The sequence below is a fragment of the Enterobacter cloacae complex sp. P16RS2 genome (genome assembly GCF_014982155.1).
Classification (GTDB): domain Bacteria; phylum Pseudomonadota; class Gammaproteobacteria; order Enterobacterales; family Enterobacteriaceae; genus Enterobacter; species Enterobacter cloacae_M.
In genome coordinates this window covers 1-110,065 of record NZ_JADCKW010000017.1, presented here as the reverse complement: position 1 = coordinate 110,065, position 110,065 = coordinate 1, and the positions used below count along the sequence as shown (strand labels likewise).

The following is a 110,065-nucleotide window of genomic DNA, read 5'->3' as shown; positions in this document are numbered from 1 at the left end:
TAGTGGCGAGTCGGGGTGTCGTACTCAACGTGAGAGGTGTTGATGGTGATACCACGAGCTTTTTCTTCTGGTGCGTTATCGATCTGATCGAATGCACGAGCAGAACCACCGTAGGTTTTTGCCAGAACGGTAGTGATTGCAGCGGTCAGCGTTGTTTTACCATGGTCAACGTGGCCGATAGTACCGACGTTAACGTGCGGTTTTGTACGTTCAAACTTTTCTTTAGACATCGATTGTCCCTCTAAGACACGGATAAATCGGTGATATCACCACATCAACCAGGCGAAATGCCTGAATTGTTGAATACAGTAAAATTGAAACAGAGAGAAACGGGAAGGAGAAGTGAAGTGGTGCTGATACCCAGAGTCGAACTGGGGACCTCACCCTTACCAAGGGTGCGCTCTACCAACTGAGCCATATCAGCACGTATTGGAGCGGGCAGCGGGAATCGAACCCGCATCATCAGCTTGGAAGGCTGAGGTAATAGCCATTATACGATGCCCGCATCCTGAAACTCGGCTACCCAGTTCTTTCTGTAACAAAAAAAGAGATTTCTCTCTTTTTCAGTTTGAGCTGGCTAATTTTTCCAACCAGCTCCGGCGGCATTTACGCTGCCAGAAAGTGGTGGTGGGGGAAGGATTCGAACCTTCGAAGTCTGTGACGGCAGATTTACAGTCTGCTCCCTTTGGCCGCTCGGGAACCCCACCGGACTTGATGGTGCCGACTACCGGAATCGAACTGGTGACCTACTGATTACAAGTCAGTTGCTCTACCTACTGAGCTAAGTCGGCATCAAGTAGCGCGCATTCTATGGATACCTGCGCGGTCATGCAACTAAAAATTTGCATAAAACGTTCTTTCGCTCACATTTTATGCGAAGAGCGTGTCGGACGCTGTAAAAGTAGTCATTTGAGGTCAAATATTCAACATATCATCGTGATTTGCACCGTATTCACCGTAGCGTGACGGCTTCCGCGTAACGCAGCGCTTTCCATCTTTTTTCTTATTATTCCCGTCATCTGGTGTTAACCTCCTGCCCATTGTCCAAAATTAACTGTGTGATGAGCCATGATCCGGCAGTGTGATGCTGGCTCACTGAAGCATGCTTATGAGCAAAAAAGAGCAAACGTTAATGACGCCTTATCTTCACTTTAACCGCAGCCAGTGGGCTGCCCTGCGTGATTCCGTCCCTATGACGCTGACGGAAGGTGAAATCGCACGGTTAAAAGGGATAAACGAAGATCTGTCCCTGGAAGAGGTGGCAGAAATTTATCTCCCCCTCTCTCGCTTGCTTAACTTCTATATCAGCTCGAACCTGCGTCGTCAGGCCGTGCTGGAGCAGTTTCTCGGGACGAACGGTCAACGTATTCCTTATATCATTAGTATTGCAGGCAGCGTGGCCGTGGGTAAAAGTACCACCGCGCGCGTCCTGCAGGCTCTGTTGAGCCGCTGGCCGGAACACCGCAGCGTGGAGCTAATCACCACCGACGGCTTCCTGCACCCGAACGAGGTGTTAAAAGAACGTGGGCTTATGAAGAAGAAGGGCTTCCCGCTCTCTTACGATATGCACCGTCTGGTGAAATTTGTCTCTGACCTGAAATCCGGCGTGCCGCACGTGACTGCGCCAGTCTATTCGCACCTGATCTACGATCGCATCCCGGGTGGGGATAAAACCGTGGTCCAGCCGGACATCCTGATTCTGGAAGGTCTGAACGTGCTGCAGAGCGGGATGGACTATCCTCACGACCCGCATCACGTATTCGTCTCGGATTTCGTCGATTTCTCTATTTATGTCGATGCGCCGGAAGATCTGCTGCAGAACTGGTACATCAACCGCTTCCTGAAGTTCCGCGAAGGGGCGTTCACCGACCCGGACTCCTATTTCCACCATTACGCCCAGCTTTCTGAAGAAGAAGCGATCAATGTGGCGACGGGGCTGTGGAATGAGATCAACTACGTGAACCTCAAAGAGAACATCCTGCCGACGCGCGAGCGTGCGAGCCTGATCCTCACCAAGAGCGAGAAGCACGCCGTCGACCAGATTCGCCTGCGGAAATAATCAATCAGACATAAAAAAAACCGGCTTAACGCCGGTTTTTTTCGTTATGCCTGTGGCTTCTCGCCATTTTCATCCTGATCGACTGCGAAGCAGGCAACCAGCTGGCCGCCATACTCCTTCAGCTGCGGCTGGAGCTGGGTGCACGGACCGAAGCGGCGACTGCAGCGGGCGTTGAATGCACATCCCGGAGGCGGATTCAGCGGGCTTGGCAGTTCACCCGTCAGCTTAATACGCTCACGACGATCGTCCGGGTTCAGACGCGGCGTCGCAGACAGCAGCGCCTGGGTATACGGGTGACGAGGGTTATTAAAGATCTGGTCTTTAGTCCCCTTCTCCACGCAGCGCCCCAGGTACATCACCATCACTTCATCAGCAATATGTTCCACCACCGACAGGTCGTGGGAGATAAACACGTAAGAGAGCCCCAGCTCCTGCTGGAGATCCATCATCAGGTTCAGCACCTGCGCACGCACGGATACGTCGAGCGCGGAGACCGGCTCATCGGCAATCACCACGTCCGGATCGAGCATCAGCCCGCGGGCGATAGCGATACGCTGACGCTGCCCGCCGGAGAACATGTGCGGATAGCGATCGTAATGCTCGGTTTTGAGGCCGACCTTCGCCATCATCGCCAGCGCTTTTTCACGGCGCTGCTCTTTGCTCAGATTACTGTTGATCAGCAGCGGCTCTTCCAGAATCTGCCCCACTTTTTTACGCGGGTTCAAAGAACCATACGGGTTCTGGAACACAATCTGGATTTTCTGGCGGCGCAGCTTCTGCGCCTGCGGATCGTGCTTGAGCAGATCCTGCCCCTGATAATAGAGCTCCCCGCCGGTCGGCACTTCAATCATCGTCAGCAGACGGCCCAGCGTGGATTTGCCGCAGCCTGACTCCCCCACCACCGCCAGCGTTTTACCGCGTTCGAGGTTAAAGGAAACGCCGTCCAGCGCTTTCACCAGGCGTTCAGGGGCAAACAGCCCCTTCTTCACCGGGTAGTATTTTTTCAGGTCGATGGCCTGCAACAGCGGTTGTTGCGTGGTGGCCTGTTGCGTACTCATAGTGTTGGCCTCCCGGCATCATCGAGTGGGTAGTGGCATTTCGACTGACGGCCGTCAGCAAGCTGGTTCAGCTCTGGCTCTTCTGCCCGGCATTTGTCCGTCGCATACGGGCAGCGCGGATTGAGCAGACAGCCCTGCGGACGGTCATATTTACCCGGTACCACACCCGGCAGCGACGCCAGACGCTCTTTGTCCTGGGCAAACTCCGGCAGCGCGCGTAAAAGCGCCTGGGTATACGGGTGACGCGGCGCGCGGAAAATATCGTGTGAATTTCCGGTTTCGACCACCTGACCGGCATACATCACGATGATTTTGTGCGCGGCTTCGGCCACCAGCGCCAGATCGTGCGTAATCAGCACCAGCGCCATATTCTCTTTCTGCTGCAGCTCCAGCAGCAGTTCGATGATTTGCGCCTGAATGGTCACATCCAGCGCCGTCGTCGGTTCATCTGCAATCAGCAGTTTTGGTCGACAGGCAATCGCCATCGCGATCATCACGCGCTGGCTCATCCCACCGGAGAGCTGGTGCGGGTAAACGTCCAGGCGTGATGCCGGGTCAGGAATACCCACCTGGTTCAGCAGGTCGATCGCGCGCTGACGACGGGTTTTCTTATTCCCGCCCTGATGCACCTTAATCGCTTCCATAATCTGGAAACCAACGGTGTAGCAAGGGTTCAGGCTGGTCATGGGATCCTGGAAAATCATCGCCACTTCGGCGCCCACCAGCTGGCGGCGCTGTTTTTCAGAAATGCGCTTCAGATCCTGACCGTTGAACTGCAGGTTTTCCGCCATCACGCGGCCCGGGTAATCAATCAGCCCCATGATCGCCAGTGAGCTCACTGACTTACCGGAACCGGACTCCCCGACAATGCCAACCACTTCGCCCTGATTTACGCTGTAGCTGATGCGGTCCACGGCGCGAAACGGGGTGCCTTCGTCGCCGAAGTGCACCGATAATTTATCTACATTTAATAACGCCATCTCGTGCCTCTTACTGCTTCAGTTTGGGATCAAGCGCATCACGCAGACCATCACCCATCAGGTTAAATGCCAGCACCGTCAGCAGGATTGCCAGACCCGGGAAGGTGACAACCCACCAGGCGCTTTGTGCGAACTGCAACACGTCGGAGAGCATGGTGCCCCACTCCGGTGTTGGCGGCTGCGCACCCATGCCCAGGAAGCCAAGAGCGGCCATATCAAGAATGGCGTTAGAGAAACCGAGCGACGCCTGAACAATCAGCGGCGCAAGGCAGTTTGGGAAGATATTGACGAACATCTGGCGCATCGCACCGGCACCCGCCACGCGAGAGGCGGTGACGTAATCGCGGTTCACTTCTACCAGCACCGCCGCACGGGTTAAACGCACGTAGTGAGGGAGCGCTACGAAGGTCAACGCCAGCGCGGCATTGCCTATCGACGGGCCGAAGATTGCCACCAGCACCAGCGCCAGCAGAAGGCTTGGCAGCGCCAGCATGATGTCGACGATACGCATGATGATGTTATCAACGATACCGCCGAAGTAACCGGCAACCAGGCCGAGTACAACGCCCATGATCAGCGACAGCACAACAACGAGACAGCCGACCAGCAGCGACAGGCGCGCGCCGTACATCAGACGCGACAGCACGTCGCGGCCCACGTCATCGGTACCCAGCAGGTGCGCCAGGCTGCCGCCGTCCTGCCACGCAGGCGGCGCGAGCAGCGCATCGCGGAACTGGTCCGCCGGGTTATACGGTGCGAGGAAATTCGCAAACACCGCAATCAGGATCATGATTACGACATACACCAGCCCTACCACCGCGCCTTTATTGCGCTTGAAGTAGTGCCAGAATTCCTGCAGCGGCGTCATAGGAACCGGTGCAGCGACCACTTTATTTTGAGTGACTTGTGACATGATGGTCCCTTACTTCTTATGACGAATACGCGGGTTCACCACGCCGTACAGCAAATCGACCAGCAGGTTAACGAGGATAATCATCGTCGCGACCAGCAGTACACCGCCCTGCACAACCGGATAGTCACGGCGTTGCAGCGCGTCAATCAGCCAGCGTCCAAGGCCCGGCCAGGAGAAGATGGTTTCGGTCAGGATCGCCCCCGCCAGCAACGTCCCCACCTGGAGACCGATAACGGTCACCACCGGCAGCATGGCATTACGCAGCGCATGGACGATGATGACGCGCATACGCGTCAGGCCCTTTGCTCGCGCGGTGCGGATATAATCCTCACCCAGCACTTCCAGCATCGAAGAACGGGTCATTCGCACGATCACCGCCAGAGGAATGGTGCCCAGCACCATGGCAGGCAGGATCATGTGCGCCATGGCATCAATGAAGTTGCCCTCTTCGCCCCAGATAGCCGTATCAATCAGCATAAAGCCGGTGAGCGGGTTGGAGTCATCCAGGAAGACCATATCACTGACGCGCCCGGAGACCGGTGTCAGGTTAAGCTGCACCGATACCAGCATGATCAGCATCATGCCCCACCAGAAGATAGGCATGGAGTAGCCGGTCAGCGCCAGGCCCACGGCGGTATGGTCAAAAATAGAGCCACGCTTGACGGCAGCCAGTACCCCGACAGGAATACCCACCGCAGTGGCGAAAATCATGGCGCAGACGCCAAGCTCCAGCGTCGCTTTAAAACGCGGCACGAACTCGTCCCACACCGGAAGGCGGCTTTTCAGCGAAATCCCTAAATCACCGTGCAATACGCCCCAGATATAGTGGAGGTACTGCTGCCACATCGGCTTATCGAGACCGAGTTCCGCCAGCAGCTGTGCATGGCGCTCAGGGGAAATACCACGCTCGCCCGCCATAATCATTACCGGGTCGCCGGGGATCATATGGACGAAGGCAAAAGTGAGAAGGGTGATACCGATAAACGTGGGGATAACAAGTCCCAGACGTCGGAGGATGAACTGCAACATAACCCGGATTCTCTCTGATGACGCACGACCAGTGGCGTGACGTCTGTATTGCTCACAAATGTAAATTCCCTCTCCCAGCGGGAGAGGGTTAGGGTGAGGGGATGCATGCACGCCCCTCACCCCTGCCCTCTCCAAAGGGAGAGGGAGAACACCCTACTTATTATTCAACCGATACGTTTTCGAAGTGGTGTTTGCCCAGTGGATCTACCACGTAGCCCTTCACTTCTTTACGCACTGGCTCGTACACGGTGGAGTGAGCAACAATCAGCGCCGGAGCCTGATCGTGCATAACAACCTGAGCCTGCTTGTACAGTTCAATACGTTTGTTGTGATCGTCGGTGGCACGCGCCGGCTGGATCAGATCTTCAAACGGCTTGTAGCACCAGCGAGAGTAGTTAGAACCGTCTTTCGCCGCCGCGCAGCTGAACAGGGTGGCGAAGAAGTTGTCCGGATCCCCGTTGTCACCGGTCCAGCCCATCATTACCGCCTGGTGCTCACCCGCTTTGGCGCGCTTCAGGTACTCGCCCCACTCGTAGGTCACAATCTTGGCCTGAACGCCAACCTTAGCCCAGTCAGCCTGTACCATTTCCGCCATACGGCGTGCGTTCGGGTTGTAAGGACGCTGTACCGGCATCGCCCACAGCTCAACGGTAAAGCCTTTATCCTGGCCAGCTTCTTTCAGCAGCGCTTTCGCTTTCTCAGGATCGTAGGTGTAGTCTTTAACGTCGTCGTTATAACCCCACATGGTTGGTGGGATCAGGTTTTTGGCAGCAACGCCAGCGCCCTGGTAAACCGCCTTGATAATCGCTTCTTTGTTCACCGCGTAGGTCAACGCCTGACGAACCTTCACGTCATCAAACGGTTTCTTCTCGGTGTTGAAGGAGAGATAGCCCACGTTCAGGCCAGCCTGCTCCAGCAGGTTGATATTCTTGTCCTGCTTCATGCGGGCGATATCAGCCGGGTTCGGGTACGGCATCACCTGGCATTCGTTTTTCTGCAGTTTTGCGTAACGCACGGAAGCATCAGGCGTGATGGAGAAGACCAGACGGTCGATCTGCGGCTTGGTGCCCCAATAGCCTTCGAACGCTTTATACAGAATGCGGGAGTCTTTCTGGTACTGCAGCAGCTGGAATGGACCGGTACCGATTGGGTTCAGGTCAACTTTCTCCGGCGTGCCGGCTTTCAGCATGTTGTCCGCGTACTCTTTGGACAGAATTGAGGCGAAGTCCATGGCCAGGTCAGCCAGGAATGGCGCTTCCGGACGCGTCAGCACGAACTGAACCGTTTTATCGTCCACTTTTTTCACTTCAGCGATCAGGTCTGGCAGACCCATCCCTTCGAAGTATTCATAGCTGCCACCAGACACTTTATGGTACGGGTTCTGAGCGTTTTTCTGACGGTCAAAGGAGAACACAACGTCGTCGGCGTTAAAGTCGCGCGTTGGTTTGAAATCTTTGCTGTCCTGCCACTTCACGCCCTGGCGCAGGTGGAAGGTATAGGTTTTGCCGTCTTCGCTGACGTCCCACTTCTCGGCCAGACCCGGAATTACTTCCGTGGTACCGGTTTTGAATTCAACCAGACGGTTATAGATCGGTACAGAGCTTGCGTCGTAAGTCGTACCAGAGGTAAAGAGCTGTGGGTTAAAGCCTTCCGGCGAGCCTTCAGAACAGTAAACCAGGGTTTTTGCCTGTACGCTTGCTGCCACGGTCATAGCCACCAGGCTCAGACCAAGCTTCAGCATCCCTGACTTCTTCAAGGAAATACTCATTATTCTGCTCCAATGTGATGTTTTGCTTTGTTGTGTTACGCCGCCAGACCTTTATTTATTTTTTACCCGGTCCGGTCGGTGATGCCCGAAGGCTTTAAAGGGATGGAGAATCCTTTCAGAAGAGCGTTTGAGTTGCAGCGCAGATCGTCCCTGAAATGCCCCTCATGCCCTACAATCTGTCAACAGAATGTGAAAACGTCAATACAGGTGACGGGGATTTACGCTGAGTGTGAGAAACCGCAAACAAAGATTAAAAAAACTATGCATGCCAGTTTTCAGCAGGGAAATTTATGCTACTCGCTATCTTGCAGCACAAGTCTCTTCATATTTCGCAACAATCAGTGATTAACTTTTATTCAGAATGGGTAAATTTTCTTGCAGAATGGTGATTATCTGAGCACTAAATACCGCGAACGTTAAAACGCACAGCGAAAAATGCTGAGGTTATCCATAAGCAACGCGAAAAAAGATCAATCTATATATAAAAAAATACAATGGATTATGTCACAAAATCGTTAACAGGCAGGGAGAAGCAGGCCTAAGGGGCGTTTTGGATACTCTGGCGGGATAAGATCATAATGCAAAAAGGGCTAACCTTGCGGTTAGCCCTTTTCAGAATGTGGTCGGCGAGAGAGGATTCGAACCTCCGACCCACTGGTCCCAAACCAGTTGCGCTACCAAGCTGCGCTACTCGCCGAATGCGGAGCGCATCTTACTGCTGAGGTGCGCCCCCGTCAATCCCTTATTTTCAAAAAGCCATTCAACTGGCGATATTCTCGCCAGAGCAGCTACTGCGCGGCTTTTACGCTGTTATCAGGGAGTTTACACCAGTTGTTGTTTTCGTTAATCCCACCGTTCGGTGAGGTATAACCGAGACAACCCATAATGGTGTCGTACAGCTCAACGTGACGACGCGGCACCTTCATATCCGCCTCTTTTTTCAGCTGAGCAAACATCTTCGCCTTCTCCGGATTTTCAAGATACTTATCCGACATCCACATGATCATCGGCACGCGGAACTGTTCCGGCGGTGCCAGCTTGCGCGGCGTACCGTGCAGATGCTCTTTCTCATTGATGGATTCACCGTGATCTGCCGCGTAAATCACAATCGCTTTTTTATCGCGCAGCTGGTCGATCACCCGGCTCAGGAAGGTATCCACGTACAGCACCGAGTTGTCGTAGGCGTTGATCAGCTCCTGCTTGCTGCAGTCTTTATTAATGCCCACGCACTCAGGCTGCCACTTCGCGAAATCACGCGTGTAGCGCTGGTAGTAGCTGTAATGCGACCCTTTGGTATGCAGAATAACCAGATGCTTGCCCTGCGGATGGTTCTTGAGGGATTGCGACATCTCTTCCAGCAGCAGCATGTCGTCGACGTTTTTGCCGCGGTTGCGCGGCTCGGCGCCAATCTGCTCGCGGTACGCGATGTTATCTGCCAGCGTGTTGGTGTAGAACCACATCTCACTTTGCATGGCGAACAGGTCAGAGCTAAATCCAAGCTGCTTCAGCACGGCAAACACGTTCTGCTCTTTCAGCGTGCGTTGCGGGTTATCGCTTGCACCGCCTTCACGCACAAACATGCAGCGCAGCGAGAGCTTGGTTGCGGTATCGCAGGAGTAGCCACGGTAGGCCACCAGGTTTTTCTCCTGCGCCAGCTTTGGCGTGGTGTCCCGGTTATAGCCGAGAATGCCCATATGATCCCAGCGCGTCGTTTCGCCGATGACGAAGACGACGTACGTATCATCAATCCCGTCGGCTGGCGGCTGGTAGGTGAATTGTTTCGTTGGATTGATCAGCGACTTCACATCACTGGATTCGTCCGCCTGCGCCCAGGCATACAGACCTAACGCTGACAGCCAGTTGGACGGCAAATACGAGTTTGCCACCACGCCGCCATAGCTTGGCATATCCACGCCCGTCGCTTTTTCAACGCGTTTTTGCTGCGTTTCCATCAGGCGGATTGGCGCCCACACCAGCAGACCGGCCAGCAGGACGACGACGATATTGCGGATCCGCTGTCCACGGGTGCGCAGCTGGCGTAACAGCGTATAGCGGCACGTATTGCTCCAGATAAAGAACAGCGGGATCAGACAGGCTAAAACCGTCCAAACGATAAAGCCTTTCCCTACCACCTCTTTCGAGAGGTCGATATCCGTGGTCATCACCGAGGCAACGATACCGTAACCAATGACCACGTTCATAAAGGTCATGTAATAGCTTGCGGCGGCGGAAATAATCACCACCAGCGAGGCCAAAATTTGCCAGGTACGTCGACCAAAAAGGGACAGGAGGCGTAAGAGGAAGAAGGTCGCGAGAACGGAGCCGAATACTTCAATTGCGGCAAATATACCATTACTTAGGGTAAGGTTTTCAACATACCCTTCCACTCTTCTGAACAGTACCGCGCCATTCAGAAATAATCCGATATAGACAGCCAGCATCAGACACAATCTTTGCTGGGTAAGAGACCTAATGTATTTCATGCAAACAACCCTGGGGGAAGGGGTATAAAGACCCGTCGAATCTCAAAGAGAAAGCGGACAGAGTAAGTAAATGCGTAAGGAAGCGTTATGAGAAACGTCTACAAGCGCGGTAAGTAGACCACAGCGGGAGAGAAAAGTGGCAGCAGAGAGTGTGATCGGTGTAAATTTTTACAAAATATCGAGACGGGAAGCGTCTCGCATAAAGAAAAAAGAGGCCACGGAGGCCTCTTTCATACAGCTTACGCGTGCGCTTCTTTGAATACTTCGCGCTGCGGCTGGCGAATCGTGGTCGAGAGCGCCAGCGAGATAATCAGCAAGGCAAATATGACGCAGAAGGTCACGTAGAAGCCGCCGAACAGGGAGGCAATCAGCGAGCCGCAGATACTGCCGATCCCGAAGCCCAGATAGATAACGCCGTAGTTTTTCGCCAGATTGTTCAGGCCAAAGAACTCGCTCACCAGTGACGGGAAGACGGTAATGGTGCCGCCGAAGTTAAAGGCCACGCAGGCAATCGCCGCAAAGAAGGTGGCTTCATTCAGCGGAGCGAACAGCAGCGCTGCCATACCGACCAGCGAAACCACCTGCCCAATCGTAATCACACGGATGCGGGCAATTTTGTCAGACAGAATGCCGAGCACCAGACGACCGGAGAGGTTGGCTATGGAGATGACCGTCACCGCATTCGCCGCCGTAGCCGCATCCAGCTTCACCATCCCCTGCGCGATATCCTTCGCCACGCCGATAACATACAGACCGCTCATGCAGGCAGTCAGGAACATCACCGCCAGCATCCAGTACTGCGGCTTACGCATTGACTGCGCGAGAGTGAAGTCGTTCTCCACCACGCCGTTAACGGATTTGACCTCCTGCTGCGGCGCATCGGTCATCAGCGTGGCGCCGAACAGAATCATCACCAGCACGATTGCGCCCCAGATCATAAAGGTGTTTTCGAGGCCAACGGACGCCAGCAGATGGGAGTCGATAAATTTGAACCCGAGGCTGCCCAGGCCATAAGAGCCGATGGCGAACGCGGAGATGAGGCCTTTACGCTCCGGGAACCACTTCACGCAGTTCGACAGGGTCAGCAGGTAACCTGCGCCATCGGCCAGACCCACCAGCACGCCGGCGCTCAGCCACAGCATCATCAGGCTGCTGGAATGCGCCGTCAGGAAAAAGCCCAACCCCAGCAGAATGCCGGACGCCATGGTCACGCGCTTCACGCCAAAACGCTCCTGCAGCTTGCCCGCGACGGAAGACGAAATCGCCAGACCCAGGCTCAGCAGACCAAAGGAGAACGCAACCTGGCTGACCGGCGCGCCGAGTTTGTCGGAAAGCGCGCTGTTAAACAGGCTCCAGGTATAGACCGACCCCAGAGCAAACTGGGTGACGATGGTGCCAAAGAGCGTAAGCCAGCGCGTGCGGTTATAAGTTAATGTGTTCATGGCAGTTGTCCTGCAAGAGAAATTGAAGTTCGCTGAGGACAACGATAAACAAAACCTTAATACGCCTGGGGTAAAACGGCATGAAATGCAGGCGGAACGGAATGAAATGCCTGGAATCGGGAATGAATGGCCTGGCCCGGGAATAAAGCGACAACATGTTAGTACCCGCTATCGCTGTAAAGCCCGTGGTTGTTGTATTCGAGATGTTATCGTAACGTTTAAAAAAGTAACAATTCTAGAAATTTGCGCTAACGCCGAGGGTGTATAAAAACTCCTCACCGGTGGTGGTGTGCTCCCCCTGAGCCAGCGACGCATAGGCCGCCATGTGCGTATTAAAAGGAATATCCGTTCCCACGGTGACGTCCATCCAGCTACCGTTTTGGGCAGGGGCTGGCGTTTGCGGCATGCCAAACTGCGATTTCCACTGGTTTTCACCAAACTGCTGGTTATAGCTAATCTGCGCCCACGGACGAAGATCGCCGTACTGGGTATTCACGCGCCACCCCAGCGTGCTGACGCTGGCATGCCAGAGCGGGTCGGTGATTGCCTGCGTCGACGCGCTATCACCAAACTCGTTGATCATCATGGGAGCCGTGCCGTCGTACCGCCACGCCACTACCGGACCGGTGGTGATACGCGCTGAAACCGGAAAATTCCAGCCCACGCTCATCGCCCCCTCCGTCGTGCTGCCAGACGGTATATTCAGGGCAAGACCCGGCGCGTTTTGCGAAGACTGAATACGCTCAGCAAGAATATCCTCATAACGCGGTTGGTGATCCGCGTCCCATGTATAGCGTTCCGCCGTATTATTTTGGGCGTCTGAAACGATATATTCCTGTTGCCAGGCAGACGCGGTATTACAAAAAAACAGGCAGGCTGAAATTCCCACCAGGCCAGAAGCAGCATGGCGACCACTGATTTTTTTTATCATCATCAACGCGACCCCAGAGAGAGCCGAATTCGGCGATATTTGTCGTTATTCAGGAAGAGCTTATAGCCCTGTATTAACTATTGTCTTTATAGTAAACACGTCAAGCCAGTCAGAAAGAAAATTTTGCGAAATCAGTATCAATAAGGGAGATGACGGATGGAACGTTGCGGTTGGGTGAGCCAGGATCAGCTTTATATCGACTATCACGATCGGGAATGGGGCGTGCCGGAAACGGATGGCAAAAAACTCTTTGAGATGATCTGCCTGGAGGGCCAGCAGGCTGGGTTGTCATGGATTACGGTACTGAAGAAACGCGAAAACTACCGTAACGCCTTCCACCAGTTCGATCCTGTCGCCGTCGCCGCGATGACCGATGAAGATGTGGAACGCCTGGTGCAGGACGCCGGTATCATCCGTCATCGCGGTAAGATCCAGGCCATCATCGGCAACGCTCGTGCTTACCTGGCGATGGAACAAAACGGCGAATCGTTCTCAGATTTTGTCTGGACGTTTGTGAACAACGATCCGCAGGTCACCCAGGCCGCCACGCTCGCGGAAATCCCGGCCTCTACCCCGGCCTCGGATGCCCTCTCGAAGGCCCTGAAAAAACGCGGCTTTAAGTTTGTCGGCTCCACCATCTGCTACGCCTTTATGCAGGCCTGTGGCCTGGTCAACGACCACGTTACCGGCTGCTTCTGTCATCCGGGAGGCCATCATGATCCGCAAATGGCAAAGTGAGAATACCGCGCCGCTTCTGAGCCTGTGGCTTGAAAGCACCACGGAAGCGCATCCGTTTATCGAGCCGGGTTACTGGAAAGAGAACGAGGCCATGGTGCGGGACGTTTACCTTCCGTCGGCGGAAACCTGGGTCTGGGAACAGGATGGCGAGCCATACGGATTTATCAGCGTGATGCAGTCTCAGTTTGTCGGCGCGCTGTTTGTCACACCATCATGCATAGGGAAAGGCATCGGGCGCGCGCTGCTGAACCATGTTCAACAGCGCTTCCCGCATTTAACGCTGGAGGTATATCAGAAAAATGTGCGGGCGGTGAATTTCTACCATGCTCAGGGCTTTCGCATTGAAGACAGCGCCTGGCAGGATGACACTCAGCACCCGACGTGGATCATGAGCTGGCAGGCGGATCAAACGCCGTTAAGGTAAGCTCGGGTCCCTGATATTTCTCTACCCAGGCCAGCGCCGTGTTCCCTGCACAACCATTCCCCAGCTTCGAGCTGGGGAGATCTTTGGTCAGCACGTTAACCGCCCCGTTTTTACAGATCCCTCCCTCGGCGGGCTCAAGGTCGGGCCATGCGCCCTGATGAATGCAGATCACGCCCGGTTTAATCCCGTCGCTCACCACCGCCCCTGCCAGCACCTGCCCGCGCGAGTTCCAGACGCGCACCACGTCGCCGTCCGCGATCCCGCGGGCTTTCGCATCAAGGGTATTCAGCGTGATCGGCTCTCGCCCGGCGACCGCATACTGCTCGCGCAGGGAGGTATAGTTAAGCTGGCTGTGCAGGCGGTGCGCGGGATGCGCAGATAACACCTGCAGCTGATCCGGTCGGGCGTTGCCGTGCCATTCGTCCGGTTCGAGCCACATAGGATGCGGCGGGCAGTCAGCATAGCCAAAGCTGGCAATGCGCTCGCTGTAGATCACAATCTTTCCGCTCTCGGTTTTCAGCGGATGGTTCTCCGGATCGCGTCGAAAATCAGCGAAACGGACAAACTGCGCGTTCTGCTCGCTCTCCGGCATTTCAACAATCTGGTTCGCCTCCCAAAACTCAGCGAATGGCGGAAGCGTCACGCCCTGCGCCGCGCCGCGCTGCCCGGCAATCTGGTAGAAGGTCTCCAGCCATTGCAGATCGCTTTTCCCTTCGGTAAAACGCTCGCGACCGCCCGCTTCCCATAGTTCGCTCAGTTCAGCAAACACGTCAAAATCATCACGTGCTTCATCTCGCGGGGCCACTACGCGCTTCATCGGGACCATATGCTGGTTGCTGTAGTCACCGGTCATGGTGAGATCGTTACGCTCAAACGAGGTAGTCGCTGGCAGCACAATATCTGCATGCTTAGCCGAACCGGTCCAGAAGCACTCGGAAATCACCACCAGCTCCGGCTTTTGCCAGGCGCGGATCAGGCGGTTGGTATCCTGATGGTGCGTGAAGTTCGATCCGCCCGCCCACCAGACAAATTTAATGTCCGGGAAGTGGCGGTCCAGACCGTTGTGCTGATAAAAACCGCCGGGGTTTTCCAGGGCTTCAACAATACGCGCCACCGGGATTTTATCCACGGCGTCCACGCCGCCCTGCACCGAGCCTTGCAGAGACGCCAGCACCGCCGCTTTACGCGTCGGGTTACCGCCGTTAGCAAAGTGATAGGAGAGACCAAAACCGCCGCCCGGCGTGCCGATCTGCCCAAGCATCGCGGCAAGCGTTACCAGCATCCAGTGTTTTTGCTCGCCAAACTGCTGACGCTGCATTCCCCAGCCGGACATTAACATCGTGGTATTTTTATAGAACAACGCCGCCAGTTCGCGGAGTTTTTCCGCCGGAACGCCGCAAATCTCTGCTGCCCACTCTGCCGTTTTAGCAACCCCGTCGGTTTTGCCCGTCAGGTAGTCGGCGAATTTATCGAAGCCGGTGGTACAGCGCGTCAGGAATTCAACATCGTGCCAGCCGTTTTCGACCAGCGTATGGGCAATCCCCAGCATCATCGCCACGTCGGTGCCCATATGGGGGGCAATCCACTCTGCGCTGTCACCGAAGAAATCCATGGTTTCAGAGCGCATCGGGTCAATGCAGATGATGCGCTTGCCGCTTTTGCGCAGCGCGTCGAAATACCCGATGCCCTGCTCGTCGCTGGCGTTCCAGGCAATTTTCAGCGTGTTGAGGGGGTTAGCGCTCCAGAGCACCACCACGTCGGTATGTACCAGCACCAGCGGCCAGCTGGTCTGCTGCTGGTATACTTCGTTCCCCCCCACGACGTACGGCATGATCGCCTGCGCCGCGCCGGTGGAGTAATCCCCCAGATGGCCGGTATAGCCTCCCGCCAGGCTCATGTAACGCTGCAGCAGCGTCGAGGCCTTGTGCAGCACGCCGTTAGAACGCCAGCCGTACGACCCGGCGAAAATGGACGACGGGCCGTAGCTGTCGCGAATGCGTTTGTGCTGGGCGTGGATCAGCGCCAGCGCGTCATCCCAGCTCACGCGAACAAACTCATCCTGACCGCGAATCCCCTGTGGCTTATCCGGCGAGGCCAGAAAACCTTTACGCACCATTGGCCAGCGCACGCGCGTTTTGCTGTGTACCTGATCGCGAACGACGGTCTGTAACGAGTTGGGATGTTGGGTTGGCAGTGCCCCGCGGGACGACAGAACATTTTCGCCATCGGTTTCGACCAGCATCGGCCCCCAGTGGGCGGCGGTCAGAATGGTTTTCGTTGAGGTGCTCAAGCGTGCGCTCCTGGTTGCGTGCAGGTTTACGGCCTTCTTTCTGAGGCAGTTTATGGTTTGTCACAAATTTCAGAGTTATACCCGGAATTTTCTCCGTATCTGGACGTCATAATCAACTGCCACGCTCGCCGTGGCAAAGAATAAAAAGGATTAAGGAAAGAAGATGAAAAAACGCGTACTCGTTATTGCCGCTCTGGTGAGCGGTGCCCTGGCTGTTTCTGGCTGCACAACCAACCCTTACACCGGTGAGCGTGAAGCGGGTAAATCCGGCATTGGCGCGGGTATCGGCTCGCTGGTCGGCGCAGGCGTGGGGGCGCTCTCCTCCTCCAAGAAAGACCGCGGCAAAGGCGCGCTGATTGGCGCAGCGGCGGGCGCGGCGCTGGGCGGCGGCGTTGGCTATTACATGGACGTGCAGGAAGCGAAGCTGCGCGACAAAATGAAGGGAACCGGCGTGAGCGTGACGCGCAGCGGCGATAACATCATCCTGAATATGCCGAACAACGTGACCTTCGATAGCAGCAGCGCAACGCTGAAACCAGCAGGCGCAAACACCCTGACCGGCGTGGCGATGGTGCTGAAAGAGTACAATAAAACCGCCGTTAACGTGATTGGCTATACCGACAGTACCGGCAGCCAGGATCTGAACATGCGACTGTCTCAGCAGCGCGCCGATTCCGTGGCCAGCTCGCTGATTACCCAGGGTGTTGAAGCGAACCGTATCCGCACCAGCGGCATGGGCCCTGCCAACCCTATCGCCAGCAACAGCACGGCGGAAGGCAAAGCGCAGAACCGCCGCGTTGAGATTACGTTAAGCCCAATTCAGTAGGTAAAAGCAAAACGGCAACGCTCGTTGCCGTTTTTAGTGGTTGCACCCTCTCCCGTGGGAGAGGGCTGGGGTGAGGGCACCAGACCGCAACCTCCGGTAAGCGCAGCGCCACCGGGCAAATTACTTGATTCGTCTGATTTTCCCGCTAAGGTATTCTCACTAAATTCAAGGAAATCAGCGATGAGCAAACCAGCCCGGGCCACCATCAGCGACGTGGCGAAAGCCGCCAAAACCGGTAAAACCAGTATTTCACGCTACCTTAACGGCGAGAAACACCTGCTGTCCGACGCATTGCTGGCGCGTATTGAACAGGCCATTGCCGATCTCGACTACCGTCCCAGCCTCATGGCGCGCGGGCTCAAACGCGGCCGCACCCGCCTTATCGGGCTTATCATCGCCGATATCACCAACCCCTATTCCGTTAACGTCCTCAGCGGTATTGAAGCCGCCTGTCGCGAGAAGGGGTTCACGCCGCTGGTCTGTAATACCAACAACGAAGTTGACCAGGAGCTGCATTACCTCGATCTGCTGCGCAGCTATCAGGTCGAAGGGATTGTGGTGAACGCGGTGGGCATGCGGGAAGAGGGTTTAAACCGCCTGCAGCAGTCCTCTCTGCCTATGGTCCTCATCGACCGTAAAATCCCGGAATTTGCCTGCGATGTGGTCGGTCTGGATAACACCCAGGCAGCCACTACCGCCACCGAACATCTGATCGAACAGGGCTTCGAGGCCATTCTGTTTCTGAGTGAACCGTTAGGGATGGTCAATACCCGTCGCGAGCGCCTGAGCGCATTTCGCACCACGCTGGAGCGATATCCCGGCGTGATCGCCGAAAATGCCGAAACGCCGCTTCACGAAGCTGACCAGCTCGATAACACCCTGCGCCAGTTCCACACGCGCCATCGCGGTATGCGCAAAGCCGTTATCTCCGCCAACGGGGCGCTGACGCTTCAGGTCGCCCGCTCGCTCAAGCGCATTGGCCTGCACTGGGGCAGCGATATCGGTCTGCTGGGGTTTGATGAACTGGAGTGGGCGGAGCTGGCGGGCGTCGGCATTACTACCCTTAAACAACCCACCTGGCAGATTGGCTATGCTGCTGTTGAACAAGTAGTTCGTCGCATTGAAGGTACCAGCGATGCCGTTCGCGAGCAGGTCTTCTCCGGCGAGCTGATCGTTCGCGGCTCCACGGCGCGTTAATTTTCCCTTGTGATACCGATCATAAATTCGACATCCTGACCTTTTCTTTGGAACCGGTTCCATCTAGCGTAATAGTATTGATATGTTGCGATGGAGTCCGAAGATGGGCAGGAAAATTATGGTGGTCACCGCCGCGTACGGTGCGGAACAGGTGCGACAGGCGGGCGGTCAGCGGGCAATGCTTCCTGTGATTGCAGGCGCAGGGGCAGACGGCGTGGAGATCCGCCGGGAATTGTTCAACAGCGAAGAGCTGCTGGCGCTGCCTGCGCTGGGAGAATCCATTGAGCTGCTCGGCCTGCTGGCGTGCTACTCCGCCCCCGCCGCCCTGTTTATGCCTGACGGCACCCTCAACCCGGACCTGACCCGCTATCTCTCTGAGGCCAGCACCCTGAACGCCCTGTGGCTGAAGGTTTCCCTGGGCCATTTCCGCGACGCGCAGCCTCTCGACGCCCTGCGTACCCTGCTGAACGCAAGCGGCATGGCGCTGGTCGTGGAGAACGATCAGACCGACTGCGGACAGCTCGCGCCGATGCAGCGCTTCCAGACCGCCTGCCGGGAAATGGCCTTACCCGTCACGCTGACCTTCGATATGGGCAACTGGCTGTGGGTTGGCGATTCTCCTGAAGAGGCCGCGCGTCATCTGGCCCCTGCGGTGAGCTATATCCACGTGAAAGCCGTCGTGCCGCACAAAGATAACTTCCGCGCCGTGGCGCCGGACCACGCCGATGCGCGCTGGCTGGATCTGCTCGGCCAGCTGCCTGCCGATGCCCCGCGCGGTATCGAGTTCCCGCTGGAAGGGACGGATTTAACCGCCGTTACCCGCCATTACGTCAACCTGCTGCGCGAGGAGTAAACCATGCACAAGACGCTGGATGTCATCACGATTGGCGAAGCCATGGCAATGTTTGTCGCCACTGAAACGGGCGAACTGAGCGCGGTAGAGCACTTTATCAAACGCGTGGCGGGCGCAGAGCTGAACGTCGCAACCGGCCTGGCGCGTCTCGGCCTGAACGTGGGCTGGGTCAGCCGCGTGGGGGATGACAGCTTTGGCCATTTCGTTCTCGATTCGCTGAAAAAAGAGGGTATTGATGCCGCCGGCGTCACTCTCGACGGACGCTTCCCGACCGGCTTTCAGCTTAAATCTAAGGTCGAAAATGGAACCGATCCCATCGTGGAGTATTTCCGTAAGGGATCGGCCGCAAGCCACCTCTCAGTGGCGGATTACCACGCCGACTATTTCGCCTCCGCGCGCCATCTGCACCTGAGCGGCGTGGCGGCAGCGCTGTCCGCCAGCTCGTATGAGCTGCTGGATCACGCGGCAGCCACTCTGAAAGCCCAGGGAAAAACAATCTCTTTCGATCCGAACCTGCGTCCGGTGCTGTGGAAAAGCGAAGCGGAAATGGTCGAGAAGCTCAACCGTCTGGCGTTCCAGGCGGACTGGGTTCTGCCGGGCCTGAAAGAAGGGATGATCCTGACCGGAGAAAGCACGCCGGAAGGCATTGCCGATTTCTACCTGAATAAAGGGGTAAAAGCGGTGGTGCTGAAGACCGGTGCCGATGGCGCATGGTTCAAGACGGCCGACGGCCAACAGGGCGCGGTCGCGGCGGTGAAGGTTGAGAACGTTGTCGACACCGTCGGCGCGGGCGACGGTTTTGCCGTGGGCGTGATTAGCGCCCTGCTGGAAGGCAAAACGCTGCCGCAGGCCGTGGCGCGGGGCAACAAGATTGGCTCGCTGGCCATTCAGGTGCAGGGCGACAGCGAAGGATTACCCACGCGAGCAGAGCTCGGCATTTAAATTCCCTCTCCCTGTGGGAGAGGACCAGGGTGAGGGCAGCAAGCCGCACCAAATAATTAAGCCACCGTGTACCCTACAGACAACGGCGGTAACAACCTCAACAACAGAGGCAAGCCTATGAACAGTTCGACCAATGCAGTAAAACGCTGGTGGTACATCATGCCTATCGTGTTTATCACGTACAGCCTGGCGTACCTTGACCGTGCCAACTTCAGCTTCGCGTCCGCAGCGGGGATCACCGAAGACCTCGGGATCACCAAAGGTATCTCCTCCCTGCTGGGTGCCCTCTTCTTCCTGGGCTACTTCTTCTTCCAGATCCCGGGCGCGATTTATGCAGAACGCCGCAGCGTGCGTAAGCTGATCTTCGTCTGTCTGATCCTGTGGGGCGCCTGCGCGTCACTGACCGGCGTGGTGAACAATATTCCTGCCCTGGCCGCCATTCGCTTTATCCTCGGCGTCGTTGAGGCGGCGGTCATGCCGGCAATGCTGATCTACATCAGCAACTGGTTTACCAAATCTGAACGCTCGCGCGCGAATACCTTCCTGATCCTCGGTAACCCGGTCACGGTGCTGTGGATGTCGGTGGTGTCTGGCTACCTGATCCAGTCCTTCGGCTGGCGCGAAATGTTTATCATCGAAGGGGTCCCGGCAGTGATCTGGGCATTCTGCTGGTGGGTGCTGGTGAAGGATAAACCTGCCCAGGCGAAATGGCTTTCCGAAGACGAAAAAGCGGCGCTGCAGGCGCAGCTGGATAAAGAACAGCAAGGTCTGAAGGCGGTACGCAACTACGGTGAAGCCTTCCGCTCGCGCAACGTGATCCTGCTCTGCGCGCAGTACTTTACCTGGAGCATTGGCGTGTACGGTTTTGTGCTGTGGCTGCCGTCGATTATCCGCAGCGGCGGCGAAAACCTCGGCATGGTAGAAGTGGGCTGGCTCTCTTCCGTACCGTATCTGGCCGCGACCATCGCCATGATCGTCGTCTCCTGGGCGTCAGACAAGCTGCAGAACCGAAAATTGTTTGTCTGGCCGCTGCTGCTGATCGCTGCTTTTGCCTTTATCGGCTCGTGGGCCGTGGGTGCAAATCACTTCTGGGCCTCTTATACCCTGCTGGTGGTCGCCGGTGCCGCCATGTATGCCCCGTATGGTCCGTTCTTTGCCATCATCCCGGAAATGCTGCCGCGTAACGTCGCGGGTGGCGCGATGGCATTAATTAACAGTATGGGTGCGCTGGGGTCGTTCTGCGGCTCCTGGTTCGTCGGTTATCTGAACGGTGCCACCGGTAGTCCGTCCGCATCGTACATTTTTATGGGGGTGGCGCTTTTCGCCTCCGTGTGGCTTACTCTGATTGTTAAGCCTGCTAATAATCAACAACACCCTGTCGGCGCACGCCACGCCTGAATCCTTAAAAATCAACGGAGATTAGCATGAAGCCGTCCGTCATTTTGTACAAAGCGCTGCCGGAAGATCTGCAGAAACGCCTTGAAGAACACTTCACCGTCACGCAGGTGAAGAACCTGAGCCCGGAAACCGTGGCGCAGCACGCCGAAGCGTTCGCCAGCGCCGAAGGCCTGCTGGGTTCAAGCGAGAAAGTGGATGCCGCCCTGCTGGAGAAAATGCCGAAGCTTCGTGCTACCTCTACCGTTTCCGTGGGTTACGACAATTTCGATGTGGATGCCCTTAACGCCCGCAAGATCCTGCTGATGCATACGCCACATGCCCTGACGGAAACCGTGGCCGATACGCTGATGGCGCTGGTACTCACCACGGCACGTCGCGTGGTGGAAGTAGCCGAGCGCGTCAAAGCGGGCGAATGGACAAAAAGCATTGGACCGGACTGGTTCGGCGTGGACGTTAACGGCAAAACGCTGGGCATTGTTGGCATGGGGCGCATTGGGCTAGCACTGGCGCAGCGCGCGCATTTTGGTTTTAACATGCCGATTCTGTATAACGCGCGTCGCCATCACAGTGAAGCCGATGAACGCTTCAACGCCCGCTACTGCGAGCTGGATACCCTGCTGGAGGAAGCCGACTTTGTTTGTCTGGTTCTGCCGCTGACGGACGAAACGCGTCATCTGATTGGCAAATCCGCATTTGAAAAAATGAAGAAATCCGCCATTTTCATCAACGCGGGTCGCGGCCCGGTGGTGGATGAGAAGGCGCTGATTGAAGCTCTGCAGAACGGCGAGATCCATGCCGCGGGTCTGGACGTGTTTGAACAGGAGCCTCTGCCGGTGGATTCCCCGCTGCTGGCAATGCCAAACGTCGTCGCCCTGCCCCACATCGGCTCAGCCACCCATGAGACGCGCTACAACATGGCGGCCACTGCGGTCGATAACCTTATCGCCGCCCTAAGCGGAAAGGTGGAGATAAACTGCGTGAACCCGCAGGTGCAACGATAGAAACGAAAAAACCCGCCAGAAGGCGGGTTTTTGAATTTTGTGCTACTGGGTTGGAAGCTTACAGGCTTACAACGTTACCAGCTGCTGGGCCTTTAGCGCCGCTTTCGATGGTGAAGGAAACTTTCTGACCTTCGTCCAGAGATTTGTAGCCATCGTTCTGGATAGCAGAGAAGTGTACGAACACGTCTTTAGAGCCATCGTCAGGAGTGATGAAGCCGAAACCTTTATCAGCGTTGAACCATTTTACCAGACCAGTCATTTTAGCAGACATAGAAATTACCTTATTAACAAATATATTGAGCCTTCCGGCTTGATGGATTGCGTTACAGATTTTTAAGCGATGAAGGAAGGGTCACAACGAAGGGTATCTATGGATAACAATCTGGACTGCTTTACTAAACTGCTTTAGGTCTGTGTAACAAACCGACGGGGATAGTTATACCGATGTGGTAGAAGAATGACAAGCGTTATTTTCCATAAGCATAAAAAACCCCGCCGGAAGCGGGGTTTTTTTCGGTTTATTCTGTGGCCGTGACGGCGGCACTCCAGGCCTGGCTAAAGGCCTGATGCTGGGAGGCCAGCGGCCCAATCAGCGTATTGTACTGGCTTGCCTGCTGCGAGGTCGGGAACTGAATGCCGTTGGCAACGAAGCTCACCTGAGTATCCTGCTGGGCAATAAAGTCGCCCACCTGAACCAGCTGCTGCGTGAAGATTTGCGCGGCCGGAATCAGCGGTTGCAGCGCTTCAGACGGTTTCGTCACCACTTTCTCGTACACTTTGTCGAAGACAGGTTTGAGATCGTCACCCTGCTTCAGCGCAGAACGTGACGCATCAGCCTGCATTTTCGCATTCTGCAACTGCTGGCTCAGCACGCCAAGCGCACCGTTGGACTGGCGAAGCGGTTCACGCTGCGTCATATAATCCTGCGGAACGCGAATGGCGTTCACGCTATCCACTACCGGGCGGATACCGGAATCCATCGCCTGGCTCACCTGCTGTGAATAACCATAAAGAATGGCGTAATCGGACACGAAGGGGCCAAACTGTTTTTTCTGATCCGCAGTCAGCGTCGGCAACCGCTCGCCGCTGCGCATCACTGTATTCTGCAGAAAATCGATAAACGCTTTGCGCTGATCGCCTTCTTTATCAAAACACCCACTCAGGCTAACAACCATCAACAACGCCGCAATAGGCGCAAACCAGCGAGAGCAGGACATTCCTGTCGCCATTTTATTACTCCTTTCACCCAAAAAAGCGCACACCGGCACACGCGTGCCCGACGCTGACAAGGATAGTCCAGGTCAGCCTTGCAAGATACTCTTTTCATGCAAAACGGCTATTGCCGATTTATTTCTTACCATTTACAAAAAAATACCTGCCGAAGCCGACATATGACTAATCAGGTAATTAGTATAACTATCCATATCGCTGAATCGGGTAAAGCGATCGTTACCGCACGATTAATCACACCCGTGACGATCCTGAGTTCGTATTAGGGACTATTCTTAACTGGCTCTCTGATGTTCTTGATCACGATGTGAGATTTAAGAGGAGTCCTCAATGGAATATAAAGATCCTGAGTTTGAGCTGCTGAGCAGCCTGGAACAGATCATTTTTAAAGACGTACCGCAGACGATTACCCTGCAACAAAAATCCAATCCCTTTACAGAATATGAGCAATTGCGCAAAGGGACAGGACTGAAAACCGAAGAATTCGCCAGAGCGATGGGTGTCAGCGTGGCTATGGTGCAGGAGTGGGAGTCAAAACGTGAGAAACCCACCCCAACCGAGTTAAGGCTGATGCGCCTGATTCAGGCCAACCCTGCACTCAGCAAACAGATAGCGTAGTGAAGATTGAATGCCCCCGCCTCTGCGGGGGCTTGTGTTTTAAAGGCTCTCGCAACGCCAGCCCGCCTCTTCCCATACCCATTCATGCGTTAACGTTAAGCCTCTTAAAAAAGCCTCGTCGTGTGATACCACCAGCAGAGCTCCGGGGAAACCGGCCAGCGCCGCTTCAATGGCCTGGACCGAGGCCAAATCCAGATGGTTGGTAGGTTCATCCAGCAGCAGAAGCTGGGTAGCCTCCGCGCGCCAAAGCACGCAGGCCAGGGCGGCCTTAAGACGCTCTCCGCCGCTCAGCTCCGCCAGCGGAAGCGTAACTTTGTCGGCACCCAGTTGAAGCTGTGCCAGACGGGTTCGCAATACCCCCTCGTCCAGAGGCGTATGACTCAGGTTGAGATGCGTCATGACCGACTGCGAAAGATCGAGCCGGGAAAGATGCTGGTCGAGATAAGCACAGCTGACTGAAACCCTACAGGTACCCGAACGGGGAGTAATCTCGCCGAGGAGGATTTTTAACAGCGTCGATTTGCCGCAGCCGTTCGGTCCCTTTAACGCCACGCGCATCGGTCCGTCCATTCGCAAGTTGAGCGGAGGAACAGGCACATGCGGCAGCACCAGTTCCTCCAGCACCAGCACCTGCTTCCCCTCCGGGATCTGACTCCCCGGCAGGGTGAACATTACCGGGTTATCTTCCTCAACGCGTTCACGCGCCTTATTTACCGCGGCGTTCAGGGCTTCATTTTGCTCGCTGTGCTGTTTTTTCCAGGAGCCGATCCGCTCCTTTGCCGCGCCTTTATATTTGACCCGCTCGAACGACGCGATATTCAGGGTATCGACGGTGCGCAATGTCTTTGCCGAACGCCGCTGGCTATCGTCATGCTCTTTTTGCATGCGTACCCGGGTGCGTTTGCGCTCGGTTGCCGCATGTTCCAGCGCCGCGCGGGCCGCCTGCTGTTCGGCATCGCGCTGGGTTTGATAATCCGCATAATTCCCGCCGTAGCTGCGCAGATCCGAGGCGCTCAGCTCAAGGATACGCGGCACCTGCTCCAGAAGTTCGCGGTCATGGGAGGCTACCAGCACGCCGCCCTGAAAACGGTGGAGCTGGTCGTAGAACCACGCCCGGCCCTGTCGGTCCAGATGGTTAGTGGGCTCGTCCAGCAGCATGAAATCCGCCTCAGCCGTAAACGCCCCGCACAGCAGGGCGCGAATGCGCTCGCCGCCGCTGAGTTCGCCGGCGGGTTTATCCGGATCAAACGGTGGGAGCTGCGCATTGATAAACGCCTCGCTCAGGCGCTCGGCAACATCCCAGTGGCCGTCGAGCATGTCCAGATCGTCAGGCTGGTAATCGCCGCTGTCGATGCGCTTACGCGCCGCAAAAATCGCGTCATACCCGAGCAGTTCAGCAAGCGTCGTCTGCGGCGAAATGAGGTGCTGCTGCGCCACCCAGGCATGCGAGCCAAAGCGTTCAATATGACCGGAAGCCGGTTCATCCAGCCCCGCCAGCAGACGCAGCAGACGCGTTTTCCCGCTGCCGTTGCGGCCAACCAGCGCGCACAGGGAGGGTTCGAGCGTGAGATTCAGCGGACCAAAAAGGGTATCGCCCGTCGGAAACTGACAGGTGACCTGATGCAAAATAAAAGAAGGGGACTGCGCAAAATGAGCCATAAGCACTCCTGAATGAAATCAAAACATCCCCTGCCGACGCGGTGGCGTTTAGCAAGGATCGAAATTCATCAGTCGTGTTTGTTCATTTTTGGGGGGCGCTCCAGCGCGAGAAAGTTAACACGTTAAGGATAGCGGTAATGCGTTGACGGTTTCAAGGTTAAATTTTGGTCGAATTGTACTCCCTCTCCCTTTGGGCTGAGGGATCCCCACCAAATATTGTCTGCACTGACGGCCCCCTCTCCCTTGAGGGAGAGGGCTGGGGTGTGGGGAAGCATACGGCTCTGGTAGTCATTCCGTTCACTTTATGTTCCTTGCTACTCTGTAAAGACAATACCCGTGAACGTGCCAGGGTGGCTCAGTCGCCACCACCCTGGCTACCCGGGCTCCCGGCGGTAAATCGCCGCTACGCGGTACCTTCGGCTTATTCCTTCCGGCTTATCGGGGACGGGCGGAGGTAACATCCATGTAAAGCCCGCCCTCTCGGCGCATCCATGCGCCTCGCCCCGGCCTGCAGGAAACGCCTCAGCGATTTACAGCCGGACCATAGCGTCGCTGTAAGACCTCTGCCCGCAGTATGCTTTTCATTGCGGTAATTTTGCGAGTCTCTTTCCAGAAATGGTAATATCCTCAGTTGCATAGCTCAAATCTATTGCCGCCTGTTTTGATGAGCAGTAAGTTCTCTTTGCACCTGCAAAATCAGGTGCCGGGTTTAGCATCCTGGCTTATCTTATCGGCGGCACATTATGTGCAGCATGCTTTGCTACATCTCAATGGTGGGCTGAGCAGGGGCATCGAAAGATGCGCCGGTATCCGATAAGGCCGGTAATGCTAACTCTGTTCAGTCCACCACCAGCGAAGTTAGCATTTCCGGTGGTGGAAGCTTTATCACTTATCGGAGGCTGCCAATATGGCTACTACCCCAACCCAAGCTCATTCTTTATTCACCCTGCCCTTCAACCACGCCACCGACTTCACCGAACTGGCGGATAACTGCGAACGTTTTACCGACGCACTGGTAGATTGCGAAGAACCCGCCCCAAAAATGGCGCTTTACGGCAGACTTTATGCCTGTCTGAATCTTCTGCAACCCACGCTTCTGGAACCTGTTCCGGACGCTTTAAAAGCCAGCCTGACCGTGAAGGAACTCCCGTCACGCGTTCCGGCTTTCGAACCCGAATGCGATCAGCTGGGGCGCTACTGTCAGGAGCTTACGCAGATGCTGATGAACGGCTCACTGCCGCGACAATCTGAAATCGTTATGGAAGATTTGCTGTGCGAGCTGGTCAGCTACTTTGCCGATACGCTGAAGGCACCGCGCTGGCTGCAGACAGACGAAGGCACAATCGCGATCGGCTAAACCTGCCGGATGGCGCTGCGCTCATCCGGCCTACAAAAGACCCATAAAAAAACCCGCCGAAGCGGGTTTTTAGCATTTGTAACAGCGGGCCCATTACTGCAGCAGCGAAATATCCGCCACGCGCAGGAACAGCTCGCGCAGTTTATCGAGCATAGAGAGACGGTTAATACGCAGCTCTTTATCTTCTACGTTCACCATCACTTTCTCGAAGAAGGCGTCGATCACGTCACGCAGCTCGGCCAGCTCCACCAGCGCTTCCTGGTAGCGACCTTCCGTGAAGTACGGCTCGAGCTTGTCGCGCAGCACCACAACCTGCATCGCCAGAGCGATCTCTTCCGGCTCTTTCAGGGTTGCGGCGTTCACGCGCTCGTTCAGCGTCTCGTCGGATTTCGCCAGAATGTTGGATACACGCTTGTTGGCCGCGGCCAGGGCAGATGCCGCTTCCAGGGTACGGAAGTGGGAAACCGCCTTCATACGCGCATCGAAATCAGCCGGACGGGTCGGACGACGCGCCAGCACCGCCTGAATGGTGTCAACGGTGTAACCTTCGTCCTGATACCACGCGCGGAAACGACCGAGCATAAAGTCGATCACATCATCCACAACGTTCGCGTTGGTCAGCTTGTTGCCGTACAGACGCACCGCTTCTTCGGTCAGGGTCTGCAGATCGAGGTTCAGGTTCTTCTCAACGATGATACGCAGCACGCCCAGCGCGGCACGACGCAGCGCAAACGGGTCTTTATCGCCTTTCGGATGCTGGCCGATACCGAAGATACCCGCCAGGGTGTCCATCTTATCGGCAATTGCGACGGCACATGCAACCGGGTTGGACGGCAGCTCGTCACCCGCAAAGCGCGGCTGATACTGCTCATTCAGGGCAACGGCTACGTCTTCCGCTTCGCCATCGTGACGCGCGTAGTGCATACCCATCACGCCCTGGGTGTCGGTGAATTCGAACACCATGTTGGTCATCAGGTCGCACTTGGACAGCAGGCCTGCACGCGTCGCGTGGTTGACGTCTGCACCGATTTCACGGGCAATCCAGCCGGACAGCTCCGCAATGCGGTCGGTCTTGTCGCGCAGCGTGCCCAACTGCTGTTGGAACAGCACGGTCTGCAGGCGCGGCAGGTTATCTTCCAGACGCTTTTTACGGTCGGTGTTGAAGAAGAACTCTGCATCCGCCAGACGCGGACGAACGACTTTCTCGTTACCGGAGATAATCTGGATAGGATCTTTCGATTCAATGTTTGCCACGAAGATGAAGTTTGGCAGCAGCTTGCCGTCGTTGGCATAGACCGGGAAGTACTTCTGGTCACCCTTCATGGTGTACACCAGCGCTTCAGCCGGAACGGCCAGGAATTTCTCTTCGAACTTCGCGGTCAGCACAACCGGCCATTCAACCAGAGAGGTCACTTCTTCCAGCAGGCTTTCGCTCAGGTCGGCGTTACCGCCAATCTGGCGCGCCGCTTCTTCAGCGTCCGCTTTGATTTTGGCTTTACGCTGTTCGTAGTCGGCAATGACCTTACCGCGCTCCAGCAGGATCTGCGGATACTGGTCGGCATTGTCGATGGTGAACTCTGGCTCGCCCATAAAGCGGTGGCCGCGGATCACCCGATCGGACGCCACGCCCAGAATGGTCGCCGGGATAACGGTATCGCCCAGCAGCAGGGTCACGGTGTGAACCGGACGCACGAAGTGCACGTCGGACGCGCCCCAGCGCATCAGCTTAGGAATCGGCAGCTTTGCCAGAGACGTGGCAATCATATCCGGCAGCAGCGCTTCCGCGCTTTCGCCTTTCACGTGCGCACGGTACAGCAGCCACTCGCCTTTATCCGTGGTCAGACGTTCGGCCTGATCAACGGTGATGCCGCAGCCGCGCGCCCAGCCTTCAGCCGCTTTGCTCGGCTTGCCTTCCGCGTCAAACGCCTGGGCAATCGCCGGGCCACGTTTTTCGACTTCGCGATCCGGCTGAGACGCCGCCAGATTTGCCACTTTCAGCGCCAGACGGCGAGGTGCGGCAAACCACTCAATTTTACCGTGTGCCAGGCCAGCGTTATCCAGCTCAGCGGTCACGTTCGCAGCGAAAGATTCAGCCAGGCTGCGCAGGGCTTTTGGTGGCAGCTCTTCGGTGCCGATTTCCACCAGGAAAGTTTTCTCAGACATGGCCGCCTCTTATTTGTTTCGGTTGCACATCGGGAAGCCAAGGGCTTCACGGGACGCGTAGTAAGCTTCTGCAACGGCTTTGGTCAGGGTACGAATACGCAGAATGTAGCGCTGACGTTCAGTCACGGAGATGGCTTTGCGGGCGTCCAGCAGGTTGAAGCTGTGGGCGGCCTTCAGAATACGCTCGTAGGCAGGCAGAGGCAGCGGAGTCTCCAGCGCCAGCAGCTGCTGCGCTTCTTTCTCGTACTGCTCGAAGCAGGTGAACAGGAAGTCCACGTCCGCGTATTCGAAGTTATAGGTGGATTGCTCCACTTCGTTCTGATGGAACACGTCGCCGTAGGTGGTTTTACCCAGCGGGCCGTCGCTCCAGACCAGGTCGTAAACGCTGTCTACGCCCTGAATGTACATCGCCAGACGTTCCAGACCGTAGGTGATTTCACCGGTGATTGGCTTACATTCCAGACCGCCAACCTGCTGGAAGTAAGTGAACTGAGTCACTTCCATGCCGTTCAGCCACACTTCCCAACCCAGACCCCAGGCACCCAGCGTTGGGTTTTCCCAGTTATCTTCCACGAAACGGATGTCGTGAATGGTTGGATCCATACCCAGCTCTTTCAGCGACCCGAGGTACAGTTCCTGAATGTTGTCGGGTGATGGCTTAATCACCACCTGGAACTGATAGTAATGCTGCAGACGGTTCGGGTTTTCACCGTAACGACCATCGGTCGGACGACGGGAAGGCTGCACATACGCGGTCGCCATTGGCTCTGGCCCCAACGCGCGCAGGCTGGTCATCGGGTGTGAAGTGCCGGCGCCGACTTCCATGTCCAAAGGTTGAACAATGGTACAGCCCTGACGAGCCCAGTAATCCTGTAAGGTCAGGATCAGGCCCTGGAAGGTCTTGGTATCAAACTTTTGCATAGTATTTCGTGCTGGATACGTGTGGTTTTAAATGGAAGGGACCAGTATACCCGCTGGCTGCAAGATATACAGTACGAAACGGGGTTGTTTAGGGAAAATTGGGGAAATAAGCCTTCCGGCCAGAACGCTGACGGCGTCTGGCTGTTGATTATACGAGCAGGCTAGCGCATGGAGAGGTGTAAAAACTGACCATCCGCATCAAACGAGCAGACAAAGCCCTCTTTACGCGCCGTATATCCTCTTAGTTCATAGCTGCCCTGAAAGCGCTCGAATCCGATGACGTTAATTTTCTGAATGTCCGAGTTATAGCGGCGGGCGGCCTTGTCCTTGCAGAGAGACTCCATATTCAACGAACGTTCCGGGCTCATTTTACCCTGCTGCGCTTTTTGCACAGGTGCTTCTTGCGACGCGCTGCATCCCGCCAGGATCACCAGCAGAAAGAGTGACGCCACACGCTTCATCATCATTTTTATTACCGCCCTGGTCAGTGGCTGTTATTTTTAGTATCAAAGCTTTTATAGATTAAGGTCCGGCATTCTGCGAATCTCGCGGCCTCCCTACAAGCCTGCTGAATAAAACTCAGAATTTTCCAAGCGAAGACTTTTGGACAATGGCAGTCACACTCAATTTACAGGGAATACGAGGAACTGATGCAGTCAAAAATTAACTGGATTGATAACCTGCGAGGAATAGCGTGTCTGATGGTGGTCATGATCCACACGACGACCTGGTACGTCACGAATGCCCACAGCATCAGCCCCGTTAACTGGGATATCGCCAATATTCTCAACTCTGCGTCACGCGTCAGCGTGCCGCTGTTCTTTATGATTTCCGGCTTTCTCTTTTTTGGCGAGCGTAGCGCGCAGCCGCGGCACTTCATCCGCATCGCGGCCTGTCTGGGGTTCTACAGCGCCGTTGCCCTGCTCTATATCACGCTGTTCACCTCCATTAACGCCGGGCTATCGCTGAAATACGTGCTGCAAAAACCGGTGTTCTACCACCTGTGGTTCTTCTTCGCCATTATCGTTATCTATCTGGTGTCCCCGCTCATCCAGGTAAAACACGTCAGCGGAAAAATGCTTTTAGCCCTGATGGTGGTGATTGGCATTGTTGCCAACCCGAATACGCTCTCACAGAAAATCGACGGATTTGAGTGGCTGCCGGTCAATCTCTATATCAACGGCGATACTTTTTACTACGTGCTTTACGGCATGCTGGGGCGCGCCATCGGGATGATGGACACGCAAAAACGCGGTCTGAACTGGCTCTGCGGGGCGCTGTTTATCGCTGGCGTGGCGGTGATTTCGCGCGGGACGCTGTACGAGCTGCAGTGGCGCGGCAATTTTGCCGATACCTGGTATTTGTATTGCGGGCCGATGGTCTTTATCTGTGCCGTTTCGCTGCTCACGCTCGCCAAAAATACCCTGAACGCGCGCGCCCTGCCCGTACTCAGTCTTATCTCGCGCCACTCTCTCGGGATTTACGGTTTTCACGCGCTGGTGATCCACGCGCTGCGCACGAGAGGCGTTGAGCTAAAAAGCTGGCCGGTGCTGGATATCGTCTGGATTTTTGCCGCCACGCTGGCGATCAGCCTGCTGCTGTCGATGCTGCTGCAAAAAATAGACGTTCGCCGCTTCGTCAGCTAATGCTTCGCTGCCGGGCGCGATGGTACTGGCGCGGGGAGGAAAACCCCGCCGCCAGTGAAGCCTGCTCCACGCCGCGCCCCTGCAGTAGCCACTGCTCCGCCACCGCCAGACGCAGCTGTTCCAGATAATCGCGAACGCTAATCCCTAAATGTGACTGGAAAAGCCGGGTGAGATGACGCGGGCTGACGTGCGCCAGTGCAGCAATGTCAGGCAAGCTCCACGCTTTTTGCGGCTCGGCGGTGAGCGCATCCTGCGCCCGATGGATCGCCGGATGAAGATGATTGCGGTAGCGCAGCCACGGGGATAGCTGGGGATCGTCACCGGAACGGCGGAACCAGACCACCATTTCGCGCGCCACGGCCAGCGCCTTTTCAGGGCCGCACAGGCGGTTAATCATGTGCAGCGCCAGATCGATGCCAGACGTGATCCCCGCGCTGGTCCAGATGTTCTCATCCTGCACAAAGATGCGGTTTTCTTTAATCGTCGCCGTGGGGGCCGCGGTGCGTAAACGGCTAATAACGTCATGATGGGTCGTGCACTGCCGGTTGTTCAACAGGCCCGATTTCGCCGCCAGCAAGGCCCCTGAACAGACGCACATCACGGTGATTTCCTGGCGCTGGATCTGCGGCTGCAGGCACATCAGCCAGTGCTGGATCTGCTGCGCCTGTGGCGTTGAGAACTGACTGCGGGAGTCGCTCACACCCGGCAGCACCAGCAGGCTGCCTTCCGTGAGACGCTCCGGCAGCGGCTGAATGCCGCTCATCGTCAGGCCAATGGACGTCGGAACCTCAGATTGCGGGCCAATGTAATGCGGGCGAAACGCGTCGCCAGCCAGCACAAAGGTCTCTGCCGGGCCGGTCATGTCTAATGACAGCACCCCGGGCAACATCACGAACCAGACGTCGATGCTCATTACAGGGACTCCAGCGTCTCCGCTACCGTTTTAATCTCGGCAAAACGCCCGGACAGTACCGTCTCGGTACGATGGCGAATTTCCGCTGCGCTAAGGGTTATCCCCTTGTACGTCATGGGAAACGTCAGCGTTGCCTCACTAACAAAGGTCACAGCATAACCCAGATCGGAAGCCACCCGGGCGGTGGTTTCACAGCATTGCTCAGTACGAATTCCGCAGATAATCACACTGTTGATATCACGCTCGCGCAGCCAGCGGTCAAGCCCGGTATCCGTGAAGGCATTATGGACGTGTTTCTGGAAAACCACATCCGGCTGATGACGCAAAAAGGCCATCGGTTTGACATAGCCGCTTTCCAGAGTGAAAGGACCGTCTTCATCCACGTGAAAAATATCAACGACCGGAATATTGCGCGCCTGGCAGCCTTCAATCAGCCCCAGCATCGCCTGCTGAAAGGCAGGAATTTCGTCCTCCTGCCAGTAATTGCGGTGATGGAAGGACTGCTGAGTATCGATGTTTATTAATGCGATGCGTGACATGATAAATCTCCTCGCCAGTGGGTGTGGCACCATACTGGCAAGGAAATGAAGGCACGCACAGACCAAAAAAGGACATCCTCGTGCCTCTCCCGGACAAGCGTATTTACGACATCAGAGGCAGCAGCTGCTGGTAGATTTTACGGAATACCGCGCGCCTTTCCGCGTACCGCGCATGGTTTGCCGCGTCAGGGAAATGCGCCTGTTCAAGGGTAAGCTGAGGCAGCAGTTGTGAAAGTGGTTTTTCCGGGTTCATAGCAATCTGCGCCAGACGCGCGGCGCCGAGCGCGGGGCCGACATCGCCACCGGTGCGGAAATCCAGCTGCAACCCGCTGATATCCGACAGCATCTGTCGCCAGTAAGGGCTTCGCGCACCGCCGCCAATCAGGGTGACGCTCGTCGGTTCCAGGCCGCAGTCGTGCACCACGTCCATCCCGTCGGCCAGCGCATAGCCCACGCCTTCGAGAACCGCACGCGCCAGCTCTGCCGGGCCATGCTGATGGGTTAAGCCAAAGAACACCCCTTTCGCTTCCGGGTTGTTGTGCGGCGTACGCTCGCCGGAAAGATACGGTAAAAACCAGACGGTACCCGCAGCGTCATCCGCCTGCTGGGCTGCGGAAATGAGCGCCGGAACGTCGGCCATGCCGGTGAGTTTTGCCGCCCAGTCCAGGCAGGACGCTGCGCTGAGCATCACCGACATCAAATGCCATTTCCCTGGAAGGGCATGACAGAAACTGTGCACAGCGCTTTCAGGATTACTGCGATACCCGTCGCTGACGGCAAAATAGACGCCAGACGTTCCCAGTGACAGCATCGCCTGGCCCGCCTCAACCATGCCGACACCGACAGCGCCCGCCGCGTTATCGCCGCCCCCGGCCACCACCGGTACGGCAGGCATATTCCAGCGCTCAGCAACAGCTGGCAGCAGTGCGCCTGTCACCTCACAGCCTTCGTACAGCGCGGGCATATGTTCCCGGGTCAGATGGCAGGCATCCAGCATCGCCTCGCTCCAGTCGCGCTTCGCCACGTCGAGCCACATGGTGCCCGCGGCATCGGACATGTCGCTGGCGAAATCGCCCGTCATGCGAAAACGCAGATAGTCTTTCGGCAGCAGGACTTTCGCCACCTGCTGGAAAATCTCCGGTTCATGGCGCTGCACCCACAGCAATTTGGGCGCAGTAAAGCCGGGCATCATCAGGTTACCGGTAATCTCGCGGGAATTGGGTACGCGTTCCTCAAGAAGCGCACACTCTTCCGCACAGCGGCCATCGTTCCAGAGGATCGCAGGACGCAACACACGATGCTGGCTATCGAGCAGCGTAGCGCCGTGCATTTGTCCGGCAATCCCCAGCGCTTTCACGTCGCGCAGGCTGTGCTGCTCACCTAAGGCTTTGATTGCGCGATCCGTCGCCTGCCACCACTGTTCCGGATCCTGTTCCGACCACAGCGAATGCGGACGTGAAACCTGCAGCGTTTCCGTCTGCGTTGCTAACACGTCGCCCTGCTCGCTCAACAGGATAGCTTTCACACCCGATGTGCCAAGATCGATCCCGATATACATTACAGTGACTCCTTTAACAGAAATGCCCGGTGGCGTTAACGCTTACCGGGCCTACATGCATCTTCAGCTCAATCACTTATCAAACAGATAGTGGTTTACGAGATTTTCCAGCAGTTCCTGGTGCCCGCTCTGGTGCTGCGGTGCCAGCTGATGTTGTTCAGCGTACTTCGCAATTTCCGCCAGCGATAACTGACCTTTCAAGATTTGCTGGCCCAGCTCACTGTTCCAGCCGCTGTAACGCTTCGCCACGCGCTTATCCAGTTCGCCGTCTTCAATCATGCGCGCGGCCACTTTCAGCGCCAGCGCCATGGTGTCCATCGCGCCAATGTGGCCGTAGAACAGATCGTATTTGTCGGTGCTCTGACGACGTACCTTGGCGTCAAAATTCAGGCCGCCGGTGGTGAAACCGCCCGCTTTGACGATCTCGTACATCACCAGGGCATTCTCTTCCACGCTGTTCGGGAACTGATCGGTGTCCCAGCCCAGCTGTGCATCGCCGCGGTTCGCATCGACAGAGCCGAAAATGCCCAGCGCAATGGCAGACGCGATCTCGTGATGGAAAGAGTGGCCCGCCAGCGTGGCGTGGTTGGCTTCAATGTTCACTTTAATCTCTTTTTCCAGACCGAACTGCTTCAGGAAGCCATACACCGTCGCCACGTCGTAGTCATACTGGTGCTTGGTCGGTTCCTGCGGTTTCGGCTCGATCAGCAGCGTGCCGCGGAAGCCGATTTTGTGCTTATGGTCGACAACCATCTGCATAAAGCGGCCAATCTGCTCGCGCTCCTGACGCAGGTCGGTGTTCAGCAGCGTTTCATAACCTTCACGGCCACCCCACAGGACATAGTTCTCGCCACCCAGCTGATGCGTAGCGTTCATTGCCGTCACCACCTGCGTGGCTGCCCAGCTAAACACTTCCGGATCCGGATTGGTTGCCGCGCCCGCGCCGTAGCGTGGGTTGGTGAAGCAGTTTGCCGTGCCCCAGAGCAGCTTCACGCCGCTTTGCTGCTGTTTCGCCGCCAGTACATCCACCATCTGCGCAAAATTGTTCAGATACTCTTTCAGCGACGCCCCTTCCGGCGACACGTCCACGTCATGGAAGCAGTAGTACGGCACGTTTAGCTTGTGGAAGAACTCAAATGCGACATCGGCTTTGCGCTTTGCCAGCTCAATGGCCTCACCCGGCTGCTGCCACGGGCGGTCAAAGGAACCCACGCCGAACATATCGGCGCCGTTCCAGCAGAAGGTATGCCAGTAACAGGCGGCAAAGCGCAGATGATCTTCCATGCGCTTACCCAGCACCAGCTCATCCGGGTTGTAGTGACGAAATGCTAAAGGATTGGTCGTTTTTGGGCCTTCGTAACGAACACGATCGAGTTGGTCGAAATAAGCTTGCATATTGAGCTCCATAATCAGGGTATGCGGCGAGTCGTTGATACAGGAGTAATAGTGAATAGACATTTTGGGTTGCTCAATTACGTTATTTCACACTGCTATTGAGAGAATGCACAACTGTGCGCTGGCTCGCAAAATGATGCGTAGACAAACTATTTTTCGGCGCGTATTCCAGAATCAAATGTAATTAAGACGTTACGTATTTTAAAATCCGATCGCGGTCATAAATTCAGAAATAAACCAAATATCATAATGAGAAGATAAAAATCTGTAATTGCCAGCCCGCCTTTCCGCGTTAAAAATTTGCTGCGTCTCAGCAGTGAATGTTTCTTTTATCTCAGCAACACATACCCCTACAAAAAGGCCTAATAATTATGAAGATAAAGAACCTGACTCTAACGCTCTGCGCTACGCTCCTCCTTGCAAGCTTTGCAGGACATGCCAAAGAGGTCAAAATTGGTATGGCGATTGACGACCTCCGCCTGGAGCGCTGGCAAAAAGATCGCGATATTTTTGTGAAGAAAGCAGAATCCCTCGGCGCCAGCGTGTTTGTTCAGTCGGCTAATGGCAATGAAGAAACACAAATGTCGCAGATCGAGAATATGATCAACCGTGGCGTCGATGTTCTGGTCATTATCCCCTATAACGGCCAGGTATTAAGTAACGTGGTGAAAGAAGCCAAACAGGAAGGCATAAAAGTCCTGGCCTATGACCGCATGATTAATAATGCGGATATTGATTATTATATTTCGTTCGACAATGAAAAAGTCGGGGAATTACAGGCGCAAAGCCTGATCGACAAAGTGCCTCAGGGCAATTATTTTCTGATGGGCGGCTCTCCGGTAGATAACAACGCCAAACTGTTCCGCGAAGGGCAAATGAAAGTCCTTAAGCCGTACATCGATAACGGGAAAATTAAAGTGGTTGGCGATCAGTGGGCCGACGGCTGGCTGCCAGAAAACGCGCTGAAAATTATGGAAAACGCGCTGACGGCCAACAACAACAAAATTGATGCGGTTGTGGCCTCCAACGATGCCACTGCAGGCGGTGCTATCCAGGCCCTGAGCGCGCAGGGGCTGGCCGGAAAAGTCGCCATTTCAGGACAGGATGCCGATCTGGCTGGCGTAAAACGCATTATCGCAGGCACCCAAACCATGACGGTCTACAAACCGATTACCCAGTTGGCCAATACGGCGGCGGAAATCGCCGTGGAGCTGGGCAATGGCAAACAACCTAAAGCAGATGCAACGCTGAATAACGGCCTGAAAGACGTTCCAGCTCGCCTGCTCACGCCGATTGAAGTCAATAAAGAGAACATTGACGCCACCGTGGTTAAAGACGGTTTCCACAAGAAGAGCGAACTGTAATCCGGCGCGGCCCCTGCTCTGCGGGGGCGCATCACGTTGTACTGTTCTTCCCTCGGGTTATGTGGAGCGGTTATGCCCTATTTACTTGAAATGAAAAGCATCACCAAGCGCTTCGGCACGGTGAAAGCCGTCGATAACGTTAGCCTCCGGTTGAACCCCGGCGAAGTGGTTTCACTGTGCGGCGAGAACGGCTCGGGCAAGTCGACGCTGATGAAAGTGCTGTGCGGGATCTACCCACACGGCAGCTACGAAGGCGAAATCATCTTTGCCGGCGAAGTGATTCAGGCGACACACATCCGCGATACCGAACGCAAAGGCATCGCCATCATCCACCAGGAGCTGGCGCTGGTGAAGCATCTCACCGTGCTGGAGAACATTTTCCTCGGGGCCGAAATTTCCCACCGCGGCGTGCTGGATTACGACACCATGACGCTCCGCTGCGAAAAGCTGCTGGCGCAGGTGAGCCTCAACATTTCACCGGATACCCGCGTGGCGGATCTGGGCCTCGGGCAACAGCAGCTGGTCGAAATAGCGAAGGCGCTAAATAAACAGGTCAGGCTGCTGATCCTTGATGAGCCCACGGCCTCACTTACCGAACAGGAAACCGCGGTTCTGCTCAACATCATCCGCGATCTGCAAAACCACGGCATCGCCTGCATCTACATTTCACACAAGCTGAACGAGGTTAAAGCCATTTCGGATACCATCTGCGTGATCCGCGACGGGCAGCACATCGGCACGCGTGAAGCCGCCGGGATGAGCGAAGATGACATCATCACCATGATGGTAGGGCGCGAGCTTACGGCGCTCTACCCGAATGAGCCTCACACCAAAGGTGATGAAGTGCTGCGCGTGGAAAACCTGACCGCGTGGCACCCCGTTAACCGCCATATCAGGCGCGTCAATAACGTCTCGTTTTCTCTGCACAGCGGCGAAATTCTTGGTATTGCCGGGTTAGTCGGCGCCGGGCGCACGGAGGCCGTACAGTGTCTCTTTGGCGTGTGGCCGGGGCGCTGGGAGGGCACGATTTATATCGACAGTCAGCCGGTGAAAATCGATAACTGCCAGCAGGCGATTGCCCACGGCATTGCCATGGTGCCGGAAGATCGTAAGAAAGACGGCATCGTACCGGTGATGGCTGTGGGTAAAAACATTACGCTTGCGGCACTCGATCGGTTCTCCGGCGCGCTGAGCAGCCTGGACGACGCCGCCGAGCAGCAGTGCATCCTCCAGTCGCTTGCCCGGCTGAAGGTCAAAACCTCCTCGCCGGAACTGGCGATTGGCCGCCTGAGCGGGGGAAACCAGCAGAAGGCGATTCTGGCGCGCTGCCTGCTTCTCAATCCACGCATATTAATCCTTGATGAGCCGACGCGCGGGATTGATATCGGTGCCAAATATGAAATCTACAAACTGATTAATCAGCTTGTACAGCAAGGGATTGCCGTCATTGTCATTTCGTCTGAGTTACCCGAAGTGCTCGGCCTGAGCGACCGCGTGCTGGTCATGCACGAGGGAAAACTGAAAGCCAACCTGATTAACCAGAACCTGACGCAGGAGCAGGTGATGGAAGCCGCTTTAAGGAGCGAACGTCATGTCGAAAAGCAATCCGTCTGATATCAAAGTCGCTGTTCCGACGCCCGGTGCATTCGCGGGGCTAAAAGCGCTTAACCTGCAGGTTTTCGTGATGATCGCGGCCATTATCGTCATCATGCTGTTCTTTACCTGGATGACCGATGGCTCGTACTTAAGCGCGCGTAACGTCTCCAACCTGCTCCGCCAGACCGCCATCACCGGCATTCTGGCCGTGGGCATGGTGTTCGTGATTATCTCCGCGGAGATCGACCTGTCGGTCGGGTCGATGATGGGTCTACTCGGCGGCGTGGCGGCGATTTTTGACGTCTGGCTCGGGTGGCCGCTGCCGCTGACCGTGGCGGTCACGCTGGTGCTGGGTCTGGTTCTGGGTGCCTGGAACGGCTGGTGGGTTGCCTACCGTAAGGTGCCATCGTTCATTGTCACCCTGGCGGGGATGCTGGCCTTTCGCGGGATCTTAATTGGCATCACTAATGGCACCACCGTCTCCCCGACCAGTGCAGCCATGTCGCAGATTGGCCAGAGTTACCTCTCAGATAGCGTGGGCTTTACCCTCGGTGTGGTGGGGTTGTTGGGGTTTGTCGCGTGGCAGTGGCGTGGACGCATGCGTCGTCAGGCGCTGGGGCTGGCTTCTCCGGCGTCAACCTCGGTGGTGGGGCGTCAGGCGCTCACGGCGGTCATTGTGTTGGGCGCCATCTGGCTTTTAAACGACTATCGCGGTGTCCCGACACCCGTCCTGCTGCTGGCGCTTTTACTGCTGGCCGGTATGTTTATGGCGACGCGCACCGCGTTTGGCCGCCGTATTTATGCCATAGGCGGCAACCTTGAAGCTGCCCGCCTCTCGGGTATCAATGTCGAACGTACCAAGCTGGCGGTCTTCGCCATTAACGGCCTGATGGTCGCTATCGCCGGGCTGATCCTCAGCTCGCGTCTGGGCGCCGGTTCTCCCTCCGCCGGTAACATCGCCGAGCTGGATGCTATCGCCGCCTGCGTCATTGGCGGCACCAGCCTCGCAGGGGGTATCGGGAGCGTGGCGGGCGCGGTCATGGGCGCATTTATCATGGCGTCGTTGGATAACGGGATGAGTATGATGGACGTCCCGACGTTTTGGCAGTATATCGTCAAGGGGGCGATTCTTTTACTGGCAGTCTGGATGGACTCGGCCACCAAGCGACGGGCCTGATAACCTTATTGTGACTTAATTGGGAAGTGAGCCATGTTTGAAAAGCGTCACCGCATTACGTTGTTATTCAATGCCAATAAAGCCTATGACCGTCAGGTGGTGGAAGGCGTGGGTGAATATTTGCAGGCGTCGCAATCCGAATGGGATATTTTTATTGAAGAAGATTTTCGCACCCGTCTGGAGAACATCAAAGACTGGCTGGGCGATGGCGTCATCGCCGACTATGACGATCCCGTCATCGAACAGCTGTTGACCGACGTCGACGTCCCGATTGTGGGCGTCGGCGGCTCCTATCATGCGCCCGAACACTATCCGCCGGTCCACTATATTGCCACCGATAACCATGCCCTGGTCGAGGCCGCCTTTCTCCATTTAAAAGAGAAAGGCGTCCATCGCTTCGCGTTTTATGGTTTACCCGCCACCAGCGGCAAGCGCTGGGCCGTTGAGCGTGAACACGCGTTTTGCCAGCTGGTCGCGCAGGAGAAGTATCGCGGCGTGGTCTATCAGGGGCTGGAAACCGCCCCGGAAAACTGGCAGCACGCGCAAAACCGCCTCGCTGACTGGCTGCAAACGCTGCCGCCGCAAACCGGCATTATTGCCGTGACGGACGCGCGCGCGCGGCACGTGCTGCAGGTCTGCGAACACTTACACATTCCGGTGCCCGAAAAGCTGTGCGTGATTGGCATCGATAACGAAGAACTGACCCGCTATCTGTCTCGCGTGGCGCTCTCCTCCGTTGCTCAGGGCACGCGTCAGATGGGCTATCAGGCGGCGAAGCTGCTGCATCGTCTGCTGGATAAAGAGTCCCTGCCGCTTCAGCGCCTGCTGGTGCCTCCTGTTCGCGTCGTAGAACGCCGCTCAACCGATTATCGCTCCTTGAGCGATCCGGCCGTCATTCAGGCCATGCACTATATTCGCAACCACGCCTGTAAAGGGATTAAGGTCGATCAGGTGCTGGATTCGGTGGGCATTTCGCGTTCGAATCTGGAGAAGCGCTTTAAAGAAGAGGTGGGCGAAACCATTCATGCCGTCATCCATGCGGAAAAGCTGGAGAAAGCACGCAGCCTGCTCATCTCCACGTCGCTGTCGATCAACGAAATCTCGCAGATGTGCGGTTACCCGTCTCTGCAATATTTCTATTCGGTGTTTCGCAAAGAGTATGATACCACGCCGAAAGAGTACCGGGATCGCCACAGCGAGGTGCTGATTTAGAAAAGAAAACGCCTTCCAGCGGAAGGCGTTTTTATGAGATTACATATGGGCGGCGATTAAGCGCTGGTTATCCTGGTACATGGCGAACAGATAGTTGTTATAGCTCTGTCCCTTTGTCGAATAACCTTTCAGCTTGTGGATCATCGTACTGGCCGTCACTTCCTGGTCCGCTTTACGCAGCTGAGCGCGTGATTTACGGAACGATGAGTAGGCCGGGTGCGTGTTCAGATTCACTACGTAAGCGCTGACGGAATCCTTCACAGATTCAAACTGCGAATAGCCTTTCACCTTGCCAGGGGCATTATTACAACGACCTTTCACACATTTCATGCCGAAAAGGTTGTTGTTGCTACGCGCAAGCTTAGAAGTACCCCAGCCGCTTTCGGCAGCAGCCATGGTAGCAACCATGCTGCCCGGGATGATATCTACACGCTCAAGGAGAGCATTCCACGGCACACGACGGGTGTTACCGTTCCAGCTCAGCTTGTAGCGTTTCGTGATATCTTTCAGACGCGCGCGCTCTGACGGCGACCAGCGGCTATCGTACTGTTTGGAAATCAGCCAGTTACGATCCGCAGTAATCGCGGCATTTTGACTCGTGATGTAAGGCATTACCGTCCGGAGAAACGCTTTTTTCCTTGGTGTTCCGGAAGGGTATTTTCGCAAATCAGGAAGTGAACTACTCTTTGCACTATTGCGAGAATACTCTTGTTTACTGCTAACCTTACTACTTGTCGTCTTTATTACGTGGGCTTTCTTACTCGTTGTATCCGTGTGCGTCTTCGCAAGCACCTCACCCGAAAATGCCGTGGTGAGTAACATGAGTATCGCAGCCCCATATCGTCGAATGGGAGTCGATATCATTAGGTCTCCTGGTCGGATGTAATCATCCCAACACCTTATTTTTTTCACAAATTTGAGAGCGGAATCTCAAATCATATCAAAAATAGACTTCAAGAGCACGTATAGAAATAGTCCAATTCCGAAACTATGTCACCTGAAACTTGCTCATAAAAACATCATTCCACAAAAACTGTGTGCGCTATCGCAGATAACTGCCTAATTTTGCGCGAGATCACTCATCCTCACGCATCCTCCTGGCAGAAAGCGACAGGGGATGAGTTTCAGCACCCCGCCTGATGGCACACTGGTCAAAAATGCCGCGACAGGAAAAAGGAATGAAACGTACCGCATTAGCCTTTCTGATTTTACCCGCACTGGCGCATGCCAACTGGTCATCGCCGGGGTTTAACGCATTTAGCGTCGAAGGCACCGGTGTCTTCACCAGCCAGGCAAAGCTTGCGAAGGGTACGCGTCCTCTGACGCTGAGTTTTGACAAGACGTGCTGGCAGCCTGCGGATGCGATAAAACTCAATGAGATGCTGTCGCTCAAGCCCTGTGACGGCACGCCGCCGCAGTGGCGCCTTTTCCGCGACGGTGACTACCAGATGCGGATTGATACCCGCTCCGGCACGCCCACCCTGCTGCTGACGATTCAGAGTGCCTCAGAACAGCCGGTTGCAAACGTCATTCGCCAGTGTCCGAAGTGGGACGGCAAACCGCTGACGCTGGACGTCAGCAGTACCTTCCCGGAAGGCTCCGTGGTGCGCGACTACTACAGTAAACAGACGGCGACGGTGCAGAATGGAAAAATCACCCTGCAGCCAGCCGCTAACAGTAACGGCCTGCTGCTGCTTGAGCGCGCCGAAACCGACAGGCCTGCGCCGTTTAGCTGGCAAAACGCCACCGTCTATTTTGTGCTGACCGACCGTTATGTGAATGGTGACCCGGGCAACGACAACAGCTACGGTCGCCATAAAGACGGTATGCAGGAGATTGGCACCTTCCACGGCGGGGATCTCAAGGGACTCGCCGGCAAGCTCGATTATTTACAGCAGTTGGGAGTGAACGCACTCTGGATAAGCTCCCCGCTTGAGCAGATCCACGGTTGGGTAGGTGGTGGCACCAAAGGAGATTTCCCGCATTACGCCTATCACGGCTACTACACCCAGGACTGGACGAAGCTCGACGCCAACATGGGAACCGAAGATGATTTACGCCATCTTGTCGACGAAGCGCACAAGCGCGGGATCCGCGTTCTGTTTGATATCGTTATGAACCACGTTGGCTATGCCACGCTGGCAGACATGCAGGAATTTCAGTTTGGTGCCCTGTACCTTCAGGGTGATGAGCTGAAAAAGACGCTGGGAGAACGCTGGACGGACTGGAAGCCGGGCGCGGGCCAAAGCTGGCACAGCTTTAACGACTACATCAACTTTAGCGACAAAGCCGCATGGGAGAAATGGTGGGGCAAGAAATGGATCCGCACGGACATCGGCGATTACGACAACCCTGGCTTCGACGATTTGACCATGTCGCTGGCATTTCTGCCGGATCTGAAAACGGAATCCACGACGCCTTCCGGATTGCCTAACTTTTACCAACACAAGCCCGACACCCACGCGAAGGCCATCCCCGGATATACCCCGCGCGATTATCTGACCCACTGGCTGAGCCAGTGGGTACGTGACTACGGCATCGACGGTTTCCGGGTGGATACGGCGAAACACGTTGAGCTTGCGGCCTGGCAACAGCTGAAAGACCAGGCAAGCCAGGCGCTGGCCGCCTGGAAAGGGGCGAACCCGGATAAAAAGCTCGACAACGCACCGTTCTGGATGACCGGGGAATCCTGGGGCCACGGGGTGATGCAAAGCGATTATTACCGCCACGGTTTTGATGCGATGATTAACTTTGATTATCAGGAGCAGGCGGCAAAAGCGGTGGATTGCCTGGCCGATATGGATCTCACCTGGCAGCAGATGGCGGAAAAGCTGCAAAGCTTCAACGTGCTGAGCTATCTCTCATCACACGATACGCGTCTGTTCCGCGAAGGGGGCCAGCGAGCTGCGGAGCTGCTTCTGTTAGCACCGGGCAGCGTACAAATCTATTACGGGGATGAATCCGAGCGTCCGTTCGGGCCGACAGGTTCTGACCCATTACAGGGCACCCGATCAGATATGAACTGGCAGGACGTTACGGGCAAGCAGGCCCTAACCGTCGCCCACTGGCAAACGCTGGGTCAGTTCCGCGCCCGCCATCCGGCGATCGGTGAAGGCAAGCAAACCACATTATCGCTGAAAGAGGGATATGGCTTCGTGCGCGAGCACAAGGGCGATAAGGTGATGGTGGTATGGGCAGGTAATCAATAATTCTCCCCCACCCTAACCCTCTCCCCGCAGGGGAGAGGGAACCGCACGGCGCCGTCTTTTCCCCTTCTCCCTCCTGGAAGAGGGGCGGGGTGAGGGAAAATTCACCAGAACTATTCACTGTATAAATCCAACTCTGCCATATAAAACAACAAATCCGACCACGTCACCCGATTTGCACCAGCACGGTGCTAGCGTTATGGTTACCCACTTTCAAAATAAGCTCGACAGATCACCTGCTATGACGTTTTCACTTTTCGGCGACAAATTTACCCGCCATTCAGGCATTACTCGCCTGATGGAGGACCTCAACGACGGGCTGCGCACACCGGGCGCAATCATGCTCGGCGGCGGAAACCCGGCTCAAATTCCGGAGATGAATACCTATTTCCAGACGCTGCTCGCTCAGATGCTGGAAAGCGGCAAAGCAACCGATGCGCTTTGCAATTACGACGGCCCGCAGGGGAAAACCGAACTGCTGGCACTCCTCGCCGAAATGCTGCGTGACGAGCTGGGTTGGGATATCGAACCACAGAATATTGCACTGACAAACGGCAGCCAGAGCGCGTTTTTCTACTTGTTTAACCTGTTCGCAGGACGTCGCGCCGACGGCACCACCAAAAAAGTGCTGTTCCCGCTGGCGCCGGAGTATATCGGCTACGCCGATTCCGGTCTGGAAGAGGATCTGTTCGTCTCCGCGCGCCCGAATATTGAGCTGCTGCCGGAAGGACAGTTCAAATATCACGTCGATTTTGAACACCTGCATATTGGTGAAGAGACGTGCATGATCTGCGTATCGCGCCCGACTAACCCAACGGGCAACGTGATCACCGACGACGAACTGATGAAGCTGGATGCGCTGGCGAATCAGCACGGCATTCCGCTGGTGATCGATAACGCCTACGGCGTGCCGTTCCCGGGCATTATCTTCAGCGAAGCACGTCCGCTGTGGAACCCGAACATTGTCCTGTGCATGAGCCTCTCTAAGCTGGGTCTGCCGGGCAGCCGCTGCGGCATCATCATCGCCAACGAGAAAATCATCACCGCCATTACCAATATGAACGGCATTATCAGCCTTTCACCGGGGGGCATTGGCCCGGCGATGATGTGCGAAATGATTAAGCGCAACGACTTGCTGCGTCTGTCAAATGACGTGATCAAGCCATTCTATTACCAGCGCGTACAGGAGACGATTGCGATACTTCGCCGCTACTTGCCGGAAGAACGCTGCCTGATCCATAAACCTGAAGGGGCGATTTTCCTGTGGCTGTGGTTTAAGGATTTGCCTATCACCACCGAACTGCTCTACCAGCGCCTGAAAAAGCGCGGCGTGCTGATGGTACCGGGCGATTATTTCTTCCCGGGGCTGGATAAGCCGTGGCCGCATACTCACCAGTGCATGCGCATGAACTACGTGCCCGATCCGGAAAAAATCGAAGCGGGTGTTAAAATTCTCGCCGAAGAAATTGAAAAAGCCTGGCGCGAAGACGGTCAGTAAGTTCTTACGCCAGATTATGCAGCCGTTTGGCGCGTAGTCTGGCAGGATCAACGCATCGCAACGCGTGGGTTGGACAGGCCTCCACGCAGGCCGGTCCGCCTTCGCGATGCAGGCATAAATCACATTTCAGCGCCTGCGCCCTATTTCCCTCCAGGCGCACCTGCATCGCCCCGAACGGACACGCCACCATACAGCTTTTGCACCCAATGCAGTGCGTCTGCTCAACGAGCCAGACTCCCGCCGTACGGCTGATAGCATGGGTTGGACAGACGTTAGCACAAGGCGCATCCTCGCACTGATGGCAGCCCACTGCCGTTGTGTAGTCGTCCCCCTTAACCACCCGAAGGCGGGGCGTAAAGGCATGAGCGGAGACGGCGTCCTGATGCGACACCGCGCAGGCCACTTCGCAGGTGCGGCACCCAATGCATTTTTCCGCATCCGCCACGATAAATCGGTTCATCTGTTACGCCTCGCGCACGTTAAAATCCAGTTCTTTTGAGATAGCCGCTGGCGCTACCGTCGGAATCAGAATGAATGTAAGCCGTATAAAACATAACGACTCCTGATATCCGTGCTTAATTCCCACCCGTCGTCAAATACAGGCGAGAGTGCCCGGTTTAATTTTCTTTAAGAATGATACACATGATGCACACCTTTATTGATGGCGCAGATCGCATTAGCGTATCAGGAATATTAATGAGGAAGTCATGACGGGAAGGGAAAACGGAAGATCGGTACTCTCAAATATGCCCGGCGGCGCTTCGCTTGCTCGGGCCTACGTAAAACTGCGATGGCAGTCCATGTAGGCCGGGTAAGACGAAGCCGCCACCCGGCTTTAACGCATCAGAAACGCCAGGTCAGGCCGGTCATCAGCGCGAAGCTGTCGTCGCGGTCGATCATCGGGCTGTTCTTCACGTCGTCAGGCAATACGGTGTAGACCGCGCTGGCGTTGAGATACAGCTTCTGGGTTAACTGATATTTGGCCGCCAGGCCAACGTATGGCGTCCAGCTGTCACCGGCGGTGTATTCATCCAGACCTGAGCGGCGAGACTCGTTGCCGGATACGCCGTAGTAGTAGTCGTTATAGCTTTCGTCGCTATAGAAAATACCGACAGAGGGCGTCAGGGTCAGGCGTTCCATCCTGATTGGACGGAAGTAAGAAACCTCGCCGATCATACCGCCGCTTTCATCCATGGCATCACCAGAGACCGCCACTTTCAGAGAACCCCAGCTTTCGTGGCGGTAGTACGCGCCGCCGAGGAAGGCAGAGGCTTTACGCTCATCAAGCTGTTTCATCTGATGGTCGTCGTTGTCATCTGGATCGAAATGCAGCGGCATCCACGATGCGGTCAGGCTGAGTTCATTTTTTGCGTCTTTCCACAGGATCCATCCGCCCGTGGTCTGGCGAACATAAAAGTTGTCGCCTTCGTAGCTAATTAACGGTACGGCGGTCGTATTTTCGTTATAGCCTTTGTAAGGAGACTCATTAAATACAGCCCCCGCTCCTAGTGAAAAGTCACCGGCCATTGCTGAGGATGTTGCAAATAACGTGGCCGCGATGAGTAAATTGTATTTAATAGTCATTACATGTAATCCATTAAAATGCCAAACAAGCGAGGCGCATAATAATGGTTACAAATTTGCCAATGCAACGCTGTGGTTTATATAATATTATATATAAAATCATATAGATGGGTGTGCAGGATGAGTAATTTACAGCTGAAGCCACGCGAATTAAAAATCATATCCGTCATCGCCGCAACTCGCAGCATTGGTGATGCCGCCGCCCTGCTGGGCATGGCGCAGGCCAACGTCAGCAAATATCTGTCTGATTTTGAAACACGGGTTGGACTCAAGGTTTTTGAACGCACCACGCGTCAACTGGCGCTTACTCAGTTCGGTGAAGCGTTACTTCCCTATGTTAACGCCACGCTGGATAAAAATACTCAACTTGTTAATTTCATTGCGGATTACAAGCATGAAAAACGCGGAAAAGTCACGATTTACGCCCCTACGGGTATCGTGACCTATCTGTCGCGGCATGTGATCCACAAAATCAATGATATCGGTGACATCCGCATCTCCCTGAAAACCTACAACCTCGACCGGAATGAATTTTCAGAAGGCGTTTCCTTTCCGGATGACTGCGACATTTTAATTACCTATGCGCAACCGAAAGACGAAAGTCTGGTTGCCAGCGTGTTAACAAAATATTCCGTTACGGCATTTGCAACCGTTGAGTATTTAAATAAGCACCCCTTAAAGGGACCTGAAGATTTAATTAATCATTCCTGTATTCTCATTGACTCCATGCTGGTCGATGATGCAAATATCTGGCGTTTTCGCGTGCACGGCAGTGATAGCGTGCATGACTACCGGGTGACCGGTAATTATATTTGCGACAATACGCAGACGGCCCTGGAGCTGGCAAGAAATAATCTCGGGATTGTTTTTGCGCCAAAAGAGAGTCTGAAAAAAGAATTAACGCAAGGGATGCTGGTCCCCTGCTTCCCGCATCAGGAAGAGTGGTGGCTCGATCTGACGGCCATCTTCCGCAAACGCGAATACCAGCCCTGGCGCGTGCAATACGTTCTGGATGGCGTTCTGAACTGCCTGCGCCAGCAAATAGCTCAGGCCGCCCATGGACGGCCTGAGCTGGGCGATTAGAATAGCCCCAGCGGTTTATCGGAGTAGCTGACCAGCAAACATTTCGTTTGCTGATAATGCTCCAGCATCATCTTATGGGTTTCACGCCCGATACCCGATTGCTTGTAACCGCCAAATGCCGCGTGTGCCGGATAGGCGTGGTAGCAGTTGGTCCAGACGCGCCCGGCCTGAATACCTCTGCCCATTTTATAGGCCAGATTACCGTTGCGGCTCCAGACGCCCGCTCCCAGCCCATACGGCGTGTCGTTGGCAATCTCCAGCGCCTCCTCCATCGTTTTGAAGGTGGTCACGGCCAGTACCGGTCCGAAAATTTCCTCCTGGAAGACGCGCATGTTGTTCTGACCGAACAGGATCGTTGGCTCCAGGTAATACCCTTCCTGCAGATCCCCACCGAGCACCTTACGGCGACCGCCGGTCAGAATATCCGCCCCCTCTTTCTTGCCGATGTCGATGTAGTTGAGGATGGTTTCCAGCTGTCCATGCGAGACCTGCGCCCCCATCTGCGTCACGTTATCGAGCGGGTTACCGCTGCGGATAGACTCGACGCGGCGAATGGCCCGCTCCATAAAGCGCTCATAAATGGACTCCTGCACCAGCGCGCGGCTTGGGCAGGTGCAGACTTCGCCCTGGTTAAACGCAAACAGCGCAAACCCTTCCAGGGCTTTATCAAAGAAGGCATCCTCTTCCTCCATCACGTCCGCGAAGAAGATGTTCGGGGATTTCCCGCCCAGCTCCAGGGTCACCGGAATGATGTTCTGCGTGGCGTACTGCATAATCTGCTGGCCCACTTCCGTCGACCCAGTAAACGCCACTTTGGCGATACGTTTTGAGGTGGCCAGATATTCCCCTATCTCACCGCCCGCACCGTTGACCACGTTAATCACGCCCGGCGGCAGAAGGTCGCCAACGATTTCCATCAGCAGCAGGACCGAGAGCGGGGTCAGACGCGCCGGTTTGAGCACAATACAGTTTCCAGCCGCCAGCGCGGGCGCCATCTTCCAGCTCGCCATCAGCAGCGGGAAGTTCCACGGAATGATTTGCCCGACGACGCCCAGCGGTTCGTGGAAATGATACGCCACGGTGTCGCTGTCTACCTCGCTTATTCCGCCCTCCTGAGCGCGAATGCAGGAGGCAAAATAGCGGAAGTGGTCGATGGCCAGCGGCACGTCTGCCGCCATCGTTTCCCGGATCGGCTTGCCGTTATCCCAGGTTTCCGCCGTCGCCAGCAGCTCCAGATTCTGCTCCATCCGGTCAGCGATTTTGAACAAAATAGCTGCGCGGTCCTGAACTGAGGTATGGCCCCATTTATCTTTCGCTTTGTGCGCCGCATCCAGCGCCAGATCGATATCGCGCTTGCCGGAGCTGGCTATTTCGCACAGCGGCTGGCCGGTTACGGGGGTCAGGTTGGAATAGTATTCGCCGTCGACGGGAGCTACCCAGTCGCCGCCAATAAAGTTGTCATAACGGGGCTTCAGCTTGAGGGGAAAACCATACTCGCCGGGCTGGATACGCGATGAGGGAGGATTGATTGTCATGACCGTCTCCTTGCTGTTGGTGTACAACAAGGGTAGTTCCGGCTGGCGATTTTCTCGCCAGCCGGTAACGGTGTTTACGACGGAGGTCACGGAGTTTCAGGAAATAATAACGAATCGCGCAACAGATGATCGTTACCGCGACGGCGGGTAAAGCCGATGCGGTTGAAATACTCCAGGATCTGGATCGCCAGCTTGCGGCCCACGTTCAGCCGGTCGCGGAAATCCGCTGCGCAGGTCGAGCCGCGCGCCTGATCCAGCTCGCGGATCAGGTTGGCAAACGCCACAATGCGATCGTTACGGTAGTAACGATCTTTCACGATCGCGACGATTAGCCCCTGCTGCGCCGCATGGCGCAATACCTGGCGCATCACCTGCTCGTCGGTGTTGGTTTCGCGAGCCAGATCCCGAACCCACCACGGCTCATCGCCAAACAGCGGGGCTGCTTTTTGCCATATGGCCTCCTGATCTGCGGTGAACCCGGCCTTGTGATCCGGCAGGTGCAGCCAGCCGTGGTGGCTTTTAATCACCCCGCTTTCGCGCATGTTTTCAATCAGCAGCAGCACCAGCGCATCGTCTTCCATCGGCAGCGCCATGCGTCGCAGACGCTCACGGCCCGGGCCAGGCTCATCCTGATGCTGTTCATGGTACGTTGCGAGCGTGTTCAGTATCTTACGCTGCCATTGCGCGGCAACCGGGGCGTTTAGCAGACTGTTTCCAGCCTGAATAAAGCCCGGCTGCTGGGCCAGCAGGCGTAACCCTTCCTCGCTCAGCTGGCGTGCCCATGCAAAATCACGCAGGCTCACCGCACCGCGCTCAAGATGCACCCGCAGCGCGTCGTTATCATCGCTGGCCTGCGCCAACGCTGCCAGCCACTGCAGATATTCAGGTTTACGCTTGCCGCGTCGCGGTGGATTCAGCGCGACCACCCGTGCCCCGGCAAGCGTTTCCCGCGCGGAAATATCACGCAGAACCAGACGATCGTTGTCTGCCAGCCAGAGCGGCGAATCGAATACCAGCTCGGCAAGGTCGTTTTCCAGCAGCGACACGCGCCCGGTGATATGGCTGGCCGCGTGGTGAATATGCAGCGGCTGCCATTGGGTCAACGGTATGTGTGTCTGCAGGGAGACAATCACGCGTTCAGACGGTTCCGGCGGAGCATCGGCCAGCAGCCAGTCTCCGCGGTTCAGCTGCTCTTTTTCCGCATCCCCGGCAATGTTCAGCGCGATCCGCTGCCCGGCGTGGGCGCGGTCTGCGGGCTGGTTTTGTGCGTGCAGTCCGCGCACGCGCATCGGTTTATTCACGCCCGTCAGCCAGAGGGTATCTCCCACGCTGACTTCACCGCTCAGCGCGGTGCCGGTTACGACCAGCCCCGCACCTTTTACGGTAAAGGCCCGGTCGATCGCCAGACGAAAGCGGTGATGGCTTGCGTGAGCGCGTGATGAAAGGTGCTGTAAATGGTGGCGAAGTTCGTCGATACCACACCCTTCTGTCGCCACGGTGACAAAAAGCGATGCGTCGGCAAAGCCATACTCCCGCAGGGTCGCCTGGACCGTTTCGCGCACCTCGCTGACGCGCGCGTCATCCACGCGATCGGCTTTGGTCAGCGCCACGGTCAGCTGCGGGTTGCCGGTTAGCTGCAGGATCGCCAGGTGCTCGCGGGTTTGCGCCATCACGCCGTCATCGCAGGCCACCACCAGCAGGGCATGATCGATGCCGCCCACGCCCGCCAGCATGTTAGACAGAAACTTTTCATGCCCCGGTACATCTATAAAACCCAGTACGCGGCCATCAGGCTGGGGCCAGTAGGCATAGCCCAGATCGATGGTCATGCCGCGCTTTTTCTCTTCCGGCAGGCGGTCGGCGTTTATGCCGGTAATCGCCTGCAGCAACGTGGTTTTTCCGTGGTCGACGTGACCGGCGGTGGCAATAATCATTTCAACAACATCTCCAGAAATCGCTCTTCATCTTCAAGGCAGCGCAGATCCAGCCACATTCGGCCATCGTAAATCCGCCCGATAACCGGCGCGGGCAGGCCACGCCAGCGCGACGACAGGGCTTCAAGGTGGCTGCCGCGCCCGTCACGCGGCGTGAACGTGAGCGCTTCGCTCGGCAGCCTGTCCACCGGCAGCGAACCGCTGCCAATCTGCGACTGGCAGGGCTCAATGCGAACGTTAAAATCGGGGTAGTGCGGGGCGACGCGCGGCAGCAGTAATTCGGCCTGGGCGCGAATCGAGGCGGCATCCCGGCTTAACAGGCGCAGCGTGGGCAGGCGGTCGGCCAGTTTCTCCGGATGGAGATAAAGACGCAGCGTCGCCTCCAGCGCGGCAAGCGTCATTTTATCGGCTCGCAGGGCGCGCTTGAGCGGATGCTGCTGCAGCTGCGCAATCAGCTCGCTCTTGCCGACGATAATCCCGGCCTGCGGCCCGCCAAGCAGCTTGTCGCCGGAAAAGCTGACCAGGCTGACGCCCGCCGCAATCATCTCTTGCGGCATCGGCTCTTTCGGCAGCCCGTAAAGGCTCAGATCCACCAGCGAGCCGCTGCCGAGATCGGCAATCACCGGAATATTCAGTTCGCGGCCAATCGCCGCCAGCTCGCCCTCTTCAACCGTTTTGGTGAAGCCTTCAATATGATAATTGCTGGTGTGAACCTTCATCAGCAGGGCGGTATTTTCATTCACCGCCGCGCGATAATCTTTCGCATGGGTGCGGTTGGTAGTGCCCACCTCATGCAGCGTACAGCCCGCCTGGCGCATCACGTCCGGAATACGAAACGCCCCACCAATCTCCACCAGCTCGCCGCGGGAAACCACCACCTCTTTGCCGCTGGCGGTGGCCGCCAGCATCAGCAGCACCGCTGCGGCGTTGTTATTCACAATGCAGGCATCTTCCGCGCCGGTCAGATGGCACAGCAGGTCCGCCAGCGCCCGGTCACGATGCCCGCGTCCGGCGCCGTCCAGATCGTACTCCAGCGTCACGGGCGCCCGCATGGCCTGCACAACCGCAGCAACCGCCTCTTCCGACTGCTGCGCGCGTCCCAGGTTGGTATGCAGTACGGTACCGGTCAGGTTAATCACCGGGCGTAACGCGCTTTGCGCTTTCTCATCCAGCCGGTGCTCAACTTCCTGCTCCCACGCCGCGCACCAGTCGGGCAAGGCGTTTTCTGACTGAATCGCGGATCGGGCTTCGTCCTGAAGCAGGCGTAACATCGCCACCGTCGCGGTATGGCCGAAACGCTCAGCAACAGCATGAATGCGGGGCTCGCGAAGAAGACGGTCGGTAGCGGGGATCTGGCTGTACAGCGAATGATGAGTAGTCATGAAGGCGCCTGGCGAGTAAATATCTTCCCCCCTCCCGACGGGAGAGGGAGTTAACATGTGGAGGGATTGTACCGCCTCCGACGCCGAAGTGTTATAACCCGCGTCAAGCCTTTGGCGGTTCGGTACGGGCAAAGCTCTCGCGGCTAAAAAGCGTGTCTGCAAGTTTCACCAGCAGCGGACGGTCGACGCACCAGCCAGGGGAAACGCGGCGGAAGTTGAGATAACCAATCGCGCAGGCGATGGCGATGGTCCCCAGGTTCAGGCTGTCGGTGTCGATCTTTCCCTCCCGGATAAGCTGTTCACACCTGTCCAGGCTGCGGCTGATTTTTTCCCGCTGGCGTAACAGTTCCGTTTCCGACTGCTGGGCAGCGGGCCTTGCCTGTTCCCGTACGGAGGTTAACGCCGCATCCATAATACCGTCGGCCAGAGCTTCGACCTGCTTCACCGCCAGCGCCGCTTTTGGGTCAGCCGGCAGCATTGCCGGGGCAACGCCCAGCAGTTCGATATACTCCGCAATAATCGGGGAATCGAACCAGTATTCGCCCTCGTCCGTCACCAGCGCCGGGACTTTTCCCAGCGGGTTGTACTGCGCAACGCCGTTTTCCGCGTTGTAGGGCTGTTCATTGATGAATTCAAATTCAATCCCCTTCTCCAGCAGGAGAATCGAGATTTTTCGCACGAAGGGACTGGTGTAGCTGCCGATGAGTTTCATTGCCTGATCCTTAATGCCGGAAAAAAGTCAGTATGGATCAAGCGATGAAAAAAGGGCAGGTCTGCATGTCGCATTCCTGCCCTGGAAGGATTAGTGATCGAGGTAGAGGTAGTGCATCCAGCTGGTCATACGCAGCAATACTTTACGCATGACCGAGACGTGGGCGAAATGGTCCGAGTAGACCGCCACCTGGGCATAGATACCATCCGGCAGGGCATCGACTTCGGCGTTGGGTTCCAGCTCAATAAGTGCCTGAACGCCGTCCGTTCCCGGCACCACCGTCAGCGACTGCAGCGCGCCCTGCGCCTGATAGGTTCCCCCTGGCACCACCGGCAGAATACTGATGAGCTTCCCGGAGAACACCTGGCCCGGCAGCGCGTTAAACACCACTTCCGCTTCATCGCCCGGCTTCAGACGCAGCAGCGAGTTCTGGCGGAACTGGGCCACAATCTGACGCTTCTGTTCAGGAATGAAGACCATTACCGGACGCAGAGGCAGCGCGGCGGCATAGGTCCCCGGACGGATCAGCACCTGGGTGATGTAACCATCGCTCGGCGCACGCACCACGGTCTGGTCCAGGTTATATTTGGCTTCGGCAAGCTGGGCACGTAACGAAGCAATCTGCGACTGCTCGCCGTTCACCATGCTGTCTAACTGGCTTTGAATCTGCACCTGCTCAGCCACGGAGCCTTTCACCATGGCATCCTGTGCCAGATAGTTTTGCCGCGCGTTGTCGATATCGCTTTCAGAGAACGGATTCACCTTCGCCTGGCTTCCTTTCAGGTAGCGCTGATAATCTTTATACAGGCGGTCACGCTCTGCGGAAACGCGCGTCGTATTGGCGACGGCTTCCGCCAGCTGCGCTTTAAGATTGTCGATATTATGCGTCGCGGTCACCAGGTCGGCCTGGAGTCTGTCGACGCGCGCCTGATAGCGGCCCGGATCCAGTTTAAATAACACTTCGCCTTTTTTAATGAGCTGGTTATTTTTATCGGTCACTTCGCTGACCACACCGGTAACCTGCGGCGTAATCGGAATAGAAATAACCGCTTTTTGCGCCGTAAAGGTGTACGGATGGTTATAGTTCATTAACAGAATAAGTCCGGCAACAATAAATACGCCGCCTAATGTTGCGGTGGCAAGCGTCCACTGGTTGACCGGAATTCGGAATATTTTAAAAATGGCCCAGGCAAATGCCACGTAGGTCAAAATAATCAACAGATCCATGATTAGCGCTCCAGCGTGTTCTTATCAGCAGTGGGCTGTACTGCAGCCAGCTTTTGTTCGAGTTCCGCCACGCGTTTGGCCAGCGCATCCATGCCCGGAACTTCATCAGGCTTTGTGATGTGGTTTTGCATGCCCCAGCCGCGATCTTCGCGGTACAGCGTGGCCCAAATCCACAGGAATGGCCAGATGGCATGGAGTGTAAACAGGCTAATCCAGCCTGCCGTATGAATGGCATCGGCATGCGGATGGTTACGCTTTTTGGCCATATTATAAGGAATATCATGGATGGCGATGATTCCGTAAAAGAGAACCAGAAATACAAAAATCAATACGCCCAGCGCAAAATAGTTGAGAAACATATTCTCCTCACTTAAACAACGTCAACTCATTAAATTAATAAAACGGTACGCAACCTAATTAATTTTTTTATAAACACGGGGATGTGCTTACTATTTCCGAGCCGGGGAGTATGAGTTTTTATAATATCTCCATGCAAGTTTATAAGCGTGTCAAAATATATCCTGAATAATAATAGACTTAACCTTACAATATGAGCGTAATCCACCTTTTAACTTTTCGCCATACCACACATCAAAAGTGGTTTTTTAGCTTATCGTGTCGTGCCATATTATCCTGGCGCTGAAACGCGAAGCAGAGTTTGCCGCCGATCACAGCCGGAGAAATCTGCATAAAAATATTTTGTGAAATCAGTCACAATCCAGAAACAAACACGCCATAATAAAACGTGACGGTAATCACACAAATGGGTGGATTTTGCTTTTTTTCTCGCCATCGTATTTTTTTTGCCCACTTATTTTGTGATTGAGATCACTTCATTGACATCCCTACCCCCTGTCTTTACGTGACACGCATCACATAAATTTTCCCTGTCTGGACAGTTGAACGATTCAGTGCCAGATTTCACAGCATCAGAACAGGGCCCGGCTACCTCTGCCGCCTCATTAACAATAAACCTCGGGCCGCAAGCCTAAGCGTAAACAGAAGAAGGGGTGTTTTATGTCATCCGATTTCAAGATCAAAGTTCAAAGCTTTGGTCGTTTCCTCAGCAACATGGTGATGCCAAATATCGGCGCGTTTATCGCGTGGGGTATCATCACTGCATTGTTCATTCCGACAGGGTGGTTGCCTAACGAAACGCTGGCGAAACTTGTTGGCCCAATGATTACCTATCTCCTGCCGCTGCTCATCGGTTTCACTGGTGGTCGTCTGGTGGGCGGTGACCGTGGTGGCGTAGTGGGCGCTATCACGACCATGGGTGTTATCGTCGGTGCGGATATGCCGATGTTCCTCGGAGCAATGATTGCCGGTCCTCTGGGCGGCTGGGCGATTAAGAAATTCGACGTCTGGGTTGATGGTAAGATCAAATCCGGCTTCGAAATGCTGGTGAACAACTTCTCTGCGGGCATCATCGGGATGATCCTCGCGATTCTGGCGTTCCTCGGCATTGGCCCTGCGGTTGAAGTGCTGTCCAAAATTCTGGCGGCGGGCGTTAACTTCATGGTTGCGCACGACATGCTGCCGCTGGCGTCTATTTTCGTTGAACCGGCGAAAATCCTGTTCCTGAACAACGCCATCAACCACGGCATCTTCTCGCCGCTGGGTATTCAGCAGTCTCACGATCTCGGCAAATCAATCTTCTTCCTGATTGAAGCGAACCCAGGTCCGGGTATGGGCGTTCTGCTGGCGTACATGTTCTTTGGTCGCGGCAGCGCTAAGCAGTCTGCTGGCGGTGCGGCAATCATCCACTTCCTGGGCGGTATCCACGAAATTTACTTCCCGTACGTGCTGATGAACCCACGTCTGATCCTGGCCGTTATCCTTGGCGGTATGACCGGCGTGTTCACCCTGAGCGTGCTGGGCGGAGGTCTGGTGTCTCCAGCCTCTCCGGGTTCTATCCTGGCGGTGCTGGCGATGACGCCAAAAGGGGCGTACTTCGCGAACATCGCGGCCATCTGTGCGGCAATGGCGGTCTCATTCGTGGTCTCTTCTATCCTGCTGAAAACCAGCAAAGTGAAAGAAGACGACGATATTGAAGCGGCGACCCGTCGTATGCACGACATGAAAGCCGAATCCAAAGGCGCGACCCCGCTGGCGGCTGGCGATGTCTCTAACGACCTGAGCCACGTGCGTAAAATCATTGTTGCCTGTGACGCCGGTATGGGTTCCAGCGCAATGGGTGCAGGCGTGCTGCGTAAGAAAGTGCAGGATGCGGGCCTGACCAACATCTCCGTCACCAACAGCGCCATTAACAGCCTGCCGCCGGACGTTGACCTGGTCATCACGCACCGCGACCTGACCGAGCGCGCCATGCGCCAGGTACCGCAGGCACAGCACATTTCGCTGACTAACTTCCTCGACAGCGGTCTGTACACCAGCCTGACCGAACGTCTGGTTGCGGCGCAGCGTCACGAAGACAACGAAGTGAAAGTGCGCTCAAGCCTGCAGGACAGCTTTGACGAGAGCAACGCCCACCTGTTCAAACTGGGTGCGGAAAACATCTTCCTCGGTCGCACAGCGGCAACTAAAGAAGAAGCGATTCGCTTCGCTGGCGAGCAGCTGGTGAAAGGCGGCTACGTTCAGCCTGAATATGTTGACGCGATGCTGGAACGCGAAAAACTGACGCCAACCTACCTGGGCGAATCCATCGCGGTGCCGCACGGTACGGTTGAAGCGAAAGATCGCGTCCTGAAAACCGGCGTCGTATTCTGTCAGTATCCGCAGGGCGTGCGCTTCGGTGAAGAAGAAGACGACATCGCCCGTCTGGTGATTGGTATCGCCGCTCGCAACAACGAGCACATTCAGGTGATTACCAGCCTGACCAACGCGCTGGATGATGAATCTGTCATTGCGCGTCTGGCGAGCACCACCAGCGTGGAAGAAGTCCTGGCACTTCTTAACAAATAAGTCCTCTTCCCTCTCCCCTCTGGGGAGAGGGCTAGGGTGAGGGGAAACGTTCCTCACCCCAGCCCTCTCGGGTAAAAACATTGATGAAGGTTAACACTATGAAAGCATTACATTTTGGCGCAGGTAATATCGGTCGTGGTTTTATCGGTAAACTGCTGGCAGACGCGGGCATTACGCTGACATTCGCCGATGTGAATCAGGTTGTCCTGGATGCCCTGAATGCGCGTCATAGCTATCAGGTCCATGTAGTCGGTGAAAACGAGCAGGTTGAGACGGTATCCGGCGTCAACGCGGTCAGCAGCATCGGTGAAGACGTTATCGACCTGATCGCCAGCGTCGATCTGGTCACCACGGCCGTGGGTCCGGTCGTTCTTGAGCGCATCGCCCCTGCGGTTGCGAAAGGCCTGGCAAAACGTAAAGCGCAGGGCATCGACACCCCGCTGAACATCATCGCCTGCGAAAACATGGTGCGCGGCACCACGCAGCTGAAAGGCCACGTGCTTAACGCTGTAGCAGACGAAGACAAAGCCTGGGTTGAAGCGCACGTCGGGTTTGTGGATTCCGCCGTGGATCGCATCGTTCCGCCGTCTGAATCCGCCACCAACGACCCGCTGGAAGTGACCGTGGAAACCTTCAGCGAGTGGATCGTTGATAAAACCCAGTTTAAAGGCGCCCTGCCGACCATTCCGGGAATGGAATTAACCGATAACCTGATGGCATTTGTCGAACGCAAACTCTTCACGCTGAACACCGGGCATGCTATAACCGCGTACCTCGGAAAATTGGCCGGTCATCAGACCATTCGTGATGCGATCCTCGATGAGAAGATCCGCGCGGTGGTAAAAGGGGCAATGGAAGAGAGCGGCGCGGTGCTGATCAAACGCTACGGTTTTGATGCTGATAAACATGCAGCATACATCCAGAAAATCCTCGGTCGCTTTGAAAATCCGTATCTGAAAGATGACGTTGAGCGCGTGGGCCGTCAGCCTCTGCGCAAACTGAGCGCGGGCGATCGCCTGATTAAGCCGCTGCTGGGCACGCTGGAATACGGCCTGCCGCACGCCAACCTGGTGAAAGGGATTGCCGCTGCGATGCACTACCGCAGCGAGCAGGACCCACAGGCGCAGGAACTGGCTCAGCTGATTGATGACAAAGGCGCGCAGGCTGCGCTGGCGCAGATTTCCGGTCTGGACGCCAACAGCGACGTGGTTGTGGAGGCGGTTAACGCATACAACGCAACCAAATGATGCACAGTGCGGCGCAGGTTAACCTGCGCCCAAATAATAGATTGTCAGATATGCAGGCAATAATGGAACAAACCCAGGCCTTTGAAAATCGTGTGCTTGAGCGTCTGAATGCTGGCAAAACCGTACGAAGCTTCCTGATTGCCGCCGTCGAGCTGTTAACCGAGGCGGTGAATATCCTGGTGCTTCAGGTGTTTCGCAAAGACGACTACGCGGTAAAATATGCTGTAGAACCGTTACTGGACGGAGACGGACCGCTGGGCGATCTATCCGTGCGCCTGAAGCTGATTTATGGTCTTGGCGTGCTCAACCGACAAGAGTATGAAGATGCGGAGCTGTTAATGGCGCTGCGCGAAGAGCTCAATCATGACGGTAACGAGTACACCTTTACCGATTATGAGATCCTGGGGCCCTTCGGCGAGCTGCACTGCGTCACCGCGCTGCCCCCTGCTCCCCATTTTGACAACAGCGACCCTGAGCTCTACGCGATGCAAAAGCTGCGTTATCAACAGGTTGTCCGGTCCACGATGGTTCTCTCCCTGACTGAGCTGATTTCCCGAATCAGCTTAAAAAAAGCGTTTCAGAAGTAAGCCTGCTCACATTGGTGTATCCTTCCCTGTAAATTCCCCGTTTTCAGAGTTATTTGTCATGAAAGAAGTCGAAAAGAACGAAATTAAACGCCTGAGCGACCGCCTGGATCTGATCCGCCACCAGATGGCTGGCCTGTCACTGGTCGATTCCGCCGAGAAGTACGCCGAGCTGGAAAAAGAAGCCGCCACGCTGGAAACAGAAATCGAGCGCCTGCGCGAAGTGAAAGGCCAGAAGCTGAGCAAAGAAGCGCAGAAGCTGATGAACATGCCGCACCGCCGCGCGATCACCAAAAAAGAACAGGCCGACATGGGCAAGCTGAAGAAAAGCGTCCGTGGTCTGGTGGTGGTACACCCGATGACCGAACTTGGCCGCGAAATGGGCCTGAAAGAGATGACGGGTTTTTGTAAGACCGCGTTCTAATACCTATCCCCCTCACCTTAACCCTAACCCTCTCCCCAAAAGGGCGAGGGAACTGTACGGTCCGTTTTTCTCCTACTCCCCATGGGAGAGGGCCGGGGTGAGGGCTTCAGGCCCCACCTCGCTTCAAATTGGCCCAACCAATCCCCCTTCTCTTTCTTCCCCGGTTCACAATTCCATTATTTCCGCTCACAAACTCATTGCCTGACCATAACATTTGGTTAACCATTCGTTGTCATTAACCCTACAACACAACATTGGCAGGACCACTTTTACACAACCTGTGACGCAGAGTTGAGCGGAGACTCACCCGCAGCGCAGGCTGTCTGGTCCCCAGGAGACCTGCATGAGCCTCTGGCAACAAAACTACGACCCGGCCGGTAATATCTGGCTGTCGAGCCTGATCGCATCGCTTCCGATCCTGTTCTTCTTCTTTGCGCTGATTAAGCTCAAGCTGAAGGGCTACCTCGCCGCGACGTATACCGTTGCTATCGCCCTGATGGTGGCGCTGTTCTTCTATAAAATGCCGGTCGATCGCGCGCTGGCCTCCGTCGTCTACGGTTTCTTCTACGGCCTGTGGCCAATTGCGTGGATCATCATCGCGGCGGTGTTTGTCTATAAAATCTCGGTGAAAACCGGGCAGTTCGACATAATCCGTTCGTCGATTCTTTCCATCACGCCGGACCAGCGCCTGCAGATGCTGATTGTCGGCTTCTCCTTCGGGGCGTTTCTGGAAGGCGCGGCAGGCTTTGGCGCACCGGTGGCGATCACCGCCGCGCTGCTGGTCGGTCTGGGCTTTAACCCGCTCTATGCCGCCGGCCTGTGCCTGATTGTGAACACCGCGCCGGTGGCATTTGGCGCGATGGGTATTCCGATTCTGGTGGCCGGACAGGTTACCGGGCTGGACAGCTTCGAGATCGGCCAGATGGTCGGCCGCCAGCTGCCCTTCCTGACCATTATCGTCCTGTTCTGGATCATGGCGATTATGGACGGCTGGCGCGGCGTGAAGGAGACCTGGCCTGCGGTGATGGTGGCGGGCGGTTCGTTCGCTATCGCTCAATACCTCAGCTCGAACTTCCTCGGCCCGGAGCTGCCGGACATCATCTCTTCGCTGGTGTCGCTGGTCTGTCTGACGCTGTTCCTGAAGCGCTGGCAGCCGGTGCGTATTTTCCGCTTCGCCGACATGGGCGCCTCGCAGGTTGATCAAACCCTGGCCCGTACGGGCTATACGGCAGGACAGGTGATCCGCGCCTGGTCGCCGTTCCTGTTCCTGACCGCAACGGTCACCCTGTGGAGCATCCCGCCGTTTAAAGCCCTGTTTGCCCCGGGCGGGGCGCTGTACGACATGGTGATTAACATCTCCGTACCGTTCCTCGACAAGATGGTAGCCCGTATGCCGCCGGTGGTGCACGCCGCTACGCCGTATGCCGCGGTCTATAAATTCGACTGGTTCTCCGCCACCGGTACCGCCATCCTGTTTGCCGCTATTCTTTCCGTGGTGTGGCTGCGCATGAAGCCTGCGGCCGCGGTGCAGACCTTTGCCGCGACCGTTAAAGAGCTGATGCTGCCGATTTACTCCATCGGCATGGTGCTGGCGTTCGCGTTTATCTCGAACTACTCCGGCCTGTCATCGACGCTGGCGCTGGCGCTGGCCCATACCAGCCACGCCTTCACCTTCTTCTCGCCGTTCCTCGGCTGGCTGGGGGTGTTCCTGACCGGTTCAGATACCTCGTCTAACGCCCTGTTTGCCGCGCTGCAGGCAACGGCGGCCCAGCAGATTGGCGTGTCGGACGTCCTGCTGGTGGCCGCGAATACCACTGGCGGCGTGACCGGGAAAATGATCTCTCCACAATCCATCGCCATTGCCTGTGCGGCGGTGGGACTGGTCGGTAAAGAGTCGGATCTGTTCCGCTTTACCGTGAAACACAGCCTGATATTCACCTGCATGGTCGGGGTGATCACCACCCTGCAGGCCTATGTCTTAACCTGGATGATCCCATGATAGTGATGCCCAGACGCCTGTCCGACGAGATTGCCTCTCGCGTGCGGGCGCTGATTGATGAACAACAGCTGGAAGCGGGCATGAAGTTGCCCGCCGAACGCCAGCTTGCCGCCCAACTTGGCGTGTCGCGCAATTCACTGCGCGAGGCGCTGGCGACGCTGGTCAGCGAAGGCGTGCTGGTGAGCCGTCGCGGCGGCGGCACCTTTGTGCGCTGGCAGCATGACGACTGGTCCGAGCAAAACATCGTGCAGCCCCTGAAAACGCTGATGGAGAACGACCCGGACTACAGCTTCGACATCCTTGAAGCGCGTCACGCCATCGAAACCAGTACCGCCTGGCACGCGGCCATGCGGGCAACCGACGCCGACAAAGAGAAACTCATCGCCTGCTTTGAGGCCACGCAGAGCAGCGACCCGGATATCGCCTCCCAGGCGGACGTGCGTTTTCACCTGGCGATTGCCGAGGCGTCGCACAATGTGGTGCTGCTCCAGACCATGCGCGGGTTCTTCGACCTGCTGCAATCCTCCGTTAAACAGAGCCGCCAGCGTATGTATCTGGTTCCGCCGGTGTTTGCCCGGCTGACCGAACAGCACGAGGCGGTGCTCAAGGCCATTCTGGCCGGTGATGCCGAGGCCGCACGCAAAGCGATGATGGCGCATCTCGGCTTCGTGCACACCACCATTAAACGATTCGATGAAGACCAGGCCCGACAGGCGCGTATTACCCGTCTGCCTGGCGACAGTGATATTTCCAGGGAGAACAAAGCATGATTATTTCAGCAGCCAGTGACTATCGCGCCGCGGCGCAGCGCATTTTGCCCCCGTTCCTGTTCCACTATATCGACGGCGGGGCGTATGCCGAATACACCCTGCGCCGCAACGTGGAAGATCTGTCGGAGGTGGCTCTGCGCCAGCGCGTGCTGAAGAATATGTCTGACCTGAGCCTTGAGACAAAACTGTTTAACGAAACGCTTTCCATGCCCGTCGCGCTCGCGCCTGTGGGCCTGTGCGGCATGTATGCCCGCCGTGGCGAAGTGCAGGCGGCCGCGGCGGCGGATGCCAAAGGCATTCCGTTTACCCTCTCTACCGTCTCGGTTTGTCCGATTGAAGAGGTCGCCCCGACCATCAAGCGGCCAATGTGGTTCCAGCTGTACGTCCTGCGCGATCGCGGCTTTATGCGCAACGCGCTCGAGCGCGCCAAAGCGGCGGGCTGCTCGACGCTGGTCTTTACCGTCGATATGCCAACGCCAGGGGCGCGCTATCGTGATGCCCACTCCGGCATGAGCGGCCCGAATGCTGCGTTACGCCGCTACTGGCAGGCCATGACCCATCCGCAGTGGGCGTGGGATGTCGGCCTGAACGGTCGTCCGCACGATCTGGGCAATATCTCGGCATACCTCGGTAAACCGACCGGGCTGGAGGATTACATTGGCTGGCTGGCGAACAACTTCGATCCGTCGATCTCGTGGAAAGACCTGGAGTGGATCCGCGAGTTCTGGGACGGCCCGATGGTGATCAAAGGGATCCTCGATCCGGAAGATGCCCGCGATGCGGTCCGCTTTGGCGCTGACGGGATTGTGGTCTCTAACCACGGCGGACGCCAGCTTGACGGGGTGCTCTCTTCCGCACGCGCCCTGCCGGCCATCGCCGATGCGGTGAAAGGCGATATTGCCATCCTGGCCGACAGCGGCATCCGCAACGGGCTGGACGTGGTGCGCATGATTGCGCTGGGCGCCGACAGCGTGCTGCTGGGACGCGCGTATCTGTATGCGCTGGCGACGGCTGGCCAGGCAGGCGTGGCGAATCTGCTCAACCTGATCGAAAAAGAGATGAAGGTAGCGATGACGCTGACAGGAGCGAAAACGATCGGTGAAATCAGCAGAGATTCTCTGGTGCAGGAGTTAAGCAAATTACCGGCGGCGCTGGCGCCACTTGCTCAGGGAAACGCGGCATAAATTCTCCTCCGTTAATACACCTTTCTCACGCGCCCGATTTCCCCCTCGGGCGCTTTTTTACGCCAAAAATAACATCCAGATAACATATTAGATAAGAAAATTTGACATCCATCTGCCGTCCGCAATTGTATAGACAAGCAAATACAAGAACACAAAAACAACATCAGATCGGAGTGGAGCGTATGGCGTATTCAGGTAAGGTGGATATTCAGCAGGTGATCGATGAGAGTCCCTTTTCAGGGTTTCACTGGCTGCTCATTGTGCTGGGCTTTCTGGTTCTGGCGATCGATGGTTTTGATACGGCAGCGATGGGTTACATCGCGCCTACGCTGTCGGCAGAATGGGGGATACACAAACAGGATCTGGGGCCGGTGCTGAGTGCGGCGCTGCTGGGGCTGTCGCTGGGCGCGCTGGTTGCCGGTCCGGTATCGGACCGGATGGGGCGCAAGCGCGTGCTGGTCTTTTCGTGCCTGTTCTTCGGCCTTGCGAGCCTGGGGACGGCCTGGGCACAAAGTCTGAATACCCTGACGATGTGGCGCTTTCTGACGGGACTGGGCCTCGGCGCCGCAATGCCTAACGCCATCACGCTGATCTCCGAGTTTGCCCCCCAGCGCTGTCGCGCCATGGCGATCAATACCATGTACTGCGGCTTCCCTCTGGGTGCGGCGGGCGGCGGCGCGATCTCTTCCTGGCTTATCCCCCATCACGGCTGGCGAAGCGTGCTGCTGACCGGGGCGATTGCGCCGCTGATTTTAACGCTGCTGCTGACGCTGTTTTTACCGGAGTCCGTGAAGTTTCTGGTGCAGCGCGGGAAAGACGTCATGCAGGTCCGCCGTATCGCCAGCCGGTTCGCCCGCAGCACGCTGGATAGCGTCACGGGCTTTTTCCTGGCCGAGGAGAAAATCGCGTCTAAAAAAGGGAGCGTGTCGCAGCTCTTTTCCATGCCCTGGCTGCCCGGCACCCTGATGCTGTGGGTGACCTACTTTATGGGGCTGGTCATTTACTACGTTCTGCTAAGCTGGATGCCAACGCTGATGCAGGGGATGGGCTATGCGCTGGCGGAATCCGCCTGGCTCACCTCGCTGTTCACCTTCGGCGGTACCGCAGGCATTCTGCTCGCGGGCTGGATGATGGACCGCTGGGAAGCGCACAGGGTGGTCGCGTGTGGTTTCGTGCTGACAATGGGCCTTATTCTTTTGCTTGGCATTGAGCATAACCATATCGCCCTGTTTGGCGGGCTGATTTTCCTGATGGGGATCGCGATGAACGGCGCGCAATCGGGCATGCAAACCCTGGCCGCCACCTTTTACCCTACCGAGTGCCGCGCGACGGGCATCGCCTGGATGCAGGGGATCGGCCGCTTCGGCGGCGTAGCGGGAACCATGACCAGCGCCCAGCTTCTCTCTATGCAGTGGCAGGCAGACAGTATTTTAATGATCCTCAGCGTGCCCGCTCTGGTAGCCGCGGCGGCAACCGTCTACAAAATGCTGTACAGCCGCTCGCAGGAACCCGGCGTCGCGTAGTTCCTCTCTTTTCTGCTATTCTGCCCCCGCAATTAAGGGGGCAGCATGCTTAACATCGTTTTATTCGAACCAGAAATTCCGCCGAACACCGGCAATATCATCCGCCTGTGTGCCAACACCGGTTTTCGTCTGCACATCATTGAGCCGATGGGCTTTACGTGGGACGACAAACGTCTGCGTCGCGCAGGGCTGGATTATCATGAATTTACCGCCGTCGTTCGCCACCACGATTACGCCGCGTTTCTGGAAGCCGAGCAGCCGCAGCGCATGTTCGCCCTGACTACCAAAGGCACGCCAGCACACAGCGCCGTGAGCTATCAGGCAGGTGACTATCTGATGTTTGGCCCGGAAACCCGCGGCCTGCCGGCCACGATCCTGGATGCCCTGCCCGCTGAGCAGAAAATCCGTATTCCGATGATGCCGGACAGCCGCAGCATGAACCTGTCGAACGCGGTGTCGGTGGTGGTGTATGAAGCATGGCGCCAGCTGGGGTATCCGGGCGCCATTCTCAGAAGTTAAATGCCGTCACCATACTCGAACGTATGGTGAATGCCGTTGAAGTGCTGATCCATGTCCATGGACGGCTTATCGCTGTCTGGTTTACCGACGATGCGCGCCGGTACGCCAGCGGCAGTGGTATGCGGTGGCACAGGCTGGAGCACCACGGAGCCTGCACCGATCTTAGCACCGCGCCCGACTTCGATATTGCCGAGGATCTTGGCGCCCGCGCCAATCATCACCCCTTCACGAATTTTTGGATGGCGATCGCCGCTGGTTTTACCGGTACCGCCCAGGGTGACCGACTGCAGGATCGAGACGTCATCTTCAATCACCGCCGTTTCCCCGACGACAATCCCGGTGGCGTGGTCGAGCATGATCCCACGGCCAATCTTTGCCGCCGGGTGAATATCGACCTGGAACGTCACGGAAACCTGGTTTTGCAGGAAGATCGCCAGCGCGCGGCGGCCTTCATTCCACAGCCAGTGGCCAATGCGGTAAGCCTGCAGGGCGTGGAAGCCTTTCAGGTACAGCAGCGGCGTAGAATATTTATCGACCGCCGGGTCACGCGTGCGCACGGCCTGGATATCACAGGCGGCAGAGGCGATCATTTCCGGGTCTGCGGCGTAAGCCTCTTCCACCACCTCACGAATGGCGATAGCAGGCATAATCGAGGACGCCAGCTTGTTGGCGAGCATATAGCTGAGCGCGCTGCCGAGGTTTTCGTGCTTGAGTAGCGTCGCGTGGTAGAAACTGGCCAGCATAGGCTCACAGTCGGCCAGCGCCCGGGCTTCAGCTTTAATATTGTTCCAGACGATATCCAGTTCTTCACACGGCATTGCTTACTCCAGACGATAGTTAATGACCAGCCAGTTCTGCGCTGGCTGGGTCATTCAGGTGACAACGGTTCCGACTAGTTACTGCTGCGCTCGTCCTTGCGCGCACGACCTAATAAGGTCAATGCTGCCTCGCGCGCATTTTTTCCGCAATACAATACCTGATAAATTTCCTCGGTTATTGGCATTTCGACACCGAAACGGTGCGCCAACTCGCGGACTTCTTTGGTATTGCGGTAGCCTTCAACCACCTGACCAATCTTCTCCTGCGCGCCTTTAACATCGCTGCCCTGCCCGAGCATCATGCCAAAGCGGCGGTTACGAGACTGGTTGTCGGTACAGGTCAGCACCAGGTCGCCCAAGCCAGCCATCCCCATAAAGGTGGCCGGATCGGCACCCAGCGCTTCGCCCAGGCGGGACATTTCGGTCAGTCCTCGGGTGATCAGCGCCGTACGCGCATTGGCACCAAAACCAATGCCGTCTGACATCCCGGCGCCAATCGCAATCACGTTCTTCACCGCACCGCCCAGCTGCACGCCGATAAAATCGGGGTTGCTGTAGACGCGGAAGCTCTTGCCGCAGTGCAGCAGCTGTTGAAGATCGTCGGAGAAGGCCTGATCGGTGGAGGCCAGCGAAATCGCCGTCGGCAGGCCAGCGGCCAGCTCTTTGGCAAAGGTCGGGCCGGAGATGACCGCCAGCGGGATCGCATCACCCAGCGCTTCGCGGGCAACGTCCTGCAGCAGGCGTCCGGTTTCGGCTTCCAGTCCTTTTGTCGCCCAGACAATGCGCGCATCCGGGCGCATCAGCGGCTTAATCTGACGGAGCACGTCGCCAAATACATGGCTCGGAACCACAATCAGAATGTTGCGGCTGGCCGCCAGCGCGGTCGCAAGGTCGCTTTCAAGGTGCAGGGAGTCGGGGAACGGAACGTCCGGAAGAAACGCCACGTTGCAACGATCGCGTTGCAGCGTTGCGATATGTTTTGGGTCGTGGCCCCAGAGAACCACTTCGTGACCATTTCTTGCCAGCGTGATGGCAAGAGCGGTGCCGTATGAGCCGGCACCGATCACAGTCATTGACGCATTAACAGTGCTCATCAGGCATCCTGATGTTGTTCAGCACCTTCGCCAGCTTGCTGCTGCAGATAGTTCATGAACAGCGCATCAAAGTTAACTGGCGCAAGGTTCAGTTGCGGGAATGTACCGCGAGAAACCAGGCTGGTGATGCATTCACGCGCATACGGGAACAGAATGTTCGGGCAGTACGCACCCAGGCAATGCGCCATCTGGTTGCCTTCGATACCGCCGATAGAGAAGATGCCGCCCTGCTGAACTTCACACAGGAATGCAGTTTCTTCGCCCAGAGACGCGGTAACGGTCACACGCAGCACGACTTCATACACGTCATCTGCCAGTTGGGTAGATGCGGTATCCAGATCAAGTTTAACCTCTGGCTGCCAATCTTTCTGGAAAACATGTGGCGCATTTGGCGCTTCGAAAGAGACGTCCTTGGTGTAGATACGCTGGATCTGGAAAGTCATTTCGGTGTTGTTTTGTTCTGACATGGAAATACCCTTTTTAATTGTCCTAAAGTCTCTTAGCTCAGCAGCGGATCGAGTCCACCACGGGCGTCGAGCGCATACAAGTCATCACAGCCGCCAATGTGCTGCGCATCAATAAAAATCTGCGGAACCGTCGTGCGACCACTACGTTTGATCATCTCTTCGCGTTTAATCGCGTCACCGTCGATTGGCAGTTCCTGGAACGTGACGCCTTTGCTGTTCAGCAGCGCTTTCGCACGATGACAGAACGGGCACGTCGCTTTGGTATAGATCTCAATATTGGCCATGACTGAACTCCTTATTTACCGCGTACCAAAGGAAGATTTTCCCCGCTCCAGCCGGAAATACCTTCTTTCAGCACCGTTACGTTTTCGAAGCCTGCTTTATGAAGCGCGCTGGCAGATTCCTGTGCCTGCATGCCGGTCGCATCGACAACGATAATCGGCTGGGCTTTGTGTTTCTCAAGCTCACCGACGTTGTTCGCTTTGATTTCAGCTGGCAACAGGTTGATTGCGCCCGCAATGTGACCTTTACGGAAATCGTCACGCTGGCGCAGATCGACCACGACGGCATCTTCTTTGTTGATCAGACGCGTCGCTTCACCACGGGTGATAACCTTAATTTTAGACGTCAGGCTCTTAAATGTAGTGAACAGCACAGCAGCCAGCAGGCCAATCCACGCGATGCTCAGAACCGGATGGCGGCTAACGAATTGCATAATTTCTTGCATGGAGGGTAACTACTCCCGACTAAGTGATAAAAAAAACCAGGACAGGAGTATACCTGTGCGTTCTGGCAAATACAGCCAGCGACCATAACCTAATCCATTTTCTGCGGCATGCCACCTAAAAAAATGCCTCAAAATGGTCTGGTGAACATCTTGCCCCTGCGCTTTCTTTGATCTTCTGCGGCTATTTGATCGATTCAGCTGTAGTAAAATTACGCAAATTTTGACTCTTGAGCATGAGGTTGTCGCAATGTCGGTTTCTAAAAAACCTATGGTACTGGTGATTCTGGATGGCTATGGCTACCGTGAAGATAGCCAGGATAACGCTATTTTCAACGCCAAAACCCCGGTCATGGATGCCCTGTGGGCGAAACGTCCGCATACGCTGATTGACGCGTCTGGCCTGGAAGTGGGCCTGCCGGACCGCCAGATGGGCAACTCCGAAGTCGGTCACGTAAACCTGGGCGCCGGGCGTATTGTGTATCAGGATCTGACGCGTCTGGACGTTGAAATCAAAGAACGCACCTTCTTCTCCAACCCAACGCTGTCTGGCGCGGTCGATAAAGCCGTTGCCGCTGGCAAGGCCGTACACATCATGGGCCTGCTCTCTGCTGGCGGCGTTCACAGCCACGAAGATCACATCATGGCGATGGTTGAACTGGCCGCCGAGCGCGGTGCGGAAAAAATCTATCTGCACGCCTTCCTGGACGGACGCGATACGCCACCACGCAGTGCAAAAGGCTCTCTGCAAGCCTTCGAAGAGAAATTCGCCGCGCTGGGTAAAGGCCGCGTAGCGTCCATCATTGGCCGTTACTACGCCATGGACCGCGACAACCGCTGGGATCGCGTTGAACAGGCCTATGACCTGATGACCCTGGCAAAAGGTGAATTCCAGTTCGCGACCGCCGTTGAAGCGCTGGAAGCGGCCTATGCTCGTGATGAAAACGACGAATTCGTTAAAGCGTCCGTGATCCGCGCTGAAGGCCAGGCCGACGCCGCCATGGAAGATGGTGACGCGCTGATCTTCATGAACTTCCGCGCTGACCGCGCGCGTGAAATCACCCGTGCCTTCGTCAACAGCGACTTCGACGGTTTTGCCCGTAAGAAAGTGGTAAAACTGGACTTCATCCAGCTGACCGAATACGCCGCAGACATCAAAGCGCCCTGCGCGTATCCGCCAGCATCTCTGGCAAACACCTTTGGCGAGTGGATGGCGAAGAACGACAAAACGCAGCTGCGTATTTCCGAAACTGAAAAATACGCGCACGTGACCTTCTTCTTTAACGGTGGCGTTGAAGAGCCGTTCAAAGGCGAAGACCGCACTCTGATCAACTCTCCGAAAGTTGCTACCTACGATCTGCAGCCAGAAATGAGCTCTGCAGAATTGACGGAAAAACTGGTTGCGGCCATCGAGAGCGGTAAGTACGACACCATCATCTGTAACTACCCGAACGGCGACATGGTTGGGCATACCGGGGTGATGGAAGCGGCAGTGAAAGCGGTTGAAGCGCTGGACCACTGCGTTGAGCAGGTAGCGAAAGCGGTTGAATCCGTTGGCGGCCAGCTGCTGATCACCGCTGACCACGGTAACGCTGAACAGATGCGCGACCCGGCGACCGGCCAGGCGCACACGGCCCATACCAACCTGCCTGTTCCGCTGATTTATGTGGGTGATAAATCACTGAAAGCAGTGGAAGGCGGCAAGCTTTCTGACATCGCGCCAACCATGCTGTCGCTGATGGGTATGCCGATCCCTGAAGAGATGACTGGTAAGCCGCTGTTCATCGTGGAATAATCGCTCCCCATGAGGGGAAAGGCGATTTTTTCAATCACATGGGTCGTGAAGCCGCTTAGGTTATCAGTCAGACCTCTGTTTTACGCCAGCGCACTCAGCGCTGGCGTATTGCTGTGCGCCGCATCCGCCCACGCGGATGACCGCGACCAGCTGAAATCTATTCAGGCCGATATCGCCGCCAAAGAGCGTGCGGTACGCCAGCAGCAGCAGCAGCGCTCCGCTCTGCTCGCCCAGCTTAAGCAGCAGGAAGAGGCGATCTCCGCCGCCACGCGTAAACTCCGTGAAACGCAAAACACCCTCGCCCAGTTGAATAAACAGATCGACGAGATGAACGCGTCGATTGCCAAACTCGAGCGCCAGCGTGATGCGCAGGAGCGCAATCTTGCCGCACAGCTTGATGCCGCATTCCGCCAGGGTGAACATACCGGACTCCAGTTGATCCTCAGCGGCGAAGAGAGCCAGCGCGGCCAGCGCCTGCAGGCCTACTTTGGCTATCTCAACCAGGCGCGTCAGGAGACGATCGCGCAGCTGAAGCAGACGCGCGAAGAGGTCTCCACGCAAAAAGCCGAGCTGGAAGAGAAGCAGAGCCAGCAGCAGACGCTGCTCTACGATCAGCAGGCCCAGCAGGCGAAGCTTGAGCAGGCTCGCAACGAGCGTAAGAAAACCCTTTCCGGCCTTGAATCCTCCATTCAGGAAGGTCAGAGCCAGCTAAGCGAAATGCGCGCCAACGAATCAAAACTGCGTAACAGCATCGCCCGTGCGGAAGCGGCGGCGAAAGCGCGCGCCGAAAAAGAGGCTCGCGAGGCGCAGGCCGTTCGCGACAAGCAGCAGGAAGCGTCCCGCAAAGGGACCACCTACAAGCCAAGCGAGAGCGAACGATCTCTGATGTCGCGTACCGGCGGTTTGGGTTCTCCTCGCGGTCAGGCTTTCTGGCCCGTTCGTGGTTCAATTCTGCATCGCTATGGCGAACAGCTGCAGGGTGAGCTACGTTGGAAAGGGATCGTTATCGGTGCGTCTGAAGGTAGCGAAGTGAAAGCCATCGCCGATGGCCGCGTGATTCTGGCCGACTGGCTGCAGGGTTACGGACTGGTGGTGGTGGTTGAACACGGTAAAGGTGATATGAGTCTTTACGGCTACAACCAGAGCGCGCTGGTCAGCGTCGGCACGCAGGTGCGCGCAGGCCAACCCATCGCCCTTGTGGGCAGCAGTGGCGGTCAGGGCCGCCCGTCACTCTATTTCGAAATTCGTCGCCAGGGTCAGGCGGTCAATCCACAGCCGTGGTTGGGAAGATAAGTTTTGCTTCAATTTCGTCGAATGGTTTTCTCCGTCGTCAGCGCGCTGGCGCTGGCTGCACCGGTATACGCAGGTAAACTCGCTATCGTGATTGATGACTTCGGTTATCGTCCACACTATGAAAATCAGGTGCTGGCGATGCCGTCGGCCATCTCTGTCGCCGTCCTTCCAAATGCGCCCCACGCGCGTGAGATGGCGACCAAAGCCCACAGCAGCGGTCATCAGGTGCTGATCCACCTGCCGATGGCCCCGCTCAGCAAGCAGCCGCTGGAAAAAGATACCCTTCGCCCGGACATGAGCAGCGAGGATATCGAGCGCATCATCCGCGATGCCTACAACAAAGTGCCGTATGCCGTAGGGCTGAACAACCATATGGGCAGCGCGATGACATCAAGCCTGTTCGGGATGCTCAAAGTGATGCAGGCTCTGGAGCGTTACAACCTCTACTTCCTCGACAGCATGACCATCGGCAACAGCCAGGCAATGCGTGCCGCTCAGGGAACGGGCGTAAAGGTGATTAAGCGCAAGGTGTTCCTGGATGATACCCAGAACGAAGCCGATATCCGCATGCAGTTTAATCGCGCGGTACAGCTGGCCCGCCGCAATGGCTCAGCCATCGCCATCGGTCACCCGCACCCGTCTACCGTTCGCGTTCTGCAGCAGATGCTGCCGACCTTGCCTGCCGATATCACGCTGGTGCGTCCGAGCGATCTGCTGAACGAGCCGCAGGTGGATACCTCTAAACCAAATTCTGCGCAGCCTGTCCCGACAGCGCCGCGTAATCCGTTCCGCGGCGTCAAGCGCTGTGTACCTAAGCAACCGCTTGAACCGGTCTATGCAACCCGCTTCTTCTCCGTCATCGGAGACAGCATCAGTAACAGTACGCTGGTGAAATACGTCCAGCAGCAGTGGCAGGGATGGGGTAAGAAAGCCTGACGCTTATTTCGCAATCTGAGAGTCCGTCTGCTCGTTAGCAACGGGCTCTTTTTTTTCCTGATGCTGATACCAGGATTTGAAATACTTCAAAAAACTATAGGCTGTGGCATACAGTCCCGTTGCCACCCCCACTTTGCCCTTACGCCAGGCGCCGCTAAACAGATACCATTTGAAAAAAGCCCCGATGGCGCTGATTACGCCGCGCCCAATTGAGGGCCGTATTTTTTGATATTGAACCAGGCGGGTTGTATAACAATTTAATTTGTTAAAAAGCTCATGCATCGTGGGAAACGTATCATGTTTTACATAACCCGGAATACGTTCACAACGGAGAAAGCCTTCGACCTGATCGTCTACCGGTCGGTTATTAAACCGAGACTGGTTACGGTTAAAAAGACGCACAGGATAATCAGGGGATGAAACAGGATAAATCGTCCGGACTTCCTCACCCAGAACAAACCAGTGGCGGCATATTTGCCATGCCATTCCCGGGTCTGGCTCATCGCCTGCTTTTAACGTTAAAACGGCATTAACCGTTTCCTGGTCAAGAATTTCGTCGCTGTCGATGCACAGGACCCAGTCATGGCTGGCTAAGGATATGGCATAGTTCATCTGCTCGCCATGCCAGCCAAATTTTTTATAGACGGGTTGCAGGCCAAAGTTTTCACAAATATATCGTGTTTTGTCCGTACTGCCAGAATCGACTACGACAATTTCATCCGCTATTTTCAATAGAGGCGGGATAACATCGTGTAATAATCTTTCAGAATTAAACGTTAATAAGCAGACCGTTATTTTAAACATTTCCCCACTCTCAATAGCAGCCTAAATTAATATTATTAATACTATATAAATGAGTAGAGACGATTAAAGTCCTGAATCACACTTTTCAAATAAGCACGCTTGAAATGTTGTCTAATCCTGAAGCGCAATAAAATAGAAAAATCTATTTTATTTCAACAGATTCTTTATAATGCAGTCAGTTGAAGGGTAGCACACGGATTCAGACATGCCGCACAAAAGTAAAATTCTCCTCCTGGATACGGGTAAAGAATGGGGGGGAGGCACCAACAGTATGCTTGAGCTCCTGAAGCGAATTAATCGCGATAAATTCGATATTACCTGTTGTTTTTACAGTGATTATAGTCGTGCTGAAGGTGAGACGATTGGCCAGGTGCTCAACGGCATCGGCATCCCACTCATCGTGATCCCTCAACGCCAGCAGCCGGTCTGGGCCAAATTGCTGAAGGAAGCGGGACGTAGCCTGCTGTTTTTCTCACGCGGCGCCCGTAAGGCATTTACACGTTATGTGGATATCATGTGGCGCATCAGGCCTAATGTCAGCAAAATCGAAACCCTTTTAACGCAGGGCAGTTTCGATACGCTCTATATGAATAACCAGCCGGGCTCAAACGAGGAAGGCTATCTGGCGGCAGCGAACCTGCAGACGCGGTTGATCCAGCACTGCCGCATTGAACCTGTTTTGACCCCACCGCTGGTGAAACTGGTGAATGCCCATGCCACAAAAATCATCGCGGTCTCGCACGGCGTTGAACGCGTGTTGCTTGAGCATGGCGTCCGGCCCGAACTGTGTACGACGGTCAATAATGCCATCGACATCCACCAGCCTTTACCTGACCGACGCGCGATGCGCCAGCGCCTGAACATTGATGACGACACGTTTGTGTTCGGCAGTATCGGGTCGTTAATCCCTCGCAAAGCCAACCACCACACGCTGGAGGCGCTGGCACAGTTCAGCCAGAAGCATCCCCAGGCGAAATGGAAAATGGTGCTGGTCGGCGAAGGTGCCGAACGCCGCGCTTTAGCGGAACAGGCCCGAGCGCTGGGAATTGAATCCCGCGTCATCTTCACCGGTTTTCAGAATACCCCCTTTGATTACCTCGCTACGTTTGACGCCTTTATTCTCGCCTCAAAAAGCGAAGGGCTGCCGCGCGTAGTGCTGGAAGCGATGCTTCTCAATATCCCCGTGATTGGCTCTCAGGTGACCGGCACGGCGGAATTGATTGATCATGATTCGACAGGGCTGCTATTCCCCTGGAGCGATGTTTCACTGCTTGCACAGCATCTGGACAATATCTGGGCAGATGCGGAGCTGCGGGCTCGACTGGCTGCGGCTGCATACCAAAACGTCTGTCATACCTATGCCATCGAAAACTATGTCAGCGGTGTCGAAGCCGTGCTTGGCGCGCACTAACCAAACGAGATAACTATGTTTAAATTTCTTAATGCTCGCTATCGTCATATCACCGGGCGACACAACATTCCTTACAGCTCTCTGCCCGTGACGGGCGCGCTTGCTGCGGTGGATTCTATTGTGATTCCGTGTACCGGCGCAGATTTCGTCGAAGAAGCATTACTCTCTGCCACCTTCGCGGAACGCTATGCCACCGGGGTGAGCGAAATCGTCATCGTCAGCGATCAGCCTGAATCCGCCTTTGGGGTACTGCCGCCGAAAACACGCGTAGTGACGCTTAACCTTCCGGTTCGTGAGGAAGGTTACCGCTATAAGCAGATCTACCTCAGCCGTCTGGTGAAGCTTAACGCCCCGCTGCAGGCGCGCGGTGAAGGCGTATTGATGATCGATTCCGATCTCAACCTGCTGAAAATGCCTGAGATCAACATGGCAGATATGCATATCTACTCCAGCTTCCGTCAGGGCAAAATGATTGCCAAGCTGGACGGTGCGCCAGCGGAGAAAGTACCGGCATATTACAAGGAGACGGTGCGCCCGTATCTGGTCGATCACGTTAACGGCGCGTTTCTTGCGGCAACAAAAAAAACCTGGCGCCGTATCTGCCCGCTGTGGCTGACGCTGTTCCAGGATACCTGGGAGCTGATGGACGACACGCAGCCGCCGACCGATCAATTACCCCTCGCCGCGCTGCTGGACATGCTGGATCTAAAAACGGTTAACCTGGGCGACTGGATGAACTGGCCGGTCTCCAAGAAGATCGGTGGTCAAGAAGCCGTTGTACCGAAAGAGGTGATTGGCGCGCACGGCGGCTTCCCTCTCTCCGAATGGCAGAAGTATCTTGAATCGCCGGATAACAAACTGCTGTTCAAAGGTCAGGACTACACCCGCAAGGTGCGTTACCTGACGGACGAAGAGAAAAAGAAGCAATAAAATAAGGGGCCTCAGGCCCCTTTTTGATTACTTATCCCAGCTCAGGATCACTTTCCCTGACTGGCCGGAACGCATCGCGTCAAAGCCCTGCTGGAACTCATCGATGGAGAAACGGTGAGTAATAATCGGGGACAGATCCAGACCGGACTGGATCAGCGCCGCCATCTTGTACCAGGTCTCGAACATCTCGCGGCCATAGATGCCCTTGATGAACAGCCCCTTGAAGATGACTTTGTTCCAGTCGATAGACATGTCTGACGGCGGAATACCCAGCATCGCGATACGGCCACCGTGGTTCATAGTGTCGAGCATGGTGCGGAACGCCGGCGGCGCGCCGGACATCTCAAGACCCACGTCAAAGCCTTCGGTCATGCCCAGCTCTTCCATCACGTCGGTCAGGCTCTCTTTCGAAACATCCACCGCGCGGGTGACGCCCATTTTGCGTGCCAGCGACAGACGGTATTCGTTCACGTCGGTGATCACAACGTTGCGCGCGCCCACGTGCTTCGCCACCGCAGCGGCCATAATGCCGATTGGGCCCGCGCCGGAGACCAGCACGTCTTCACCGACCAGGTCGAAGGAGAGCGCCGTGTGCACCGCGTTGCCGAACGGGTCGAAGATGGAGGCCAGATCGTCAGAGATATTGTCCGGAATTTTGAACGCGTTAAACGCCGGGATCACCAGGTATTCCGCGAAGCAGCCCGGGCGGTTTACGCCCACGCCAATGGTATTACGGCACAGGTGCGTACGCCCGCCGCGACAGTTACGGCAGTGGCCGCAGGTAATATGGCCTTCACCGGAGACGCGATCGCCAATTTGGAAGCCTTTCACTTCCTGGCCGATACCCACCACTTCACCGACATATTCGTGACCGACAACCATCGGTACCGGAATGGTTTTCTGCGACCACTGGTCCCAGTTGTAGATGTGAACGTCAGTACCGCAGATGGCGGTTTTACGAATTTTGATCAGCAGATCGTTATGACCGACTTCCGGCTCCGGCACGTCGGTCATCCAAATCCCTTCTTCCGCTTTCAGTTTGGATAACGCTTTCATCACACGTCCTCAGGCAATTACGCCCAGCTGTTTGCCGATGCGGGTAAAGGCTTCCACCGCACGTTCAATTTGTTCAGGCGTATGCGCCGCAGACATCTGGGTGCGGATACGCGCCTGACCTTTTGGCACCACCGGGAAGAAGAACCCGGTGACGTAAATCCCTTCTTTCTGCAGCTCGCGAGCAAATTGCTGCGCGACAACCGCATCGCCAAGCATCACCGGAATGATCGCGTGGTCAGCACCGGCCAGGGTAAACCCTGCGGCGCTCATTTTTTCACGGAACAGACGGGCGTTGGACCACAGGCGGTCGCGCAGCTCAGCGCCGGACTCCACCATCTCCAGCACTTTGATGGAGGCAGCAACAATGGCCGGCGCCAGGGAGTTGGAGAACAGATACGGGCGGGAGCGCTGGCGCAGCCACTCGACCACCTCTTTACGCGCGGCGGTATAGCCGCCGGACGCGCCGCCGAGCGCTTTGCCCAGCGTACCGGTGATGATGTCCACGCGGCCCATCACGTCACAGTATTCGTGGGAACCGCGGCCGTTTTCGCCGACAAAACCGACCGCGTGAGAGTCATCGACCATCACCAGCGCGTCGTATTTATCCGCCAGGTCGCAAACGCCCTTCAGGTTGGCGATCACGCCGTCCATGGAGAACACGCCGTCGGTGGCGATCAGCACGTGGCGAGCCCCCGCTTCACGCGCCTCTTTCAGGCGTGCTTCCAGCTCGACCATGTCGTTGTTGGCATAGCGGAAACGCTTCGCTTTACACAGGCGTACGCCGTCGATGATGGAGGCGTGGTTCAGGGCGTCGGAGATAATCGCATCTTCTGCACCAAGCAGGGTCTCAAACAGACCGCCGTTGGCGTCAAAACAGGAGGAGTACAGAATCGCGTCTTCCATTCCGAGGAAGCTCGCCAGCTTTTGCTCAAGCTGCTTGTGGCTGTCCTGCGTACCGCAGATAAAGCGTACGGAGGCCATGCCGAAACCGTGGGTGTCCATGCCGTTTTTTGCAGCGGCAATCAGCTCAGGGTGATTCGCAAGACCTAAATAGTTGTTCGCGCAAAAGTTAATCACATGGCTGCCGTCGGCAACGGTGATGTCCGCCTGCTGGGCAGACGTGATAATACGCTCTTCCTTGAACAATCCTTCCGCACGTGCGGTGTCGAGGTCGCTGTTTAACTGTTTGTAAAAATCACCACGCATTGCAATTCTCCAGACTCGGCAAATTTCGGGACATATTACCCAAACCTATAGTTCATGACGAGATGACACGTCATCTCTTGTCGTTTTTGCAGCATAAATCACGCGTACCCCTGCGCTGTGAAGGTGAATGGCTGAAGGGCAGCCATACTAATGATATGATAGAGACATTAGCGTCCGGGATTGTCCCCGGGCTCCACACTTCAAAGGTTACAGTTATGATCATCGTTACCGGCGGCGCGGGCTTTATCGGCAGCAATATTGTTAAGGCTCTCAATGACAAGGGCATCACCGACATCCTGGTGGTTGACAACCTGAAAGACGGCACCAAGTTCGTCAACCTGGTGGATCTGAACATCGCTGACTACATGGATAAAGAAGACTTCCTTATCCAGATTATGGCAGGCGAAGAGTTCGGCGAGATCGAAGCCATCTTCCACGAAGGTGCGTGCTCTTCCACCACCGAGTGGGACGGTAAGTACATGATGGACAACAACTATCAGTACTCCAAAGAGATCCTGCACTACTGCCTGGAGCGTGAAATTCCGTTCCTGTATGCCTCTTCCGCGGCAACCTACGGCGGCCGCACCTCGGACTTTATCGAATCCCGCGAGTACGAGCAGCCGCTGAACGTCTACGGTTACTCCAAATTCCTGTTCGACGAGTACGTGCGTCAGGTGCTGCCAGAAGCGAACTCGCAGATCGTCGGCTTCCGTTATTTCAACGTCTACGGACCGCGCGAAGGCCACAAAGGCAGCATGGCGAGCGTGGCGTTCCACCTGAACACCCAGCTGAATAACGGCGAAAGCCCGAAACTGTTCGAAGGCAGCGACGGCTTTAAGCGCGACTTCGTTTACGTAGGCGACGTTGCCGCAGTGAACCTGTGGTTCTGGGAAAACGGCGTATCCGGCATCTTCAACCTGGGTACCGGCCGCGCGGAGTCCTTCCAGGCCGTGGCTGACGCAACGCTGGCTTATCACAAAAAAGGCAGCATCGAGTACATTCCGTTCCCTGACAAGCTGAAAGGCCGTTATCAGGCGTTCACCCAGGCCGATCTGACCAACCTGCGCGCCGCAGGCTACGACAAGCCGTTCAAGACCGTTGCCGAAGGCGTAACGGAATATATGGCCTGGCTGAACCGCGACGCATAAGTATGAAGATTCTGGTGATCGGCCCGTCATGGGTGGGCGACATGATGATGTCGCAAAGTCTCTATCGCACGCTCAAGGCGCGTTATCCCCAGGCGATAATCGACGTGATGGCACCCGCATGGTGCCGTCCGCTGTTGTCGCGTATGCCGGAAGTGAACGAGGCGATCCCGATGCCGCTTGGCCACGGGGCGCTGGAAATTGGCGAACGCCGTAAACTCGGCCATAGCCTGCGCGAGAAGCGCTACGATCGGGCGTATGTCCTGCCAAACTCCTTTAAATCCGCCCTGGTGCCCTTTTTTGCGGGTATTCCACATCGCACCGGCTGGCGCGGTGAAATGCGCTACGGCCTGCTGAACGATGCGCGGGTGCTGGATAAAGAGGCCTGGCCGCTGATGGTGGAGCGCTATGTGGCGCTGGCCTACGACAAAGGCGTGATGCGCAGCGCGAAAGACCTGCCGCAGCCGCTGCTCTGGCCACAGCTTCAGGTTAACGACGGTGAAAAATCCCAGACCTGTAACGCGTTTGGCCTTTCGTCTGAACGCCCGATGATTGGCTTCTGCCCTGGCGCCGAGTTCGGCCCGGCAAAACGCTGGCCGCACTACCACTATGCGGAGCTGGCGAAACAGCTGATTGACGAAGGCTACCAGATTGTCCTGTTCGGTTCGGCAAAGGACCACGAGGCAGGCAACGAAATTCTCGCGACGCTCAGTAATGAACAGCAGGCCTGGTGCCGCAACCTGGCGGGAGAAACGCAGCTTGAACAGGCGGTTATTCTGATTGCCGCCTGTAAGGCTGTGGTCAGCAACGATTCGGGCCTGATGCACGTCGCTGCCGCGCTCAACCGCCCGCTGGTGGCGCTGTATGGACCAAGTAGCCCGGATTTCACGCCCCCGCTTTCTCATAAAGCGCGCGTCATCCGCCTGATCACGGGCTACCATAAAGTTCGCAAGGGCGATGCCGCAGAAGGCTACCATCAGAGCCTGATCGACATTACGCCAGAGCGCGTTCTCGAAGAGCTTAACGAACTGCTGTTGAGTGAAGAAGGATAACGAATGCGGGTACTGATCGTTAAAACTTCTTCGATGGGCGATGTTCTGCATACGCTCCCGTCACTGACGGACGCCATGCGGGCCATTCCCGGCATTCGTTTTGACTGGGTGGTGGAAGAAGGCTTCGCGCAGATCCCCACCTGGCATGAAGCGGTTGACCGCGTGATACCGGTGGCGATTCGCCGCTGGCGCAAAGCGTGGTTCTCCGCGCCGATTAAAGCCGAACGTAGAGCCTTCCATGAGGCGGTGCAGGCGCAGCGTTACGACGCCATCATCGACGCCCAGGGGCTGGTGAAAAGCGCCGCGCTGGTGACGCGTCTGGCACACGGCGTAAAGCACGGCATGGACTGGCACACTGCCCGCGAACCGCTGGCGAGCCTGTTCTATAATCGTCGCCACCACATCGCAAAGCAACAGCACGCCGTCGAACGTACCCGCGAGCTGTTTGCCAAAAGCCTGGGCTACGCGAAACCGGAAACCCAGGGCGACTACGCCATTGCGCAGCACTTTTTGCACAATACAGATCCCTGTGCTCAGCCTTATCTTGTCTTCCTGCATGCCACAACGCGCGACGATAAACACTGGCCGGAATCGCACTGGCGAAGCCTGATTGAACTAATGCAACCCACCGGCATCCATATTAAACTCCCGTGGGGTGCCGAACATGAGCGGCAGCGTGCAGAGCGTCTGGCAGCAGGTTTTCCACACGTCGAGGTATTGCCGAAACTCACGCTGGCGCAGGTTGCCGCGCAGCTGGCGGGAGCGAATGCTGTTGTTTCCGTTGATACAGGTTTAAGCCATTTAACCGCGGCGCTGGATCGTCCGAATATTACGATTTTTGGTCCGACCGATCCTGGATTGATCGGGGGTTACGGCAAAAACCAGCATCAGATGGTCAGCCCGACCCAGCAAACGAAGGATATCAGCGCAGATGCTATTTTTTCATTTTTACAGGGCAGCCGTTGGCTTTCCAACAGGGATATCTAACGCATGAGTTACGTATTTCTGCTGATTTTACTCTTTCCGGTGAAGCTTATCCGGAAGCTGTTCCGCAAAGAGACAGGTAAAAACCTGGTCATTCAGACAGCAAAAATCGGCGATTTTGTTAATGCAACGCCCCTTCTGGCATACCTGCAAAAAAGCGACGTGCTCATCAGTCGTAGCGTGGGTGCGCTGGCAAAACATGATGAGACGATCGATAAGATTTTTTTTATCGAGCAGCATAAGCGTAACCTGTGGCGAAAGCTGGTCTTTGCCTGCCGGATCATGAACCGCTATGACAATGTCTATCTCCTGCAACCCAACAGCGTGAACCTCTTTTTCGCCTCCGTATGTAACGCTAAAAACAAACAGTTTTTAAGCACTTACACGCGCAGATGGTATCACGGTATTTTCTATGCAACGGCAGACGGCACTGTTGAACACGGCAGAAAGACGCTGTCGGTCACGAACTATCTTAAACTGGCCGATCGCACCTTAACCTGGAAAGACTCGCCAAAGCACGCCACAAAGCCGCTTTTCAAACCGGCGACCTATCCGGCAATCCTCGATAAACCCGGCGTGATCCGCATTGGCATCAGCGTAGCCGCGGGAAATAAAGCGAAAACCGTTCCGCCGGTCATCTGGAAGCAAATTGCCGATCGTCTCGTCGACCTGCCCTGCGAGTTTTATGTGTTTGGCGCCCCGAATGAACAATCGTGGATGGATGACATCACCCGCGCTTACGGTGAACTGCCCAACTTTATTAACCTGATTGGCAAAATCTCGCTTGAAGAGCTGCCGTGGGCCATTTCTAAAATGGATTGCTATATCGCGTCTGACTCGGGGAATGTCTACATTGCCGATGCGGTTGACGTGCCGGTAATTTTACTGTTCGGGCCTTGTTGCCACTATGAACAGCGTCCTCTGGGCAACGTATTGCTGATTGGTAATGATGACAACATTTGCTCATATGTTTTTGAAACACGATATTACTTCTCACAGAGCCGGGAAGAACTCTTCGCTGTAACAGACGAAGCGCTACGTGACCTCAAAAATTTTATTTGCGAGTTACCAACAATTAACGCAACTGCATACTCCTTTGATGCTCAGGAAAACTGATTATTATGGCTTTTCTTAGCATCATTATTGCCGCGCATAACGCCAAAGATACGCTTCACACTACGTTAGAAAGCCTGCAAAACGCGATTGAAGGTGCGGGCGATGATGTAGAGATCATTATCTTTAACGACAGTTCCAATGACTCAACGCAGGATATTATTGAAGCGTGGCTGCCAATGCTTCCGAATGCGCAATCCCGATACGTCGAGTACCGTAACGTAGGTCATGTTCGAAACAGTGCCCTCTCACTGGCCACAGGTGAATACATTACCATGCTGGATAGCGATGACCGGTTGAAACCGGGCAGCATCAGGGACGCTGTGGCGTTTCTCAAATCAGAGCGCCCTGATATGCTACTGACGCGCCTGCTGGAAATTCGCGACACCAAAAAAATTACAGCTGACTGGCAGGGGTTCTCTCCGGTTGCTTTGTCGCAATATGAGGCAATAAAGCGATTCCTGCAGCACAAAGATTTTCAGGCACATCTCATCGGGCAATTTATTCATCGGAAATTGTATGTAAATAACCCGATTCCTTCGATGGTTTGCTATGAAGATTTCGCCGTATTTCCCGGCATGCTGATGCAAGCGAGTAAAATAGTCTATCAGCGTCAGGGACACTATTATTACATCAAACGTAACGATAGTTTGTCGAGTCGTCTCGACGCCAGTAAAATCGCTACGCTGGTTGATTGCACATTGCAAATGGAAAAAACATTCCCTCGTTCTTTTAAGCATCTTGTTAATTGTCACTGGTTTGATATCTACAGTAACCATCGGCAGCATCTGACTGACATGCAACTCAAACTGGTTAAACAGCGGGTCAATGCACTTTATTCTCTCTCTTTCTTTTTCTCCAGAGATGTACGTTTCAGCTACAAAAAAAGGGTCATTGAGGCATTATGGAAAAAGTAAAACTGCGGCTTTATCAGCTGACGCTGATTTTGAGCCTTATTTCGCTTGCGCTGGCGCTGCTGAGTTCAGGTAAGCAGCGAGAGTTTTTCTATATTGCTATTTATGCCAGCATTATCGGCTTAGCATGCGAATATAAAAAAATCACAGTGCGTCCTTTTTCTATCGCATTGCCGATCTTGTTAATTGGACTGCTCAATCTTGGCTGGTATCTGGTGTATGAATATCATAGCGAAGGTCTGAACGTTTATAGCGATTATCTCGGTGCAAGTAAAAAATTAATTCTGGCAAGTATTCTCATTTTTTACCTTGACCGGTTTAAGTCTTATATTGATAAAGCTTCCTTCCAGAAATATTTTTTATACGCCTCTGGTGCAGGGTTTATACTTGCCACTGGCTATGGCTTATGGCAGGCATCACAGGGTATGGGACGTATTGAGATGGCCATAAACCGTGCGACCGTGTCGGCCTATGTTTACTCTGTACTGTCGCTGGCGTTTGTATACAGCCTTTATCTACAGAAAAATATAAAACTGTATGTAGCCGCAGGACTCATCATCTTAATATCTTATTTTGTTATTCTTCTAACGGGCACGCGTGCCGCAATGGGATTATATTTAATCCTGGCGATTGTACTCACGCTTTATCAATTCAAAAGAATACACCTTAAATCAACGCTGATTTTCTTATGTATTGTGGCGGGTATTGTTATCGTCAGCTACAAGCCATTAATTTTACCAAAGATACAACAAACACAAGCTGAAGTTGAAAGTTATCAAAAAGGTAATGATGCAACCTCGCTCGGTGCACGTTTTTCTATGTGGAATGTGGGTATTCAAAACGGACTTGCTCATCCTTTCGGGCAGTCAGTTGAAGACCGTGAAGTATGGACACAACAATATGTAAAAAATGGGCACCCACACCTCGCGGCTGCGCTCGAGTTTATCAGGGTGCATCTGCATAATGAGTTTATTGAAAAATATTCGCTGCAGGGGATCCCCGGGCTTGCGATATTATGCTTTTTCTATATATCAATGATCGTTTACGCACTTAAAAACAGAAATGGCCTGCTGCTGACGACCATGCTTCTTTTGTTACTCTATGGCCTGACGGACGTCATACTATTGAGTTCAGAGGCTGTAATCTTCTTTGTCAGCGTATTTGCGCTGAGTACTCCTTTTTCGCAAACCAGGCAACGTTAATGGTAATGCCCGCCTGGCGGGCATTATTTTTTCTTGTATTGATAAAACTCCGCCAGCGTCATCCCGACCGTCTTGTCGGATAACCAGCTAAAGAGCGCTTCTAAATCCTGATACAACCCTTCGATCGCCGCCTCATCTTTAAACGTGGGGCTTCCGCCCGGCATAAATTCCGACGAATGAAGCATAAACTCCACGTACTCACTTCCCTGAGACAGGCATTGCTGTGCAACCTGAATCATCTGCGCCACATTCCCACCGGAAGGTCTTAGCCAGTTGACCGAGGGTGAGCGGTATTTACCGCGAAGCCTGTCGTAACCCTGTTTGATCGTGTTCAACCACGCCGGGTGTTTATACTGAATGCTCATCGGCACTTCGAGTAATGGGCTATTGCCCGCCCGGGAAATATTATCTAAATCCATGAAATAGGCGTGGTCGGGGAAATGCTGATAATCTGTTCCTCCATTACCCTGCGGAGCGCCCTTCGCGTTGCGCCAGTTCACGCGTGGCGTCACGGAGCAATCAACCTGGTACCCTAGTTCAACGAGCAATTTTGCATAGCGACTGTCAAATGCCCAACGTCCGGCACGGTGGCTTAACATTTTGGTCTGAAATGTCTCTTCCAGCAGGCGGGTCATAAAGAGCACTTTCTCGCGCATCACCTCATCCGAAAATTCAATCAGATAAGGCTGCCAGCGCCAGTCATCTCCCGTGAGATCGTGTTCCGGCGGGCTATTCCATGCGTGAAGGTGCATCCCCACCTCGCCCTGACCGCGGGCGATCGCGTCCCTGGCGAATTCGATGAAAACGGGCTCGATCGCCATCTCGTAATTGGTCAGCCACACGGGCTTAAAGCCGAAACGCTCACAAAGCGCCTGGAACCGCGCCAGATAGCGCGCGTTTTCCGTTTTAATGACGCGGTGATTTTGCCAGAGATTATCGCCCTCAGTATCAATCGTGATGATAAACGCTGGTTTGTTCATAATGAGTCCGCAAGACAGGAAAGTTAGCGCTATGTTACGCACTCTCCAAAGCGTGAGTAAACCCTTCCTGGGAAATTACTGAGATTATGGAGAAAGAGTGCAAGTCGCTATCAGGTCTATTAGAATTGCCATCAGTACAACGCCGATAAGATGATGATGAATAACTTACCTGACACACCTGATTTGCGCATTTTACTTATCAAACTCCGCCATCATGGCGACATGTTGCTGACCACTCCCGTCATTGATTCATTACGTCAAAAATGGCCGCAGGCGCAGATTGATGTCCTGCTGTATGAAGAAACGCGCGATATGCTCGCCGCGCATCCGGCGATCGGTACAATTTATGGAATCGATCGTAAATGGAAGCAGCTGGGCACGCTGAAGCATCTTCAAAAAGAGTGGCAGCTACTGTGTGCGTTAAGAAATCAGCATTATCATCTGGTCATTAACCTGGCCGATCAATGGCGTAGCGCGATCGTCACCCGCTTCACCGGCGCACCCGTTCGCCTCGGATTTGCGTTTAACAAACGCAATAGTGCCTTTTGGCGTTTTTGTCACACCGATCTGGTCTCTGTCGACGGCCACAAATCCCTGCATACGGTCGAGCAGAATCTCTCCATTCTGGGGCCATTACCTGTCGCGCCGCAGCCTGCCGTCACCATGGCCTACGCCGCAGAGGACTGGGATTATGCCCGTCAAAGACTGACGCAGACGGGTGTTGGCGACAGCTACATCGTGATCCAGCCGACGTCCCGCTGGTTCTTTAAATGCTGGAGCGAAGACAAAATGGCGCAAACCATTTCTACACTGCAGCAGGAGGGCCATACGGTTGTGCTCACCGCGGGGCCGGATAAAAAAGAGCTGGCGATGATCGATCGCATTCTCGCCGCCTCGCCGAAGACAGGAGTCGTCTCTCTGGCGGGCCAGCTAACGTTGCGCCAGCTGGCCTCACTCATCCATCATGCGCGTCTTTTTATTGGCGTTGACTCCGTTCCAATGCATATGGCCGCCGCGCTTCAAACGCCCTGCGTGGCATTGTTTGGTCCATCAAAACTGACGTTCTGGTCACCGTGGCAGGTTAAAGGGGAAGTGATCTGGGCCGGCGATTACGGCCCGCTACCCGATCCGGATGCCATTGATACCAAAACGAAAGAACGTTATCTCGACGCCATTCCCGTTGATGCTGTCGTCTCCGCCGCAAGGAGATATCTGTCATGAAACACCATCGTCTGGCCATTGTTCGCCAAAAGTATCGCCCTGATGGCGGAGCGGAGCGCTTCGTTTCGCGCGCTCTCACCGCGCTGAGCAATCAGAACCTTGAGCTCAACGTCATTACGCGTGAGTGGCAGGGAGAGAAGCAAGACGACTGGCATATCCACATTTGCAACCCTCAAAAATGGGGCCGTATCAGTCGAGAACGCGGATTTGCACAGGCCGCGCGCGCGCTGTGGCAGCAACAGCAGTTTGATATTGTTCAAAGCCATGAGCGCATCCCGGGGTGTGATATCTATCGCGCGGGTGATGGGGTGCATCGTCGCTGGCTGCTGCAGCGCGCGCGCATTTTACCTGCCTGGCGTGCGCAAATGCTGATGTATGACCGTTATCACCGCTATGTGATGCGTGCGGAACGGGAAATGTATCAGGCGCCTGAGTTAAAAGCCGTAATCTGTAATGCGGAGATGATCAAACGCGAAATCGTTGAAGACTTTGATATTGACGCAAAGAAAATTCATGTGATTTATAATTCTATTGATTCCAGCCGCTTCGTTCCGGCCCTGGAGGCACAGCGTGCGATTTTGCGCCAACAATTTGGTTTACCAGCCGATGCCGTTGTGTTCTGTTTTGTAGGCTCAGGGTTTGAACGAAAAGGATTAGCCAGCGCCATACGCGCTATTGCTGGAACATCTGCCTGGCTGATTGTGGTTGGGCAAGATAAAGCAGAACGTCGTTACCGCGACCTCGCCCGTTCTTTAGGCTGCGAGGGGCAAATCCGTTTCCTGGGGATGCAAAAAGAAACTCTGCCTTTTTATCAGCTATCCGATGGTTTACTGTTGCCAACGCTGTATGATCCCTTTCCTAACGTCATTCTTGAAGCGATGGCCTGCGGCTTGCCCGTCATTACTTCAGAGAGTTGCGGTGGTGCAGAATTTATTCAACAAGGCCAGAACGGATTTTATTGTGACGCACTTGATATCAGTACATTGAAGGAAGCGGTAGCCGCTATCCCTTCACTGGAAAAAAATAACAATATGGGACGAGCGGCACGTGAACGTGTAAAAGACGCCACTCCCGAAAAACTATCAAGTCAGCTTATTACGCTTTATCAAAAATTACTGGATTAAAAATGCGCATCCTAATGATTATTGATGGTTTACCCGGTGGAGGAGCCGAAAAAACGGTTCTTACACTCTCCCGCGGGTTAATAGAAATGGGGCATCAGGTCTCTCTATTCTCTCTGCGGAAAGTGTGCGACTACGCCATCCCGGAAGGCATCGATTATCAGGTTGTTCAGGACACATGTAAAAAACCGTGGCGAAAGCTGACGGAGATCCCACGCCGCGCCCAACTGCTTGATCAGGCGATTGAGCGAGCTGAGCGCAGCGGCAAATTTGATGTGGTGTTCTCTCACCTGCACAAGACAGACCGCATTGTGGCGCACTGCCGCGCGCTGGAACGTGACAAAGTCTGGTTCTGCGTGCATGGCATGTTCTCGTTTTCCTATCTTCGCCATCGCAGCGGACTTTCGCGCTGGTTTAAACATCTTAAAATTCGTCATACCTACGAAAACCGCAACGTTGTCGCCGTCTCAGGCGCCGTGTTGAAAGATCTTTCCGAGACGCTGGCGCTCAATCTTCGACGCAAAGCGGTTATCCATAATCCTTTTGATATTCCTGAAATTCAGCGTCTGGCGGATGCGCCCTTCGAAATGCAGGGAAAGGATTACATTATTCATGTTGGCCGCTTCCATGAGCACAAACGCCACGACCGACTCTTACGTGCGTTCGCCCTGAGTAAAATTGACACTACGCTGGTCATGATGGGCAATGGATCTGACGCTCAAATTCGCAAACTCAAGCAGCTTGCAGCCGAGCTGGGTATTGAAAACAAAACGGTTTTCCGCCCGTTCGATTCCAATCCCTATCCCTGGATTAAAGGGGCACGCCTTTTAGTGTTAAGTTCTGACTGCGAAGGTTTTGGTAATGTGCTGGTCGAAGCCATTATCTGTCAGACGCCACCGGTCAGTACAAATTGCCCCGGAGGCCCTGCTGAAATCCTCACCGGAGCCTTAGCGCGCGGGCTGGCAGAGTTAAATGACGCGTCACTGGCAAAAACGCTGGCGGATATTTATACCGCCCCGCCGGTCGTTGGCGATGCAACCATCGCGTCGTTCGGTATCAGTGCCATTTGCCAGCAATATATTGCTCTGGTCGACAATCAAAAATAATCAGGTTTCTTATGCAAAATTCTGCCCCATTGCTAAGCGTGGTGGTTGCCGTTTATAACGGTGAAGCTTTCCTGGATCAGTTCTTTACCTGCCTTGTCAATCAACGCATCGACAGCATGGAAGTCATCATTGTCAATGACGGCTCTACTGACCGCTCGATGGAGATCGTCGAAAACTGGCGAGAAAAACTGCCGCAGATGCAGGTTATAGAACAGCAAAACCAGGGCGTATCCATAGCGCGTAACACCGGTCTGGCCGTTGCGACGGGTCAATATCTCTCTTTCCCGGATATTGATGATGTCTTTAAACCCGGCATGTACCAGCGCCTGCTGGATATGGCCGTCACGCAGGATCTGGATGTCGCCACCTGTAACGGGAACTACGTCTGGGAGAACAACAAGAAACCCTCACGCCCGATCTTCCCTGAAGACAAACTAGCTTCCACAGGGGTCATGGCTGGCCCTGCGTGGTTAAAAATGGCGCTGGATTCACGTAAATTCCTTCACGTCACCTGGTTGAACATCTATCGCCACGACTTTATCCGTCAACACAGTTTCCATTTCGAACCCGGCCTGCGCCATCAGGATATTCCGTGGACCACCGAAGTGCTGCTTGCGGCAGAGCGGGTTCAGTACACCAGTGAACGTTATTACGACTACTACATTCACTCTGCATCGGTGTCCCATATGCCGGACAATGACGACACGCTAATTCGCTCCGCGCGTCACTACATGAAAATCCTGCAGATGCTCGATGCCATCAATCAGCGTTACCCGGACAAAGTAAAAGGGATCCCTGCCTGCCACTGGCAAATTGCCAAAGAGGGGCTGGGCATTATTCACACCTTCGACAACATGAAGGATGAGAAGAAGAAATCAATGATTATTAAAGAGTTCTTCGAAACAGGCATCTGGAAACTCATCTGGAAAAGTGCAAAAAGTCCTCGTCTGCGCTGGCGGCTGGGTCGACGTTATTTCCGTTTGAAACGGTATCTGGCATAAGAGATAGCTTTACCTGGCCTAAATGCTTAGAATTTGCCCGCCGAAACTAAAAAAACGGATAATCGCTTGGAATTGTTGTATACCGCTCTGCTCTACATCATTCAGCCACTGGTGTGGCTGAGACTGTTGCTTCGTAGCCGGAAAGCGCCTGCGTATCGTAAACGCTGGGCTGAACGCTATGGCTTCTGCCGCAATAAAGTCGTACCGGACGGTATTTTGCTGCATTCCGTTTCTGTCGGTGAAACGCTGGCGGCGATCCCGCTGGTTCGCGCCCTGCGTCACCGCTACCCGTCGCTGCCAATCACCGTCACGACGATGACGCCAACCGGCTCGGAGCGCGCGTTATCCGCTTTCGGCAAAGACGTGCAGCACGTCTATCTGCCTTACGATCTGCCCTGCGCCATGAATCGTTTCCTCAACACCGTTCGCCCGAAGCTGGTGATCGTGATGGAAACCGAACTGTGGCCGAACATGATTTCCGCCCTGCATGCCCGTAAAATTCCGCTGGTCATTGCCAACGCGCGCCTGTCAGAGCGCTCGGCGAAAGGTTACGGCAAGCTGGGTAAATTTATGCGTCGCCTGCTGAGCAAAATCACGCTGATTGCCGCGCAGAATGAAGAAGATGCAGCACGCTTTATCTCTCTGGGCCTGAAACGCAACCAGCTTGCGGTAACGGGCAGCCTGAAATTCGATATTTCCGTTACCCCTGAGCTCGCAGCCCGTGCCATCACACTGCGTCGCCAGTGGGCCCCGCGTCGTCAGGTCTGGATTGCGACCAGTACCCATGATGGCGAAGAAGAGATCATCCTGCAGGCTCACCGCAAGCTGCTGGAAAAATTCCCTGATTTACTGCTGATCCTCGTGCCTCGCCATCCGGAGCGTTTTAAGGATGCCCGTGAAATGGTCCAGAAAGGCGGCTTTAGCTTCACGCTGCGCAGCAGCGGTGAAATCCCTTCCGGCAGCACCCAGGTGGTGATTGGCGATACAATGGGCGAACTGATGTTGCTGTATGGAATCGCTGACCTCGCGTTTGTCGGTGGCAGCCTGGTCGAGCGCGGCGGTCATAACCCGCTGGAGCCGGCAGCCCACGCCATTCCGGTACTGATGGGGCCGCACACGTTTAACTTCAAAGATATCTGCGCGAAATTACAGCAGGCCGATGGTTTAATTACCGTGACCGATGCGGATTCGGTGGTTAAAGAGGTATCGACCCTTCTGACTGACGAAGATTATCGCCTGTGGTACGGGCGTCATGCCGTCGAAGTGCTGCACCAGAACCAGGGCGCACTGACCCGACTGCTGCAGCTTCTGCAACCTTATCTGCCCCAGCGGAGCCACTGATGTCAACGCGTCTGTCGGTCGTGATGATCGCCAAAAACGCCGCCGACCTGCTTCCGGACTGCCTGGCGTCGGTTGCCTGGGCTGACGAGATAGTCATTCTTGACTCCGGAAGTACGGACAACACGGTGGACGTTGCCCGGGCAGCGGGCGCAAACGTCTTTGTCGACGCTGACTGGCAAGGCTACGGTATCCAGCGCCAGCGTGCGCAGGGGTATGCCACAGGTGATTATATCCTGATGCTCGACACCGACGAACGCATCACGCCGGAGCTGCAGCAGGCCATTCAGGCTGTGCTTTCCTCGCCCCAGGCTGGCGCCGTATACAGCATTGCCCGCCGCAACTACTTTCTTGGCCGTTTTATGCGCCACAGCGGCTGGTACCCTGACCGCGTGATGCGCCTCTACGAACGCGAGCGGTATCAGTACAACGACAATCTGGTACATGAATCCCTGAGCTGCGATAGCGCTCAGGTGATCCCCCTGAAGGGCGATTTGCTGCACTTGACCTGCCGTGATTTCGCGAGCTTCCAGCGTAAACAGCTCAACTATGCCACCGCATGGGCGCAGGAGCGTCACCAGCGCGGCAAGAAGGCCTCGCTGACGGGTATTTTCACCCACACGCTGGGCGCGTTTCTGAAAACGCTGCTGCTGCGTGGTGGCGTGCTGGACGGTAAGCAGGGCTGGTTACTCGCGGTAGTGAATGCCCAGTATACTTTCAACAAATACACCGAGCTGTGGGCGCTCTGCCGCGGCTACTCAGAGAAAACGTGAGCCATGAGCACAAAAGCGATTTATCCGGGTACCTTCGATCCGATCACCAACGGTCATCTTGATATCATCACCCGTGCGGCGTGCATGTTCGACAAGGTGATCCTGGCCATTGCCGCCAGCCCCAGCAAAAAGCCGATGTTTGACCTCAACGAGCGCGTACAGCTCGCCACCGATGCCATTTCGCACCTGCCGAATGTTGAGGTGGTCGGGTTTAGCGACCTGATGGCTAACTTTGCCCGCGCTCAGCAGGCAAACATTCTTATCCGTGGTTTACGCGCGGTGGCAGACTTCGAGTATGAGATGCAGCTGGCGCACATGAACCGCCACCTGATGCCGGAGCTGGAGAGCGTGTTCCTGATGCCCTCCAAAGAGTGGTCGTTTATCTCTTCTACACTGGTAAAAGAGGTGGCGCGTCATCACGGCGATGTCTCCCATTTCCTGCCGACGAACGTCCACCAGGCATTGATGGAAAAGCTAAAGTAACCCTATTTCTGGCACTGACGGCAGTAGAACGTGGCGCGCTGGGCGTGCTTCGTAGCAATAACGGGCGTGCCGCAGACTCTGCACGGTTCACCTTTACGGCCATACACCTGAAGTTCCTGGGCAAAATAGCCCGGCTTGCCGTCACTCTGCAGGAAGTCCTTCAACGTTGTCCCGCCCTGTTCAATCGAGCGCAGTAGTACCGCCTTAATCACCCGGACCAGCAGCTCACACTCCTGCGCGGACAGCGAAGAGGCCAGCCGATCGGGATGGATCCCGGCCGCAAACAGCGATTCGCTGGCGTAGATATTCCCCACGCCGACCACCAGCTTGTTATCCATCAGCCAGGGCTTAATCGGGCTTTTCTTCTTCGCACACTTCGCCTTGAGGTATTCCGCGTTAAACGCGTCTGAAAGCGGTTCCGGGCCCAGGTGCGCGAGCACGTTATGTCCTTCCAGCTCCTTCGTCCACAGCCACGCGCCAAAGCGCCGTGGGTCGGTGTAACGGAGCACTTTGCCATTGCTCATCACCAGATCGACGTGGTCGTGCTTTTCCGCTGGCAGTTCTTCGGTAAGAATGCGCAGGCTCCCGGACATCCCCAGGTGGATAATAATCCAGCCGTCGGGCAGCTCCAGCAGCAGGTACTTAGCGCGACGCTGTACGCTAAGGACGGGTTTATCGCTCAGGGCATGGATCTCATCGGACACCGGCCAGCGCAGACGTCCATTGCGGACCACCGCGTGAAGAATCGTTGCCCCGACCAAATGGGGCTCAATGCCGCGACGGCTGGTTTCTACCTCAGGTAATTCAGGCATGGTTCCTCCGTTGAGATACAGAATGCAAAAAACCCCGCAGTTGCGGGGTTTTTCGATACAAGGAGACTAAAATTATTTGATTTTAGCTTCTTTGTACAGTACGTGCTGGCGTACAACTGGATCGAATTTTTTCAGTTCCAGTTTTTCCGGCTTAGTACGTTTGTTCTTCGTGGTGGTGTAGAAGTGACCTGTACCAGCAGAAGAAACCAGCTTGATTTTCTCGCGAATACCTTTAGCCATGATTTATTTCCTCTTTAAGTACTTAGTACTTTTCGCCACGGGCACGCAGTTCGGACAGAACTGTATCGATGCCTTTCTTATCGATTACACGCATACCTTTAGCAGATACGCGCAGGGTGACAAAACGCTTCTCGCTCTCAACCCAGAAACGGTGAGAGTGCAGGTTCGGCAGGAAACGGCGTTTAGTCGCGTTCAGTGCGTGGGAACGGTTGTTACCGGTCACCGGACGCTTGCCAGTAACTTGGCAGACTCGGGACATGTCTATTCTCCAAAAATCAAATTAGCTCGAGCTTCGTATGGGGTATCGGCGCCTCGTCAGGCTTTACAGCCCGGTCATCGCATAGTTCTAAGTGAACTCTCGATTGCCAGGCCCAAATGCCAAACCCGAGATTCTCAAAGGTGGCGTAGTATACGCTGACTCGGCGGTGTGCTCAAGTCCCGAACAGACAAAGATCCCGATGGATCGCGAGAAATAGCCTAAATCCATCCATGTTCTGCGAAAGAAATGTACTCACCGCGGCCAATTATCAGATGGTCCAGCACACGAATGTCCATGAATTGACAGCATTTGATAATGCGTTCGGTGATTTCTTTGTCCGCTCTGCTCGGTTCTGCACAGCCAGAGGGGTGATTATGCGCGAGGATCACGCCCGCTGCATTCACTTTTATCGCTTCCCGCACAATTTCACGCGGATGCACCTCAACGTGGCTCAACGTGCCCGCAAAGAGACAGCTATGTTTCAGCACCCGATTTCTGTTATCGACAAAGATCACCATAAAGATCTCGCGTTCAATATCGGTTAACTGGCTCTGCAGGAATTCGCGCGTCATTTCTGGCGTCAGGATCGGATCTTCCTTCTCCATGCGGACATTGTAAAAACGGCGGGCAAGTTCAGCAATGCCCCTCAGCTGGGCATATTTCGCCACGCCAATTCCCTCAACGTGCTTAAACTGCGCCAGGTCGGCGGTCAATAAACCGTACAGCGAACCGAAATGTGCTATCAGCTCTTTTGCCAGCGTAAATACCGTTTTCCCGGGCGTTCCGGTACGTAAAAAGAGCGCCAATAGTTCATCGTCTTTTAACAGGGTGACGCCATAGCGCAGCAGTTTTTCGCGCGGCAGCAGCTCCTCATCCTCTTCTTCCATGCTCTTCTCCTTTTTAACCTCATGCTGCCACAGGCCAATCCGTCGCTCGACGGCCACGATGCGTTCTTGCGTAGCGCCTCGCAAAGTGGACGAAGTACAAAATCACTCCGCTTTGGGGATTGTGATAAAATGCCCGCTCTCTGGTGAAACCCAACAGGAAAGAATCATGATGAGCCTGGCCGGTAAAAAAATCGTTCTTGGCGTGAGCGGCGGCATTGCTGCTTATAAAGCGCCGGAGCTGGTGCGTCGTCTGCGCGAGCGCGGAGCTGACGTGCGGGTCGCGATAACCGAAGGCGGTAAAGCCTTTATCACTCCCCTGAGCCTGCAGGCCGTTTCAGGATACCCGGTATCTGACAGCCTGCTCGATCCGGCCGCCGAAGCCGCGATGGGCCATATTGAGCTGGGTAAATGGGCAGACCTGGTTATCCTCGCCCCCGCCACGGCTGATTTAATCGCTCGGGTGGCGGCCGGTATGGCAAACGATCTGGTCTCCACCATTTGTCTGGCCACGCCAGCTCCAGTTGCCGTCGTTCCTGCAATGAACCAGCAGATGTACCGTAACGCGGCCACCCAGCATAATCTGGAGACGCTGGCCTCACGCGGCCTGCTTATCTGGGGTCCGGATAGCGGCAGCCAGGCCTGCGGCGACGTTGGCCCGGGTCGCATGCTTGATCCGCTGACGATTGTTGATATGGCCGCAGCCCATTTTTCGCCTGTCAACGATCTGCAACATCTCAACATCATGATTACCGCGGGTCCCACGCGCGAGCCGTTGGATCCGGTGCGCTACATCACCAACCACAGCTCCGGCAAAATGGGCTTCGCGATTGCCGCCGCCGCCGCAAGGCGTGGCGCGAACGTCACGCTGGTGAGCGGCCCGGTATCGCTACCTACCCCTGCGTTTGTGAAGCGAATTGACGTGACTACCGCGCTGGAGATGGAAGCCGCCGTGCAGGCACATGCGCAAAGCCAGCATATTTTTATCGGCTGTGCGGCCGTCGCAGACTATCGTGCCGAGACGATCGCCGAGGCTAAAATTAAAAAGCAAGGCGATGAATTAACACTAAAAATGGTGAAAAACCCGGACATTGTTGCCGGCGTCGCCGCACTAAAAAGCCATCGTCCATACGTTGTTGGGTTTGCCGCAGAAACGAATAATGTGGAAGAATATGCCCGGCAAAAACGTACCCGCAAAAACCTCGATTTGATTTGCGCGAACGACGTATCGCTGGCCACACAAGGATTTAACAGCGACAGCAACGCACTGCACCTTTTCTGGCAGGATGGAGATAAAGTCTTACCGCTTGAGCGCAAGGAACTCCTGGGCCAACAATTACTGGACGAGATCGTTACCCGTTATGATGAAAAAAATCGACGTTAAGATTCTGGACCCGCGTGTTGGCGAGCAATTCCCGCTGCCAACCTATGCCACCTCCGGTTCTGCCGGTCTTGACCTGCGCGCCTGTCTCGATGACGCCGTAGAACTGGCTCCGGGTGCCACTACCCTGGTTCCAACTGGCCTGGCAATTCACATTGCTGACCCGTCTCTGGCAGCGGTGATCCTGCCGCGTTCTGGTCTGGGCCATAAGCACGGCGTTGTGCTGGGTAACCTGGTGGGCCTGATCGACTCCGACTACCAGGGTCAGCTTATGGTCTCCGTCTGGAACCGCGGTCAGGACAGCTTCACCATTGAACCGGGCGAGCGTATCGCCCAGATGGTCTTTGTACCGGTGGTACAGGCAGAATTTAACCTGGTGGCAGACTTTGACGCCACCGACCGTGGCGAAGGCGGCTTCGGCCATTCCGGGCGCAAATAACGGCCCGAAAGACACGTATCTCACAGCGTTATAATGCAATAACAAACCGCAAACGCCCGTTTGCGGTCGCTGTGTGGATGCCAGCCTGGCAAGTGCTTATTTTCAGGGGTATTTTGTAACATGGCAGAAAAACAAACTGCGAAAAGGAATCGTCGCGAAGAAATACTTCAATCTCTGGCTCTGATGCTTGAATCCAGCGATGGCAGTCAACGCATCACCACCGCTAAACTGGCCGCCTCTGTAGGCGTGTCTGAGGCGGCGCTGTACCGTCATTTCCCGAGCAAGACCCGGATGTTCGACAGCCTGATCGAGTTTATTGAAGACAGCCTGATTACGCGCATCAACCTGATTCTGAAAGACGAAAAAGACACCACCGCGCGTTTGCGTCTGATTGTGCTGTTAATCCTGGGCTTCGGTGAGCGCAATCCGGGCTTAACCCGCATTCTCACCGGCCACGCGCTGATGTTTGAACAGGACAGACTGCAGGGCCGCATTAACCAGCTTTTCGAGCGTATTGAAGCGCAGCTGCGCCAGGTACTGCGCGAAAAGAAAATGCGTGAAGGCGAAGGTTACACCATCGATGAGACGCTGCTGGCAAGCCAGATTCTGGCGTTTTGTGAAGGGATGCTTTCCCGCTTTGTGCGTAGCGAATTCAAATACCGTCCAACGGACGATTTTGACGCCCGCTGGCCGTTAGTGGCTGCTCAGCTGCAGTAATCCGTAAGCCCGGTAAGCGTAGCGCCACCGGGCAATTTAATTACACCCCGAACTCTTCCCGGTACGCACGTACCGCCGCCAGATGGTCCGCCATCTCAGGCTTCTCTTCCAGATACGCAATCAGGTCTTTCAGGGTAATAATCGACGTCACTTTGCAGCTGTAATCGCGCTCGACTTCCTGAATAGCGGAAATTTCACCGCGACCACGCTCCTGACGATCCAGAGAAATCAGCACGCCAGCAAGCGTCGCACCGTTGGCCTGAATAATCTCCATCGATTCACGGATCGCCGTACCCGCAGTAATCACGTCATCGACCAGCATGATGCGGCCCTGCAGCGCGCTGCCAACCAGATTCCCGCCTTCACCATGGGTTTTGGCTTCTTTGCGGTTAAAGCAGTACGGCACGTCGCGGTCATGGTGTTCCGCCAGCGCCACCGCGGTGGTTGTCGCAATTGGAATGCCTTTATAGGCCGGGCCAAACAGCAGGTCAAAATCAATCCCGGAATCCACCAGCGCTTCGGCATAGAAACGGCCTAACAGTGCCAGATCGCGCCCGGTATTAAACAGCCCGGCGTTGAAGAAATAGGGACTCTTACGCCCGGATTTCAGCGTAAATTCGCCAAACTTAAGTACCTGCTTGTTAAGCGCAAACTCAATAAACTGGCGCTGATACGATTTCATGGATTTGCTCCTTTGGTTTTTCTGTCTTACAGGCAAAAAAAAGGCGACTCATTGGTCGCCTTTAAAATCAATTTTCTAACGCCGCTTTCTGCGTCGTTACAATGGATTCGATTCCTCCTCGGGCCAACGCCAGCAGGGAGAGAAGCTCTTCGTGGGTGAACGGCTCGCCTTCCGCCGTGCCCTGCACCTCAATGATGCGACCGTCTTCGGTCATCACCACGTTCATGTCGGTTTCGGCTGCGGAATCTTCAACGTATTCCAGATCGCAAAGCGCTTCGCCGTTAACAATACCAACTGAAACCGCCGCAACCATGCCTTTCATTGGGTTGGTTTTCAGCTTACCGGCCGCAACCAGCTTGTTCAGGGCATCGGCCAGCGCCACGCAGGCACCGGTAATCGACGCCGTACGCGTACCGCCGTCTGCCTGAATGACGTCGCAATCGAGAGTGATGGTGAATTCGCCGAGGATTTTCAGGTCAACGGCGGCGCGCAGCGCACGCGCGATCAGACGTTGAATCTCCATGGTACGACCGCCCTGCTTACCCTTTGCCGCTTCACGGGCATTACGGGTATGGGTCGCACGCGGCAGCATGCCGTATTCTGCGGTTATCCAGCCCTGGCCCTGACCTTTCAGGAAGCGCGGAACGCCTTCTTCGATGGAGGCGGTGCACAGCACTTTAGTGTCACCAAACTCAACCAGCACGGAGCCTTCAGCGTGTTTTGTATAGTTACGGGTCAGGGTGACGGGACGCACCTGGTTGGCGCTACGACCTGATGGACGCATGATGGATTCTCCGGCTTGAAACGAATGTGGCTGCGCATTATACGGATAAAGGACGCTTATTCCTATCCTGAGAAGCCCCCGAAAGCTATAATCCCCCAATCTGTCCTTTAAAAACGGGAATGTCTATGATCCGCAGTATGACCGCCTACGCCCGGCGTGAAATCAAGGGTAGCTGGGGCAGCGCCACATGGGAAATGCGCTCGGTAAACCAGCGTTACCTGGAAACGTATTTCCGTATGCCGGAGCAGTTCCGCAGCCTTGAGCCTGTCGTACGTGAACGTATCCGTACGCGTCTGACGCGCGGGAAAGTGGAATGTAACCTGCGCTTTGAGCCCGATGCCAGCGCACAGGGCGAGCTCATCCTCAACGAAAAACTGGCAAAACAGCTCGTGAATGCGGCGAACTGGGTCAAAATGCAGAGCGATGAAGGCGAAATCAACCCGGTTGATATTCTGCGCTGGCCTGGCGTCATGGCCGCCGGTGAGCAGGATCTGGACGCCATTGCCGCTGAAATCCTGGCAGCTCTCGACGGCACGCTGGACGACTTTATCGTTGCCCGTGAAACCGAAGGCCAGGCGCTGAAAGCGATGATTGAGCAGCGTCTTGAAGGCGTGAGCACCGAAGTAGCGAAAGTCCGCACCCATATGCCAGAAGTGCTGCAATGGCAGCGCGAGCGCCTTGTCGCCAAACTGGAAGAAGCGGAAGTTCAGCTGGAAAACACCCGTCTGGAACAAGAGCTGGTGCTGATGGCGCAGCGTATCGATGTCGCTGAAGAGCTGGACCGTCTGGAAGCGCACGTTAAAGAAACCTACAACATTCTGAAGAAAAAAGAAGCTGTGGGCCGCCGTCTGGACTTTATGATGCAGGAGTTCAACCGCGAGTCGAACACTCTGGCGTCTAAGTCGATCAATGCAGAAGTGACGAATTCAGCGATTGAGCTGAAAGTGCTGATTGAACAGATGCGCGAGCAGATCCAGAATATCGAGTAATGCCTTTCGGGTGGTGTCGACCGCACCACCCATTACTATTTCTAATCCATCTTAACGCCAATTTTGTCGCTTTGCCGCCTTCCATCAAGCTTTCTCTATAGAACTTGATAAAAATTTATAGGGCAAACTGACTTGCCTTAGAAAATCTCAATCGTGATCTTGCACACAAATCGCTAACCTCCCCCGCGTTCACACCGGAGGGTATATGCTGCTTCACATCCTTTATCTCATTGGCATCACCGCAGAAGCCATGACCGGCGCACTTGCCGCCGGGCGTCGCCGTATGGACACCTTCGGCGTGATCATTATTGCTACGGCAACCGCACTGGGCGGCGGTTCCGTGCGCGATATTCTGCTTGGCCATTACCCGCTCGGCTGGGTTAAACACCCTGAGTACGTGATTATTGTGGCGACGGCCGCCGTGTTAACCACCATAGTGGCACCCGTTATGCCCCATCTTCGCCGCCTGTTCCTTGTGCTTGATGCGCTGGGGCTGATTGTCTTTTCGATCATCGGCGCGCAAATCGCGCTCGATATGGGGGAAGGACCGGTTATCGCCACCATCGCCGCCGTGGTCACGGGCGTATTCGGCGGTGTGCTGCGAGATATGTTCTGCAAACGCATCCCCCTGGTCTTTCAAAAAGAGCTGTATGCCGGCATCTCCTTTGCGGCAGCAGTGCTTTATATCGCTCTGCAGCATTATGTTTCTAACCATGACGTGGTGGTCATCTCGACGCTGCTGTTTGGCTTTACGGCCCGCATGCTGGCGCTGCGTCTGAAGCTCGGGCTGCCCGTTTTTCATTACAAACACAGCGCCCACTAGCTTCAGAACCCGTTGATGTGCTGTTCAGCGAGCCATTTCGCCAGCACATCAATCTGAGGGGCGTGAATCCAGTTAACGATTTGTCGCGCTTTTTCCTCTCCTGTTCCCGGCAGGGTCTGCCAGTCCTTTGCGTTGCGCCCGCTCATCTTCTGCCACGATATGTCTCCCATCGCCTTCAGCGAAGCCTGGGTCAATGGCACACCCATTGCCATGAGCCAGCGGATAAACGGCTTCTCGCGCACCAGATTAAATCGATGCCAGAGCGCCAGCCCGCGTGCTGAGGAAAATCCCGGTGTAGCCTGCAGCTGCGCCTGCGTTAATAACAGCCATGAAAAGAGATGTTCAAAATGATGCGCCTGCCAGAGGGTTCGCCAGCCTGACTCGCCTACTCCTTCAATATCAAGTACCTGCTTTGAACTGAGCCAGGTCAGCCGGGCAAAGAACTGCTCCATACACTCCGGTGAAGCATAGAAACAGCTAAGAGCATGATAGCGTGAGGCCGGTGGCTCTGGTTTATGTCTGTCCGTTCCGCGCCAGAGCACCTTATCAAACCGGGGGATACCCTGCCCGGCCAGGCTGATCTGTATCTGATCCCCCGTAGCAATATCCAGACTCTGCCAGCGCCCAACCGAGCCCAGACTCACCCGCTGCACCTGTTTATCATCCAGTTGTACGGGCTCCAACGCTGCTACAACGGAAATTTTGCCCGTGCGCCCCACGGAAAAATGAATATCACTCACCTCTGCAACCTGGGCTGCGGGAGGATATTTCCACGCGACAACCCAGCTGCCTTCTCCCGGTAACCACTCTTCACCCGCGGGTTCATCCTCCGAACGCACCACAATCCCATCCGTGGCAAAGGGTAATGCGGTCACGTGCCAGGCCGCGCGCTGCTTCTCGACGGCATCGACAGATTCGGCGGGTAGCGTATACCGTGCCGACAGCGTAAAACCGGCCTGAGACAGTTCAGCTAAAGAGGTACGCATATCTTTCGGTCCGTCCGGCCAGGCCCAGATGAATACGCCGATCTTGCTCAATAGCGAGTTATCCTTTTGCCGCATCATCGCCCCTGCCACCTTTGCGCGAGCGTTCATTCCGCCCATCTGCTGCTGAATGTGATTGTCACGCAACCAGAAAAGCTCGCCCTGCAAGACGCTATTCGCCAGCGCGCCGGTGAGCTTTTGCGGAACAGACGGGATTAAATGCACCTTCCCGGTCCAGTCTTCCCCTTTCAGGCCATCACCGCGACTGATAGCCTGAGTTAACTTTCCGTTGCGATAGACCAGCGTTACCGCCACACCGTCAACTTTAGGCTGCATCCAGAGGTTACGTCGGACACGCATCCACTGTCTCAACTCCTCTTTGCTGGCCACTTTATGTACGCCCGTATGGGCAACAGGATGTTTTACGCTTCCCGCCAGCGTAGGGAGTTTCTCTTCTGAAGGCTCGCTGCCAAAACAGCGCTGCCACTGCATTAACCGCCCGTGAAGCTGGTCGTAAACCTCGTCGTTGATCTCACTCACGCCCTGCTTCCAGTAGGCCTCATCCCAGCCTTTGATTTGCGCGCTTAACGACGCCATCTCTTTTTCTGCTTTTGCCTGCGACCACACCGGACACACCGCCGCGCCATAGCCACACCACAACAGCATTAACCCGCTTATCCATCGCCACATCGCTACCCCTCCTTTGCATTGCAGGAGGTATACCCGGATGCTTGAAACAACGCTAACAGCAACGTTTCACAATGCGAGAGGCTATCCGGTGTTTCTTTTGGTTGCTGAAAACCACAGATAAAACCTGAAAACGGCACGCAAAATTCAATAATCCAGGGGAAAAAGTGTGACAAAGGCTACGTCACACGGCGGTGACGTGTATAATAAGCCCGTATGTAGGACTTCTTCGTTAACACATACAAAAGACTCTCATGGCTCAAGGCACGCTTTATATTGTTTCTGCCCCTAGTGGCGCGGGTAAATCCAGCCTTATTCAGGCACTGTTAAAAACCCAACCGTTGTACGACACACAGGTTTCTGTTTCTCACACCACGCGAGCGCCGCGTCCGGGTGAAGTGCACGGTGAACACTATTTCTTTGTGGATCACGACGAATTCAGAGCGATGATCGGCAGAGACGCGTTTCTTGAACACGCTGAAGTATTCGGTAATTACTACGGTACCTCGCGTGAAACCATTGAGCAGGTTCTGGCCACGGGCGTGAATGTGTTCCTGGATATCGACTGGCAGGGCGCACAGCAAATTCGCAAGAAAATGCCTGACTCGCGCAGTATCTTTATTTTACCGCCATCGAAAGATGAGCTGGATCGCCGCCTGCGTGGCCGCGGTCAGGACAGCGAAGAAGTGATCGCAAAGCGTATGGAACAGGCTGTTGCAGAAATGAGCCATTACGCGGAATATGATTACCTTATTGTGAATGATGATTTTGATGCCGCACTGAGCGATCTCAAAACCATTCTTCGTGCAGAACGTCTGCGTATGAGCCGCCAGAAGCAGCGACATGACGCATTAATCACCAAACTGTTGGCAGACTGAACCCACTTTCAGTATCATGCCCAGTCATTTCTTCACCTGTGGAGCATTTTAAGTATGGCACGCGTAACTGTTCAGGACGCTGTAGAGAAAATTGGTAACCGTTTTGACCTGGTGCTGGTCGCCGCGCGTCGCGCTCGTCAGATGCAGGTAGGCGGTAAAGATCCGCTGGTACCGGAAGAAAACGATAAAACCACCGTTATTGCACTTCGCGAAATCGAAGAAGGTCTGATCAACAACCAGATCCTCGACGTGCGTGAGCGCCAGGAGCAGCAAGAGCAGGAAGCCGCAGAACTGCAGGCCGTAACCGCTATTGCTGAAGGTCGTCGTTAATTAAACCTGCGGGTCGCCCTTGTATCTGTTTGAAAGCCTGAATCAACTGATTCAAACCTACCTGCCTGAAGACCAGATTAAGCGTCTTCAGCAGGCGTATCTCGTTGCACGTGACGCTCACGAGGGCCAGACACGTTCAAGCGGTGAACCCTATATCACGCACCCGGTAGCGGTGGCCTGTATTCTGGCCGAGATGAAACTCGACCACGAAACGCTGATGGCCGCTCTGCTGCATGACGTGATCGAAGATACCCCTGCCACTTACCAGGACATGGAACAGCTGTTTGGCAAAAGCGTTGCCGAACTGGTGGAAGGGGTCTCTAAGCTTGATAAGCTGAATTTCCGCGACAAGAAAGAGGCGCAAGCCGAAAACTTCCGCAAGATGATTATGGCGATGGTGCAGGATATCCGCGTCATTCTCATCAAACTCGCTGACCGTACCCACAACATGCGCACGCTGGGCTCACTTCGCCCGGATAAACGTCGCCGCATTGCCCGTGAAACCCTCGAAATCTACAGTCCGCTGGCGCACCGTTTAGGTATTCACCACATAAAAACCGAGCTGGAAGAGCTGGGTTTTGAAGCGTTGTACCCGAACCGCTATCGCGTGATTAAAGAGGTGGTGAAAGCCGCACGCGGTAACCGTAAAGAGATGATTCAAAAAATCCTCTCGGAAATTGAAGGGCGCTTACAGGAAGCGGGAATTCCGTGCCGCGTCAGCGGTCGCGAAAAACATTTGTACTCCATCTACTGCAAAATGGTGCTCAAAGAGCAGCGTTTTCACTCGATCATGGATATCTACGCTTTCCGCGTGATCGTCCACGACTCGGACACCTGCTATCGCGTGCTGGGGCAGATGCACAGCCTCTACAAACCGCGTCCGGGGCGCATGAAAGATTACATCGCTATCCCAAAAGCGAACGGCTATCAATCTTTGCACACCTCGATGATCGGGCCACACGGCGTGCCTGTTGAGGTGCAAATTCGCACCGAAGACATGGACCAGATGGCAGAGATGGGGGTTGCCGCACACTGGGCGTATAAAGAGCACGGTGGCGAAAGCAGCACGACCGCACAAATCCGCGCCCAGCGCTGGATGCAGAGCCTGCTGGAGCTTCAGCAGAGTGCGGGTAGCTCGTTTGAATTTATCGAGAGCGTTAAATCCGATCTCTTCCCGGATGAGATTTACGTTTTCACCCCAGAAGGCCGCATTGTCGAACTGCCTGCAGGCGCAACGCCGGTCGACTTCGCTTACGCCGTGCACACCGATATCGGGCATGCCTGCGTCGGCGCGCGCGTTGACAGACAGCCTTATCCGCTCTCTCAGCCGCTCTCCAGCGGCCAGACGGTAGAAATTATTACCGCCCCGGGCGCACGTCCGAACGCGGCCTGGCTGAACTTTGTCGTGAGCTCCAAAGCACGCGCCAAAATTCGCCAGCTGCTGAAAAACCTCAAGCGTGATGATTCCGTCAGCCTGGGGCGTCGTCTGCTCAACCACGCGTTGGGCGGCAGCCGTAAGCTGGCTGAAATTCCGCAGGAGAACGTCCAGCGCGAGCTGGAGCGCATGAAGCTCGCGTCGCTTGATGACCTGCTGGCAGAGATTGGCCTCGGCAACGCCATGAGCGTGGTGGTGGCGAAGAACCTGCAGCAAGGCGACACGACAGCGGTGCCTGCAACCACGCAAAGCCACGGACACCTGCCGATTAAAGGCGCGGATGGGGTGCTGATCACCTTCGCAAAATGTTGCCGTCCAATACCTGGCGACCCGATTATTGCGCACGTCAGCCCGGGCAAAGGGCTGGTTATCCACCACGAATCCTGTCGTAACATTCGCGGCTACCAGAAAGAGGCCGAGAAGTTTATGGCGGTCGAGTGGGATAAAGAGACGGCGCAGGAATTTATCACCGAAATTAAGGTGGATATGTTCAACCATCAGGGTGCCCTGGCGAACCTGACGGCAGCGATCAACACGGCTTCTTCCAACATTCAAAGCCTGAATACGGAAGAAAAAGATGGCCGCGTGTACAGCGCCTTTATTCGTCTGACCGCCCGCGACCGCGTGCATCTGGCGAATATTATGCGCAAGATCCGCGTCATGCCGGACGTGATTAAAGTCACCCGAAACCGAAACTAGGTTTATGAATTCACAACGTTATGCACGTATCTGCGAAATGCTCGCCAGGCGTCAGCCTGACCTGACGGTCTGCATGGAGCAGGTGCATAAACCTCATAACGTCTCTGCTATCGTCCGTACCGCAGATGCCGTCGGTGTGCATGAAGTGCATGCCGTCTGGCCGGACGGCCGTATGCGCAATACGGTCTCGGCGGCGGCAGGCAGCAACAGCTGGGTGTCTGTCAAAAATCATCACACCATTGGCGAAGCCGTATCGCACCTGAAAGGGCGCGGGATGCAGATCCTTGCCACTAACCTGTCCGCTAAAGCCGTAGATTTCCGCGAGATCGACTACACCCGCCCGACCTGCATTTTGATGGGTCAGGAGAAAACCGGGATCACCCAGGAAGCGCTGGATCTGGCGGATCGTGACATCATCATTCCGATGATCGGCATGGTGCAGTCTTTGAACGTCTCCGTGGCGTCCGCACTCATTCTGTATGAAGCGCAGCGTCAGCGTCAGAACGCCGGGATGTACGAGCGCAGCAACAGCATGCTGCCGGAAGATGAACAGCAGCGCCTGCTGTTTGAAGGTGGTTATCCGGTGCTGGCTCGCGTTGCGAAGCAGAAAAAATTGCCTTACCCCCACGTCAACGCGCAGGGCGAAATTGAAGCCGATGCCGAGTGGTGGGCCACCATGCAGTACGCCGGGTAAGCGATGAAAGGCCGCCTGCTGGATGCCATCCCGCTTAACAGCCTGACGGGCGTGGGCGCGGCGCAAAGCAATAAGCTGGCAAAAATTGGCCTGCACACCGTGCAGGATCTCCTGCTTCACCTCCCCCTGCGTTACGAAGACCGCACTCAGCTCTACAAGATTGGCGATCTCCTTCCCGCCATTTACGCCACCGTTGAAGGCGAAGTCCTGAACTGCAACATCACCTTCGGCGGACGCCGGATGATGACCTGCCAGATCAGCGACGGCACCGGCATTCTCACCATGCGTTTTTTCAACTTCAGCGCGGCGATGAAAAACAGCCTGGCGACGGGCCGCAGGGTGCTGGCCTATGGCGAAGCCAAACGCGGGAAATACGGCGCAGAGATGATCCACCCGGAGTACCGCGTGCAGGGCGATCTCAGCACGCCGGAAATGCAGGAGACGCTTACCCCGGTTTACCCGACGACCGAAGGCATCAAGCAGGCGACGCTGCGTAAGCTCACCGATCAGGCGCTGGAGCTGCTGGATACCTGCGCAATTACCGAGCTGCTGCCGCCCGAGCTGGCGCAGGGCATGATGAGCCTGCCCGAGGCGCTGCGAACCCTGCATCGACCGCTGCCAACGCTGCAGCTCAGCGATTTAGAAAGCGGCAAACACCCCGCCCAACAGCGTCTTATCCTTGAGGAATTACTGGCGCATAACCTGAGCATGCTGGCGCTTCGCGCGGGCGCGCAGCGTTTCCACGCTCAGCCGTTAAGCCAGAATGATGCGCTCAAAGATAAGCTGCTGGCCTCGCTGCCGTTTAAACCCACCGGCGCGCAGGCGCGCGTCACCGCCGAGATTGAACGCGATATGGCGCTCGACGTGCCGATGATGCGCCTGGTGCAGGGCGACGTGGGCTCCGGTAAAACGCTGGTTGCCGCGCTGGCGGCCCTGCGCGCGATTGCCCACGGTAAACAGGTGGCGCTAATGGCGCCGACCGAGCTGCTGGCTGAACAGCACGCCAACAATTTCCGCGCCTGGTTTGCGCCACTCGGGATTGAAGTGGGCTGGCTTGCAGGGAAGCAAAAAGGCAAAGCGCGCCTTGCGCAACAGGAGGCTATTGCCAGTGGGCAGGTGCAGATGATTGTCGGCACGCACGCTATCTTCCAGGAGCAGGTGCAGTTCAGCGGCCTTGCGCTGGTGATTATCGATGAACAACACCGCTTTGGCGTCCATCAGCGTCTTGCGCTGTGGGAAAAAGGCCTTCAACAGGGCTTCCACCCGCATCAGCTGATCATGACCGCCACGCCGATCCCGCGCACCCTGGCGATGACCGCTTACGCCGATCTGGATACCTCCACCATCGACGAACTGCCGCCGGGCCGTACGCCGGTCACCACGGTCGCCATTCCCGACACGCGCCGCAGCGATATCATTGACCGCGTGCGCAACGCCTGCACCCAGGAAGGGCGTCAGGCCTACTGGGTCTGTACGCTGATTGAAGAATCTGAACTGCTGGAAGCGCAGGCTGCCGAAGCCACGTGGGAAGAGCTTAAGCTGGCGCTGCCGGAGCTGAACGTGGGTCTGGTTCACGGACGCATGAAGCCCGCCGAAAAACAGGCGGTGATGCAGTCGTTCAAACAGGGTGATTTACATCTGCTGATCGCCACCACGGTGATCGAAGTCGGCGTGGACGTCCCGAATTCCAGCCTGATGATCATCGAAAACCCGGAGCGCCTGGGTCTTGCCCAGCTCCACCAGCTGCGCGGACGCGTTGGGCGTGGTGCGGTAGCGTCCCACTGCGTCCTGCTTTACAAAGCCCCGCTCTCGAAAACCGCCCAGATGCGGTTGCAGGTGCTGCGCGACAGTAACGACGGGTTTGTCATTGCGCAAAAAGACCTGGAGATCCGCGGCCCGGGCGAACTGCTGGGCACGCGTCAGACGGGCAACGCTGAATTCAAAGTGGTGGATTTGCTGCGCGATCAGGCCATGATCCCCGAAGTTCAGCGCCTCGCCCGCCATATTCACGATCGCTATCCCCAACAGGCGGCAGCATTGATTGAACGTTGGATGCCGGAGACAGAAAAGTATTCCAACGCTTAATTTTTTGTCGGTGTTAAAACGGGGGTCGATAGTATTAATTAATGCCTGTCACCTTCACTATTCCATTAATGTCCAGCTTTTTAATTTTCTAATTACAACATCGACCTTATCATGTTAGTATTGTGCCATTACTTTTAATTCATACATAATTATTATACTTTTTATTTGATCATATTTAATTTTTATATTTTAACAATGTTAGGTCTTTATTAAAAATAATAGCATTTAGGCTACAGGTACGCTTTCTAAACTCCACAGGTTTTATCTGGGATAAAAACAGA

101 protein-coding genes, 5 tRNA genes and 1 pseudogene are annotated in these 110,065 nt (G+C 55.5%); 57 read left to right on the top strand and 50 right to left on the bottom strand.

The features are described from left to right. The 5 genes from INF68_RS12625 to INF68_RS12605 form a co-directional block, all read right to left on the bottom strand. On the bottom strand, nucleotides 1-230 hold a 230-nt coding region (locus INF68_RS12625), incomplete at its 3' end, for a GTP-binding protein (RefSeq protein WP_032449286.1). Between the two features lie 118 nt (nucleotides 231-348). Beyond that, nucleotides 349-424 (bottom strand) — tRNA-Thr (locus tag INF68_RS12620). Nucleotides 425-430: 6 nt separating this feature from the next. Continuing rightward, nucleotides 431-505 (bottom strand) — tRNA-Gly (locus INF68_RS12615). Nucleotides 506-622: 117 nt separating this feature from the next. Continuing rightward, nucleotides 623-707 (bottom strand) — tRNA-Tyr (locus INF68_RS12610). A gap of 8 nt (nucleotides 708-715) precedes the next feature. Next, nucleotides 716-791: transfer RNA gene (locus tag INF68_RS12605), tRNA-Thr, on the bottom strand. A gap of 317 nt (nucleotides 792-1,108) precedes the next feature. Between INF68_RS12605 and coaA the strand changes: the two genes are divergently transcribed. Beyond that, nucleotides 1,109-2,059 (top strand): type I pantothenate kinase, encoded by a 951-nt coding sequence (gene coaA / locus INF68_RS12600; protein ID WP_021242480.1) that lies wholly within the window; start codon nucleotides 1,109-1,111, stop codon nucleotides 2,057-2,059. Between the two features lie 44 nt (nucleotides 2,060-2,103). On the opposite strand, the gene dppF is transcribed toward coaA, so the two are convergent. The 9 genes from dppF to INF68_RS12555 form a co-directional block, all read right to left on the bottom strand. Next, nucleotides 2,104-3,117 carry a dipeptide ABC transporter ATP-binding subunit DppF gene (dppF, locus tag INF68_RS12595; protein ID WP_044597339.1) on the bottom strand — a complete coding sequence of 338 codons (1,014 nt, stop codon included), beginning with the start codon at nucleotides 3,115-3,117 and terminating at the stop codon, nucleotides 2,104-2,106. Then, on the bottom strand, nucleotides 3,114-4,097 hold the full coding sequence (gene dppD / locus INF68_RS12590; RefSeq protein ID WP_126786464.1) for a dipeptide ABC transporter ATP-binding protein: 984 nt from the start codon (nucleotides 4,095-4,097) through the stop codon (nucleotides 3,114-3,116). The genes dppF and dppD overlap by 4 nt, the downstream gene beginning before the upstream one ends. A gap of 10 nt (nucleotides 4,098-4,107) precedes the next feature. Then, on the bottom strand, nucleotides 4,108-5,010 hold the full coding sequence (gene dppC, locus INF68_RS12585) for a dipeptide ABC transporter permease DppC (protein ID WP_023309963.1): 903 nt from the start codon (nucleotides 5,008-5,010) through the stop codon (nucleotides 4,108-4,110). A 9-nt stretch (nucleotides 5,011-5,019) separates the two neighbouring features. After that, nucleotides 5,020-6,039 (bottom strand): dipeptide ABC transporter permease DppB, encoded by a 1,020-nt coding sequence (gene dppB, locus INF68_RS12580; protein WP_126786465.1) that lies wholly within the window; start codon nucleotides 6,037-6,039, stop codon nucleotides 5,020-5,022. A 160-nt stretch (nucleotides 6,040-6,199) separates the two neighbouring features. Next, nucleotides 6,200-7,807, bottom strand: coding sequence for a dipeptide ABC transporter periplasmic-binding protein DppA (gene dppA / locus INF68_RS12575; RefSeq protein ID WP_023309961.1), 1,608 nt, complete (start codon nucleotides 7,805-7,807; stop codon nucleotides 6,200-6,202). Nucleotides 7,808-8,427: 620 nt separating this feature from the next. Then, nucleotides 8,428-8,504 (bottom strand) — tRNA-Pro (locus tag INF68_RS12570). 91 nt (nucleotides 8,505-8,595) lie between these two features. Further along, a complete protein-coding gene (eptB, locus tag INF68_RS12565; RefSeq protein WP_047173778.1) occupies nucleotides 8,596-10,290 on the bottom strand; it encodes a kdo(2)-lipid A phosphoethanolamine 7''-transferase in 1,695 nt (564 codons plus the stop codon). A gap of 239 nt (nucleotides 10,291-10,529) precedes the next feature. Then, nucleotides 10,530-11,732, bottom strand: coding sequence for an MFS transporter (locus INF68_RS12560; protein WP_126786466.1), 1,203 nt, complete (start codon nucleotides 11,730-11,732; stop codon nucleotides 10,530-10,532). A gap of 235 nt (nucleotides 11,733-11,967) precedes the next feature. Further along, nucleotides 11,968-12,666, bottom strand: a complete 699-nt coding sequence (locus INF68_RS12555) for an autotransporter domain-containing protein (protein ID WP_109845846.1) — start codon at nucleotides 12,664-12,666, stop codon at nucleotides 11,968-11,970. A gap of 153 nt (nucleotides 12,667-12,819) precedes the next feature. Here INF68_RS12555 and tag point away from each other — a divergent pair, with 153 nt between their 5' ends. Both tag and INF68_RS12545 read left to right on the top strand, forming a co-directional pair. Further along, nucleotides 12,820-13,401, top strand: a complete 582-nt coding sequence (gene tag, locus INF68_RS12550) for a DNA-3-methyladenine glycosylase I (RefSeq protein ID WP_024909083.1) — start codon at nucleotides 12,820-12,822, stop codon at nucleotides 13,399-13,401. Then, nucleotides 13,379-13,825, top strand: coding sequence for an N-acetyltransferase (locus tag INF68_RS12545; RefSeq protein ID WP_063442047.1), 447 nt, complete (start codon nucleotides 13,379-13,381; stop codon nucleotides 13,823-13,825). Before tag ends, INF68_RS12545 begins: the two co-directional genes overlap by 23 nt. On the opposite strand, the gene INF68_RS12540 is transcribed toward INF68_RS12545, so the two are convergent. Continuing rightward, on the bottom strand, nucleotides 13,788-16,067 hold the full coding sequence (locus INF68_RS12540; protein ID WP_233441368.1) for a molybdopterin guanine dinucleotide-containing S/N-oxide reductase: 2,280 nt from the start codon (nucleotides 16,065-16,067) through the stop codon (nucleotides 13,788-13,790). The two genes, INF68_RS12545 and INF68_RS12540, sit on opposite strands and share 38 nt — an antisense overlap. A gap of 211 nt (nucleotides 16,068-16,278) precedes the next feature. On the opposite strand from INF68_RS12540, the gene INF68_RS12535 reads away from it, so the two are divergent. The 6 genes from INF68_RS12535 to ghrB all read left to right on the top strand — a co-directional run bounded on the left by INF68_RS12535 (nucleotide 16,279) and on the right by ghrB (nucleotide 22,332). Then, nucleotides 16,279-16,941 carry an OmpA family lipoprotein gene (locus tag INF68_RS12535; protein WP_008502762.1) on the top strand — a complete coding sequence of 221 codons (663 nt, stop codon included), beginning with the start codon at nucleotides 16,279-16,281 and terminating at the stop codon, nucleotides 16,939-16,941. Between the two features lie 180 nt (nucleotides 16,942-17,121). Then, entirely contained in the window at nucleotides 17,122-18,138 is a 1,017-nt protein-coding gene (locus tag INF68_RS12530) for a LacI family DNA-binding transcriptional regulator (protein WP_023309954.1), read from the top strand. Nucleotides 18,139-18,241: 103 nt separating this feature from the next. Then, nucleotides 18,242-18,991: a sugar phosphate isomerase/epimerase gene (locus INF68_RS12525; protein ID WP_126786469.1), complete on the top strand. Its 750-nt coding sequence runs from the start codon at nucleotides 18,242-18,244 to the stop codon at nucleotides 18,989-18,991. A gap of 3 nt (nucleotides 18,992-18,994) precedes the next feature. Further along, entirely contained in the window at nucleotides 18,995-19,933 is a 939-nt protein-coding gene (locus INF68_RS12520; RefSeq protein WP_126786470.1) for a sugar kinase, read from the top strand. 117 nt (nucleotides 19,934-20,050) lie between these two features. Continuing rightward, complete coding sequence (locus tag INF68_RS12515) at nucleotides 20,051-21,331, top strand: MFS transporter (protein WP_023309951.1); 1,281 nt, start codon at nucleotides 20,051-20,053, stop codon at nucleotides 21,329-21,331. A gap of 26 nt (nucleotides 21,332-21,357) precedes the next feature. Continuing rightward, nucleotides 21,358-22,332, top strand: a complete 975-nt coding sequence (gene ghrB, locus INF68_RS12510) for a glyoxylate/hydroxypyruvate reductase GhrB (protein WP_109845852.1) — start codon at nucleotides 21,358-21,360, stop codon at nucleotides 22,330-22,332. 58 nt (nucleotides 22,333-22,390) lie between these two features. Here the strand turns inward: ghrB and cspA are convergent, their stop codons facing one another. Together cspA and INF68_RS12500 are read right to left on the bottom strand one after the other, a co-directional pair. After that, complete coding sequence (gene cspA, locus INF68_RS12505; RefSeq protein ID WP_003860775.1) at nucleotides 22,391-22,603, bottom strand: RNA chaperone/antiterminator CspA; 213 nt, start codon at nucleotides 22,601-22,603, stop codon at nucleotides 22,391-22,393. A gap of 247 nt (nucleotides 22,604-22,850) precedes the next feature. Then, the gene (locus INF68_RS12500) at nucleotides 22,851-23,561 is read right to left on the bottom strand and encodes a DUF3053 domain-containing protein (RefSeq protein ID WP_126786471.1); all 711 of its coding nucleotides are present in this window, start codon (nucleotides 23,559-23,561) and stop codon (nucleotides 22,851-22,853) included. Between the two features lie 331 nt (nucleotides 23,562-23,892). Here INF68_RS12500 and INF68_RS12495 point away from each other — a divergent pair, with 331 nt between their 5' ends. Then, on the top strand, nucleotides 23,893-24,180 hold the full coding sequence (locus INF68_RS12495) for an HTH-type transcriptional regulator (RefSeq protein ID WP_008502755.1): 288 nt from the start codon (nucleotides 23,893-23,895) through the stop codon (nucleotides 24,178-24,180). Nucleotides 24,181-24,219: 39 nt separating this feature from the next. On the opposite strand, the gene INF68_RS12490 is transcribed toward INF68_RS12495, so the two are convergent. Then, a complete protein-coding gene (locus INF68_RS12490) occupies nucleotides 24,220-25,839 on the bottom strand; it encodes an ABC-F family ATP-binding cassette domain-containing protein (protein WP_126786472.1) in 1,620 nt (539 codons plus the stop codon). 836 nt (nucleotides 25,840-26,675) lie between these two features. Here INF68_RS12490 and INF68_RS23445 point away from each other — a divergent pair. Both INF68_RS23445 and INF68_RS12480 read left to right on the top strand, forming a co-directional pair. Then, nucleotides 26,676-26,858, top strand: a pseudogene (locus tag INF68_RS23445) (hypothetical protein); the annotation flags it as partial. Then, the gene (locus INF68_RS12480) at nucleotides 26,786-27,196 is read left to right on the top strand and encodes a hypothetical protein (RefSeq protein WP_285894856.1); all 411 of its coding nucleotides are present in this window, start codon (nucleotides 26,786-26,788) and stop codon (nucleotides 27,194-27,196) included. The pseudogene INF68_RS23445 and the gene INF68_RS12480, both read left to right, overlap by 73 nt. A 93-nt stretch (nucleotides 27,197-27,289) precedes the next feature. On the opposite strand, the gene glyS is transcribed toward INF68_RS12480, so the two are convergent. From glyS to INF68_RS12465, 3 genes are all read right to left on the bottom strand, one after another. Next, on the bottom strand, nucleotides 27,290-29,359 hold the full coding sequence (glyS, locus tag INF68_RS12475) for a glycine--tRNA ligase subunit beta (protein ID WP_109845854.1): 2,070 nt from the start codon (nucleotides 29,357-29,359) through the stop codon (nucleotides 27,290-27,292). Nucleotides 29,360-29,368: 9 nt separating this feature from the next. Beyond that, nucleotides 29,369-30,280 carry a glycine--tRNA ligase subunit alpha gene (gene glyQ, locus INF68_RS12470; protein ID WP_003860141.1) on the bottom strand — a complete coding sequence of 304 codons (912 nt, stop codon included), beginning with the start codon at nucleotides 30,278-30,280 and terminating at the stop codon, nucleotides 29,369-29,371. Between the two features lie 161 nt (nucleotides 30,281-30,441). Next, complete coding sequence (locus INF68_RS12465; protein ID WP_109845855.1) at nucleotides 30,442-30,747, bottom strand: YsaB family lipoprotein; 306 nt, start codon at nucleotides 30,745-30,747, stop codon at nucleotides 30,442-30,444. Between the two features lie 183 nt (nucleotides 30,748-30,930). On the opposite strand from INF68_RS12465, the gene INF68_RS12460 reads away from it, so the two are divergent. Beyond that, the gene (locus tag INF68_RS12460; RefSeq protein ID WP_109845856.1) at nucleotides 30,931-31,926 is read left to right on the top strand and encodes an acyltransferase; all 996 of its coding nucleotides are present in this window, start codon (nucleotides 30,931-30,933) and stop codon (nucleotides 31,924-31,926) included. On the opposite strand, the gene INF68_RS12455 is transcribed toward INF68_RS12460, so the two are convergent. The 4 genes from INF68_RS12455 to xylA form a co-directional block, all read right to left on the bottom strand. After that, nucleotides 31,919-32,839 (bottom strand): GlxA family transcriptional regulator, encoded by a 921-nt coding sequence (locus tag INF68_RS12455; RefSeq protein WP_109845857.1) that lies wholly within the window; start codon nucleotides 32,837-32,839, stop codon nucleotides 31,919-31,921. The genes INF68_RS12460 and INF68_RS12455 overlap by 8 nt on opposite strands. After that, nucleotides 32,839-33,378, bottom strand: coding sequence for an isochorismatase family protein (locus INF68_RS12450; protein ID WP_023309941.1), 540 nt, complete (start codon nucleotides 33,376-33,378; stop codon nucleotides 32,839-32,841). The genes INF68_RS12455 and INF68_RS12450 overlap by 1 nt, the downstream gene beginning before the upstream one ends. 103 nt (nucleotides 33,379-33,481) lie before the next feature. After that, nucleotides 33,482-34,936 carry a xylulokinase gene (gene xylB / locus INF68_RS12445; RefSeq protein ID WP_109845858.1) on the bottom strand — a complete coding sequence of 485 codons (1,455 nt, stop codon included), beginning with the start codon at nucleotides 34,934-34,936 and terminating at the stop codon, nucleotides 33,482-33,484. A gap of 72 nt (nucleotides 34,937-35,008) precedes the next feature. After that, nucleotides 35,009-36,331: a xylose isomerase gene (xylA, locus tag INF68_RS12440; RefSeq protein WP_109845864.1), complete on the bottom strand. Its 1,323-nt coding sequence runs from the start codon at nucleotides 36,329-36,331 to the stop codon at nucleotides 35,009-35,011. A gap of 371 nt (nucleotides 36,332-36,702) precedes the next feature. Between xylA and xylF the strand changes: the two genes are divergently transcribed. The 4 genes from xylF (at nucleotide 36,703) to xylR (ending at nucleotide 41,680) form a co-directional block, all read left to right on the top strand. Next, on the top strand, nucleotides 36,703-37,695 hold the full coding sequence (xylF, locus tag INF68_RS12435; protein WP_023309938.1) for a D-xylose ABC transporter substrate-binding protein: 993 nt from the start codon (nucleotides 36,703-36,705) through the stop codon (nucleotides 37,693-37,695). A 72-nt stretch (nucleotides 37,696-37,767) separates the two neighbouring features. Then, nucleotides 37,768-39,309 (top strand): xylose ABC transporter ATP-binding protein, encoded by a 1,542-nt coding sequence (locus INF68_RS12430; protein ID WP_109845859.1) that lies wholly within the window; start codon nucleotides 37,768-37,770, stop codon nucleotides 39,307-39,309. Further along, a complete protein-coding gene (gene xylH / locus INF68_RS12425; protein ID WP_039261156.1) occupies nucleotides 39,287-40,468 on the top strand; it encodes a xylose ABC transporter permease XylH in 1,182 nt (393 codons plus the stop codon). The genes INF68_RS12430 and xylH overlap by 23 nt, the downstream gene beginning before the upstream one ends. 33 nt (nucleotides 40,469-40,501) lie before the next feature. Continuing rightward, on the top strand, nucleotides 40,502-41,680 hold the full coding sequence (xylR, locus tag INF68_RS12420) for a D-xylose utilization transcriptional activator XylR (protein ID WP_023309935.1): 1,179 nt from the start codon (nucleotides 40,502-40,504) through the stop codon (nucleotides 41,678-41,680). Between the two features lie 39 nt (nucleotides 41,681-41,719). Here the strand turns inward: xylR and INF68_RS12415 are convergent, their stop codons facing one another. Then, the gene (locus INF68_RS12415) at nucleotides 41,720-42,544 is read right to left on the bottom strand and encodes a protein bax (protein WP_032661838.1); all 825 of its coding nucleotides are present in this window, start codon (nucleotides 42,542-42,544) and stop codon (nucleotides 41,720-41,722) included. A 314-nt stretch (nucleotides 42,545-42,858) separates the two neighbouring features. On the opposite strand from INF68_RS12415, the gene INF68_RS12410 reads away from it, so the two are divergent. Together INF68_RS12410 and avtA are read left to right on the top strand one after the other, a co-directional pair. Next, nucleotides 42,859-44,889 carry an alpha-amylase gene (locus INF68_RS12410; RefSeq protein ID WP_126786473.1) on the top strand — a complete coding sequence of 677 codons (2,031 nt, stop codon included), beginning with the start codon at nucleotides 42,859-42,861 and terminating at the stop codon, nucleotides 44,887-44,889. 238 nt (nucleotides 44,890-45,127) lie between these two features. Beyond that, entirely contained in the window at nucleotides 45,128-46,384 is a 1,257-nt protein-coding gene (gene avtA / locus INF68_RS12405; protein ID WP_193525323.1) for a valine--pyruvate transaminase, read from the top strand. A 4-nt stretch (nucleotides 46,385-46,388) separates the two neighbouring features. Here avtA and INF68_RS12400 read toward each other — a convergent pair whose 3' ends face one another. Together INF68_RS12400 and INF68_RS12395 are read right to left on the bottom strand one after the other, a co-directional pair. Next, entirely contained in the window at nucleotides 46,389-46,844 is a 456-nt protein-coding gene (locus tag INF68_RS12400) for a 4Fe-4S dicluster domain-containing protein (RefSeq protein ID WP_126786475.1), read from the bottom strand. A 383-nt stretch (nucleotides 46,845-47,227) separates the two neighbouring features. After that, a complete protein-coding gene (locus INF68_RS12395; RefSeq protein ID WP_126786476.1) occupies nucleotides 47,228-47,968 on the bottom strand; it encodes a MipA/OmpV family protein in 741 nt (246 codons plus the stop codon). A 120-nt stretch (nucleotides 47,969-48,088) separates the two neighbouring features. Between INF68_RS12395 and INF68_RS12390 the strand changes: the two genes are divergently transcribed. Beyond that, a complete protein-coding gene (locus INF68_RS12390) occupies nucleotides 48,089-49,051 on the top strand; it encodes a LysR family transcriptional regulator (protein WP_109845865.1) in 963 nt (320 codons plus the stop codon). Here the strand turns inward: INF68_RS12390 and aldB are convergent. The 6 genes from aldB to INF68_RS12360 form a co-directional block, all read right to left on the bottom strand. Beyond that, nucleotides 49,048-50,586, bottom strand: a complete 1,539-nt coding sequence (gene aldB / locus INF68_RS12385; RefSeq protein ID WP_109845866.1) for an aldehyde dehydrogenase AldB — start codon at nucleotides 50,584-50,586, stop codon at nucleotides 49,048-49,050. The genes INF68_RS12390 and aldB overlap by 4 nt on opposite strands. 86 nt (nucleotides 50,587-50,672) lie before the next feature. Beyond that, a complete protein-coding gene (gene selB / locus INF68_RS12380) occupies nucleotides 50,673-52,520 on the bottom strand; it encodes a selenocysteine-specific translation elongation factor (RefSeq protein WP_126786477.1) in 1,848 nt (615 codons plus the stop codon). After that, nucleotides 52,517-53,902 carry an L-seryl-tRNA(Sec) selenium transferase gene (gene selA / locus INF68_RS12375; RefSeq protein WP_126786478.1) on the bottom strand — a complete coding sequence of 462 codons (1,386 nt, stop codon included), beginning with the start codon at nucleotides 53,900-53,902 and terminating at the stop codon, nucleotides 52,517-52,519. The genes selB and selA overlap by 4 nt, the downstream gene beginning before the upstream one ends. Before the next feature lie 103 nt (nucleotides 53,903-54,005). After that, nucleotides 54,006-54,614: a glutathione S-transferase gene (locus INF68_RS12370; protein ID WP_126786479.1), complete on the bottom strand. Its 609-nt coding sequence runs from the start codon at nucleotides 54,612-54,614 to the stop codon at nucleotides 54,006-54,008. A gap of 90 nt (nucleotides 54,615-54,704) precedes the next feature. Next, nucleotides 54,705-55,841 (bottom strand): HlyD family secretion protein, encoded by a 1,137-nt coding sequence (locus INF68_RS12365; protein WP_126786480.1) that lies wholly within the window; start codon nucleotides 55,839-55,841, stop codon nucleotides 54,705-54,707. Between the two features lie 2 nt (nucleotides 55,842-55,843). Further along, on the bottom strand, nucleotides 55,844-56,200 hold the full coding sequence (locus INF68_RS12360) for a DUF3302 domain-containing protein (protein WP_008502729.1): 357 nt from the start codon (nucleotides 56,198-56,200) through the stop codon (nucleotides 55,844-55,846). A 658-nt stretch (nucleotides 56,201-56,858) separates the two neighbouring features. Here INF68_RS12360 and INF68_RS12355 point away from each other — a divergent pair. The 9 genes from INF68_RS12355 (at nucleotide 56,859) to trmL (ending at nucleotide 67,016) form a co-directional block, all read left to right on the top strand. Further along, nucleotides 56,859-58,766 carry a PTS mannitol transporter subunit IICBA gene (locus INF68_RS12355; protein ID WP_023309922.1) on the top strand — a complete coding sequence of 636 codons (1,908 nt, stop codon included), beginning with the start codon at nucleotides 56,859-56,861 and terminating at the stop codon, nucleotides 58,764-58,766. Nucleotides 58,767-58,864: 98 nt separating this feature from the next. Next, on the top strand, nucleotides 58,865-60,013 hold the full coding sequence (gene mtlD / locus INF68_RS12350) for a mannitol-1-phosphate 5-dehydrogenase (RefSeq protein WP_023309921.1): 1,149 nt from the start codon (nucleotides 58,865-58,867) through the stop codon (nucleotides 60,011-60,013). Next, complete coding sequence (mtlR, locus tag INF68_RS12345; protein WP_126786481.1) at nucleotides 60,010-60,600, top strand: mannitol operon repressor MtlR; 591 nt, start codon at nucleotides 60,010-60,012, stop codon at nucleotides 60,598-60,600. Before mtlD ends, mtlR begins: the two co-directional genes overlap by 4 nt. A 58-nt stretch (nucleotides 60,601-60,658) precedes the next feature. Continuing rightward, nucleotides 60,659-61,021 carry a YibL family ribosome-associated protein gene (locus INF68_RS12340; RefSeq protein WP_010436679.1) on the top strand — a complete coding sequence of 121 codons (363 nt, stop codon included), beginning with the start codon at nucleotides 60,659-60,661 and terminating at the stop codon, nucleotides 61,019-61,021. Nucleotides 61,022-61,364: 343 nt separating this feature from the next. Next, nucleotides 61,365-63,020: an L-lactate permease gene (gene lldP, locus INF68_RS12335; RefSeq protein WP_023309919.1), complete on the top strand. Its 1,656-nt coding sequence runs from the start codon at nucleotides 61,365-61,367 to the stop codon at nucleotides 63,018-63,020. Next, nucleotides 63,017-63,790, top strand: coding sequence for a transcriptional regulator LldR (gene lldR, locus INF68_RS12330; protein ID WP_126786482.1), 774 nt, complete (start codon nucleotides 63,017-63,019; stop codon nucleotides 63,788-63,790). The genes lldP and lldR overlap by 4 nt, the downstream gene beginning before the upstream one ends. Beyond that, nucleotides 63,787-64,974 (top strand): FMN-dependent L-lactate dehydrogenase LldD, encoded by a 1,188-nt coding sequence (gene lldD / locus INF68_RS12325; RefSeq protein ID WP_045400286.1) that lies wholly within the window; start codon nucleotides 63,787-63,789, stop codon nucleotides 64,972-64,974. The genes lldR and lldD overlap by 4 nt, the downstream gene beginning before the upstream one ends. 182 nt (nucleotides 64,975-65,156) lie before the next feature. Continuing rightward, nucleotides 65,157-66,497, top strand: a complete 1,341-nt coding sequence (locus INF68_RS12320) for an aromatic acid/H+ symport family MFS transporter (RefSeq protein ID WP_126786483.1) — start codon at nucleotides 65,157-65,159, stop codon at nucleotides 66,495-66,497. Nucleotides 66,498-66,542: 45 nt separating this feature from the next. Continuing rightward, nucleotides 66,543-67,016 (top strand): tRNA (uridine(34)/cytosine(34)/5-carboxymethylaminomethyluridine(34)-2'-O)-methyltransferase TrmL, encoded by a 474-nt coding sequence (gene trmL / locus INF68_RS12315; RefSeq protein WP_109845874.1) that lies wholly within the window; start codon nucleotides 66,543-66,545, stop codon nucleotides 67,014-67,016. Here trmL and cysE read toward each other — a convergent pair. From cysE to INF68_RS12290, 5 genes are all read right to left on the bottom strand, one after another. Then, complete coding sequence (gene cysE, locus INF68_RS12310) at nucleotides 67,013-67,834, bottom strand: serine O-acetyltransferase (protein WP_008502718.1); 822 nt, start codon at nucleotides 67,832-67,834, stop codon at nucleotides 67,013-67,015. The two genes, trmL and cysE, sit on opposite strands and share 4 nt — an antisense overlap. Nucleotides 67,835-67,908: 74 nt before the next feature. After that, nucleotides 67,909-68,928: an NAD(P)H-dependent glycerol-3-phosphate dehydrogenase gene (gene gpsA, locus INF68_RS12305; protein ID WP_023334039.1), complete on the bottom strand. Its 1,020-nt coding sequence runs from the start codon at nucleotides 68,926-68,928 to the stop codon at nucleotides 67,909-67,911. After that, the gene (gene secB / locus INF68_RS12300) at nucleotides 68,928-69,395 is read right to left on the bottom strand and encodes a protein-export chaperone SecB (RefSeq protein WP_003860835.1); all 468 of its coding nucleotides are present in this window, start codon (nucleotides 69,393-69,395) and stop codon (nucleotides 68,928-68,930) included. The genes gpsA and secB overlap by 1 nt, the downstream gene beginning before the upstream one ends. Nucleotides 69,396-69,427: 32 nt before the next feature. Further along, on the bottom strand, nucleotides 69,428-69,679 hold the full coding sequence (gene grxC, locus INF68_RS12295) for a glutaredoxin 3 (protein WP_023309914.1): 252 nt from the start codon (nucleotides 69,677-69,679) through the stop codon (nucleotides 69,428-69,430). Between the two features lie 11 nt (nucleotides 69,680-69,690). After that, the gene (locus INF68_RS12290; protein WP_023309913.1) at nucleotides 69,691-70,122 is read right to left on the bottom strand and encodes a rhodanese-like domain-containing protein; all 432 of its coding nucleotides are present in this window, start codon (nucleotides 70,120-70,122) and stop codon (nucleotides 69,691-69,693) included. A 247-nt stretch (nucleotides 70,123-70,369) separates the two neighbouring features. Between INF68_RS12290 and gpmM the strand changes: the two genes are divergently transcribed. From gpmM to INF68_RS12275, 3 genes are read left to right on the top strand one after another with little or no spacing between them, the layout of a single operon-like run. Next, complete coding sequence (gpmM, locus tag INF68_RS12285; protein WP_023309912.1) at nucleotides 70,370-71,914, top strand: 2,3-bisphosphoglycerate-independent phosphoglycerate mutase; 1,545 nt, start codon at nucleotides 70,370-70,372, stop codon at nucleotides 71,912-71,914. A 33-nt stretch (nucleotides 71,915-71,947) separates the two neighbouring features. Then, a complete protein-coding gene (envC, locus tag INF68_RS12280; protein WP_229231479.1) occupies nucleotides 71,948-73,207 on the top strand; it encodes a murein hydrolase activator EnvC in 1,260 nt (419 codons plus the stop codon). Between the two features lie 3 nt (nucleotides 73,208-73,210). Beyond that, nucleotides 73,211-74,143, top strand: coding sequence for a divergent polysaccharide deacetylase family protein (locus INF68_RS12275; RefSeq protein WP_193525322.1), 933 nt, complete (start codon nucleotides 73,211-73,213; stop codon nucleotides 74,141-74,143). A 3-nt stretch (nucleotides 74,144-74,146) separates the two neighbouring features. Here the strand turns inward: INF68_RS12275 and INF68_RS12270 are convergent, their stop codons facing one another. Next, nucleotides 74,147-74,947, bottom strand: a complete 801-nt coding sequence (locus tag INF68_RS12270) for a glycosyltransferase family 2 protein (RefSeq protein WP_126786485.1) — start codon at nucleotides 74,945-74,947, stop codon at nucleotides 74,147-74,149. Between the two features lie 205 nt (nucleotides 74,948-75,152). Between INF68_RS12270 and INF68_RS12265 the strand changes: the two genes are divergently transcribed. Together INF68_RS12265 and INF68_RS12260 are read left to right on the top strand one after the other, a co-directional pair. Further along, nucleotides 75,153-76,358 carry a glycosyltransferase gene (locus tag INF68_RS12265; protein ID WP_109845879.1) on the top strand — a complete coding sequence of 402 codons (1,206 nt, stop codon included), beginning with the start codon at nucleotides 75,153-75,155 and terminating at the stop codon, nucleotides 76,356-76,358. Between the two features lie 15 nt (nucleotides 76,359-76,373). Beyond that, nucleotides 76,374-77,288, top strand: coding sequence for a hypothetical protein (locus INF68_RS12260; RefSeq protein ID WP_047651781.1), 915 nt, complete (start codon nucleotides 76,374-76,376; stop codon nucleotides 77,286-77,288). A 27-nt stretch (nucleotides 77,289-77,315) separates the two neighbouring features. On the opposite strand, the gene tdh is transcribed toward INF68_RS12260, so the two are convergent. After that, nucleotides 77,316-78,344, bottom strand: a complete 1,029-nt coding sequence (gene tdh, locus INF68_RS12255) for an L-threonine 3-dehydrogenase (RefSeq protein WP_023309906.1) — start codon at nucleotides 78,342-78,344, stop codon at nucleotides 77,316-77,318. A gap of 9 nt (nucleotides 78,345-78,353) precedes the next feature. Beyond that, nucleotides 78,354-79,550, bottom strand: a complete 1,197-nt coding sequence (gene kbl, locus INF68_RS12250) for a glycine C-acetyltransferase (protein WP_024906617.1) — start codon at nucleotides 79,548-79,550, stop codon at nucleotides 78,354-78,356. Nucleotides 79,551-79,765: 215 nt separating this feature from the next. Between kbl and rfaD the strand changes: the two genes are divergently transcribed. From rfaD to INF68_RS12220, 6 genes are read left to right on the top strand one after another with little or no spacing between them, the layout of a single operon-like run. Then, complete coding sequence (rfaD, locus tag INF68_RS12245; RefSeq protein WP_008502707.1) at nucleotides 79,766-80,698, top strand: ADP-glyceromanno-heptose 6-epimerase; 933 nt, start codon at nucleotides 79,766-79,768, stop codon at nucleotides 80,696-80,698. Between the two features lie 2 nt (nucleotides 80,699-80,700). Then, complete coding sequence (rfaF, locus tag INF68_RS12240) at nucleotides 80,701-81,747, top strand: ADP-heptose--LPS heptosyltransferase RfaF (protein WP_032661897.1); 1,047 nt, start codon at nucleotides 80,701-80,703, stop codon at nucleotides 81,745-81,747. A 3-nt stretch (nucleotides 81,748-81,750) separates the two neighbouring features. Continuing rightward, on the top strand, nucleotides 81,751-82,734 hold the full coding sequence (rfaC, locus tag INF68_RS12235; RefSeq protein WP_126786486.1) for a lipopolysaccharide heptosyltransferase RfaC: 984 nt from the start codon (nucleotides 81,751-81,753) through the stop codon (nucleotides 82,732-82,734). A gap of 3 nt (nucleotides 82,735-82,737) precedes the next feature. Beyond that, entirely contained in the window at nucleotides 82,738-83,847 is a 1,110-nt protein-coding gene (locus tag INF68_RS12230; protein ID WP_126786487.1) for a glycosyltransferase family 9 protein, read from the top strand. A gap of 5 nt (nucleotides 83,848-83,852) precedes the next feature. Next, complete coding sequence (locus INF68_RS12225; protein ID WP_126786488.1) at nucleotides 83,853-84,761, top strand: glycosyltransferase family 2 protein; 909 nt, start codon at nucleotides 83,853-83,855, stop codon at nucleotides 84,759-84,761. After that, a complete protein-coding gene (locus tag INF68_RS12220) occupies nucleotides 84,749-85,960 on the top strand; it encodes an O-antigen ligase (protein ID WP_126786489.1) in 1,212 nt (403 codons plus the stop codon). The genes INF68_RS12225 and INF68_RS12220 overlap by 13 nt, the downstream gene beginning before the upstream one ends. A gap of 23 nt (nucleotides 85,961-85,983) precedes the next feature. Here INF68_RS12220 and INF68_RS12215 read toward each other — a convergent pair whose 3' ends face one another. Beyond that, nucleotides 85,984-86,940, bottom strand: coding sequence for a polysaccharide deacetylase family protein (locus INF68_RS12215; RefSeq protein ID WP_126786490.1), 957 nt, complete (start codon nucleotides 86,938-86,940; stop codon nucleotides 85,984-85,986). 150 nt (nucleotides 86,941-87,090) lie between these two features. Between INF68_RS12215 and rfaQ the strand changes: the two genes are divergently transcribed. The 7 genes from rfaQ to coaD all read left to right on the top strand — a co-directional run bounded on the left by rfaQ (nucleotide 87,091) and on the right by coaD (nucleotide 93,983). After that, the gene (gene rfaQ / locus INF68_RS12210; RefSeq protein WP_126786491.1) at nucleotides 87,091-88,161 is read left to right on the top strand and encodes a putative lipopolysaccharide heptosyltransferase III; all 1,071 of its coding nucleotides are present in this window, start codon (nucleotides 87,091-87,093) and stop codon (nucleotides 88,159-88,161) included. Further along, nucleotides 88,158-89,285 carry a glycosyltransferase family 4 protein gene (locus INF68_RS12205; RefSeq protein WP_109845887.1) on the top strand — a complete coding sequence of 376 codons (1,128 nt, stop codon included), beginning with the start codon at nucleotides 88,158-88,160 and terminating at the stop codon, nucleotides 89,283-89,285. The genes rfaQ and INF68_RS12205 overlap by 4 nt, the downstream gene beginning before the upstream one ends. 2 nt (nucleotides 89,286-89,287) lie before the next feature. After that, nucleotides 89,288-90,388 carry a glycosyltransferase gene (locus tag INF68_RS12200; protein ID WP_045400325.1) on the top strand — a complete coding sequence of 367 codons (1,101 nt, stop codon included), beginning with the start codon at nucleotides 89,288-89,290 and terminating at the stop codon, nucleotides 90,386-90,388. An 11-nt stretch (nucleotides 90,389-90,399) separates the two neighbouring features. Continuing rightward, complete coding sequence (locus INF68_RS12195) at nucleotides 90,400-91,389, top strand: glycosyltransferase (protein WP_126786492.1); 990 nt, start codon at nucleotides 90,400-90,402, stop codon at nucleotides 91,387-91,389. A gap of 66 nt (nucleotides 91,390-91,455) precedes the next feature. Continuing rightward, complete coding sequence (gene waaA / locus INF68_RS12190; protein WP_029740803.1) at nucleotides 91,456-92,730, top strand: lipid IV(A) 3-deoxy-D-manno-octulosonic acid transferase; 1,275 nt, start codon at nucleotides 91,456-91,458, stop codon at nucleotides 92,728-92,730. Beyond that, nucleotides 92,730-93,500, top strand: coding sequence for a glycosyltransferase family 2 protein (locus INF68_RS12185; RefSeq protein WP_126786493.1), 771 nt, complete (start codon nucleotides 92,730-92,732; stop codon nucleotides 93,498-93,500). The genes waaA and INF68_RS12185 overlap by 1 nt, the downstream gene beginning before the upstream one ends. 3 nt (nucleotides 93,501-93,503) lie before the next feature. Continuing rightward, a complete protein-coding gene (gene coaD / locus INF68_RS12180) occupies nucleotides 93,504-93,983 on the top strand; it encodes a pantetheine-phosphate adenylyltransferase (protein ID WP_109845890.1) in 480 nt (159 codons plus the stop codon). A 2-nt stretch (nucleotides 93,984-93,985) separates the two neighbouring features. On the opposite strand, the gene mutM is transcribed toward coaD, so the two are convergent. The 4 genes from mutM to radC form a co-directional block, all read right to left on the bottom strand. After that, nucleotides 93,986-94,795, bottom strand: coding sequence for a bifunctional DNA-formamidopyrimidine glycosylase/DNA-(apurinic or apyrimidinic site) lyase (mutM, locus tag INF68_RS12175; protein ID WP_023309890.1), 810 nt, complete (start codon nucleotides 94,793-94,795; stop codon nucleotides 93,986-93,988). 72 nt (nucleotides 94,796-94,867) lie between these two features. After that, complete coding sequence (gene rpmG / locus INF68_RS12170) at nucleotides 94,868-95,035, bottom strand: 50S ribosomal protein L33 (protein ID WP_003024094.1); 168 nt, start codon at nucleotides 95,033-95,035, stop codon at nucleotides 94,868-94,870. Nucleotides 95,036-95,057: 22 nt separating this feature from the next. Next, entirely contained in the window at nucleotides 95,058-95,294 is a 237-nt protein-coding gene (gene rpmB, locus INF68_RS12165; RefSeq protein ID WP_002436699.1) for a 50S ribosomal protein L28, read from the bottom strand. 218 nt (nucleotides 95,295-95,512) lie between these two features. Then, nucleotides 95,513-96,181 (bottom strand): DNA repair protein RadC, encoded by a 669-nt coding sequence (radC, locus tag INF68_RS12160; RefSeq protein ID WP_023309889.1) that lies wholly within the window; start codon nucleotides 96,179-96,181, stop codon nucleotides 95,513-95,515. A gap of 169 nt (nucleotides 96,182-96,350) precedes the next feature. Between radC and coaBC the strand changes: the two genes are divergently transcribed. The 3 genes from coaBC to slmA all read left to right on the top strand — a co-directional run bounded on the left by coaBC (nucleotide 96,351) and on the right by slmA (nucleotide 98,715). Beyond that, on the top strand, nucleotides 96,351-97,562 hold the full coding sequence (gene coaBC, locus INF68_RS12155; RefSeq protein ID WP_109845898.1) for a bifunctional phosphopantothenoylcysteine decarboxylase/phosphopantothenate--cysteine ligase CoaBC: 1,212 nt from the start codon (nucleotides 96,351-96,353) through the stop codon (nucleotides 97,560-97,562). Further along, on the top strand, nucleotides 97,540-97,998 hold the full coding sequence (dut, locus tag INF68_RS12150; RefSeq protein ID WP_008502691.1) for a dUTP diphosphatase: 459 nt from the start codon (nucleotides 97,540-97,542) through the stop codon (nucleotides 97,996-97,998). Before coaBC ends, dut begins: the two co-directional genes overlap by 23 nt. Before the next feature lie 120 nt (nucleotides 97,999-98,118). Next, nucleotides 98,119-98,715 (top strand): nucleoid occlusion factor SlmA, encoded by a 597-nt coding sequence (gene slmA / locus INF68_RS12145; protein WP_010426428.1) that lies wholly within the window; start codon nucleotides 98,119-98,121, stop codon nucleotides 98,713-98,715. 40 nt (nucleotides 98,716-98,755) lie between these two features. Here slmA and pyrE read toward each other — a convergent pair whose 3' ends face one another. Continuing rightward, nucleotides 98,756-99,397, bottom strand: coding sequence for an orotate phosphoribosyltransferase (gene pyrE / locus INF68_RS12140; RefSeq protein WP_126786494.1), 642 nt, complete (start codon nucleotides 99,395-99,397; stop codon nucleotides 98,756-98,758). Nucleotides 99,398-99,464: 67 nt separating this feature from the next. Then, nucleotides 99,465-100,181, bottom strand: coding sequence for a ribonuclease PH (gene rph, locus INF68_RS12135; RefSeq protein WP_010426431.1), 717 nt, complete (start codon nucleotides 100,179-100,181; stop codon nucleotides 99,465-99,467). Nucleotides 100,182-100,306: 125 nt separating this feature from the next. Here rph and INF68_RS12130 point away from each other — a divergent pair, with 125 nt between their 5' ends. Together INF68_RS12130 and INF68_RS12125 are read left to right on the top strand one after the other, a co-directional pair. Next, a complete protein-coding gene (locus tag INF68_RS12130) occupies nucleotides 100,307-101,170 on the top strand; it encodes a YicC/YloC family endoribonuclease (RefSeq protein WP_023309886.1) in 864 nt (287 codons plus the stop codon). Between the two features lie 205 nt (nucleotides 101,171-101,375). Then, the gene (locus tag INF68_RS12125; protein ID WP_023334014.1) at nucleotides 101,376-101,993 is read left to right on the top strand and encodes a trimeric intracellular cation channel family protein; all 618 of its coding nucleotides are present in this window, start codon (nucleotides 101,376-101,378) and stop codon (nucleotides 101,991-101,993) included. A gap of 2 nt (nucleotides 101,994-101,995) precedes the next feature. Here INF68_RS12125 and ligB read toward each other — a convergent pair whose 3' ends face one another. Continuing rightward, nucleotides 101,996-103,666, bottom strand: a complete 1,671-nt coding sequence (gene ligB / locus INF68_RS12120) for an NAD-dependent DNA ligase LigB (RefSeq protein WP_126786495.1) — start codon at nucleotides 103,664-103,666, stop codon at nucleotides 101,996-101,998. 251 nt (nucleotides 103,667-103,917) lie between these two features. Here ligB and gmk point away from each other — a divergent pair, with 251 nt between their 5' ends. The 5 genes from gmk to recG are packed head-to-tail and all read left to right on the top strand — an operon-like array spanning nucleotide 103,918 to nucleotide 109,784. After that, complete coding sequence (gene gmk, locus INF68_RS12115; protein ID WP_010426438.1) at nucleotides 103,918-104,541, top strand: guanylate kinase; 624 nt, start codon at nucleotides 103,918-103,920, stop codon at nucleotides 104,539-104,541. Nucleotides 104,542-104,595: 54 nt separating this feature from the next. Further along, on the top strand, nucleotides 104,596-104,871 hold the full coding sequence (gene rpoZ / locus INF68_RS12110) for a DNA-directed RNA polymerase subunit omega (RefSeq protein WP_000135058.1): 276 nt from the start codon (nucleotides 104,596-104,598) through the stop codon (nucleotides 104,869-104,871). Nucleotides 104,872-104,890: 19 nt separating this feature from the next. Continuing rightward, a complete protein-coding gene (spoT, locus tag INF68_RS12105; protein ID WP_047347514.1) occupies nucleotides 104,891-107,005 on the top strand; it encodes a bifunctional GTP diphosphokinase/guanosine-3',5'-bis pyrophosphate 3'-pyrophosphohydrolase in 2,115 nt (704 codons plus the stop codon). A gap of 4 nt (nucleotides 107,006-107,009) precedes the next feature. Next, nucleotides 107,010-107,699: a tRNA (guanosine(18)-2'-O)-methyltransferase TrmH gene (gene trmH / locus INF68_RS12100; protein ID WP_064673820.1), complete on the top strand. Its 690-nt coding sequence runs from the start codon at nucleotides 107,010-107,012 to the stop codon at nucleotides 107,697-107,699. Nucleotides 107,700-107,702: 3 nt separating this feature from the next. Beyond that, nucleotides 107,703-109,784, top strand: a complete 2,082-nt coding sequence (gene recG, locus INF68_RS12095; protein WP_126786496.1) for an ATP-dependent DNA helicase RecG — start codon at nucleotides 107,703-107,705, stop codon at nucleotides 109,782-109,784. Nucleotides 109,785-110,065 lie beyond the last annotated feature (281 nt).

Coding starts and splice junctions, on each gene's coding strand:
- INF68_RS12320 (WP_126786483.1), top strand. CDS start 65,157: ATGGCGTATTCAGGTAAGGTGGATATTCAGCAGGTGATCGATGAGAGT.
- mutM (WP_023309890.1), bottom strand. CDS start 94,795: ATGCCTGAATTACCTGAGGTAGAAACCAGCCGTCGCGGCATTGAGCCC.
- INF68_RS12535 (WP_008502762.1), top strand. CDS start 16,279: ATGAAAAAACGCGTACTCGTTATTGCCGCTCTGGTGAGCGGTGCCCTG.
- INF68_RS12495 (WP_008502755.1), top strand. CDS start 23,893: ATGGAATATAAAGATCCTGAGTTTGAGCTGCTGAGCAGCCTGGAACAG.
- INF68_RS12260 (WP_047651781.1), top strand. CDS start 76,374: ATGTTTAAATTTCTTAATGCTCGCTATCGTCATATCACCGGGCGACAC.
- cspA (WP_003860775.1), bottom strand. CDS start 22,603: ATGTCTGCTAAAATGACTGGTCTGGTAAAATGGTTCAACGCTGATAAA.
- xylA (WP_109845864.1), bottom strand. CDS start 36,331: ATGCAAGCTTATTTCGACCAACTCGATCGTGTTCGTTACGAAGGCCCA.
- INF68_RS12560 (WP_126786466.1), bottom strand. CDS start 11,732: ATGAACACATTAACTTATAACCGCACGCGCTGGCTTACGCTCTTTGGC.
- INF68_RS12500 (WP_126786471.1), bottom strand. CDS start 23,561: ATGGCGACAGGAATGTCCTGCTCTCGCTGGTTTGCGCCTATTGCGGCG.
- pyrE (WP_126786494.1), bottom strand. CDS start 99,397: ATGAAATCGTATCAGCGCCAGTTTATTGAGTTTGCGCTTAACAAGCAG.
- radC (WP_023309889.1), bottom strand. CDS start 96,181: ATGGAAGAAGAGGATGAGGAGCTGCTGCCGCGCGAAAAACTGCTGCGC.
- INF68_RS12540 (WP_233441368.1), bottom strand. CDS start 16,067: ATGCTGGTCGAAACCGATGGCGAAAATGTTCTGTCGTCCCGCGGGGCA.
- tdh (WP_023309906.1), bottom strand. CDS start 78,344: ATGAAAGCGTTATCCAAACTGAAAGCGGAAGAAGGGATTTGGATGACC.
- INF68_RS12410 (WP_126786473.1), top strand. CDS start 42,859: ATGAAACGTACCGCATTAGCCTTTCTGATTTTACCCGCACTGGCGCAT.
- INF68_RS12530 (WP_023309954.1), top strand. CDS start 17,122: ATGAGCAAACCAGCCCGGGCCACCATCAGCGACGTGGCGAAAGCCGCC.
- dppF (WP_044597339.1), bottom strand. CDS start 3,117: ATGAGTACGCAACAGGCCACCACGCAACAACCGCTGTTGCAGGCCATC.
- INF68_RS12355 (WP_023309922.1), top strand. CDS start 56,859: ATGTCATCCGATTTCAAGATCAAAGTTCAAAGCTTTGGTCGTTTCCTC.
- INF68_RS12450 (WP_023309941.1), bottom strand. CDS start 33,378: ATGTCACGCATCGCATTAATAAACATCGATACTCAGCAGTCCTTCCAT.
- coaA (WP_021242480.1), top strand. CDS start 1,109: ATGAGCAAAAAAGAGCAAACGTTAATGACGCCTTATCTTCACTTTAAC.
- mtlR (WP_126786481.1), top strand. CDS start 60,010: ATGATGCACAGTGCGGCGCAGGTTAACCTGCGCCCAAATAATAGATTG.
- coaBC (WP_109845898.1), top strand. CDS start 96,351: ATGAGCCTGGCCGGTAAAAAAATCGTTCTTGGCGTGAGCGGCGGCATT.
- selA (WP_126786478.1), bottom strand. CDS start 53,902: ATGACTACTCATCATTCGCTGTACAGCCAGATCCCCGCTACCGACCGT.
- cysE (WP_008502718.1), bottom strand. CDS start 67,834: ATGCCGTGTGAAGAACTGGATATCGTCTGGAACAATATTAAAGCTGAA.
- xylB (WP_109845858.1), bottom strand. CDS start 34,936: ATGTATATCGGGATCGATCTTGGCACATCGGGTGTGAAAGCTATCCTG.
- INF68_RS12390 (WP_109845865.1), top strand. CDS start 48,089: ATGAGTAATTTACAGCTGAAGCCACGCGAATTAAAAATCATATCCGTC.
- INF68_RS12200 (WP_045400325.1), top strand. CDS start 89,288: ATGCGCATCCTAATGATTATTGATGGTTTACCCGGTGGAGGAGCCGAA.
- INF68_RS12340 (WP_010436679.1), top strand. CDS start 60,659: ATGAAAGAAGTCGAAAAGAACGAAATTAAACGCCTGAGCGACCGCCTG.
- INF68_RS12400 (WP_126786475.1), bottom strand. CDS start 46,844: ATGAACCGATTTATCGTGGCGGATGCGGAAAAATGCATTGGGTGCCGC.
- glyS (WP_109845854.1), bottom strand. CDS start 29,359: ATGTCTGAGAAAACTTTCCTGGTGGAAATCGGCACCGAAGAGCTGCCA.
- INF68_RS12465 (WP_109845855.1), bottom strand. CDS start 30,747: ATGATGATGAAGCGTGTGGCGTCACTCTTTCTGCTGGTGATCCTGGCG.
- gpsA (WP_023334039.1), bottom strand. CDS start 68,928: ATGAGCACTGTTAATGCGTCAATGACTGTGATCGGTGCCGGCTCATAC.
- trmL (WP_109845874.1), top strand. CDS start 66,543: ATGCTTAACATCGTTTTATTCGAACCAGAAATTCCGCCGAACACCGGC.
- slmA (WP_010426428.1), top strand. CDS start 98,119: ATGGCAGAAAAACAAACTGCGAAAAGGAATCGTCGCGAAGAAATACTT.
- dut (WP_008502691.1), top strand. CDS start 97,540: ATGATGAAAAAAATCGACGTTAAGATTCTGGACCCGCGTGTTGGCGAG.
- gpmM (WP_023309912.1), top strand. CDS start 70,370: ATGTCGGTTTCTAAAAAACCTATGGTACTGGTGATTCTGGATGGCTAT.
- INF68_RS12555 (WP_109845846.1), bottom strand. CDS start 12,666: ATGATGATAAAAAAAATCAGTGGTCGCCATGCTGCTTCTGGCCTGGTG.
- INF68_RS12365 (WP_126786480.1), bottom strand. CDS start 55,841: ATGGATCTGTTGATTATTTTGACCTACGTGGCATTTGCCTGGGCCATT.
- selB (WP_126786477.1), bottom strand. CDS start 52,520: ATGATTATTGCCACCGCCGGTCACGTCGACCACGGAAAAACCACGTTG.
- dppA (WP_023309961.1), bottom strand. CDS start 7,807: ATGAGTATTTCCTTGAAGAAGTCAGGGATGCTGAAGCTTGGTCTGAGC.
- INF68_RS12525 (WP_126786469.1), top strand. CDS start 18,242: ATGGGCAGGAAAATTATGGTGGTCACCGCCGCGTACGGTGCGGAACAG.
- INF68_RS12395 (WP_126786476.1), bottom strand. CDS start 47,968: ATGACTATTAAATACAATTTACTCATCGCGGCCACGTTATTTGCAACA.
- INF68_RS12360 (WP_008502729.1), bottom strand. CDS start 56,200: ATGTTTCTCAACTATTTTGCGCTGGGCGTATTGATTTTTGTATTTCTG.
- coaD (WP_109845890.1), top strand. CDS start 93,504: ATGAGCACAAAAGCGATTTATCCGGGTACCTTCGATCCGATCACCAAC.
- INF68_RS12230 (WP_126786487.1), top strand. CDS start 82,738: ATGAGTTACGTATTTCTGCTGATTTTACTCTTTCCGGTGAAGCTTATC.
- avtA (WP_193525323.1), top strand. CDS start 45,128: ATGACGTTTTCACTTTTCGGCGACAAATTTACCCGCCATTCAGGCATT.
- rpmB (WP_002436699.1), bottom strand. CDS start 95,294: ATGTCCCGAGTCTGCCAAGTTACTGGCAAGCGTCCGGTGACCGGTAAC.
- gmk (WP_010426438.1), top strand. CDS start 103,918: ATGGCTCAAGGCACGCTTTATATTGTTTCTGCCCCTAGTGGCGCGGGT.
- rfaF (WP_032661897.1), top strand. CDS start 80,701: ATGAAGATTCTGGTGATCGGCCCGTCATGGGTGGGCGACATGATGATG.
- INF68_RS12270 (WP_126786485.1), bottom strand. CDS start 74,947: ATGTTTAAAATAACGGTCTGCTTATTAACGTTTAATTCTGAAAGATTA.
- INF68_RS12130 (WP_023309886.1), top strand. CDS start 100,307: ATGATCCGCAGTATGACCGCCTACGCCCGGCGTGAAATCAAGGGTAGC.
- INF68_RS12545 (WP_063442047.1), top strand. CDS start 13,379: ATGATCCGCAAATGGCAAAGTGAGAATACCGCGCCGCTTCTGAGCCTG.
- grxC (WP_023309914.1), bottom strand. CDS start 69,679: ATGGCCAATATTGAGATCTATACCAAAGCGACGTGCCCGTTCTGTCAT.
- INF68_RS12460 (WP_109845856.1), top strand. CDS start 30,931: ATGCAGTCAAAAATTAACTGGATTGATAACCTGCGAGGAATAGCGTGT.
- INF68_RS12185 (WP_126786493.1), top strand. CDS start 92,730: ATGTCAACGCGTCTGTCGGTCGTGATGATCGCCAAAAACGCCGCCGAC.
- INF68_RS12220 (WP_126786489.1), top strand. CDS start 84,749: ATGGAAAAAGTAAAACTGCGGCTTTATCAGCTGACGCTGATTTTGAGC.
- dppB (WP_126786465.1), bottom strand. CDS start 6,039: ATGTTGCAGTTCATCCTCCGACGTCTGGGACTTGTTATCCCCACGTTT.
- rfaC (WP_126786486.1), top strand. CDS start 81,751: ATGCGGGTACTGATCGTTAAAACTTCTTCGATGGGCGATGTTCTGCAT.
- INF68_RS12515 (WP_023309951.1), top strand. CDS start 20,051: ATGAACAGTTCGACCAATGCAGTAAAACGCTGGTGGTACATCATGCCT.
- rfaD (WP_008502707.1), top strand. CDS start 79,766: ATGATCATCGTTACCGGCGGCGCGGGCTTTATCGGCAGCAATATTGTT.
- INF68_RS12195 (WP_126786492.1), top strand. CDS start 90,400: ATGCAAAATTCTGCCCCATTGCTAAGCGTGGTGGTTGCCGTTTATAAC.
- INF68_RS12430 (WP_109845859.1), top strand. CDS start 37,768: ATGCCCTATTTACTTGAAATGAAAAGCATCACCAAGCGCTTCGGCACG.
- INF68_RS12125 (WP_023334014.1), top strand. CDS start 101,376: ATGCTGCTTCACATCCTTTATCTCATTGGCATCACCGCAGAAGCCATG.
- INF68_RS12415 (WP_032661838.1), bottom strand. CDS start 42,544: ATGATATCGACTCCCATTCGACGATATGGGGCTGCGATACTCATGTTA.
- trmH (WP_064673820.1), top strand. CDS start 107,010: ATGAATTCACAACGTTATGCACGTATCTGCGAAATGCTCGCCAGGCGT.
- INF68_RS12520 (WP_126786470.1), top strand. CDS start 18,995: ATGCACAAGACGCTGGATGTCATCACGATTGGCGAAGCCATGGCAATG.
- eptB (WP_047173778.1), bottom strand. CDS start 10,290: ATGAAATACATTAGGTCTCTTACCCAGCAAAGATTGTGTCTGATGCTG.
- INF68_RS12455 (WP_109845857.1), bottom strand. CDS start 32,839: ATGAGCATCGACGTCTGGTTCGTGATGTTGCCCGGGGTGCTGTCATTA.
- INF68_RS12205 (WP_109845887.1), top strand. CDS start 88,158: ATGAAACACCATCGTCTGGCCATTGTTCGCCAAAAGTATCGCCCTGAT.
- secB (WP_003860835.1), bottom strand. CDS start 69,395: ATGTCAGAACAAAACAACACCGAAATGACTTTCCAGATCCAGCGTATC.
- mtlD (WP_023309921.1), top strand. CDS start 58,865: ATGAAAGCATTACATTTTGGCGCAGGTAATATCGGTCGTGGTTTTATC.
- kbl (WP_024906617.1), bottom strand. CDS start 79,550: ATGCGTGGTGATTTTTACAAACAGTTAAACAGCGACCTCGACACCGCA.
- lldP (WP_023309919.1), top strand. CDS start 61,365: ATGAGCCTCTGGCAACAAAACTACGACCCGGCCGGTAATATCTGGCTG.
- rpoZ (WP_000135058.1), top strand. CDS start 104,596: ATGGCACGCGTAACTGTTCAGGACGCTGTAGAGAAAATTGGTAACCGT.
- rfaQ (WP_126786491.1), top strand. CDS start 87,091: ATGATGATGAATAACTTACCTGACACACCTGATTTGCGCATTTTACTT.
- INF68_RS12370 (WP_126786479.1), bottom strand. CDS start 54,614: ATGAAACTCATCGGCAGCTACACCAGTCCCTTCGTGCGAAAAATCTCG.
- aldB (WP_109845866.1), bottom strand. CDS start 50,586: ATGACAATCAATCCTCCCTCATCGCGTATCCAGCCCGGCGAGTATGGT.
- xylH (WP_039261156.1), top strand. CDS start 39,287: ATGTCGAAAAGCAATCCGTCTGATATCAAAGTCGCTGTTCCGACGCCC.
- glyQ (WP_003860141.1), bottom strand. CDS start 30,280: ATGCAAAAGTTTGATACCAAGACCTTCCAGGGCCTGATCCTGACCTTA.
- recG (WP_126786496.1), top strand. CDS start 107,703: ATGAAAGGCCGCCTGCTGGATGCCATCCCGCTTAACAGCCTGACGGGC.
- lldD (WP_045400286.1), top strand. CDS start 63,787: ATGATTATTTCAGCAGCCAGTGACTATCGCGCCGCGGCGCAGCGCATT.
- rpmG (WP_003024094.1), bottom strand. CDS start 95,035: ATGGCTAAAGGTATTCGCGAGAAAATCAAGCTGGTTTCTTCTGCTGGT.
- ghrB (WP_109845852.1), top strand. CDS start 21,358: ATGAAGCCGTCCGTCATTTTGTACAAAGCGCTGCCGGAAGATCTGCAG.
- tag (WP_024909083.1), top strand. CDS start 12,820: ATGGAACGTTGCGGTTGGGTGAGCCAGGATCAGCTTTATATCGACTAT.
- dppD (WP_126786464.1), bottom strand. CDS start 4,097: ATGGCGTTATTAAATGTAGATAAATTATCGGTGCACTTCGGCGACGAA.
- INF68_RS12225 (WP_126786488.1), top strand. CDS start 83,853: ATGGCTTTTCTTAGCATCATTATTGCCGCGCATAACGCCAAAGATACG.
- INF68_RS12290 (WP_023309913.1), bottom strand. CDS start 70,122: ATGCAAGAAATTATGCAATTCGTTAGCCGCCATCCGGTTCTGAGCATC.
- xylF (WP_023309938.1), top strand. CDS start 36,703: ATGAAGATAAAGAACCTGACTCTAACGCTCTGCGCTACGCTCCTCCTT.
- lldR (WP_126786482.1), top strand. CDS start 63,017: ATGATAGTGATGCCCAGACGCCTGTCCGACGAGATTGCCTCTCGCGTG.
- INF68_RS12265 (WP_109845879.1), top strand. CDS start 75,153: ATGCCGCACAAAAGTAAAATTCTCCTCCTGGATACGGGTAAAGAATGG.
- rph (WP_010426431.1), bottom strand. CDS start 100,181: ATGCGTCCATCAGGTCGTAGCGCCAACCAGGTGCGTCCCGTCACCCTG.
- dppC (WP_023309963.1), bottom strand. CDS start 5,010: ATGTCACAAGTCACTCAAAATAAAGTGGTCGCTGCACCGGTTCCTATG.
- xylR (WP_023309935.1), top strand. CDS start 40,502: ATGTTTGAAAAGCGTCACCGCATTACGTTGTTATTCAATGCCAATAAA.
- INF68_RS12490 (WP_126786472.1), bottom strand. CDS start 25,839: ATGGCTCATTTTGCGCAGTCCCCTTCTTTTATTTTGCATCAGGTCACC.
- INF68_RS12215 (WP_126786490.1), bottom strand. CDS start 86,940: ATGAACAAACCAGCGTTTATCATCACGATTGATACTGAGGGCGATAAT.
- ligB (WP_126786495.1), bottom strand. CDS start 103,666: ATGTGGCGATGGATAAGCGGGTTAATGCTGTTGTGGTGTGGCTATGGC.